We start from the raw sequence: 92,061 nt of genomic DNA, 5'->3' as shown, positions 1-92,061 counted from the left end.
ATCTTGACGGCGAGCTGGTTGAAGACCACGAAGTCGCCGGACTTGGTGTAGACGGCCTCGTTCTGCGGCATCTTGGGGTTGATCACGCTGCTGTTCTCCTCTGGCTGGTCGGTGGTCGGGTCGGGGCTGAAGGGGTGCGGCGCCGGTCTCGGTGCCGGTCGCGCGGTCATGTCGTCTTCCTGCGGGGGGCGTCGGTCGCGCGGGGGTCGCCTGCGGGCACGAGGGGCGCCTCGGAGCCCGCGGCCTCCGTCAGGAACGGTGCCCCCTTGGCGATCGCCCTGCCGAGCCAGAAGCCCGCCCACTGGGACGTGACGATGGACAGCAGGACGAGGGAGGTGAAGAAGTCCTGGTCGATGATCTGGGCTCCGTACGCCACCGAGGCCAGCACGATGCCCGGGCCGCCGCGCGCGTTCATCGCCATCGCCAGGTGGACGCTGGTGGACTTCGGCTCGCCGGCCAGCCGTGCCCCCAGCCACACGCTGAACGACTTCGCGACGCAGGCCAGGACCAGGAACCAGCAGAAGAAGAGCACGTCGAAGTGGTGGGCCAGATCGAGCTGGACCCCGACGATGGCGAAGTACACCGGTACGAAGACGCCCAGCGCGACCTTGCGCAGCACGTCCTGGGACGTGCGGGCGTCCTCGCTCACCGCGTCCGCGGCGCACATCCCGGCGACCAGGGCGCCGAAGATCGGGTCGATGCCCAGGCCGGTGCAGGCGGCGCACAGCAGGAAGACGAAGATCAGGCGGAAGGCGAGGGGGCTGCGCACGGCGAGCAGGTTCCGCGGGCTCTCCGCCGCGCGGGCGAAGAGCGCCGGGCCCCAGCGCCGCAGCGCCCCGAGGAAGAGCAGCGGCGCGAGGGTGAAGTAGATCGCGGCCCAGGTCGTCGAGTCGTTGCCGACCAGCGCCCACAGGCCGTAGGAGCTGCCGGAACGCGCCTGGGCCAGACCGAGGACGATCGCGAGGACCACATAGAGCACGATGTCCTCGAGCACCGCGACGGCCAGCACGATCCGGGCGAAGACGGTGCCTAGGATGCCGAGGTCGAGCATGATCCGCGAGATGACCGGGACGCTGGTCACCGCGATCGCCATGCCGAAGACGAGGGTCAGCGTGGTGGGTGAGCCGCTCGGCCCGACCAGCCCGTCGAGGTCGGTGGAGCGCGCGACGCCGAGGCCGACGGCGAACGGCAGGGCCAGCCCGAGGACGGCGATCAGAGCGATGGTGCGCCGCTCCCCACCGCTGCCGCGCCTGCGCAGCTCGGTCCCCGTGAGATAGACGAGCAGCAGCATCCCGATGGTGTAGAAGGAGCCGAGGGCGCTGGCGGCCGGTCCGCTGGTCGGTATCAGCCAGTGCTGGGCGCCGGGCGCGAGCACCCCGAACACCGTGGGACCGAGCAGCAGTCCGCCGGCGATCTCCCCGATCACCTCGGGCTGCCGCAGCCGTTTGAACAGGTGGCCCCCGGCGTGCGCGAAGGCCAGCAGGGCCACGAGGGCGAGCAGCAGATGGGCGGTGTCGGCGGTCTTCAGCGACATGTCACCGACCGCCCTGGCAGGTCCGGGTGCCGGCGGTCCGCGCCGGGACGGGGACGGGGCTCGACGCGCGGTGCGCGGCGCCGCCTTTGGCGCCCAGGGGCACGATGTTCATGTTCGATCCTCTTTTCCGCTGTCGGCGTTCGGCTTCGCTCTTCACGACTTGGTGCCCCCGGCGCGCACGGCAGGGGGTGCGGGTTGCCGGGCGGTGCGCAGGAACGCGGCCGTGACGGTCACGGCCACGGCTCCCGCGAGCCCGGGGACCAGGAACGAGGCGTGCAGCCCGAGGTGCTGCTCGACCGAGCCGGTCACCGCCGCGCCCAGGGCGTTGCCGGCGAGTACCGCGGTGACCATCCACGCGAAGGCCTCGGTGGCGGTCCCGGCCAGCGCGCTCTCCCCGATGACGGCGAAGCTGCACGCCAGCGCCGGGGAGAGGAACAGGCCCGCGCAGAAGACCAGGACGACCGCGAGGACGGGCTGCGGCACGGCCACGAGCGTGAGGTAGCTGAGCGTCATGCCGGCCAGGAGGTACTGGAGCTGGCGCAGTCCCGTCGTCCGCCACTGGCGTGCGCCGTAGTAGAGGCCGCCGACCAGGGCGCCGACCGCGTTCGCACCGAGCAGGACACCGGAGAACCCCGGGCGGCCGATGTGCTCCTGGTACGCGACGGTGACGATGTTCAGGGCGCCGAGCCCGATGCCGAGACCCGCGAGCACCACCAGCAGCCGCCGCAGGACGTGCGAGCGCAGGGCGCCCGCCCAGTCGCTCTGCCGCGGCCCGGCCCGCCAGACGCGCACCGGACGCGGGATCACGTACGCGGCCGATCCCAGCAGCATGGCGACGGCCGTCACGACCAGGGCCGGACCGGAGCCCGCGATGGAGCCGATGAGGACGACCAGCAGCGGACCGGTGACGAAGACGACCTCCTGCAGCGACGCGTCCAGGGCGTAGGCGGTGGAGATCGCGCCCGGGTCCCGCAGCACGGCGGGCCAGATGGTGCGCAGGCACGGTTCGAGCGGCGGGGAGAACACGCCCGCGACGACCACGGCCGCCGCGGCCGTGCCGAAGCCCTGCTCCCCCCGGCCGACGAGGAGCAGGAAGCCGAGGCTGGAGGCGATCGCGCTCACGCACAGCACCCAGAGCTGGCCCCACCGGTCCACGGCCCGGCCGAGCATCGGCCCGCCGACGGCCGTCGACAGGCCGAAGAGCGCGGTGATGGCCCCGACCCGGCCGAACCCGACCTCGTGGGAGCGCAGGAAGAGCGCGATGCCCAGGGGCGCCATGCCGTTCGGCATCCGGCCGAGCAGGTTGGACGCGAAGAGGTACTTGACGTGGGGTTCGTTCAGGCAGGCCCGATAGGCGGCGAGCATGGGGGGACTCATTTCGGCGGTCGGATCGGCAGCGGTGGGCGGGGTCGGGCTACGGCGGTCGGGTACCGGCCGCGCAGGGCGGGGCGCACCCGCGCGTCACCGGCGCGCCGTCGCGCGCCGGTCGCCGGCGGGTGCAGCCGCAGCGGGGCCATCCCCGGCGTCCGGCGGGGCGCAGGAGGGCGTCGCGCCGGTACCGCGGGGCGCAACGGGAGGGGTCAGGTCTCGATCGGCGTCCCCGAAGCCGTCCCTGCGGCGCCGTACGCGCCGTCGCCGTCGCCGTCGCCGCCGCCGTCGAGGAGCGGCGCGCCCGTACGGCCGCGTGTGCCCGCACGGCCGCCCGCGCCCACGCGGCCTGCCGTGCGCACGCGGTCACCCGTGCGCGGCCGGCCGGTCGTGCTCGGGTGGCGCCCGGCGCGGGGGAGGGGCGACGGCACCCGGGAGCCCGGCGCCCGCGGTCGCCCCCCGGTGGCCGGCCCGGTGCCGCGGCCGGCTCCGGTGGCGTGGTCCACCGGGGCCGGCCGATCCGGAACGGCGTCGGACGGTCTCATCGAGCGGCCCCTCGCGGGCACGGGGCGAAGGGACGCGCGGCGGCGGGGCCGCGTCCGTCCGATCGGCCCGTCGGCAGTGTCCGGTCCGTCATGGACGGCCTTCCTCCTCGACGGCGCCCTGCGGGGCGCCCAGCCCCTGGCACCGCAGGTGCAGCAGGAGCAGCAGCGTCTTGCCGTCCGCCGCCTCCTGGGCCGACACCTGCCGGACGGCCTCGTCCAGCGGGAGCTGGAGCACCCGGATGTCCTCGCCCTCCTCGGCGACCCCGCCGCCGGGACCGACCCGGACCAGCGGGTCGTACTCCGCGACGAACAGGTGGGTGCGCTCATGGCTCAACTGCGGTGCCATGTAGACGACGGACACCCGGGTGAGGGGTCCGACCCGGAATCCGGTCTCCTCCTCGGTCTCGCGGCGTGCCGCCTCCAGCGCGTCACCGTCGTCGAGCAGCCCGCCCGGGACTTCCAGCAGTTGCCCGTCCCCGCGTCCGTGCAGCAGCACCGGGAGCCGGAACTGACTGGTGAGGACGACGGTTTCGTGGCGGGGCGAGTGGAGCAGGACGCCGACGCGGTCGCCCCGGTGGATGCTCAGGCGGGTGAGGCGCTGCTCCGTGCCGTCCGGCCCGGTGGTCTCGAGGCGGAACTTGCGCAGGGTGAGCCAGTCGTCGGCCAGCGTCTCCACCGACTCCAGCCGGACGACCGGCGCCTGCGGACCGGCTGCGGCCCCGGCGTCAGGAAAGGGCATCGACCTGCGCCGTCATGGCGTCCTTGAGCGCACGCAGCTTGCCCGCCAGTTCGTCGCGGGAGAACATCACGTTCGTGGACTGGGTGTCGGTCGACGGGTACGCGGTGTTGTAGACGTTGGAGAAGTTGCGCTCCCGGGGCCCGCGCAGGACCAGGGTGCAGGTCATCGACTCCAGCGGCAGGATCACGCGGTGGATCCGGTGGTACTGGAGGTGGTACGCGTTGCCCTGCTCCTCGATCGTGTCGCCGGTTATCTCCAGCTCCGACTCGTCCACGAACTCGTAGAAGTTCGAGTGGGTGGAGACGCCCAGCTTCTCCGGGCTGTACCGGTACTGGCGGAACACGGTGGTCGGGTTCCCGGTCGGCTCGCTGCCGGGGCGGGCGAAGTTCTGCGAGACCAGCCTGCCGGTGAGGATGGTCGACCAGAAGCTGAACCGGTGGTCGTGGATCAGCTCGTCGTGCAGCTCCTTCTCGGTGTACGGCGGGGACCACATGTGCAGCGTGAGCCGGTAGCCCTCGGTCTGGCCGGAATCGACGAGTACGATCTTGTCGAAATGGTTGACGTGGCGGTACGAGCGTGCCGCAATCAGGTCGAGCAGCTCGCCGTCCTGGAGGTACTGGTCCAGCAGGTCCACCATGCAGGGCGCCATACCCAGGCGCTTCACGAGGTGGAGGTTGTAGTCCTTCTGCCGGTCGGTCGTGGCCTTCGGCAGTCCGTTGAGCAGGGCCTCCAGGTCCAGCGGCCCGAGACCGGTAAGGGTGCTCTTCGAGTCCGCGACTGTGGTCACCGCTCCTCCTTCGAGTTGTGTGCCGTGAATTAGCGTGCGCCATACAGGACCAACGAAAGATCCTTTGCATTTCTAGTCAATCGGTTCAACGTTGAGCAAGTGCGCTACGGGGGTCCTTTAGAGGTAGCCGAACGGCTACCTCCCTAAGAGCCCGTTTCCGCCGCGGTGTCCGGGACAGATCGTCATGTCACGGGTAACCTGCGGGGAGGCCCCCGAACCCGGTCCGCCGGACGGCCGGACGGGTGCGGATGTTCAACGTTCGTTCACCGAAACGGAAGGACGCGCCGCCGTACCATGTCCAACGAGATAGAGCGCAAGTTTCTCGCCCCTGTGACCGGGCCCTTCTCCGAAATACCGGCGACCCCCGTCCAGCAGGGATATCTGGCGCGCGGCGAAAACGAGGAGGCGCGCGTCAGGCGCCAGGGCGACGAATACACCCTGGCCGTCAAGAAGGGGCGCGGGATCAAGCGCCAGGAATTCGAGATCGCCATCGGTGCGCAGGAGTTCGCGGTGCTGTGGCCGGCGACCGAGGGCGCGCGCGTCAGCAAGTCACGGCGGGCGCTGCCGCTGCACGACGGCGCGATCGCCTACGTCGACGTCTTCGAGGGCCACTTGGCGCCGCTCGCGACCGTCGAGGTGGAGTTCGGGTCCGAGGAGGAGGCGTGGGCGTTCGAGCCCCCGGAGTGGTTCGGGCCCGAGGTGACCGGTGACGACCGGTACGCGAACGCCAACCTCAGCTCCTCCGGCGCCCCTCCTGCCCCGTCCCCGACGGGGCAGCGGTAACCGGTCCTTTGCCGGCGGGGGCCTTCGCGCAGGACGAGCGGAGGTCTTCGCGCAGGACCGCGCAGGAGTTCTCGCGCCGGACGCCCCGGGCAGGTCCGGGCCCCGGCGCCCCGCGGGACGGGGCGGGCGCGGCGGCGTCCGGCGCCGGCTCAGTACCGGCGCCGGCTCAGTACATGAGCTGCTCGGCGAGCGTGCGGTACTCGAGCAGTTCCTCCTTCGCGAACCACACGCCGATCTCGTAGGCGGCCTCCTCGCGGTTGGCGGAGGCGTGCACCAGGTTGGCCATGCCCTTGCCGGTGGCGATCGAGGCGCTGCTGCTGAAATGCGACAGGTCGCCGCGTATGGTGCCGGGAGCGGCCTCGTTCGGGCACGCCGCGCCGATGAGCTTGCGCACCGTGGCGACCACGTCGAACCCCTCCAGCACGAGGGAGATGACCGGGCCCTGGCTCATGAAGGCGGCGGTGCGCAGATAGATCTCGGTGCCGAGGCGTTCCTCCAGGTCGGCGTAGTGGCGCCGGATGAGTTCGGCATCCATCCGCACTGTTTTGACGGCGACGATTTTCAGGCCGATGTCCTCGAAACGCGACAGGATGCGGCCCGAAAGCCCGCGCAACACCGCGTCGGGCTTGATCAGCACGAGCGTGCGCTCGGGTGACAGCTCGGCGTCAGGCGCGGTTTCCGTCATCGGCACTCCCCACTTCTCCCCGGCGCCCTTCCCCGCGGCGGGAGGGCGGTTCGCCCCGCGGCAGTAATTGCGGGTGCGCCGCGCACTGTACCTGCCGGGGCCGGGGAGGCGGAAGATCGCCGGAATCGGACCCGGGCCATGCCGCATTTATCTGTGAGTGTCATCTCACTGTACCGCCGGTAATCTGCCATCAGGGCGTGGATGGCCGATAATCGACGTCACGTATTCGCCACCTCCGCTTATCGTCGGGACATGATCACCTCACGTGCAACTGTGTGCGGACGAGCGGGGGCCGGCGGAGTGGAGGGGACACAAGCCGCGTGGGGAGCGCTCCAGGACCGTGCCGCGCAGGACGGTGGAGCACCTGTCCACCAGGTCGGTCCGGTGGGTCCGGTGGGTCAGATCGGCCGGGTCGCCCGGGTCGGCCAGGCCGTCGCGGCGGCCGTCGCACCGGCCGAGCGCCCTCGGCTGCGCGTGCTCTGGTGGGCCCAGGACGAGATCTCGTACTTCGGCCTGCCCCCGCTGCTCGACCGGGTCACGGCCGTCCGCTCCCACCGGGTCTGCCGCGACGCGGACACCGTCGAACGGCTGCTGCGCGAGGAGCCGTTCGACGTCTGCGTGCTGCCACTGGCCTGGTACGGGCAGGCGTTACCGCTGCTGGCCGCGCGCCAGGACACCAGGATCGTGCTGAGCCTGTCCGGCACGGCGGCCCGCACCGTCTTCCGTCCGGCGGCCGGTATGCGGGTCGACGCGTGGCTCTTCGAGCGGCACATCACCGTCGACACGGTCCAGGAGACCTTCGCCGGCCTGACGGGGTGCCATGCGCGCCCCGAGGTGGCGGCCCCGCGGGAGCCGGCCGGCGGCAACCGGATCACCCGCGCCCTGAGCCGGGTGACCGAGCGCGAGGGGCTGGTCCTGCACCACCTCGTCCAGGGCAGGAGCAACCAGCAGATCGCCCGGGCCCTGGGTATCTCCGTCCACGGGGTGAAGCGCCACATATCGAACCTGCTGATCAAGTTCGACTGCTCGAACCGCACGGAAGTGGCCCTGACCGCGGCCCAGGCCGGCCTCGGAACGCTGCACCCGGGCCTGTGAACCCGCAGTGGTGAACGGGGGCGCCCGCACACGGGCTTCTGGACGCCCGCGCTCCGTCGGCGCCCCGCTGGGGACACCCGAGGCACCCGAGGCACCAGGGACACCCGTGGCCACCGGGACACCCGACGGTTCGCACCGGCCGCACGCAGGCACACCGCCTCGGTGACGAACTCTGATGAAAATCATAGGATCCCTTGTCGTCGGCCCGCGTCCGCGTCCGCGCCTGCGACCAGGCTCCACGCGTCCGTCCACGCCCGCCCACCACCGCCCGGCGCGCGGTGGGCCGGGGCCGCTGCCCCACCGGCACCATGTGCACCACCCCGTACTCATCACTCCGGGAGGAGCATGTGAACAGACGTCGCGCGGCCGCCCGGGCCGCCTCGGCACTCGCCACCGCCTGCGCGTTGGCCGGTGCGCTCATCGGTCCCGCCGCCGCGGCCCCCGCCGCGGCCGCCGGGCCCGCCGCCCCGGCAGGGGCCCGGACGGCGGCAGCACTCGCCACCGCCACCACGCCCGTCACGCACGAGGAGAACGACCGCGTCCCCGAGGGCTCGGTCTGGACGCAGCACTACTTCCCGTCCTCGGACGGTTCCGGCACCGAACTGCACGCCGACGTCCTGCTGCCCGAGCGGCCGGCCGCGAACGCGCGGGTGCCCGTCATCCTGTCGGTCGGCCCGTACTTCGGGCACTCCGGGCAGACCGACCCCGAGGGCTGGACGCACACCGGCCCCTCGTCCCGCTTCCAGGACTTCATCGAGGGCACCGACCTGTTCGCCCGCGGCTACGCCTTCGTCATGGTGGACCTGCGCGGTTTCGGCGGCTCCACCGGGTGCCTCGACTGGGGCGGCCCCGGTGAGCAGGCCGACGTCAGGGCAGCCGTCGACTGGGCCGCCCGGCAGCCGTGGTCCACCGGCGCGGTGGGCATGTACGGCAAGTCGTACGACGCCGTCACGGGCCTCATCGGCAACGACCTCGACCAGCACGCGCTCAAGGCCGTCGTCGCCCAGGAGCCCCTGTGGGACATGTACCAGTACATCTACTCGAACGGCGTGCCCCGCCCCAACGTCACCGGCACCGCGGACGCCTACAACTCCATCGCCACCATGGACCAGATGGCGGACGACGACGCGCACTACCTGGCCAACGCCCGGTACGAGGCGGCCCATCCGGAGTGCCTCACGGAGAACTCGGCCGGGTACCGGATCGCCGACCAGTGGGACGAGCACTGGACCTCCCGCGACCTGGCGAAGATGGCCAGGGGCACGGACACCCCGCTGTTCGTCACCCAGGGCTTCATCGAGAACAACACCAAGCCCGAGGAGATGCAGGAGTACCTCGACAACCACACGGGCCCCGAGCGCGGATGGCTCGGCCAGTGGGAGCACGTGCGCGGCGGCGACCACACCGGCGACGGGCGCCTGTCCATGGGACGCGAGGGCTGGTACGACGAGACGCTCTCCTTCTACGACCAGTACCTCAAGGGCATCAGGCCGGCGGTCCACTACCCGGCCTACGCCGTGGAGGACTCCACCGGCACCTGGCGCGCCCAGAACACCTGGCCGGCCGCGGCACGGTCCGTCACCCTCCCGCTCGGCGGCGGCTCGTACGTGGACGACGGCGGCAGCTCGGCGAGCGCGGCTCCCGGCGCTTCGGGCGCGTCGGGCGGGTCCGGCGGGACGACGCCGGGGGCACGCGGAAAGCCGTACGGCGAGTGGGACATGGAGCACGCGCCCGCGATCGACCGGGCCGCCCCGAAGGGCCTGGCAGGCGAGCAGGCGGCGCGGCAGCGGGCCGGCGAGACCGCGTCCAGCTTCTTCGTGTGGTCCGCGCCCGTCGAACGGGCCGTGCGTGTCACCGGCACCCCGCGCGTCCTTCTGACCGCCCGGGGCGAGGGCAACGTCATGCTGAAGCTGTACGACGTGGCGCCGGACGGCACCGCCGCCATGTTCGACGAGCAGGTCTCGCTGCTGGACCAGGGGCGGCTGGCCGTCGACCTCAAGGCGACCGACTGGACCCTGGCGGCCGGGCACGTCCTGGCCGTCGAGATCGGCTCCATCCGGACGGGCTCGTGGCGCGACACGCCCTCCGGGCAGACGATCAGGGTCAAGGGCGCTCAACTGAGGCTCGCCCTGGACGACCCGGCCGACGACACGGCCACGGCCGGTGACCGCTCACCGTACCTGGACACGTATCTGCGCCAGTACACGGTGGATCTGCCGGCCGGTCCCGCGACGTTCCAGGTGGTCCCGGGCGGCCGCCTCTGATCTGACACGGGCGCCGGCCGCACCGGCGGCGCGGTCGTCGCCCGCAACGCCGGCCACCCCCACCCGCCCCGGTCCTGCCGGGGTGGGCGGGGGCGGACGCCCCGTCGCGCGGGGCGCGCGCGGTGGCCCGGCCGCCGGGCCCGCTCGCCCCGGGCGCCGGAGCGTCCGCGCCTTCCCCACCCGCGGCGGCGGGCCGCGAGCCGCCGGGGCAGCGCGCCGGTCGCGCCCGTCGCGCCCGCGGTCAACCGCTCGTGCGGTCGCCGCGCGGTGTGCTCGTCTTGCCGACTCCGTGGCACCCCTTTCGGTCAGGGGAGACGGGGAAGCGGTTGCGCCCCCTGCGTAGGGAAGAGGACCTGACCTGCTCCGTCGCACCGGCGGAAGGCGTCTTGCCAGGGGCGTGGGAGTACGCTGGGCCCCACATCATGGACCAGAACGGACATGAACGCATCGTCGACGTCCCGTTCCGCCCGTCTCCGGGAGGGCCACCGGGCGTCGAGGTGTGGGACCTGGCCCGGCTCACCGGGCAGGCCGAACGCGACCGTGTGGGCCCGCACCGACCGCTGCGGTTGGGATTCCACCTCCTCATCGCCCTGCGGTCCGGCTCCCTGTGCTGCCGGGTCGACGGCACCGAGCACACGGTGCCGCCGGGTGCCTGGCTGTGGGTCCGGCCGGGTCAGGTGCTCCGCCTCGGGCACGGCCTGGACGGCGCCACGGGGACCGCTCTGCTGTTCCTGCAGGGCTTCGCCGACGCCGCCACCGTCTCGGCCGCCCACCTCGGTCCGCCCCACCCCGAGGGCCCGCTCGTCCCCGACGAGCGGCAGGGCGCGGCGCTCGACGCCACGCTCCGCCTCCTGGAGGACACCTACCTCCACGTCGGGGCCCTGCCGGTCGACACCCACATCGTCCTCACACGCCACCTGCTGGCCGCGCTCGTCCTGCGCCTCGGCCACCTCCACCACACCCGCCCGCCGCACGTCGGCGCCGGCGACAGCGGCACCTTTCAGCGTTTCCACCGCGCCGTCGAACGCGACTTCGCCGTCACCCGCCGCGTCGAGGACTACGCCGCCGCCCTCGGTTACAGCGTCCGCACCCTCACCCGTGCCTGCCAGGCCGCCACCAGCCGCACCGCCAAGCAGTACCTCGACGACCGCGCGGCCCTGGAGGCCAGGCGCCTTCTGATGCACACCAGCCTCACGCCCACGGAGATCGGGCACCGGCTCGGCTTCACCAGTCCCACGGTCTTCACCAAGTTCTTCCGCCGCTGCACGGGCGAAACCCCGGCGGCCTTCCGCGTCCGCGCCCGCATGGGCGAGCACCCCGCAGGACCGTGACCGGCCGGCGGGCGGCCCCCGGGGCGCCCGTTCCCCGGACGGCGGCGGGACCCGCGGCGGTGGGAGGACCACCGGCCTGTGGGACCGGCCGTGACCGCCCGCCGGTCGGACCTGCGCGCACAACGCGTCCACCGGGCCCCTTCCGGGACCCGGTGGATGGTGTGGGCTCCGCCCGCGGCCGGTTCGACCGGCGGGCGCGGTCGGCCCTGCTCGGCTGCCGCGGTCGTACCCGCCTGCGCGGCCGGACCGTCCTGCCCGGTGCCGCCGTGGCGGCTCAGGTGAAGTTGACGTCGCTGCAGATGAAGTACGTCTGGTCCAGGTGAGATGCCTGCCAGATCGTGTAGACGATGTGGTGGCCGGTGCGGCCCGGGGCGCTGACGTTGAAGGTGATGTCCGTGGCCGGCGCGTACCTGCCGGTCTTCGCCACCTGCTCCAGGTTGCCCCATCCCAGGGACTGGGTGGTGGGGTCGAAGCCCTGCTTGGTGACGTACACGAGGAAGTAGTCGGCGCCGTGGCTCGCCTGGTCGTGCAGGTGGAGGCTGAAGTTGCTGCCGACGTTCTTGGTGGTCCAGCGGCCGGGCTTGTCCAGCGAGTTGGCCAGGCCGCCCTGGGCGTGGCCGGCGCTGCAGAGCTGTCCGTTGGGGATGTTCTCCTGGAACTTGCCCGCCAGGTTCTCCCGGAACAGGCTCATCCAGTTCCACATGGTGTTGGGGTTGGCCTGGAAGGCCTGCCAGCACATGGGGTCCTGCTGCTGCATGGCCGGGTTCATGTGGTCGCTGCCCCAGCGCTCCCAGCAGCCGTAGCTGCGGGAGGCGGGGTCCACGATCGAGCCGTGGGCGCTGGCGGGGCTCATGAACAGGGTGAGCAGGCCGACGACCGCGGCCAGCACCGGTGTGATCACCCGCAGCGTGCGACGGCGGGGGGTGGCAGCTAAGAACATGGTGTGCGGCCTCCGTCTTCCGGAAAGGGAAATGGGGTCTGACACGTTCATGGGAGCGCTCCCATGATTACCAGGACTTTACCCGACGACACGTCACCGAAACAGTCCCCGGGATGGATTCGCGCGTCCGTTCGCCGTCCCGTTCCCCCGGCGGCCCCTTTGCCGCCCTCCGCCGCCCGTCCGACGCACGGACCGGTGCCGCCGCCGCGCACGGCGCTGCCGCCCGCACGGGAGGGTGCGGGCGGCAGCGGGCGGGGGGTGCGTGACGGTGGTGGCTACGGACCCGAGACCAGGTACGTCACCTGGTGCGAGGAGTTGGCCGCCGCACCGGTGTCGTTGATGACGTGGCTGATCGTGCCGGTGCCGCCCAGGGACACCGTCACCAGATCGTGGAACCGCACGCCCGAGGTGACGGGCACCTCGAAGGAGTGCGCCTCGACGACGCTGGGGTTGGTGCTGAAGAAGGCGTAGCTGCCGAGCCCCCACGCCTCGTGGCTGGTGACGCCCGCCCCCACCTTGTAGGCGGGGTAGCCCTGGGTGCTCCCGTTCATCCAGGCCGACTGGTTGGGCGGGTCGTAGGGCAGCTCGTTCTGGAAGAAGTACGTCCGGCCGCCGTTGCCGTTCCAGGTGACCTGGGTCTTCTGGTAGTGCTCGACGAACAGCCCGTAGGTGGTGACGTCGTCGCCGTTGACGATCAGCCCGTTGTCGGCGGTGTTGCTGGTCCAGCCGACGCCGCTGCCGTGGTCGGCCCGCCACAGCCACAGGTGGTCGGCGAGCACGTCGTCGCTGTTGATGACGACGCTCTGGGTGGCCTTTCCGACGCCGGCCCCGCCGACGCGCACGAAGAAGTCGCTCAGCGTCGTCGGGTCGGCGGAGTGGTCGGCGGAGGAGCCGTCCTGTCCGATCCGCACCAGCAGGTTGGAGTTGGTGGTGCCGGCGTCGACCAGCAGCCCGGCCAGCTTGATGCCGTCCACGTCGGCCGTCGAGATCGCCGTCACACCGTTGTCGGGCACCAGCGTCGCGAGGCCGAGGCCCAGCACCACGGTGTCGGGCCGGGTCACGTTCAGCGTCTGGGCCAGGTGGTAGACACCCGGGGTGAACAGCAGGTTCTTGCCCGCCGCAAGCTGCTCGTTGATGGTGGCGGCGCCGGTGCCCGGCTTGACGATGTAGAACTGGTCGATCGGCAGCGAGGTGCCCGCCGGGGTCCTGCCGTTCCAGGTGGTGCCGGAGCTGTTCGACTGGACCGCGGGCACGAAGACCTGGTAGTCCCCGGCGCCGTCGATGTAGAGGAACGGCTTCTCACGGGTCTTCGGGGCCGAGGTGACCGTGGTGTACGTCGGGTTCGGGAAGCTCTGCGCAGGTGCGCCCTTGGTGCCGACGAAGACCTGGTTCCAGTTGGAGCCGGTCCAGCTCCCGATCTCGGAGTTGCGGGTCAGCCACTGCTGCTGGCTGCCGGAGTTGATCTGCCCGTCGACCTTGGTGTCCGAGATGAAGCCGCCGCTCGACCAGCCGCCGTCGTCGAGCACGAGGTTGCCCTTGACGTGCATGCGGCGGTACGGGGCCGCCTGGGAGACCGCCCAGCGGTCCGTGCCGGAACTCGGCCGCACGGACAGGTTCTCCGCCTCGCGCCAGAAGTTCTGGGTGGCGTTGCCGTCGAACCAGTCGGCCTCCGCGTGCACGGAGCCGTTGATGGTCACGTCGTCGGGGCTCAGGCCGAGCCCGGCGACCTGGGTGAAGAAGCCGACGTTGGCGTCCACGTTGTAGGTGCCCGGTTTGAACAGCAGCGCGTAGCGCTGGCTGCCGAACTGGTTGGTCTCCTGCTGGCCGAAGACCGAGTTCAGCTTCGCCTGGATCGTCGACGACGACATCGAGGGGTCGAAGATCGCGACGTTCGGGCCCAGATCGGGGTCGTCACCGCTGGGCGGCGGGGTGGTGTCGCCGGCTCCCGCGAAGTTCCACTTCTGGTTGGCCGTGCCCGCGCAGTCCCAGAGCTGGAGCCGGGCGCCGTCGGCGTTGTTGTTGTCCTTGATGTCCAGGCACTTGCCCGAGTTGGTGTTCACCAGGTCGTGCGCGGCGGTGTACTGCCACTTCTGGCTGGCGACGCTGCCGTAGCAGGTCCACAGGTGCACCGCGGAGCCGTTGGCGGTGCCGCCGTTCACGACGTCGAGGCACTTGCCGAGGGCGGTGAGGCTCCCGTCGGAGTTCTGCGTCCAGCTCTGGTTGGGGCCGCCGTTGCACGACCACATCTGGGCGGGCGTGCCGTCGGCGGTGGAGCCGTCGGTCACGTCCAGGCACTTGCCGTTGCCCTGGTTGGAGATCTCGCCGGTCGCCGCGGCGGCGGTGCCGCTGCCGGCGGCGCTGAACAGCCCGGTGGCGAGGAGCACCGCAGAGGCGAGTGCGGCGCCCGGGACGAGACGTCTTCGGCTGCGTGCTGCCAAGGTCATAGGGGGCTCATTTCTGCTCGGAAGCGGTGGGGGGCCGCGGCCCTCGGTGCGTGGGGCGGGCAGCGGGTGTGACGGGGAGCCACGCGAGCGGAGCGGACCGCCTCCGCGGGCGGCCCACTCTGACGTGCACCCGGCCGGGCGGGGTTCGGCTGCGGCCGGGACTACCTGTTCGTCTTTTTCTAAGGCGTGAAGTTTCTAGGCCGTGAAGTTATGGCTTCACTTATCCGCCGTCAAGCCTTCACACCACGGCGTCTGATGGGGTGCGTGGTACGCCAAGGGCGGGTGATCCGAGGGCAGTTGGCGCGTCGCGCGGGCGGTGCCGGCCCGGTCGTACCCGGTGCCGCCCCCCGAACCCCCGCAGCCGCCGGAAGGCACGCGCGGTGTGAAACGCCCCGCGCACCCCTTGATTGGGAGCGCTCCCATTCCGGATCGTGTGGTGACCCGCTCACAGGAGGCTCTCATGGAGCACACAGGAAGGCGCTCCGGCGGCCGCGGCCGTCCGGTGCTCGCGCGCACTGTGTCGCGGTGGGCTCCGACAACGTTGTCCAGTACGAATAGCCCCTGCACGGCCGCAAGTTGAGGGGCCGTCGCCCCGGGGCGGCCTGCCCGCCCGACGCGGCGGACGCACGACACGACGTCCGGCTACAGCAAGGAGTTGCACCCATGCGGCACAGATCCCGGCACCGGCGTCCCGGTGCCGCGCTCGCCGCGGCGATGAGCGGCCTGCTCGTCGTCGCGCTGGCGCAGACGGCCTCGGCGGCGCCGAGCAGCGCCGGGGCCCGCCCGGCGGGCTCCTTCGCCTCGTCGTTCGAGGACGGCCAGCCCGCGCCCGACTGGCAGAGCACCGTGGACACCGACGCCTCGGGTCGGCCGCGCTCCTCGGGAGTCGACGGACAGTACAGCACCGGCATCCCGGGCAACATCATCGACCACGTCACCGATGTGCGGGCCAACGGCGAGAACACCGGCTCCGGGGAGGTCGCGGCCAACCTCGCCGACGGACTGGCCGGCACCAAGTGGCTGGCGTTCACCACCAGCGGCTGGGCCGAGTTCGACCTGGACAAGCCGTTCGCGCTCACCCGCTACGCGCTGACCTCCGCCAACGACCACGACGAGCGGGACCCGAGGGACTGGACGCTCAAGGGCTCCACCGACGGCAAGGACTGGCACAGCCTCGACACCCGCACCGGCGAGTCCTTCACCGAGCGGGCCCAGACCCGCACCTTCGACATCACCGCCGACGGCGCGCCCACCGCCTACGCCCACTACCGCATCGACTTCACCAGCAACAACGGCGGCACCGACGCGATCCAACTCGCCGACGTCCAGTTGTCCACCGGTGACACCGACCCGCCCGGGCCCAAGGACATGCAGACCCTGGTGGACCGGGGCCCGAGCGGCTCGCCGACCGCCAAGCCGGGCGCCGGGTTCACCGGCAGGCACGCCCTGCGCTACGCGGGCACCCACCACGCCGACGGCCGCGGCTACGCGTACAACAAGGTGTTCGACGTCGACGTGGCCGTCGGCCGCGACACCGAGCTGGGCTACCGGGTCTTCCCGTCGATGCCGGCGACCGACCTCGACTACCCGGCCACCTACGTCTCGGTGGACCTCGCCTTCACCGACGGCACGTACCTGAGCGACCTGGGCGCCGTGGACCAGAACGGGTTCGTGCTCAGCCCGGAGGGCCAGGGCGCCTCCAAGTCCCTGTACGCCAACCAGTGGAACGACCGCACCTCGCGCATCGGCCGGGTCGCCGCGGGCAGGACCGTCGACCGCATTCTCGTCGCCTACGACGCGCCCAAGGGACCCGCGGCCTTCCGCGGCTGGGTCGACGACATCACGCTCGCCGCCAAGGCGCCCGAGAAGCCGAGGGCGCACCTGTCGGACTACGCGCTCACCACCCGCGGCACCAACTCCAGCGGCGACTTCTCCCGGGGCAACAACCTGCCCGCGACCGCCGTCCCGCACGGCTTCAACTTCTGGACGCCCGTCACCAACGCGGCCTCCACCAGTTGGCTCTACGACTACGCACGCAACAACAACGACGACAACCTGCCCACCATCCAGGCGTTCGCGGCGAGCCACGAGCCCAGCCCCTGGATGGGCGACCGGCAGACGTTCCAGGTGATGCCGTCCACCGCGGCCGGCACCCCGGACACCGGCCGCACGGCACGGGCCCTGCCCTTCGCGCACACCAGGGAGACGGCCCGCCCGTACCTCTACGGTGTCACCTTCGAGAACGGGCTGAAGACGGAGATCACGCCCACCGACCACGCCGCGATGATGCGCTTCACCTATCCCGGTGACGACGCGTCGGTCATCTTCGACAACGTCTCCGAGCAGGGCGGTCTGACGCTCGACGAGACGAACGGCGTGGTCAGCGGCTACTCCGACGTCAAGAGCGGGCTGTCCACCGGTGCCACCCGCCTCTTCGTGTACGGCACCTTCGACGCGCCCGTCGTCGCCGGTGACTCCGAGGGCGTCACCGGCTACCTCCGCTTCGACGCGGGGAAGGACCGCACGGTGACCCTGCGCCTGGCCACCTCGCTGATCAGCGTCGACCAGGCGAAGGCCAACCTGGCGCGCGAGATCCCGGGGGACCGCTCCTTCGGGGCCGTCGAGCGGCAGGCGCAGCGGCAGTGGGACGCCATCATGGACCGGGTCCGTGTCGAGGGCGCGAGCCCCGACCAGTTGACCACGCTCTACTCCAGCCTCTACCGCCTCTACCTGTACCCGAACTCCGGCTTCGAGAACACCGGCACCACCGAGCGGCCCCGCTACCAGTACGCGAGCCCGTTCTCCGCCATGCCGGGGCCCGACACCCCCACGCACACCGGCGCGAAGATCGTCGACGGCAAGGTGTACGTGAACAACGGGTTCTGGGACACCTACCGCACCACGTGGCCCGCCTACTCCTTCCTCACCCCGAAGCAGGCCGGTGAGCTGGTGGACGGCTTCGTCCAGCAGTACAAGGACGGCGGCTGGATCTCGCGCTGGTCCTCGCCCGGCTACGCCGACCTGATGACCGGCACCTCCTCGGACGTGGCCTTCGCGGACGCCTACCTCAAGGGCGTCGACTTCGACGCGGAGGCGGCCTACCGGGCGGCGCTCAAGAACGCGACCGTGGTGCCGCCCTCCTCCGGGGTGGGCCGCAAGGGCATGAGGACCTCGCCGTTCCTCGGCTACACCAGCACCGACACCAACGAGGGCCTGTCCTGGGCCCTGGAGGGCTACGTCAACGACTACGGCATCGGCCGGATGGGCCAGGCCCTCTACGAGAAGACGAAGGAGCAGCACTACAAGGAGGAGTCCGAGTACTTCCTCAACCGCGCCCGCAACTACGTGAGGCTCTTCGACGACGAGGCGGGCTTCTTCCAGGGCAGGAACGCCAAGGGCGACTGGCGCGTCCCGTCCGACACGTACGACCCGCGCGTGTGGGGCTACGACTACACGGAGACCGACGGCTGGGGCTACGCCTTCACCGCGCCCCAGGACTCCCACGGCCTCGCCAACCTCTACGGCGGCCGCGACGGCCTCGCGAAGAAGCTCGACACCTACTTCGCCACGCCCGAGACGGCGTCCACCCGGTACGCGGGCTCCTACGGCGGCATCATCCACGAGATGACCGAGGCCCGCGACGTCCGTATGGGCCAGTACGGGCACAGCAACCAGGTCGCCCACCACGTCACGTACATGTACGACGCGGCGGGCGAGCCCTACAGGACGCAGGAGAAGGTCCGCGAGGTGCTCTCCCGGCTCTACACCGGCAGCAGCATCGGCCAGGGCTACCACGGCGACGAGGACAACGGCGAGCAGTCCGCGTGGTACGTGTTCTCCGCGCTCGGGTTCTACCCGCTGGTCATGGGCGGCGGCGAGTACGCCGTCGGCTCCCCGCTGTTCACCAAGGCCACCCTGCGGCTGGACAACGGGCACACCCTGGTGGTGAAGGCTCCGAAGAACAGCGCGAGGAACATCTACGTCCAGGGCCTGAAGGTCGACGGACACCGCTGGACGTCGACGGCGCTGCCCGCGTCCGTGCTGTCCGACGGCGGGGTGCTGGAATTCGACATGGGGCCCGAGCCGTCCTCCTGGGGCACCGGCGAGGACGCCGGGCCCACCTCCCTCACCCAGGGCGACGAGGTGGCGGTGCCCCGCTCGGACGCGCTGACCGCGGCGGGGCCGTTGACCGACGACACCTCGGACACCACCGCGCCGCTGACCTCCGGGGAACTGCCGCTGTCCGCATCGGCGAAGGCGATCCAGTACACGCTCACCTGCGGTGACCGCACCGCCGCGCCCGGCGGCTGGACCCTCCAGGGCTCCACCGACGGCCACACGTGGCGGGACCTGGACCACCGCACCGGCCAGACGTTCACCTGGGACAGGCAGACGCGGGTCTTCACGGTGGCCGCGCCGGGCGAGTACCGGCACTACCGGCTGGTGCCCGACGGTGACGGCGGCACGCTCGCCGAGGTGGAACTCCTCGCCTGAGCCCGCCCCGTGGGTGCCGGGGCGCCCCCACGCGTCCCGGCACGGCCCCGCTCACTTCTGGAAGTGGCCGGGGCCGACCACCTTCCACTGCGCGGCCGCGGGGTCCTTGATGGCGCCGTAAGGCGCCCTGAACGTCAGCACCTGCTTGGTCGAGCGCTTGATCGTCCACAGTTCGGGGGTCCTGGTGGAACGGTCCCAGGCGATGGCCTGGCCCTCGACGCCGGGGAGCGTGACGGTGGCCACCCACTGGAGGTCCGAGCCCTCGGACGGGAGGTTCATCACGTAGGCCTCGCCGAAGTCGTGTCCGGTGAGCCACAGCCGCCCGTCGGGGCCCCACGAGCCACCGGAGTTGCTCATCGGCCTGACCTTGTCGAGGATCGCCTGGGGCACGGTCCAGGACTGCACGACCTGGAAGTGGTCGTCCAGCTTGACGATCTGGGTGTTGTCGGTCCCGCCGTACGGCTCGGTCGAACCGTCGGGGACCTCGTCGTAGTTGGCGAAGGCCGCGTACCAGGCCCCGTCGTGCCGGTCCAGCCAGGTCAGGGAACCGCGGTAGATGCCGAAGCTGAACGTGTCGACGTGCTTCATCGTCCTGGTGTCGAACACCTCGATGGAGCTCTTCTCCGGCGTGGTGTCGTAGTTGGACGTCGCCGCGTAGAGCCGGTCGCCCACCACGGTCGCGCTGTCCATGTGGATGATCGGGCCGTCGTCGTCACCGACGAACTGGAGCAGCGGTTTGCCCGTGGCCTTGTCGTGCTGGGTGATGGTGCGGTTGTTGACGGCGTAGAAGTGGTCCTTGTCGACGGCGACGCCCTGGTTGGCGTCGAAGGTGTCGTAGGTCCTGTCCGGGGTCGCCGCCAGCACCGGGGGCTGGGGGGCGCCGGCCGCCGTGGCTGCGGACGCGGCGGTGGTGTGCTGCCCCCGCACCGAGGCGTCGGCGGAGCCGAGGGCCGTGACCACGGCGAGAGCCGCCGCCGCCATGGAAGCGGCGGCCCCGGCGGCCGTCTTGGTCTTCGTGCGCATCTGTACCCCTAATCGGATCTGGGAGCCGCAGAATCGGGCAGAGCGACCAACTGTTCCGTCAGCAGATGTGGTCGGCGCACTTCACGCCCCGATCGGTCCGAAAGGGACACTTACGAGGCTGATGTTCTTCTCGGGTAACACGAGGCGACCCTCCGGTGAACCGAGCCCGTAGGGTTGGCGTCGGCGCCGGCGCCGACCTGCACGCCCGGACCGTGTGCGCGCACTGCGGGGAACCGGTCGACGGCGGCGGGGTGAGGCTTCTCCGGCTCGGTGGAGTGCCCCGGTGGGGCGGGACGCGGCGCGGGGGAGAGGGGCGGCTCCGCCCGGGCCCACCGTCTGCCGGGGCGCGGCCGCCCCACCGCGCCGCACCCGTGCGGACCGCGCCGCACTCGTGCCCGCGTGCCCGCCTGACGGGCCCGCGGGCACGAGCCCTTCGGTGCCGGCGCCCCCGGGTGCCGGCACGGGACCGGTGCGGTCGCGCTTCGCCGGCTCAGCGCAGCGCCAGTGCGATCACCTGGGTGGCCTCCTCGGCGGAGAAGTTGTCGTCGCTGACGAGGACGAGGGTCCGCTCGCCCGTGGACAGGCGGGGCCCCCACGTCATGCCCTCGACGTTGTCCGTCCTGGGCAGGGGGAGGTCGTCGAGGTCGACGAGCAGCCGCTTGCGCATGGGGCGGACGGCGGTGGACGCCAGGGACTTGAGGTGCTGGACCCGGCCGGCGCCCCGGGTGGTGGCGTCGAAGATCCGGATCCGGTAGCCGGCGCCGGGGACGTAGGTGCGCTCCATGACCAGGTAGCGGCCCGGGTCGTGCGGATACGCGAGGAGGGCGGGCACCCCGGTGTCGGGGCTCCAGGGGCTGTCCGGGTCGGACTCCGCGAAGAGAGGTTCGAGGGGGTAGGCGTACTGGGCGAGGACCGCTCCGGAACGGCTGTGCTGGGTCACCCGGGTCAGCGAGCCGTGCTCGGTGGTGGACTCCGGGCCGTCTTGGAGCAGGGGCCCCTCCACCGCGCTGGTCAGCAGGGAGCCGCCCTGGCCGAACGTGATGGCCTCCAGCGCCAGATTGCGGCGGGGGCCCTCGTCGGCGGTGATCCGGTAGTCCCTCGGCAGGGGAAGGCTGCCCAGGTACGCACCCTGGCGCCCGGCGACCTGGATGGACGGCTGGATCACCGGGTCCGGCGCCCCCGGGGCCTTCGGTCGGTTGCCCTCCTGGCTCCACCAGTAGCCGCAGGTCCTCGGGTCGACACGGATGTCCTCGGGGTCGATCGCCCTGCCGTCGTTCAGGGTGGGCGGCGGGTAGGTGCTCCCGTCCGGCTGCCGCAGCGCGTGCGTACCGGTGAAACGGACGCCGTGCACACCGCCGCCGTCGACGTCGATGCGGGCGGTGTAGAAGCGTGCGGGTTGCTGGTACGAGCGGTCGTCGCTGATCAGCGCGTACTCGCCCGTGCAGGGATCGCGGTCGATACCGGACAGGCCGCCCACGGTCGTGCCCCGGTAGGAGAGCGCGTGGGGCACGATCGACTCGCCCAGGAGGCGGACCGGGCCGGGCGCGGCGCTCGCGGGTGCACCCGTGGACGTGGCGGCCAGGGTCGCGGACAGCGCCGCCACCAGGGCGATGGCGGTGCGTAAGGGAGAGAGATGCATGAGGGGAACTCTTCCGAACCCGCACCGCTCGCGCAGTCGCCCGATCGTGTATTCAGACCGGGGCGGCGGCGCGTGGCACGCGTGGCGGCCTCGGCGCACGGGTGAGGGGCCGCCTGCCGCGGTCGGGCTCACCAGCCGCCAGAGCCGTAGCCGCCGCCGTTGTTCCCGCTGCCGCTGCCGCTGCCGCCGGTGGCGGATGGGGCCGCCTTGGTGATCCGGCTGCCGTCGGGGCCGACGAGCCACCACTTCGCGCCGAAGCCGTCGTTGCCCTGCCCGTTCGTGTCCCCGGCCGCCCGGTCGCCGCTGAAGTAGTACAGCGGGTGGCCGTCGTAGGTGATCTGCTTGCTGCCGTCGGCCCTCGTGGTGGTGGACAGCCTGCCCGCCGCCACGCCGGGGCCGGCCTTCGGCGTGCCCGTGGTGGTCACCGGCGGCCATCCGGCGGCACAGCCGCCGCTGCACGTCGACCTGCCGTCCTTGTCCGCCGCCCAGAGGTACACGGTCCTGCCCGAACCGCCGGTGAGGTACGTCCCCGCACCGCCGCTCCTGGTGCCGATGGTGGCGGCAGAGGCGGAGCCGCCGGAGGACGGTCCTGCGGCCGGAGCGCTCGCGTGGCCGGAGGCAGGGCTCGCGGAGGAACCGCCACCGCCGCCCGACCCGCCGCACGCGACCGCGAACGCGGCCACGGCGGCCAGTGACAGACCGAGTCCGGTCGTGGCGGGAAAATGCCTCTTGTTCCGGAGTTTCATGAAAGATCCTTTGATGTTCGGCATACACCGTGCTCGGTTAAGTGCACCAGTTGTCCCTCGGTACGTGACGGCGCAGCGGTCGTCTCAGGCGCCATCGGGTGACGTGGGTCATAGCGCGGACGTGCCCCGGCGAGACGGGCCGACGGGGCCCGGTCCGCGCGGGCGGCACCGGCGCATAGGATCTCGACGGACCCCGGGGAGCGGTTCCCGGGTCCCGCGGATGAGCGTCACCGCACGTCGGACGGGGCAGGCGCGTGCGAAATCCGTCAGCGGTGGAAGAACGCCGGTCGCACTCGCGAAGAAGCGTCCGCCGGCAACAGGTTGCAACGTAAGGAAACCGAAATGAGCGTGCTGGACGGTATTCTCGCCGGTGTACGCGAGGACCTGGAGCAACGCAGGAGCGCTGTCCCCCTCGGCGAACTGCGTGCCCGGGCAGCCGGCATGCCGCCCGCCCTCGACCCGTTGCCGGCGTTCCGCGCACCGGGTGTCTCGATCATCGCCGAGGTGAAGCGCAAGAGCCCGAGCAAGGGGGCCCTCGCCGACATCCCGGACCCGGCCTCGCTGGCCGAGCAGTACGCCGCCGGCGGCGCCTCGGCGATCAGCGTGCTGACCGAGCGGCGCCGCTTCGGGGGCTCCCTCGCGGATCTGGACGCCGTACGGGCGCGCGTCGACGTCCCGGTGCTGCGCAAGGACTTCATCGTCGACCCGTACCAGTTGTGGGAGGCCCGCGCCCACGGCGCCGATCTGGCGCTCCTGATGGTGGTGTCCCTGGAGGACGGCCGACTGGCCGAGCTGATCGGGCTCTGCACGGAACTGGGGATGACACCGCTCGTCGAGGCGCACACCGCCGGCGAGGTGGCACGGGCGGCCGGCACGGGAGCGCGGTTGATCGGCATCAACGCCAGGGACCTGACGACGCTGGAGGTGGACCGCTCCGTCTTCGCCGAGCTGGCTCCGCTCGTCCCCGAGGGGGCCGTACGCGTGGCGGAGTCCGGCGTGGAGCGTCCCGAGGACGTCGCGGACTACAGGAGCCGGGGAGCGGACGTCGTGCTTGTCGGAGAGGCACTGGTGCGCTCGGGCGACCCGCGGACCTCGGTCAGGGACTTCCTCAGCACGGCGAACGCGCGGCCTCGCCCGTAAGGGCAGCCCCGGCCCGGCGGTCGGCCACGCGCCCGGCGCCGTCCCGCACATGGCCCGCGACCCGCCGGGTACCCGGCAGGTCATGACCGCTCAGCAAGAGGCGACGGGCATACCGTCCAACAGCCGGCCGGGCGCCGGAGTAGCCCTGGGGCGGGCGCTGTTGAGGTGGGCGAACACCACCGACCACAAGGTGATCGGCGGCCTCTACATGGCGACCGCGTTCGGGTTCTTCCTGTTCGCCGGTGTGCTGGCGCTGCTGATGCGCGCCGAACTCGCCAGACCCGGACTCCAGTGGGTGACCAGGGACCAGTACGACCAACTGTTCACCGTGCACGGCACCGTGATGATGCTGCTGTTCGCCACGCCGATGTTCGCCGGGTTCGCCAACGCCGTGATGCCGTTGCAGATCGGCGCCCCCGACGTCGCCTTCCCCCGTCTGAACGCCCTGTCCTACTGGATGTACCTGTTCGGCGGGCTGATGGTGGTCTCCGGCTTCCTCACCCCGGCGGGCGCCGCGTCGTTCGGCTGGTTCGCCTACGCACCGCTCAACAGCGCCGTGCACTCACCCGGGGCCGGCGGCGACCTGTGGGTCATGGGACTGGTCGTCACCGGGGTGAGCACCACCCTCGGCGCGGTCAACTTCATCACCACAATCCTGTGCCTGCGGGCGCCCGGGATGACCATGTTCCGGATGCCGATCTTCACCTGGAACGTCCTGTTCACGGCCATCCTCGCGCTGCTCGCCTTCCCGGTGCTGACGGCGGCGCTGCTCGCGCTGGAGGCGGACCGCAAGTTCGGCGCGCACGTCTTCGAGGCGCCGAACGGCGGGGCGATCCTGTGGCAGCACCTCTTCTGGTTCTTCGGGCACCCCGAGGTCTACATCGTCGCGCTGCCCTTCTTCGGCATCGTCACCGAGATCATCCCCGTCTTCAGCAGGAGGCCCGTCTTCGGCTACGTGGGCATGGTCGGCGCGACCATCGCCATCACGATGCTGTCGACGGTGGTGTGGGCGCACCACATGTTCGCCACCGGCGCCGTGCTGCTGCCGTTCTTCTCCCTGATGTCGTTCCTGATCGCGGTGCCGACCGGAGTGAAGTTCTTCAACTGGATCGGCACCATGTGGCACGGCTCGCTCTCCTTCGAGACGCCGATGCTGTGGGCGGTGGGCTTCATGGTGACGTTCCTGCTCGGCGGCATGAGCGGGGTGCTCATCGCCTCCCCGCCGCTGGACCTGCACCTCACCGACTCGTACTTCATCGTCGCGCACCTGCACTACGTGCTGTTCGGCACGGTGGTGTTCGCGATGTTCGGCGGCTTCTACTTCTGGTGGCCCAAGTTCACCGGGCGGATGCTCGACGAACGGCTCGGCAGGATCCACTTCTGGACGCTCTTCCTCGGCTTCCAGACCACCTTCCTCGTGCAGCACTGGCTCGGCGAGGAGGGCATGCCCCGCCGCTACGCCGACTACCTGCCCGCCGACGGCTTCACCCTGCTCAACACCGTCTCCTCCCTCGGCGCCGCGCTGCTCGGACTCTCCACGCTGCCGTTCCTCTACAACGTCTGGCGGACCGCACGGTACGGGGAGCGGGTCGGGGACGAGGACCCGTGGGGCTTCGGACGCTCCCTGGAGTGGGCGACGTCCTGCCCGCCGCCCCGGCACAACTTCACCGCCCTGCCACCCGTCCGTTCCGATTCCCCGGCCTTCGACCTGCACCACCCGGAGTTCCCCCGGCCGGGCAGCGCCGCGCCCCCGCGGCGCGACCGCACGGCCGGGACGGGAGCGGAACCGACCGGCGGGGGCGCGGCGGGCGCGGAGCCGACCGGCAAGGAGGCGCAGTCGTGAGGACCGAGGCCCTGCTCTTCGCCGGCGTCGCCGCCTTCTTCGCCGTCGCGGGTGCCGTCTACGGCTGGCTCTCCGCCGATCCGACGGGCACCTGCGCCCTGGGCCTCGCCTTCCTGATGGCGGCGCTGGTCGCCTTCTTCCTCGGCGCGCAGTACCGGCGCCGTGGCCCGCGGCCGCAGGACCGGCCTGACGCCGAGGTCGCGGACGCCACCGGCCCCGTGGAGTTCTTCCCCCCGTACAGCCCCTGGCCGCTCACCACCGCCGCCGGCTTCACCCTGCTCTGCCTGGGCGTGGTCTACGGACTGTGGCTGTTCCTGCTGGGCCTGGGGCTGGTCAGCCACGGGGTGTTCGGGATGGCGTTCCAGTACGCGGACCGATCGGGGTCCCGCTAGCCGCACCGCTCCCGCGGTCCTCGACGTAGCCGCCGTTCACCGACTGCCGTACCTCGCCGCTCTCCTCGCCCCCGGTCAGCCGCTCGTGCTCCCTCTCCCGCAGGGCGTGGCACAGCCCCCGGGTGAGCAGGAACGCCACCGGCGGCAGCACCACGAGGGCGACCCTGAACACCCAGGTCAGTGTGTTCAGGGAGACACGGAAGGTCTGGGCGATGACGTCGTTGCCGCCCGCCGCGAGCAGCACCGCGTAGAAGGCCAGGCCGGCCACGCCGAGACCGGTGCGAACCGGCCGGTCACGGGGCCGGTCGCACAGATGGTGCTCGCCCGTGTCCCCGGTGAGCCACCGCTCGGCGAACGGGTAGGCGTACAGCACCGCGAACATGCTGAGCGGCAGTACCACGGCGGGCAGCAGCACGTTCCACATCAGGGTGTGCCCCGCGACCGTCGTCTCCCAGGGTGGCACGAGGCGCAGCGAGCCCTCCAGGAACCCCACGTACCAGTCGGGCTGCGAACCGGTCGACACCTGGTCGGGGCGGTAGGGCCCGTACACCCACACCGGGTTGACCTGGGCCAGCCCCGCGAGCAGCGTCAGCACCCCGAAGGCGGCCAGGAAGAGTCCGCCGGAGGACGCCATGAACTGCGGGAACAGTGGTTTGCCGACCACGTTCCGCTCCGTCCTGCCGGGCCCGGCCCACTGGGTGTGCTTCAGGTAGAAGACCAGGACCAGATGGGCCGTCACCAGGGCCAGCAGCAGCCCCGGCAGCAGCAGGACGTGCATCGAGTACAGGCGCGGCACGACGTCCTGGCCGGGGAACTCGGCCCCGAACACCCCCATGCTGAGGTACGTCCCCACCACCGGCACCGACAGCATGATGCCCTGCGCGATCCGCAGGCCGGTGCCCGAGAGCAGGTCGTCCGGCAGCGAGTAGCCGGCGAACCCCTCGGCCAGGGCCAGCGCGAACAGCGTCACGCCCAGCACCCAGTTGATCTCCCGCGGCCTGCGGAAGGCGCCCGTGAAGAACACCCGCAGCAGGTGCAGCCCGATCGCGGCCAGGAACACCAGCGCCGCCCAGTGGTGCACCTGCCGGATCAGCAGGCCACCGCGCACGTCGAAGCTGATGTGCAGCGTCGACCGGAACGCCTCCGACATCCGCACGCCGTCCAGCGGCCGGTACGACCCGCCGTAGACCACCTCGGTCATGGAGGGGTGGAAGAACAGCGTCAGCCACACCCCCGTGAGCATCAGCACCGCGAGGCTGTACAGCGCCAGTTCGCCCAGCAGGAACGACCAGTGCTCGGGGAACGCCTTGCGCAGCAGACCGCCGCCCTCGGCAGCCGGCAGCCTCCGCTCCAGTGCCACCGCGAGCCGGGCCGCCACCCCGGGCTCCGGGGGCCCGCCGCTCGGCGGGCGGCTCCGACCGCGGTCCGTCTCGGGAGTCCCGCCGGTGTCCACCGCCCGACGGTCCGCCGCGCCGCCGCTCGCCGAGCCGTCCGTACCCGCCGACTTCCAGGCCCGGGCCGCAGCCCGGGCCCGCTTCATAGGAGAGAACACTGCTCGCGGGTGCCCCGAGCGCCCACCCGGAAACCGAGGGTCACCGGGCGGCGACGGCCGCTCGGCGGGTCCCGTTGCCCGGTGCGGCAGGGGCAGGTGAGCGTGCCGATGCCGCGGATGCACCGTTTGTGCGGACTCGCGGGGGGTAGACGGCGCCCCAAGACGCCCGGGCCCGCCGGTGGCAGCGACGGGACACCCGTGTGGGCGTAGAGCCGAAGCCAGGAGGACACGCGTCATGAAGGGGAGCAGTACCACGTCCGGCGCGAGGGTGCCGGGTCCGCAGGTGACCGCGGAGCCGGTGCCGCCGTACCCGAAGCAGCGCCAGCCGCACCCGGGCCTTGAGTCGCTGATGGAGCCCAGGCCGCGCTACCGGGCCGAGAGGTACCGGCCGGCAAGCTCGTGGGCAAGGTCGCGCTGATCACGGGCGGCGATTCCGGTATCGGGCGGGCGGTGGCGTTGATGTACGCCCGGGAGGGCGCCGACGTGGCCGTCGTCTACCTGCCGCAGGAGCAGAGCGACGCCGACGAGACGCGGCGCGAGGTCGAAGCGGTGGGGCGCAGGTGCCTGCTGCTGCCCGGCGACCTGTGCGACCCCGGTTTCTGCTCGGCGGTCGTCGAACGGACCGTCGAGGAGTTCGGCGGTCTGAACATCCTCGTCAGCAACGCCGCGTACCTCAACAGCAAACGGGAACTGGACCAGCTCACGTACGAGGACTGGGACCGCACCTTCAAGACGAACGTGTACGCCTACTTCCACCTGGTCATGGCCTCGCTGCCGCACCTGGGCGAGGGCGACGCGATCATCGCGACGGCGACGGAGGAGGCCCTCAAGGGCAACGACATCATGATCGACTACGCGGCGTCCAAGGCGGCGCTCGTGGTCTTCACCAAGTCGATCGTGCCGCACCTGGCGAAGAAGGGGATACGGGCGAACGTGGTCGCGCCGGGGCCGACGTGGACGGTGCTCAACATCGCCGACCAGCGCATGCCCGAGGACATGATCGCCCAGCTCGGTGCCGAGGCGCCCACGGGCCGGGTGGCACAGCCCGAGGAGATCGCGCCCGCCTATGTGTACCTGGCGTCGGACGCCGACTCCAGCTTCACCACCGGCGAGATCATCGCCGTGACAGGCGGCCTGACCGACACGCGCTGATCGGCCGTGGGGCCCGGCGGGTCCGGCGCCCGGCACGGCGGCCCGCCCCGGCCGCCGCCGAGCCGGAACGGCAGCCGCTGACGTACCTGCCGGCCCCGGGGGGCCGCCGTCCTCCGGTCCGCGGCCCCGTTCCGCGGCCCCGTTCCGAACCCTGTTCCGAACCCTGTTCCGAACCCTGTTCCGAGGCCCTGTTCCGAGGCTCTGTTCCGTATCCGAATCCGAATTCGTGTCCGCATCCGTGTCCGTATCCGGATCCGTCTCCTCCCGCGAATCGCCCATGAGCGCCCCGGAAACTGCGGACCGCCCTCGCGGCGGAAACAATCACCGGTGCGCGGCAGGGCATTCGGGCAAGGACCCCGCTGACGGCGGTAATCCGCTGGACGCTCCGGAAAGCGGCGGGACCCGTCGGCGCATTCCGCACTCCCTGCGAATGTACGGGTGATGGCCCGGCGGCGCATCCGGACGGTGCGGCGGCGGTGGTGTGCCGGCGTGTTTCCCGGCGCCGGGCCCAGCCCACCGTGTTTCTCGGCGTCCGGCCGGGTCGACGGACCCGGATGCGCACATCGCGGGGCCGCACTGCCGAATCCGCCGTTCGGCACGCACGGCGCCGACCGGCGCGCAGGCGCCACCGTGTCCTGTCCGGTCCCTTCTCGGAAGAAGGCGGCAGCCGCTGCGGTGGCCTCGCGGGAAATGCGGACAGGCGGGCCGCCAGGTGCGCTGATATCGTTCAGTTGACAGATCTACGTGCCCGATTTCTCTCCGGGTCGCAAAGACCCCGTGGAACGGGGAAGCGGCCGCAGCCGGAAAAAAAGCTCAGGCCGCCTGCGGACGAATTCCTCGTCATCGAAGGAAGACGTCCGCAGGCCCGCACCGCCGCATGGGGTCGCCCGCTGCGGAAAGGACAGCGGTACCCCTTCGGACGCCGGGACAGGCCCCCTTCCGCCCCCCTGCGGGCCGGCGGAAACCCCTCCCGGCCCCCGATGTGCCGCCGGTCAGTGTCCCCACCACTTCAGCCTCCCTGCACCACACAGCGCTCAGCGCGCGGAAAGGGTCGCATGAGCACTTCGACGACGTTTCCACGGTGGCGGCGTGCCGCGGTGACCGGAGGCGCGGGCTTCCTCGGTTCGCACCTGTGCGAGCGCCTGCTGGCCGCCGGGATCGAGGTGGACTGCGCCGACAACCTCGCGTCCGGCAGCCTCGACAACGTGCGCCACCTGCTGCGGCACCCCGGCTTCCGCTTCGTGGAGTGCGACGTGGCGGAGCCGGACTGCGCGGAGGCCCTCGGCGGCCCGTACGACCTGGTACTGCACTTCGCCTGCCCGGCCTCGCCCGCCGACTACCTGCGGATGCCGCTCGAAACGATGGACGTGGGCAGCCTCGGCACCCGCACCATGCTCGACGTCGCCCACCGCGACCGGGCGCGCTTCCTGCTCGCCTCCACCTCGGAGGTGTACGGCGACCCCCTGGTGCACCCCCAGCGGGAGGACTACTGGGGCAACGTCAACCCGGTGGGTCCGCGCAGCGTGTACGACGAGTCGAAGCGGTTCGCCGAGGCACTGGTCACCGCGCATGCCGGGGCCCGGGGCACGGACGCCGGAATCGTACGGATCTTCAACACCTACGGTCCGCGGATGCGGGCCCACGACGGCCGCGCGGTGCCCACCTTCATCTGCCAGGCGCTGGCGGGCGAACCCCTCACCGTGACGGGGGACGGCGGCCAGACCCGCTCGCTGTGCTACGTGGACGACACCGTCGAAGGGGTCCTGCTCGTGGCGGCCACGAGGTCGGTGCGGCCCGTGAACATCGGCGGCAGCGACGAGGTCACGGTCGAGGACCTGGCCCGCCGGGTGATCGCGGTGACCGGTTCCCGCTCCGGCCTGCAGTTCGTCGACCGCCCGGTCGACGACCCCCGGCGGCGCAGACCCGACACCGCACTCGCCAGGGAACTCCTCGGCTGGGAGCCCAAGGTGCGGTGGGAAGAGGGCATCAAGCGCACGATCGCGTACTTCGCGACCGAGTCCGCCGACGCCGCCGGGACACCCGAGGCGCCCAGCCAGGCCGCCGAGCCGATAGCCCAGTCCTGACGGAGGCCACCCATGCGAGTTCTCGGTGTCAACGCCCTCTTCCACGATCCGGCCGCCGCACTGGTCATCGACGGGCAGACGGTGGCGGCCGCGGAGGAGGAGCGCTTCAGCCGCCGCAAGCACGGCAAGCGCCCCGTGCCCTTCGCCGCCTGGGAGCAACCGGAACACGCCGCCCGTTGGTGCCTGCGCCACGCGGGCCTCAGCCCCGCGGACCTCGACGCGGTCGCCTACTCCTTCGACCCCCAACTCGCCCGCCCGGCCGAGCGGATGGGCCTCGACGACCCCTTCGACGACCTGCGCCTGCGCTATGCGGGTGAGGCGCCCGGCTTCCTCGCCGAGGCGCTGCCGGGGCTCGATCCCGGCAAGGTGCGCTTCGTGCCCCACCACGTGGCGCACGCGGCCTCCGCAGGGCCCGCCTCGCCGTACCCCGACTGCGCGGTCCTGGTACTGGACGGCCGTGGCGAGTGCGCCTCCCACCTCGCCGGCTACTACCGGGACCGCAAGCTGACGGTGCTGGGCACCCAGGAACTGCCCGACTCGCTGGGCCTGTTCTACGAGGACCTCACCGAGCACCTCGGCTTCCTGCGCAGCAGCGACGAGTTCAAGGTCATGGCGCTCGCCTCGTACGGCACACCACGGTTCGCCGAGCCACTGCGGCAGTACGTGCACGCCGGCGAGGACGGGGGGTTCACCGCACGCCCCGTGCCCTGGGCCCGCTTCGCCCCACCGCGTGAGCCCGGTGCCCCCTGGACGCGGGACCACGCCGACCTCGCCGCGAGCGCCCAGACCTGTCTGGAGGACGTCCTCCTCGACCTGGCCCGGTGGCTGCACCGCGCCACCGGGCAGGAGGTGCTGGCCATGGCCGGCGGTGTGGCGCTGAACTGCGTCGCCAACTCCCGGCTGCACCGGCAGGGCCCGTTCGAACGGATCTGGGTCCAGCCCGCCGCGGGCGACGCCGGCACGGCGCTCGGCGCGGCCCTGCACGTCGCCGGCGAGCGGGAGGAGACCCACCCGATGCCCGGCGCCGGACTCGGCCGCGGCTGGAGCGACGAGGAACTGCGCGGCTGGCTCGACCGGGCGAACCTGCCCTACGAACGGCCCGCCGACGTCGCGGAGGCGGTGGCGCAGGAGCTGGCGGGCGACGGGATCGTGGCCTGGTTCCAGGGCCGCGCCGAGTACGGGCCGCGGGCACTGGGCCACCGCTCGCTGCTGGCACACCCCGGACGCGCCGGGAACCTGGACAGGCTCAACGCCGTCAAGGGCCGCGAGGAGTTCAGGCCCGTCGCGCCCATGGTCCTCGCCGACCGTGCGGCAGACCTCTTCGACGGGCCGCTGCCCAGCCCGTACATGCTCTTCGTCCACGAGGTCGCCCCCCGGTGGCGGGAGCGGATCCCGGCCGTGGTCCACGTCGACGGCACCGCACGCATCCAGACCGTGGACCCGGCGCGGGATGCGCTCCTGGCACGTCTGCTCACCGCCTTCGAGCGCCGCACGGGCCTCCCCGTCGTCGTCAACACCAGCCTCAACACGGCGGGCAGGCCCATGGTCGACGACCCTCGCGACGCACTGGAGTGCTTCGGCTCCGCGCCCGTGGACCTCCTCGCGCTCGGTCCCTTCACCGTCCACCGCAGGAGGGCCTTCGGATGAGTGGCGTCGATCGGCGGAAGTCCGCGCCCACCGAGTACGCCGTGGTGGTGCCCACCATCGGCCGGCCCTGCCTGGCGCAGTGCCTGCGCGCGCTCGCGGCCACCACGGGGCCGCCGCCCGAGGAGATCGTCGTCGTGGACGACCGGCCGGCGCCGCACGGCGAGCTGCCGCTTGGGGCGGCAGGGGCGCTGCGCGGCCGGATCCGGGTCCTCGCATGCGGCGGCCGGGGACCGGCCGCGGCCCGCAACATGGGGCTGCGCGCCACCGGCGCCCCCTGGGTGGTCTTCCTCGACGACGACGTCCGGGTGACACCGGGCTGGGGCGACGCGCTCGCCGCGGACCTGGCCGCCACCGACGGGCACACCGGCGGGGTGCAGGGCAGGATCCGTGTCCCGCTGCCCGTGGACCGCAGGCCCACCGACTTCGAACGCGGCACCGCGGGTCTGGAGGACGCCGCCTGGGCCACGGCCGACATGGCCTATCGGGCCGAGGCGCTCAAGGAGACCGGCGGTTTCGACGAACGCTTCCGCCGCGCATTCCGCGAGGACGCCGACCTCGCCCTGCGCATGGCGGAGGCGGGCTGGAAGCTGCGACGCGGCGAACGCGTCACGCACCATCCGGTGCGGCCCGCCGACCGCTGGGCGTCGCTGCGCGCCCAACGCGGCAACGCCGACGACGTGCTGATGACCCGGTTGCACGGTGCCGACTGGTGGAGGCGCGCCCGGGCGCCCCGCGGGCGGCTGCCCCGCCATCTGGCCGTCACCGGCACGGCCGCCCTGGCCCTGCTGCTGGCCGTCGCGGGACGGCGGGGGCCCGCGCTGGGCGCGGCGGCACTGTGGGCCGCGGGCACCGCCGAGTTCGCCCTCGCCCGCATCGCCCCGGGGCCTCGCACCGCGGACGAGATCGCGACGATGCTCTGCACCAGCGTGGCCATCCCCCCGCTCGCCGCCTGCCACTGGGCCGCCGGGCAGGCCAGGCACCGCGGCGCCGTCAGGAGGCCCCGATGACCGCGGCGAGGGGCCGCGCGCCCGGCGCCGTCCTCTTCGACCGCGACGGCACCCTCGTCGAGGACCTCCCCGGCAACGGCGATCCTGACCGGGTACGGGTCGTGCCGGGCGCGCCCGAGGCCCTGCGGCTGCTGCGCCGGCACGGTGTGCGGACCGCGGTCGTCACCAACCAGTCCGCCATCGGCCGCGGCCTGCTCAGCGTCGCCGAGGTGCGCCGCGTCAACGACCGTGTGGAGGACCTCCTCGGTCCCTTCGACACCTGGTCCGTCTGCCCGCACGATCCGGGGGCCGGCTGCCGCTGCCGCAAACCGCGGCCGGGGCTCGTGCTGGCGGCCGCCCGCAGGCTCGGCGTGCCGCCGGGCCGCTGCGTCGTCATCGGGGACATCGCCGCCGACATGCTGGCCGCGCGTGCCGCGGGCGCGCGCGGCGTGCTGGTGCCCAACGGCGCCACCCGCCCGGAGGAGATCGCGGCGGAGCCGGTCACGGCGCCCGACGTACTGACCGCCGTGCGCCGGCTGCTCGGTGCCGGGGAGCAGGGGGGTGGCGGGTGAAAGCGCTGGTGGTCCGGCTCGACAGCTTCGGCGACGTGCTCCTCGCCGGGCCCGCCGTGCGGGCCGTCGCCGAGCACGCCACCTCGGTGACGCTGCTGTGCGGCCCCCGCGGCGGGCCCGCCGCGCGGTTGCTGCCCCGCGTCGACGACGTGGTCGTGTGGGCGGCTCCGTGGGAGGGGAGCGGCGCCCCCGCGGTCGACGAGGCGGATGTCGAAGGACTCGTGGGGCGGCTGCGTGCGGGCGGCTACGACGTCGCGCTCATCCTGACCTCCTTCCACCAGAGCCCGCTGCCGACGGCGCTGCTGCTGCGGCTCGCCGGGGTGGGCCGGATCGGCGCAGACAGCACCGACCACCCCGGCAGGCTGCTCGATGTCCGGCACCGGCGGCTGCCCGGCCGCCACGAGGTCCGGGCGGCCCTCGACACCGCGGCGGCGCTCGGCTTCGCACCGGCTCCCGGCGACGACGGCCGGCTGCGCGTGGTGCCGACGCCGGGCACCGGCGCGCTGACCGGCAACGGGCCCTACGTGGTGGTGCACCCCGGTGCCAGCGCTCCCGCGCGCACCTGGGACCCGGACCGCTGGGCCGAGGCCGTGACCGCGCTCGCCGACGCGGGCCACCGCGTGGTGGTGACCGGCGGCGGGGGAGAGAGGGAACTGACCCGGCGGGTCAGCGGTGCGGCGGGCGTGGACCTCGGGGGCCGGACGGATCCGCGCTCCCTCGCCGGGGTGCTGCGCGCGGCGGACGCCGTGGTGTGCGGCAACACCGGGCCCGCGCACCTCGCGGCGGCCGTCGGCACCCCCGTCGTCTCCCTGTTCTCGCCGGTCGTGCCCGCCGAGCGCTGGGCGCCGTGGGGCGTGCCCGTCGTCCTGCTCGGCGACCAGCGGGCGCCGTGTGCGGGCAGCCGCGCCCGGCACTGCCCGGTCCCCGGCCACCCCTGCCTGAACCAGATCACCACGCACGACGTGGTCCTCGCGGTGCGCAAGCTGCTGAAGGAGAGCGCATGAACATCCTCATCTGGCACGTGCACGGCTCCTGGACAACCTCGTTCGTGCAGGGGCCCCACACCTTCCACGTGCCCGTGACCGAGGACCGGGGCCCCGACGGCCTGGGCCGCGCCAGGACCTGGCGGTGGCCCGCGTCGGTGTGCGAGAGCACCCCCCGGCGGCTGCGCGGGACCGAGCTCGATCTGATCGTCCTCCAGCGGCCGCACGAGCTCGAACTCGCCCACCGGTGGACCGGCCGCCGCCCGGGCCGGGACGTGCCCGCGGTCTACGTCGAACACAACAGCCCTCACGAGAGCCCCGACGGCACCCGCCACCCGCTCGCCGACCGCGACGACATCACGCTCGTGCACGTCACCCACTTCAACCGGCTGATGTGGGACAGCGGGCGGGCCCCCACGGCCGTCGTGGAGCACGGCATCGTCGACCCGGGACCGCTGTGGAGCGGGCAGGAGCCCCGCGCCGCCGTCGTCGTCAACGAACCGGTGCGCAGGAACCGCACCACCGGCACCGACCTCCTGCCCCGCTTCGCGCGGACGGCTCCGCTCGACGTCTTCGGCATGGGCACCGAGGGCCTCGCCGAGCACCTCGGCCTCGACCCGGAGCGCTGCCGCAGCCGGGACCTGCCGCAGCGGCGGCTGCACCGGGCGATGGCCCGCTGCCGGCTGTACCTGCACCCCGTCCGCTGGACCTCCCTCGGCCTCTCGCTGCTGGAGGCGATGTTCCTGGGCATGCCCGTCGTCGCGCTCGACACCACGGAGGTCGCGCAGGCCGTTCCCGACGGCGCCGGGGTGGTCTCCAACCGCTTCGACGTGCTCGAAACCGCCGTACGGGACCTGCTGGAGGACCGGTGGTACGCGGAGCACGCCGGGCGGCTGGCCCGGGCGGCGGCACAGGCACGCTACGGGCTGCCGCGCTTCCTGCACGACTGGGAACTGCTGATGAAAGAGGTCACGCGATGAAGCACACGCCCGCCGCCGCCGGACACATCGCCATGGTCTCCGAGCACGCCAGTCCGCTGGCGGCGCTGGGTGGCCCCGACGCGGGCGGCCAGAACGTGTACGTCGCCGAGCTGGCCGGACGACTGGCCCGCCGGGGCCACCGGGTCACCGTGTACACCCGTCGCGACGGTCCGGACCTGCCGAGCCGGGTGCGGACCCGGGACGGGGTCCTCGTCGTCCATGTGCCGGCCGGGCCGCCGGGGCCGGTGCCGAAGGACGAACTGCTGCCCTGCATCCCGGAGTTCGGCGCCTTCCTCGCCGCGTGCTGGGCCGCAGAACCGCCGGACGTGGTGCACGCGCACTTCTGGATGTCCGGCATGGCGGCGCTGGCGGGGGTGCCCCGCCCCGGGGTACCCGTCGTGCAGACCTACCACGCCCTCGGCACGGTCAAGAAGCGCCATCAGAAAGCCGCGGACACCAGCCCGCCCGAGCGCGCGCGCATCGAACGGGCCATCGGCCGCGAGGTCTCCACGGTGGTGGCCACCTGCGCGGAGGAGGTCCTCGAACTCACCGCCATGGGCGTGCCGCGCGAGCGCATCCGCGTGGTGCCGTGCGGGGTGGACACCGACCACTTCGCCCCCGTGCCCGGTGCGGCGCGGCCCGCGTCGGCACCGCGGCGCCTGCTGGCCGTCGGCCGGCTCGTCCCGCGCAAGGGCTTCGACCGAGCCATCCGGGCGCTGGCCGACATCCCCGGCGCCGAACTCCTCATCGCGGGCGGGCCGGAGCAGGCCCTGCTCTTCGCCGACCCCGAGGCGGAGCGGCTGCGCAAGATCGCCGAGGAGTACGGCGTGGCCGACCGTGTCACGCTCGTCGGCGGTGTCTCCCGCGACGACATGCCCCGCCTGATGTCGGGGGCGGACCTGGTGCTTTCCACCCCGCGCTACGAACCGTTCGGCATCGTGCCGATCGAGGCGATGGCGTGCCGCACGCCCGTCGTGGCCACCGCGGTGGGCGGCCAGCTCGACACGGTCGTGCACGGTGTCACCGGGGCGCTGGTGCCCGCTGGTGAGGGACCGGAGCTCAGCGCCGTCGTCCGGGAGCTCCTCGCGGACCGCGGACGGTTGGCGCGGCTCGGCGAGGCCGGCAGGGAACGCGTCCTCGCCCGGTACACCTGGGACCGTGTCACCGACGGTGTGGCACGCGTCTACGAGGGGCTACGCTCCGCCCCGTCGCTCTCGGGAGGCGCACGATGACCCTCGCCACCGCAGGCACCCACTGCGACCAGCTCATGGACGCGCTCGTCCGGTTCCGGGGCACCTCCGCGACCGCCGAGCGGTGGGGCCGGGAGCTGGCCCACCGGCTGAGCGGCGGCGCCCGGCTGCTGGCCGCGGGCAACGGCGGCAGCGCCGCCCAGGCACAGCACCTGACCGCGGAACTGGTCGGCCGCTACCGCGACGAGAGGCCGCCGTTCTCCGCGCTCGCCCTGCACGCCGACACGTCCGCGACCACGGCCATCGCCAACGACTACGGCGTGCGGGAGGTCTTCGCACGCCAGACCCGGGCCCACGGCCGCCCGGGTGACGTCCTGGTGCTGCTGTCCACCAGCGGCGCCAGCCCCAACCTGCTGGCGGCGGCGGCCGAGGCCCGGCGGATCGGCATGGCGGTGTGGGCGCTCACCGGGCCGGGGCCGAACCCGCTGGCGGCGGCCGGCGACGAGGTGCTGTGCGTGGCCGCACCGGCCCCCGCGACCGTCCAGGAACTGCACCTGGTGGCCGTCCACATGCTCTGCGAGTCCTTCGACGCCGCGCTCGACGCCGCGGGCGGTGTGCCCGGCCGGCCGGATCCCGGGGCGCGGTCCCGGGTGCGGGGAGGTGGCCTGTGAGGACCCCCCTGCTCGTGGTGGGGGACGCGCTGCTCGACCACGACGCGTTCGGCCGGGTGGCACGGCTCGCCCCCGACGCGCCCGTTCCGGTGCTGAGCGACCAGCACCGGGTGACCCGGCCCGGTGGCGCGGCGCTCGCCGCCCGGCTCGCCGCCGCCGACGGGCGCGAGGTCACCCTGGTCACCGCGCTCGGCGACGACGAGTCGAGCGCCCAGGTGCGGCGGCTGCTCACCGGGTCGGTGCGCGTGGTGGCGCTCCCTCTGGCGGGCAGGCTGCCCGCCAAGACCCGGTTCATCGCCGACGGGCGCCCCCTGCTGCGGCTGGACGACGGGGACGGACGGGCCGCCGCGGCCACCGAGGCGGCCGCGGAAGCCGTCGCCCGGGCGTCGGCGGTGCTCGTCTCCGACTACGGCCGGGGCACCGCCGACGCCCTGCGCGACGCGCTCGCCGAGGCCGCGGCGAGGGTCCCCGTCGTGTGGGACCCGCATGTGCGCGGCGGCCCGCCCGTCCGCGGCGTCCGGCTCGCCACCCCGTCCGCCGCCGAGGCGCACGCCCTGGCCCCCTCCCGGGGCCCTGGGCCCGGGCATCCCGACGGGTCGCTGCGCGCCGTGGTGCGGCACGCCACCGAACTGGTGCGCGCCTGGGGAGTCACGACGGTCGCCGTGACGCTCGGCGAACGCGGCGCCCTGCTGTCCCACGGCGATGCGCCCCTGTTCGTGCCCGCGCCCTGGCAGGCGGCGGGCGACCCGTGCGGGGCGGGGGACCGGTTCGCGGCGAGCGCCGCCGGACTGCTCGCCGACGAGGCCCTGCCGGACGACGCGGTGCAGGGCGCGGTCCTCGCCGCCGCCCGGTATGTGTCCGAGGGAGGCGTCCACGCGCTCGGCGACCTCGACCGGCCGCGCGAGACGGGGCCGGGACCCGTCGAGGACGCGGCGGCCACCGTGGCGAGGGTGCGCGCCGCGGGCGGCACCGTGGTCGCCGCCGGAGGGTGCTTCGACCTGCTCCACGCCGGGCACGTGGCGCTGCTCCAGGCGGCCCGCCGCACCGGCGACTGCCTCGTGGTGTGCCTGAACTCCGACGCCTCCGTACGGCGCCGCAAGGGCACCGGGCGCCCCCTGGTGCCCGCCGCCGATCGCGAACGGGTGCTGCGCGCACTGGCCTGCGTCGATGCCGTCGCCGTCTTCGACGAGGACACCCCCGAGCGCCTGCTGGCCGAACTGCGCCCCGACATCTGGGCCAAGGGCGGGGACTACGGCAGGACCGAGCTGCCGGAAGCCGCGCTGCTGGAGAGCTGGGGCGGCCAGGTGATCCTGCTTCCCTACCTGGACGGCCGCTCCACCACCGCACTGGCCCGCTCGGCCGCGGGCGGGGCGCCGACCGGGCCGGGCCCGGCGGGCCCCGCCGCCGTACGGGTCGCGCAGATGAAGGGGTGAACCATGCGGCTCCGCACGACGACACCCGGCGCCACGCCACCGCACACGCCGTCCCTGCTGGTGCTGCGCGCCCTCGGCCTCGGCGACCTGCTCGCCGGCGTGCCCGCGCTGCGCGCGGTCCGCCGCGCCTTCCCCGGCCACGAACTCGTGCTGGCCGCCCCGGCGGCCCTGCGCGACGCGGCCGCGGCGACCCGGTGCGTCGACACGTTCCTGCCGACCCGGGCTCCCGGGCGTGCCGTACCGTCGCTGGCCGCCTGGCGCGGCCCGCCGCCGGACCTCGCCATCGACCTGCACGGCAACGGTGCGCAGAGCCATGACGCGCTCGCCGCCCTGGCACCCCGCCGACTGTGGTCGTTCGCCCGGCCAGGACTGCCTGAGTCCGCGGCACCCCGCTGGCGGGCCGACGAGCACGAACGGGCCCGGTGGTGCCGCTTCCTGCGCGCGTACGGCATCGCCGCCGACCCCGGCGAGCTGCGGCTGCCGCCGCCCGCGACGCACTCGCCGGCGCCGGGAGCCGTGGTGGTCCACCCCGGGGCCGACGCGCCCGCACGGTGCTGGCCCGCCATCCGCTACGCCCAGGTGGTCCGCCGGCTGCGGGCCCGGGGCCACCGGGTGGTGCTCACGGGCGGCCCCGGCGAGCGGGCCCTGCTCTCGGCCGTCGCGTCCCGCGCCGGTGTCGGGCCCCGTGACGTGTTCGCCGGCCGACTGCCCTTCGCCACCCTCTCCGCGCTGCTCGCCCACGCCGTGCTCCTCGTCAGCGGCGACACCGGCCCCGCACACCTCGCCTACGCCCACGGCACCGCGTCCGTCACCCTGTTCGGCCCGGTGCCACCGAGCCGGTGGGGCCCGCCGCCGGGACCGCACGTCGCGCTCTGGCACCCCGGGCCGCCCGGCGACCCGCACGCCACGGCCCCCGATCCGCTGCTGCTGCGCATCTCGGTGCACGAGGTGGTCGACGCGGCCCTGCGGCTGGTCACACCGGCCCCCTGCCCCCTTCGCACACCACAGGGACGAGTGCATGTCAGGTAACCCCGCGGACGAGCGCGTCACGGTCGCCGTGATCACCCGCGACCGCCGTGACAGCCTGCTGCGCACCCTGGACCGGCTGGCGGAACTCCCCGACAGGCCGGGCGTCGTGGTCGTGGACAACGGCTCCACCGACGGCACCGCCTCCGCGGTGCGCGCCCACCCCGCCCGGGCGCGGCTGCTGAGCCCGGGACGCAACACGGGCGCCCTGGGCCGGAACCTGGCGGTACGGGCGGCCACCACCCCCTACGTCGCCTTCAGCGACGACGACTCGTGGTGGGCGCCTGGGGCGCTCTCCGCGGCCGCCGACCTGCTGGACGCCCACCCCCGGCTCGGGCTGCTCGCGGCCCGTGTCCTCGTCGGCCCCGACGCCGTCGAGGATCCGCTGAACGCGCTGCTCGCCGCGTCCCCGCTGCCGCCCGAGCCCGACCTGCCCGGACGGCCCGTGCTCGGCTTCCTCGGGTGCGCCGCGGTGACCCGTCGCCGCGCTTTCCTCGGGGTGGGCGGCTACCACCCCGTGCTCTTCTTCGGCGCGGAGGAGACCCTCCTCGCCTACGACCTCCGCGCGGCGGACTGGGGCGTGACGTACGTACCGGCCGTCACCGCGCACCACCGGCCCGCCCCCGGGCCCCGCCGCGGCCGCTCGCCCCTGCTGCTGCGCAACGCGCTGCTCACCGCCTGGCTGCGGCGCCCCCTCGATCTCGCCCTGTGCCGTACCGCGGAGCTGGCGAGGTCGGCGGCACGCGGCGAACCGGCGGCCGCCCGCGCCCTGGCCGGCACCCTGCCCAGACTCCCCGGCGCACTCGCCGGGCGCAGGCTCCTGCCGCCCGGCACCGAACACGCGGTGCGGCTGGTGGAGCACGCGCAGCGGAGCCCGCGATGACCGGCCGCCGGGACGACCGCGTCACCGTGGTCGTCATCACCCACGAGCGCAAACCCGAGCTCCTGCGCACCCTGCGGCTGCTGCGCCGGCTACCGGAGCGCCCGCGGGTCATCGTCACCGACAACGGGTCACGGGACGGCACGGCACAGGCCGTCGCGGCCCGGTTCCCCGAGGTGGAGCTGCTGTGCCCGGGCCGCAACCTGGGAGCGGTCGGCCGCAATCTCGCGGTGCGCCGGGTCCGCACACCGTACGTCGCCTTCTGCGACGACGACACCTGGTGGGAGCCCGGTTCGCTGCGGCGGGCCGCGGATCTGCTCGACGCGCGGCCGGGCCTCGCCGCCGTCACGGCCCGCATCGTCGTCGAGCCCTCCGGCGCGGAGGACCCCGTCGTGGCGGAGCTGCGCGACTCCCCGCTCGCGGGGCCCGCGTGGCTGCCGGGGCCCGCGCTCGGCTCCTTCCTCGCCGCCGCGACCGTGATGCGCACCGACGCCTTCCGGCGGGCCGGCGGGTTCCACCCGGGGCTGTGGCTGGGCGGCGAGGAGGAACTGCTGGCCACCGACCTGCTGCGGGACGGCTGGTGGCTGAGCTACGCGCCCGGCCTCACGATCCACCACGCCGCGTCGCGCAGCCGTGACAGCACGGCACGGCGCGTGCTCGGCCTGCGCAACACCCTGTGGTTCACCTGGCTGCGCCGGCCCCTGGTGCCCGCGCTGCGCCGCACCGCGCACCTGCTGTGCACGGTGCCGCGCGACGGGGCCTCGGCGCGCGCGGTGCTGGGCGCTGCCGCGGGCCTGCCCTGGGTCCTGCGGCAGCGGGCCCCGGTTCCGCCGGAACTGGAGGCCCGGCTGGCGGCGCTGGAGCGGGCCCGACGAGGTTCTCCGGCACGGCGGTACGTCGGCTGACGCCCGCGTGGGCCGGCGTCTTCGCAGGGTGTGCACGGGGACGGGAAGGAGCGACCATGCGGGACCCCGCCCTCCGACTGCTCGACGAGCTACGGCCGTCCTGCGAGGGGTCGCGGCTGCTGCTGACGGGCTGGTTCAGCTTCCTGGACGGCGAGGCGACGGCCGGGGACGTGCTGGCGCAGCGACAGGTCTCGGCGACGCTGGAGCGGTCGGGCATCGGGCACGACACGGCGTGGAGCCCGGGCTTCAGGCCGGGGGGCAGGTCACTGGAGGAGGCGGACCCCTCGGCCTACGACCGGCTGCTCTTCGTGTGCGGGCCCGTCCACGGCGATCAGCTCGTCCGGCTGCACGACCGTTTCGCGTCATGCCGCCGGTACGCGTGGGGCGTCACCGTGGTCGATCCGGGCGACCCCGCCGTCACGGGCTTCCACCGGGTGGTGGCCCGGGACGGAACGGCGTCGCCGCCGCTTCGCGATCTGTCCGCCACCGCACCGCTCGGCTGCGAGCCTCCGGTGGTCGCCGTGGTCCTGACCGAGGGGCAGGGCGAGTACGGGGCGCGGCGGCGGCACGCCGAACTCGACCGGACCCTGACCGAGTGGATCGGCCGCACGGACTGCTCGCGCGTCGAACTCGACACCCGGCTGGCCCTGGACTGGCGGCACTGCGCGACACCGGAGCAGTACATGGCCCTGGCCAGACGGATGGACGTCGTCCTCACCACCCGGCTGCACGGCATGGTGCTGGCCCTGCGGGCCGGCACGCCCGCGCTGGCCGTGGACCCCGTCCAGGGCGGCGCCAAGGTCTCGGCCCAGGCTCGCGCCCTGCGCTGGCCCGCCGTGCTGGGCGCCGAGGAGGCGACCCCGGCAGCGCTGGAGACATGGTGGTCCTGGTGCCTGTCCCCGGCCGGGCGGGCGGCCGCCGGGCGCCGCGCCCGCCTGATGCACCGGGAAGGCGGGCGGGCGGCGGCGTACCCGTCCTGAGACGACGGGGCAGCGCCGCACCGCCTTCGCCGGGCCCGCGGCCGGAGTCCCGCGGCGGTCCCCGCCCGTGTCAGCGTGTGCGGGCCGGGCCCGTGTTTGCGTGGGTGGGCCCGCTGCGTGGGCCTGCGGTCCGCCCCGCGCGGCGTTGTCGGGACGACGGGCGTCGGCGGTGTCGCACAGGGCGCCTCCTCGGGCACGACGGGTCACCGGTGGCATCCGGTGAGCCCCCGCTGTGGGGAAGACCACAGGCGGCCCAACCTCCCTGGGGCAGGTGGGCCTTGGCGCCGGTGCACGGCGCGGGACGGGTACCGGGGACGTCGTACGGGCAGCGGGTCTGCCAGGGTGGAGTGCGCCGCCGACGCCACCGTGCCGCCGCCCCGCAGACGACCGGAGTCCCCTGCCCGTGCCCCTCGCCCCGGCGGCGCGCCCACGCCATGAGGTCATCTCCCTTGCCCCCTCCTGCCAAGTTCCGCTCCGCCCCGGGCCGGCACGCCGACCGTGCTCCCTGGCGGTGCCTGCGCCACCCCGGCATGCGGTGGTGGTCCACGGCGAACCTCGTCTCCAACGCGGGGACGTGGATGCAGCTCACGGTGCAGAACCTCCTGGTCCTCCAGATCACCGGCTCCGCCGCCGCGACCGGGCTCTCCCTCTCCGTCCAGGCCGCGCCCGGTCTGCTGCTGGGTCTGACGGGAGGGGCGGCGGTCGACGCCTGGCCGCGCAAGCTCACCGCGGCCGTCAGCCAGGCCGGCCTCGGCCTCGTCGCCTTCGCCACGGCCGTGCTGGTGGCACTCCACCTGCTCACACTGCCCTCGCTCATGGTCCTCGCCGCGGTCACCGGTCTCATCGCCACCGTCGACGGCCCCGCCTGTGCGCTGCTGGGCAACGATCTGGTGCCGGCCAAGGACGTGCCGTCCGCCATCGCCCTGGGATCCGTCGTGCACAGCGCGGGGCGGCTGATCGGCGTCGCGCTGGCCGGAGTGGCCGTGGGGGTCTTCGGCACCGCCGCCGCCTATCTGGCCAACGGACTGTCCTTCCTCTTCGTCGCGGCCGTCATCCCCTTCCTGCGGCCCCAGGTCACCGCCCCACGTCCGCGCCCCGACCCCTCCGCGGCGCAGCGGGCTCCCCGGGGTCGGCGCCGTGCACCCAGCGCCCGCTCGCGCGACGGGCTGGCCTTCTTCCTCCGCAGGCCCCGGCTGGTCGCACTCGCGCTCGTCACGGCGGTGAGTTCCGTCTTCGGACGCAACTACGGCCTGACCCTCGCGGTCCTGGTGACCGGCCCCCTGGCCGGGGGAGCCCAGGGGTTCGGCACGGTGTCGACCGTACTGGCCGTGGGCGGCATCGCCGGCGCCGTCCTCGCGGGGCGCATGCAGCGGCCGTCGGTACGCCTGGTCGCCGTGCTCGCCGCGGCCGGGGCACTGCTCCAGGTCGCGGCCGGGCTCTCGCCCAACCTCGTCCTGCTGACCCTGCTGGTCGCCCCCATGGCCGTGGTCGAGTCGGTCTCCGACACGGCCGGTACGACCGTGCTCCAGACCGATCCGCCGGCGCACATGCGCGGCCGTGTCCTCGGGGTCTGGCGCAGTGCGAGCACCGCCTGGGGCCTGGCGGGGCCGCCGCTGCTCGGGCTGCTCATGGAGTGGGCGGGCGTCCGCGGGGCGCTGGTCGCCGGGGGCTTCCTCATCGTCGGCACGATCGGTGCCGGGGCACTGCTGCACCGCCGTCGGACGTCGCCCGGGGCGTCCGAGGCGCCGGTGCCCCCGCCGGTCCCCGGCCCCTGCACGGCCGTCGGCCGGGGACGGCAGGACGCCGACCCGGCGCCCCGCGCGGACCACCACCCGGCGCTGCCGCCCCCGGCCTCCGCGGTGCCCCGCGGCACCGCCGCGTTGACCGGCGCCGAGGTCGCCGGCCCGTAGCGGCGAAGGCATGGGCCGGGGACCGAAGGGCACTCCGGGAGGGCGAGGCAAGCCCGCAGTGCTGCGGATCCGCGGGAACGGAGAGCAGGATGACCCGGTACGTACGAGATGCCATGACAAGCCCGGCGGAGGCCGTCGGGATGCAGACCAGCGTGCGCGAGGTGGCGTCGAGGATGCGGGACAAGGGCATCGGCGCCGTCCTGGTCATGGAGGGCGAGACGCTGCGGGGCATGGTGACCGACCGTGACATCGTCGTGCGTTCCGTGGCCGACGGTGAGGACCCGGGCCACACCCCCGTGCGGGCCGTGTGCAGCGAGCGCCTGACCACGGTGTCGCCGGACGACCCGCAGGGCCGAGCCGTGGGGCTCATGCGCCGGCACGCGGTGCGCCGGCTCCCGGTGCTGGACGAGGGGCGCCCGGTGGGGATCGTGGCGCTCGGCGACCTCGCCGTGGAGCGGGACCCCGGTTCCGCGCTGGGGGAGATCAGCGCCGCGGAACCGAACACCTGACGACCGCGGGGGCGGGCCGGTGGCAGCCGGCCCGCCCCCGCCGGCTCCACGGGCCCTCCGGCCACCGCGCCCCTGCCGGGCGGTCGGCCACCGCGGGGCGGTCGGCCACCGCCAGGCCGTGCCACCTCGGGGTGTGCGGCGCAGGCACGCGCCGGATCGCCTCCTCGTCGCCCCCGGACGGAGAATCCGCTGGCCACATCGCATGGCCCCGTCCGGGGTGGATACCCGGCCGACGCGAAGAAGCCGGCCGACCCGAGGGAGGACACCATGGCGTCATTCAGCCCCGTCGACCTTCAGCAGGCACTGTCCGGTGCCGGCTACCCCGCGAACGGTGAGCAGCTTGCCGACTGCGCCCGGGAGAACGGTGCGGCCAGGGAACTCACGCAGGAGCTCGAACAGCACAAGCAGGAGCAGTTCGACGGTCCGGCAGAGGTGAGCAAGGCCATCTTCCGCGACCAGTGACGAGGCGGGCCCTGCGCCCGGCAACGCCCTGCCCGGCACCCGTCCGCGGACGGGCGCCGGGCAGGCCGGTCCGCGGGCGCGCGCCGTGCGGGCCGCTCGGCACCGTGCGGGCCCCGCGGTCGTGGGCCCGCGCGGACGCGGCGGCAGCGCGTACCCCGGGCCCCGGGGACCGGCACCACACATCGATCGAGGCGGAGGTCGTCCATGGCAAGCGGTAGTGGGAACAGCGGTCTGCGGGTGGTCGTCGTCGGCGCCACGGGCAACGTGGGCACCGCAGTCGTCGAGGCGCTGGGCGAGGACCCGGCGGTGGACTCGGTCCTCGGCCTCGCCCGTCGGGTGCCCCGGTGGTCGCCCCCGAAGACCCGGTGGGCGGGCGTCGACATCGCCCGGGTGCCGGAAGAGGCACTGGTCGACCACTTCCGCGGTGCGGACGCGGTGATCCATCTGGCCTGGCTCTTCCAGCCCACGCACGAGCCGGTGATCACATGGCGCACCAACGTACTCGGCAGCACGCGCGTGTTCGACGCGGTCGTACGGGCGGGCGTCGGGACCCTGGTGCACGCCTCCTCGGTCGGTGCCTACTCGCCGGGCCCGAAGGACAGGGCGGTGGACGAGGGATGGCCCACCCACGGCTGGCCGGACGCCGCCTACTGCCGGGAGAAGGCCTACCTGGAACGCGTGCTGGACAGCCTGGAGCGCGACCACCCGGACCTGCGTGTGGTGCGCATGCGTCCCGGCTTCATCTTCCAGCACGGCTCGGCCCCCCAGCAGCGGCGGCTGTTCGCGGGGCCGCTGGTCCCTCACACGCTGGTACGCCCGGGCACGGTGCCGGCCGTGCCCGACATCCCCGGCCTGCGTTTCCAGGTACTGCACGCGCGCGACGCCGCCGAGGCGTACCGGCTCGCCGTGGTACGGCCGGTGCGCGGGGCGTTCAACCTCGCGGCCGAGCCCGTCGTGGACCCCCGCCTGCTGTCCGAGCTCCTGCGGGCCCGCCGGGTGCCGCTGGCCGCGGGGCCCGTGCGGCTCGCCCTGTCGGCCTTCTGGCGCCTGCACCTCGTGCCCGCCTCGCCCCACCTCTTCGAGGCCGTTCTGCGTCTTCCCCTGATGGACACCCGCCGGGCGAGGGAGGAACTGGGCTGGAGCCCGCGGTACTCCTCGCGCGAGGCCCTCGGCGAGTTCCTGGCAGGGCTGCGTGCGAGGACCGGCCTGCCGACCCCGCCCCTCGCCCCGCGCCTGCCCGGGGGACGGGCGCAGGAGGTGATGACCGGCGTGGGCCGGCGCCCCTGAGCCGCCGCGCCCCGCACTGCCCTTTCGAGCAGTGCACACTGCCCTCGCGTACCTGTCCCCCGCGGGGGCCCTTCGCGTATCCAGGTGCAGGAGGAGTTGCATCCCGGTGTGGAGGAGGCCCCCTTGCGCGAGCAGGACAGAGCCAGGCAGCAGGAGCCCGGCAGCGGTCGCGCGCCTGCCCGCAGATCCGCGGGCGGGAGCGGGACGCCGCTCCCCGGGCTGCTTGCCCTTCAGAGTTCGGTGGGCAACGCCGTCGTCGTCCGGATGCTCCGCAGGGCCGGACACCCCGGGGCGCGGGAGCAGTACCGGCCCGGCGGCCGCGGCCACCGGGCCACCGCCGAGGCCCCCGTACAGCGCTCCACCGTCCACGAGGTCCTGCGCAGCGGCGGTCGGCGCCTCGACGACGCCACTCGCGGCGAGATGGAGGCCCGTCTCGGTGCGGACTTCTCCGATGTCCGCGTCCACGACGACGCCGCCGCGAGGGCCTCGGCGGCAGAGGTGGGTGCCCGCGCCTACACCTTCGGCAGCCATGTCGTCATCGGCGACGGCGGAGCCGACAGGCACACCCTGGCCCACGAACTCACCCACGTCATCCAGCAGCGGTCGGGCCCGGTGGCCGGCACCGACAACGGCTCGGGGGTCAGGGTCTCCGACCCCTCGGACCGGTTCGAGCGCGAGGCCGAAGCCAACGCAACGCGTGTCATGCGGGCTCCGCTGCACGCGGGCGCACGCGGACCGGCAGGCACGGCAGGGGTATCGGGGGCAACCGGGACAGCCGGCGCAGCCAGGACCGCAGGTACGGCAGGCACGGCAGGCACGGCCGGAACCGCCGGGAGACAGGCCGTACCGGCACGGGCCGCCGCCGGGGGATCCGTCCAGCGCGTCCTGAACCACACGGCGGCCCCGGCCGCCCCCGACCGCGCCAGGCCGAGGGACGGCCAGGGGCGGGCCGTGCGGTCCGAGATCCTCACCGACGGTTCCCTGGTCGGCACCCAGGTCGGCGAGGACCCGCCCGGCTACGACTACATCCGCTCCCTGAACCTGACCAGCCGGTGGGTCCGCTTCCACCTGGTCAACGAGAAGGCGGGCGGTGAGGGCGTCAAGGGCAACCTGGTGCCGGCTTCCGGATCCGACAACCAGACCTACGAGCGGAGCATCGAGAAGGACCTCAAGTCCGACGTGCTCAAGGCCGCCGCCTCTCCCGGGACGTACGTCTACTTCTCCGCCGGCGTGAACTACAACTGGCCCGCCCCCGTCAACGCCAGTGCCCTGCAACTGAGTTCCGCCCACGCGTTCCCGTCCAGCCTCGACATCGTCCACAAGCTGTACGACCCCGCCAGTGGCTGGACGGCCGGAGCGCACGACGGCGCGAGATTCGACTTCAGGGATGCGCAGCCGGTGGACACCCGGGTCCCCACCCAGCTCCGCAACGTGACCCTTGAGACGTTGGTCTCGTACACCGGGCTCTCCCGGAGCCAGAAGATCTGGGACCAGGACGACGTCGGGTTCCTGCACAGCATCGCCACCGGCGGCAGCCGCCACCAGGCGTTCATGGCCCAGGTGGGAACCGCGGGCGTGACGGCGGAAAGACTCGACCAGGCGTTCTGGTCGTTCCCCTTCTCACCGCCCCGGGTGAACGCGAGGGCCGCCGCGCAGGAGGGGGCCACGGCATTCGCCGACCGTATCACCGGCAGGACGGGCGGATTCGAAGCGCTGGACTCGCTCTGCCTCACCATCGAGGCCGGACTGCTGATCCTGTGAAAGAGGGCGCCGCAGCGGATCCGTACCGTTTGCCCGGGCACGAAAGGCGAGGAGCAGCGGATGTCGAGTCTGTGGAACGCACGGGTCGAGGAGGCCGACGGCGCGAGGATCGCGCTCCGCGTGGTGGCGGTGCACCCGGATGCCGGTGACGTACCGGAGAGCGCGGTCTTCGCACTGCGCCTCCTCGCCGACGGCCTCGACCGTGCGGCGGGCGCGCCCTCGGCCGCTCGCCGCACCGACTCGCTCAGCGCTCCCGGCAGGGCGGGGGAGGTCGTCTGCGACCTGTCGGTGACCGAGCGCCGAAACTTCCCCTTCGCCGAGCGCGCGGCCAGGGACTCCGTCGAGGCCGTCCTGCGCGACCGGGGCCTGGACCCCGCCGACACGGCGGCCTGGCGGGCCGCCTTCGACCGCGAGTGGACGGCGCTGTGGTACGACCCGCTCCGCGTGCCCAGCGCCAAGCTGACGGTTCGCCTGCGCGATGCCGAACCGGTGGCACCCCTGAAGGTGGGCGACCGGTGGGACTCGGCCGCTGTGGGCTGAGTTCGCGAGCGCGGACGACTCGGCGGCCACCGCGCGGGCGTGCGCACCGTCGGCCGCCGGCGGTCAGGTGCCGTCGTCCTCCTGGTCGGCCACTGGGCCCGCCTGTTGCGGCGGGTCGTTCTCCGGTCGGTCGCGCGCGAGGGCCTGCCGGCCTTCGGGGGTGTCCGTGAGTGTGAAGGCGGCCTCACCCTCGGCACTCGGGTCTTCCGCAGCGGTGGTCTCCGCCGCGGTGAGTAAGGCGATCAGGGCGAGCGCGGGGGAAGGCATCTCGCAGTCCTCCGCGGCAGGGTCGAAAGTATCCATCGGTGTCCCCAATTCGGTCGTATGTGTTGTAGAGGTCAGTGTCGGGTGATCGTGGGGTTCTTACCTGAGAAGCCCCCTTCTCCTCGGTCTGGAGCGTGTGCGGCACGTGTCGTCAGGAGCCGCGTTCCGGCCTCGTCCGGAGTGCGCCGGCCCCGGGCTCCGGAGTGAACGGTCCGCGCGCGGTGGGTACCACCGGCGGGGGAAAGGCTCAGAGTACGCGGTCGGCGGTGACCGCCACCCGTTCGCCCGGGGCACACCGCAGCACACGGTCGTCGAGCCCGCGCCGGCCGAGCTCGGTGAGGAAGTCGCGAAGCGGGGAGCGGAAGACGGTGTAGTCGTCGTGATGGACCGGCAGCGCCCGGCGGGGCCGGATCAGTTCGAGCAGGTCGGCGCCCTGTCCGGCGTCCATGGTGACCACCATGCCGCCGGGCAGGGTGGTCCCGCCCAGGTGCAGGACCGCCAGGTGGATGTCGGGATGGCGCCGCGCGATCTCGCGCAGCCCGTCGTACATGAGGGTGTCGCCCGTCAGATAGACGACCAGCCGGATCCCGCCCGAACGGTCGCCGAACTCCAGCAGGCTGCCCATCACCGGCGGCAGCAGCGCACGCGCCGGCCCGGGTGCGTGGCGGCCGGGCAGCGAGGTGACGCGCACGAGCGAGTCGCCGCGGAGCAGGGTGTGGCTCTGCCAGGTGTGCAGGCCCACGGCGCGGCGGAAGCCGTACAGGCCCCGCAGGAAGCGGGACGCGTGGGGCGTCGTCACGAACGGCAGGCCCCGGTCCAGGGCGCGCCGGGCCACCCGGTCGAAGTGGTCGCCGTGCAGGTGGGACAGTACGACCGCGTCCAGGTCCGCGTGCGGCAGGTCGGCCGCGTCGAGGGCGGGTTCGGTCAGCCGGCGCGAGAGGAGCCCGTAGCCGAGGTGGGCGAGCTGCCCGCGGTGGAGGAAGTTCGGGTCGGTCAGCAGTGTCAGCTCCCCGTAACGGATCAGCAGCGTGGCGTTACCGATGAACAGGATCTCCGCGGCCCCCTCGGGCGGTGTGCGCGGCGCGGCCCCCTCGGGCGGTGTGCTCGGCATGGCCGGCTCCCTTCGTTCGCCCTCCTCCCGGCCCGTCTTCGAGTGACCCGGCGCGGCCCCGTCACACCTGGCCGCCCCGGCCGGCGGGCAGCGGCTGCCGCCACAGCCGCTGCCCGCCCGCCGGGCCCGCCGCTCCGGGGGCCGCCGTGGCACAGTGGCCGTATGTGCGGCCGCTATGTCTCCACCCGCAGTCCGCAGGACCTGGCCCGGCTCTTCGGCGTCACCGACCGGCCCGCCGAGGCACTGGCACCGAGCTGGAACGTCGCCCCCACCGACGACGTGTACGCCGTACTGGAGCGCGCCCCACGTGGCGGCGGGGACTTTCCGCGCAGGCAACTGCGACCGCTGCGATGGGGCCTGGTGCCCTCCTGGGCGAAGGACCGGAAGATCGGCGCTCGGATGATCAACGCACGGGTGGAGACGGTGTCCGAGAAGCCCGCCTACCGCCGCGCCTTCGCCAGGCGCCGCTGCCTGCTCCCCGCCGACGGCTTCTACGAATGGGCGCCGCGGACGGAGGGGCGGGGCAGCGGCGGTGAACGCAGGCGGCCGTACCTCGTCCACCCCGTCGACGGGCAGGTCATGGCGTTCGCCGGCCTGTACGAGTACTGGCGCGATCCGGCGGTGGAGAACGACGACGACCCGGCCGCCTGGCTGATGACCTGCACGATCATCACCACCGAGGCCACCGACGAGGCCGGCCGGCTCCATCCCCGCATGCCGCTCGCCCTGGCCCCGGACCGCTACGACGCCTGGCTCGATCCGCTCCGGGAGGACCCGGACGCCCTGCGCGCCCTGCTCACCCGGCCCGCGGACGGCGACCTGGCGGCCCGCCCCGTCACGACGGACGTGAACGACCCCCGCAACAACGGCCCGTACCTCCTGGACGAGGCCGGCTCCTGAACGGGGCGAACGCACCGGGCGGTCTGCCGAACCGGGCCTGCCCTGGCTCGTCGGCGACACCCCGGGCGGCGCACCGCCGCGGTGCGCGGGCCCGGCTCAGTTCCCGGCGATCGCCTGCTCGGTCCAGATGCACTTGCCGGTGGCGGTGGGCCGGGTGCCCCAGCGCTGGGCCACCGCGGCCACCAGTTGCAGGCCCCGGCCGCCCTCGTCGACCAGCGAGGGGTGCCGGATGTGCGGGGTGGTCAGGCTGCTGTCCGACACCTCGCAGATGAGGGTGCGGCTGTGCAGCAGCCGGAGCTGGATGGGTCCCGTGGCATGGCGGATGACGTTGCCCACCAGTTCGCTGGCGATGAGCTCGGTGGTGGTCCCCAGCTCCTCCAGGTGCCAGGCGCCGAGCTGCCTGCGGACGTGCTCGCGGGCCAGGCCGGCGGCTATCGGGTCCTCCGGCAGCCGCCAGACGGCGACGTCCTCGGACGCCAGCCGCCGGGGGCGGGTGAGGAGCAGGGCCGCGTCGTCGGCGGGGGCGCCGCCGGGGAGCAGGACGTCCATCACCTTGTCGCACAGGGTTTCCAGGTCCTCGGTCCTGCCGGGGCCCAGGATGCCGGCCAGGGTGGTCATGCCGTCGCCGATGTCGCGCTCGCCGGACTCGACGAGGCCGTCGGTGTACAGCGCGAGCAGGCTGCCCCGCGGGAGGTGGCGCTCGACGGTGCTGAAGGGCGGTGCGGCCACGCCGAGCGGGGGGTCGGGGACGTCGGTGGGGAACGTGACGGTGCCGTCGGCGAGCACGACGGCGGGGGAGGGGTGGCCGGCGCTGGCGTAGCTGAAGAGGCCGGCGACCGGGTCGTAGACGCCGTACAGGCAGGTGGTGAAGCTGTCCTCGCCCTCCTCCGCGACGAGGTCGCCGAGGCGGGCGAGCAGTTCGTCGGGAGGCAGTTCGAGGTCGGACAGCGTGCGGGCCGCGGTGCGCAACCGGCCCATGGTGGCGGCCTCGGGCATACCGTGGCTCATCACGTCGCCGACCACCAGCGCCACCCGGTCGGCGGAGAGCGGGATGATGTCGTACCAGTCGCCGCCCACCTCCGTGGCGGCCCCGGCGGGCACGTAACGGGCGGCGCTGGTGACCGCGGGAAGCGAGGGCAGCCCGTGGGGCAGCAGGGCGCGCTGGAGCGATCGGGCCCGGGTGGTGGCGTCGTCGTACAGGCCGGCCCGGTCCAGCCCCTGCGCGATCAGCCCGCTCAGCGCCGTCAGCAGCGTCCGGTCGTCGTCGTCGAAGCGCCGCGCCTCGTCGAAGGAGATGACGACCATGCCGATGTCGCGGTCCGAGGCGACCAGCGGCAGGGTCACCCGTGCCTGCTTGCCGGCGAGGGACGCCAGCTCGCCCAGCTCGGGGTGGAGGAAGGCGTACTCCTCGGTCGTCTGCTGATAGCGCGGCGTGCGCGAGCACAGCGACTGCATCAGGGACGGGGAGGGGGCGATCGACAGCTCGCGGACACGTGCGCGGAACGCCTCCGGATAGCCGACACAGCCCACCATCCTGAACCGGTCCCCCTCCAGGGCGGAGACGATCAGTCCGGTGGCGCCGAACGCGGGCAGCACGCTGTCCGCCACCGCCGCGACCACGTCGTCGACCGTGACGGCTTCCGCCAGCCGGCGCGTCAGACCGCCGATCAGGGCGGACCGGGCGTCCGCGGACTGCCTCGCCGCCTCGCGCTGGCGCCGGTCGGTGATGTCGGTGGTGTACAGGGCCAGGCCCCCGTCGGGCACGGGGATCAGACGGAAGTTGTACCACTCGCCGCCGCCGGGGACGGTGCACGGTGCGTCGAAGGAGTTCGGGCGGCCCTCCGCCACGGCCTGGTGGCACCGGGCCCGCAGTTCCTCCACCACGCGCAGGTTCGACGCGAGGTCCCACAGCACGCTGCCGACCAGGTCGGAGGGGAACCCGAGCAGCCGCTCGGCCGTGATGTTGGCGAACGCGACCCGCCACTGCTCGTCCACGAACAGGAAACCGTCGCTCATGTCCCGCAGCGCCCGGCTGACGGACTCGGTGGCGTTGTGCATCCGGGTGATGTCCCACACGGTGCCGACCACATGGGACGGCTCCCCGTCGTCCCCCAGGATCATCTGGCGGCGGTTGCGCACCCAGCCGTATCCGCCGTCGCCGCGGCGCAGCCGCAGGTCGAACTCCACCGGATCGGGCGAGTGGAACGCCTGCTGTGCCAGGTGCGCCAGCCAGGGCAGGTCGTCCGGATGGACCCAGCTCGCCCAGGTCTCGATCCGTCCGTCGAAGTTCTCCGGGGCGACTCCCACCTCTTTCAGCAGCATGTCGTCGATGGCGAGGTCACCGGTGCGCACGTTCCAGTCCCATGTGCCCATCGGCGCGGTGCCCGCCCCCTGCGCCCGGCCCGGGTCCGGCTCCAGCAGGGCGGTGGGCACGTTGTCCGGATCCGGGGGCGTCGTCCGCAGTTGCCCCGCCGCCCAGCGGGCCACGTCCCCGAGGAAGGCCCGCTGCCGGCCGTCGGGTTCCGCCGACGAGGGCGACGTCAACAGGGACAGTGCGCCGATCGGGCCGCCGGGCCCGGGCAGAGCCACCGCGGCGATGCCGGTCCCCTCGGGCACACCCGTGAGCCGGGAGACGCCCGGGATATGGGCGAAGGCGTACTCGGGCGGTGCGACCTGCGGGAGCCACAGGTATCCGCCGTCCTGGTAGACCCTGGCGGGCGCGGCCGAGCCGGTCGGGGAGATCACCCGCCACGGCCGGGTGAAGGAACCGGGCAGCCCGCTGCTGCGCACCAGACGCAAGCTGGGGACGGTCTCGGTCCAGTCCAGGTGGGCCATGCCGCCCAGCGCGCCGAACTCGACCGCGGCGTGGTGCAGCGCCGCCAGCAGGACGTCCGTGGTGTCCTGCTCGTCCTCCATGGCGGCGAGTACGCGCAGCCGATCCGCCCCCGCCGTCTCGAACTGCTCGTGCGGGCCACCGTCCTGCCCGACACTCACGCTGGTCACCGCCCTGGGCTCGGTGTCCGGCTGCTGCCGCGGAGCCATGAGCCGCGGAGCCCTGGGCCGTGGACCCGTGAGTCGGGGACCTGTGGACGCCGATCCATGGACCGCAGATCTATGCACCCTATGGTAGGAAATCGTGCATTCTTAGCAAATCCGGCACCCTCGGACCCGGTGCGGGTCAAGGTGACGGGCCGGTCGCAGGCGGCGGGTGGCGGCGGGCTCAGGGACGCGGCCCCGAGGCGTCGAGGGAGGTGTCGAGGGAGGCGGCGAGCTTCCTCAGGGCCCGCTGGAGGGCCGACGCCTCCTGCGGCGACAGGCCGGCCGCCGCGTGGATCTGCGCGGGGACGCCCTTCGCCTTCTCCCGCAGCGCGCTGCCGGCCGCGGTCGGCCGCACGATGACGGAGCGTTCGTCGGCGGCACTGCGGGTCCGGGTCAGCAGGCCCGCCAACTCCATGCGCTTCAGCAGCGGGGAGAGGGTGCCCGAGTCGAGCCGGAGGAGTTGCGATATGCGCTTGACCGGCAGCTCCTCGTGCTCCCACAGGGTGATCATCACAAGGTACTGGGGATAGGTCAGCCCGGTGTCGCGCAGCACCCTGCGGTAGACGTCCCCGAAGGCTCGGGAGGCGTTCTGCAGATCGAAACAGAGGTGGAGGTCGAGGCGGAGCGGATCGTCCTCCGCCCCGGCCCCTGCGGGCGTTGTGCGTGAACCGTCGGACATGGCCTCAGCGTACTACTGAATTGTGGGCAATCTTCTTGCCTCTGCTGGTCCGTGTTCTGCCTGCGCGTACCAGTGCCTTGCCGTGCCCGTGTCCTGCCTGTGCCGCTGTTCCGCCGGTGTCCCGGGTGCCGGGGCCCCGGGTGCGTGCCGGCTCACTCCGCCGTGGCGCGGGCCGCCTGCTCGATCACCCTCGTGACGGTGTCCGGGTGCGAGACGGCCACGGCGTGGGAGGAGTCCACCTTCGTGACGTGGGCGTGGGCCCGCTCCGCCATGAACTCCTGGGCGGCCACCGGGATGTTGAGGTCGCGTGTCGTGATCAGGTCCCAGCTCGGCTTGGTCCGCCAGGCGGCCGACGTCGCCTTCTCGTCGAGTGCGGCCTGGGTGACGGGGCGCTGGGTGGCTGCCATCAGGGCCGCCTGGTTGGCGGGCACGTCCGCCGCGAACTGGTGGCGGAACTTGTCGGCCCTGATGTACAGGTCGGTGCCCTCGGCGCCGTCGGGCAGCGTGTACGGGACCGGGTCCAGTGCGGCGCCGAGCGTACTGCCGGGGAACTTCCCGGACAGCTCGCCCGCGCTCTCCCCTGCGGCGGGCAGGAAGGCCGCCGCGTAGACGAGCGCCTTGACCTTGGGGTCGTTCGTGGCGGCCTCGCTGATGACGGACCCGCCGTAGGAGTGGCCCACGAGGATGACCGGGCCCTGGCTGCGGTCCACGACGCCGCGCAGGTAGGCGGCGTCACCGGCGACCGAACGCAGCGGGTTGGCGGCGGCGACGACCGGGTATCCGTCGCGCTCCAGCCGCTGGATCACGCCGCTCCAACTGGATGCGTCGGCGAAGGCCCCGTGCTCCAGTACGATCGTCGGCTTCTGCCGGGTGCCGTGCGGGTCCGTGGCCGACGCCGTGCTGTTGAGGGTGAGGACTCCGGCGACGGTGAGGGCCAGGATGCCCGCACCCGCTGCGGCGCCCCGGCGAACGGACGTGGAGCGCTTCGGCGACGCGACGTTCATGGTGCATTCCTTCCGGTGGTGACCGACGGGTGCCGGGCCGGTGCCGGCCTGCGGCGCCCCGTCTTGGTGGCAAGCATGAAAGTAGTACACAATTCAGTTGTGTGCAACTAAAATCCGGGGCGGGGCGCTCGTGGGGCTCCGGGTGGCGCCTCGGGTCCGCGTGCGCCGCGCGAGTGGCCGATCTGGGTGCGGGTGGGGTGGGCGCGCGGCTGGGTGTGCGGGTGCCTGCCGTGCCGTGGCGGATGGCTTGCCGATGGATATCTCCCGTGTGCTGTAGTCACAGCTTCGACAGGTGACGCAATGCTTCAGATGGGGTGAGGTCGGGTGGGTGAAACAGTCATCCAACTCTCACCAGGAGGGTCCATGGGTGTTGCTATCTCTTCTGCATCACCTGTTTGACGGGTGATGATCCGGTGCAAGATTCGTCGCACAGGCAGAGCGCGCGGCACATCGCGAACGGTCGCGCGACTCGACTTCCCCGTGCCGGCACGTCGGCGCACCCGCACCGCAACCGGAAGGCTTGACATGATCGACAGGCGTACCTTCGGCGGGACCCTGGGGCTGGGAACGGGCGCGGCCGCCGCCGTGCTGACGGGCCTGCACAACCTCCCGACCGCCTCCGCCGCGCCCCGGAGCGGGACCGGGGCGGTGACCGTGCCCGCGGCGGCCGTGCCCGCGGGCGCCGCGGGGGCGCACACCTCGTTCGCCTCACTGAAGCGGACCAGGGCCGGTGTGCTGGAGGTCGGCTACGCCGAAGTGGGCCCCGCGCACGGGCCCGTGGTCATCTGCCTGCACGGCTGGCCCTACGACATCCACAGCTTCGTCGACGTCGCTCCGTTGCTGGCGGCCGAGGGCTACCGCGTGATCGTCCCCTACCTCCGCGGCCACGGCACGACGCGTTTCCTGTCCGCGCGGACGTTCCGGAACGCCCAGCAGTCGGCCGTCGCCCTCGACGTCGTCGCGCTGATGGACGCGCTGGAGATCGAGAAGGCCGTTCTCGCCGGCTTCGACTGGGGTTCGCGCACCGCCGACATCGTCGCGGCACTCCGGCCCGAGCGGTGCAAGGCGCTGGTGTCCGTGAGCGGTTACCTCGTCACGAACCTCGACGCCAACCTGGAGCCGCTCGCGCCCGCGGCCGAGTACGCCTGGTGGTACCAGTACTACCGGTTCGCAAGGCTCCCCGAGCGCATTCGCCAGGAGGACATGGTCGAACGGAGGCCGGTGCCGCACGGCTCCGCGCCGGACGCGTACGACCCCGGGGGATCGTGGCCGTCCTTCTCCTGCGCAGCCGTGGACCTGGGCCTCTGAGCGCGACGCCGGTACCCCGCACCCCGCCGCACCCCGCCGCCTCCCCGGAGCGGGGCGTGGCGGGCCGGGGCACGGCGGCCCCGCCGACCGGTGTCCTGCGCCGGCGGCGGCGCCGCGCCCGCGGGCATCCGCCGGCGCCCGGGCCGGTCCGGGCGCCGGCTCCGTGCGTTCGCGGCCGTCTCCTGCGTGGGGCGCGTGAACGGGCGCGGTGTCCCGGCGAGCGCCCTCGCACCTTGCGCGGGGCGGGAGTTGGGGCCACCGTGGTCGGGTCGGGCCGGTCTGCTGGCCGGCACGCCCGGCGACGGGAGCCAGCGTGAGCGCACGTCCTGTTCCGCCCCACGCACTGCACGGTGCGGGCCCGCACAAGGTGATCGCGGTACACGGCTGGTTCGCCGACCGCTCCGCCTACGACCCGGTGCTGCCTGACCTCGACCTGGCCTCGTTCCAGTACGCGGTGGTGGACCTCAGGGGGTACGGGGAGGCCAGGGACGTGAGCGGCGCGTACACCACGGCCGAGGGCGCCGCGGACGTGCTCGCGCTGGCCGATCGGCTCGGCTGGGAGCGGTTCTCGCTGATCGGCCACTCGATGGGCGGCTGCGTCGCCCAGCGGGCCCTCGCCGCCGCGCCGCACCGGGTGCGCAGAATCGTCGGTGTGTCGCCGGTGCCCGCATCCGGCCTGCCCCTGCCGCCCGAGCAGTGGGAACTCTTCACCGCCGCGGCGCACAGTGCCGAGCACCGCCGGACCATCCTCGACATCACCACCGGGGGCCGGCGCCCTTCGGGCTGGCTGGACCGCATGGTGCGCCGTTCGTTCGAACGCAGCGATGCGAAGGCGTTCCGGGCCTGGCTGGACTCCTGGGCGGTCGAGGACTTCCACGACCGCATCGACGGTTCCCCCGTGCCGGCGCTGGCGGTCGTGGGTGCGCTGGACCCGGCCCTGTCGGCCGAGTTGCAGCGCGCCACCTGGATGCGCTGGTACCCGCGGGCCGAACTGGTGGAGCTGTCCTCGTGCGGCCACTACGCGATGGACGAGGCCCCCCTCGACCTGATCCGTGCGGTGGAGGACTTCCTGCGGGCCGACGGGCAGGACACCGCGCGGGCCGACGGGCAGGACGCCGCGCGGGCCGACGGGCGGGACACCGGGGCGGATGCGTGAGCGGGAAGCGTGACGGGGCGGCGGGACGGGCAGTCGCACCGGACGTGTTCGACCCGCGGCAGTACGCGGCAGGCATCCCCCACGACCGCTACCGCCGGCTGCGCGATCACCACCCCGTGGCCTGGCAGGAGGAGCCGGAGGTGCTCGGCTGGCCGGCCGGCCCCGGCTTCTGGGCCGTCACCCGGTACCACGACGCCGTTCGCGTCCTGAAGGACTCCTCGACGTACTCCTCCTGGCTCGGCGCCACCCAGATCCGCGACCCCGACCCCGCCGACCTGCCGTTCATCCGCAGCATGATGCTCAACCAGGATCCGCCGCACCACCGGCGGCTGCGCCGACCGGTCAGCCGGGCCTTCACCCCGAAACGTGTGGAGCGCTTCGCCGCGCTCGCCCGTGCGCGCGCCCGCTCCCTGCTCGCCGGGGCCCTCGCCGAGGCCCGGGCCGCAGACGGCACCTGCGACCTCGTCACCCGCGTCACCGACGACTACGCCCTGCTCAACCTCACCGACCTGCTGGGCGTGCCGGACAGCGACCGGGGCCTCCTGCTGCACTGGACCAGGCGCGTCATCGGCTACCAGGACCCCGACGAGGCCGGGGCACCGGGACCCGGGCCGAACGCCCGGCCCGTCGACCCGAGGTCCCCGGCGGCCCTGCGGGACATGTTCGACTACGCGCACGCGCTGGCGGCACACAAGCGGCGGCACCCCGGCGACGACGTGATGACAGCCCTCGCCACGGACCCCGAACTCACCGCGCCCGAACTGCGGATGTTCTTCTTCCTGCTGGTCGTGGCCGGGAACGACACGGTACGCGGCGCGGCCCCCGGCGGCCTGCACCTGCTGGCCGAACACCCCGGCGCCTACCGCAGGCTGTGCGGCGGCGGGGTCGACCTCGCCACCGCCGTGGACGAACTGCTCCGCCGCCACCCACCGGTCCTGTCCTTCCGGCGCACCGCCGCCCGGGACACGGAGCTGGCGGGCACGCGGATCGCTGCGGGCGACAAGGTGGTCGTCTTCCACGCCTCGGCCAACCACGACGAACGCGTTTTCCCCGATCCGTACGTCCTGGACCTCTCCCGCTCCCCGAACCCCCACATCTCCTTCGGCGAGGGCCCCCACGTCTGCCTGGGCGCGCACTTCGCCCGCCTCCAGCTACGGATCCTGTACGACGAGGTCCGCCGCGCCCTGCCGGTGCCCCTGCGGCTCGCGTCCCCGCCGCGCCGCCTGGTGTCGAACTTCATCAACGGGCTGAAGTCGCTGCCCGTGCGGGTGGCCGACTCCTGACGGCGCGCGGCGGACACCGCGCGCCGGCGTCAGCCGCGCGACACCTTGAGCCCGCGCGGTACCAGCAACCGCCCCGCCAGCGCCAGCAGCCCGTCGGCGATCAGCGCGAGGGCGGCGACCCACAGCGCGGCGGCGATGACGCCCTGCAAGCCGTAGTTGGCCTGGCCGAGCACGATGTCGCCGAGCCCCCCGCCGCCCGCGACGGTCGCCAGGGTGGCGCTGGAGATCACGTACACCACGGCGATCCGGATGCCGGAGAAGAGCAACGGCAGCGCGAGCGGCAGCTCGACCTTGAAGAGGACCTGCCGCGCGGTGAGCCCCATGCCGCGCGCCGCACGCACCAGGTTCTGGTCGACCTGCTCGACGGCGAGGTAGGCCTGGCTGAGGATCGGCGGGATCGCGCAGATCAGCAGCGCGACGGCGATGTTGACGAAGTTGAGCCCGATGATGCCGAGGCCGATGGCGATGACGGCGAGGCTGGGCAGCGCCCTGCCCACGTTGGAGATGCTGGTGGCCAGGAACTCGCCGCGGTGCAGATGCCCCAGCCACAGCCCGGTGGGCACGGCGACGACCAGCGAGACGCCGATGACCAGGCCGCACATCCACAGATGCTGCCCGGTCTTGTCCAGCAGCAGCGGAAGCTGGTCACGCATGAACGTGAACGAGCCGATGAAGGTGTCCATCTACGCGGTCCTCCTGGCATGCGCCCACGGCGTCAGCAGCCGGCCGCCGAGCACCAGCAGGCCGTCCGCGGCCAGCGCCAGTACGACCGCCAGGCCGCCGGCGCCGATGAACTGGGTGTTGAACGGCGACTGGAGCGCCTTGAGGATCAGTGAGCCCAGACCCTCGTCGATGACGTAGGCCGCGATGGCGACGGTGCCGATGGTCATCACCGTCGTCACGCGCAGCCCCGAGACGATCGCGGGCACGGCCAGCGGGATCTCCACCTTGAAGAGGATCTGCCACCGGGTCAGCCCCATGCCGCGCGCGGCGCGGACCGCGTCCTGGGGGACCTCGCGGAGCCCGGTGAGGATGGTCGTGAAGAGCAGGTAGAGGCTGTACGCGACGAGGGCCACCTCAACCGTCAGCACCGAGAAGCCGGTGGCCGGCACCAGCAGTTGGAAGAGCGCGAGCGGCGGCACCGTGTAGAGGAACGACGACACCGCGGAGACGGGGGCGGCGAACCACGCCTGGAAGTGCCCGAGTACGGCGGCCGCCAGCGCGATGACGAAGCCGATGACGACCGCGACCAGCGTCAGCTCGACGTGCTGCACCAGCGCGGGCCAGAAGAGGTTCGTCCAGTGGGCCGTGAACCAGTCGGTGCAGAAGGTGGCGTCGTGGGCCACGCAGCCGCTGGGCGCGCCGAAGTCGGGGATGACGGGATGGCCGGGCCCGCCCGGGCCGCCGCCCGCCGCTGCCCGGGCGAGGGGGCCCACGGCCGACGGGAGCGCCGCGCTCATGCCGCGCCCGCCTTTCGCACGGCGTCGAGGGTCACGGTCCCCAGCACCCTGCCGTCCGGGCCCGTCACACGCAGCGCCCCGGTGCCGTCGGCGATCATCAGGGAGAGCGCGGAGCGCAGCGACGCGTCCCCGGGGAGCGAGGGCAGCGTGCGTGCCCCGTGCGGCTCGGCCTCCTGCGCCTCGGCACCGGGCGCCGACAGCTCCAGGTCGGCGAGGCGGATCAGGGTGAGCCGCTTCAGCCCCCGGTCGGCACCGACGAAGCGGGCCACGAACTCGTCGGCCGGCTCCTTCAGCAGCGCCTGCGGGGTGTCGTACTGCGCGAGGTGCCCGCCCTCCCGCAGCACCGCGATCCGCGTGCCCATCTTCACGGCCTCGTCGATGTCGTGGCTGACGAAGATGACGGTCTTCCTGATCCGCTCGTGCAGCGCCAGGAACTCGTCCTGCACACGCTCCCGGGTGATCGGGTCCAGTGCGCCGAACGGCTCGTCCATCAGCATCACGGGCGGGTCCGCGGCCAGTGCGCGGGCGATGCCGACGCGCTGCTGCTGTCCGCCGGAGAGCTGTGCCGGGTAGCGCCTGCCGTACTCGGCCACCGGCAGCCCCACCAGGTCGAGCAGTTCGGCCACGCGCTGCTTCGTACGCCCGCGGTCCCAGCCGAGGACCTTCGGCACCGTCGCGACGTTGTCCGCTATGGACAGGTGCGGGAAGAGGCCCACCTGCTGGATGACGTAGCCGATGGAGCGGCGCAGCTCGATCCGGTCCATGTCGCGGATGGAGCGGCCGCCGATCCTGATGTCGCCGCCGGTGGGCTCGGTCAGCCGGTTGACCATCATCAGGGCCGTGGTCTTGCCACTGCCGGAGGGGCCGAGCAGGACGCAGATCTCGCCCGCGGGGACGGTCAGCGACAGCTCGTCGACGGCCGGCGCCCCGGCGCCCGGGTAGTTCTTCACGACCCGGTCGAAGACGATCTCCTGCGCCTCGGCGGGCTCCCGCGCCCCGGCGGGTCCGGCTGCGGGGCTGCCGTGGGCGCCCGCCGGGCTTCTCGGTTCGGTGGTTTCCTGGCTCATCGGGGTCTCTCCTGGGATGGCGGCAGCGGTACGTGCGGGTGCGGGCGTACGCCGTGGCGGCGGGCGGCGCTCAGGTCATCCCGTTCGCCCGCAGGAAGTCCGTGGCGACCTCGGAGGGCGCCAGGCGTACGGCGTCGACGGCCCTGTTCATCTCGCGCACGGCCTTGTCGGTGAGCAGGGCGTCGACCCGGTTGAGCACCTTCGCGAAACCGGGGCCCTGCTCCTTGAGGACGCCCTTGCGCAGCACGGGGGCGAGGTTCTGGTAGCCGTAGAAGCTCTTGGTGTCGTCGAGCAGCGTGTAGTCGCCGCGCGCGAGCTGCGGATCGGTCGTGAAGACGTCGGCGGCGTCGACCTGGCCGTGGTCCAGGGCGGAGTACTGCAAGCCGATGTTGAGGGTCTTCACCTCGGTGTTCCGCAGGTGGTACGTCTTGACGAGCTGGTGGTAGCCCAGCGCGCCCGCGAGGTTGTCGGGGTACTCGGCGAACACGACGTGCGGGGCCCTGCGCAGGTCGGCGATGGTCCTCAGGCCGTACTTCCTGGCGAACGCGGGCTTGACGCCCACCGCGTCGCGGTTCTGGAAAGGCGTCGGGGGCAGCATCGTCAGCCCCCGCCCCTCCTGGAACGCCTTCGCCTTGCGAAACGTTTCCGCAGCGCTGCCGGGGATCGTGGTCTGCTTGGCCAGCACCTGGAGGACGACGCCCGTGTACTCGGGGTACAGGCTGATCTGGCCGGAGGTGAGGGCACCGTCGATGATGTTGGTGCTGCCGATGTTCGACTTCAGCTCGACGCTGTAACCGGCGTTCGCCAGGGCCTGCTTGTACAGCTCGCCGATGACCCACTGCTCGGTGAACTCCTTCGCACCGATCACCACCGTGGGCCGCCCGCCGGGAGCCGCGGCTCCGCAGCCGCTCAGGCCCGCGACGCTCGCGAGCGCCAGCAGCACCGCGCACGCGGTGCGGCCCCGGCCCGCGCGGCCGGCCGTTCGCCGGCCCCCGCGGCGCAACGCTCCGGGGGCGCTCACACCTGGTCCCTGGGCACCGTACGGGTCCATGTGCGGGCGAAGACCTCGCGCTCGGCCGGGCCGGAACCCTCGTACGCGGCAAGGTGGTTGACCACCAGGAAGTCCTGTTCGTCGGCGGTCATCCGGGAGCGGGTGTGCACCCGAACCGCCCACTCCCCGCGCCCCACGCGCTCCTGACGCTCGCACTCGACGCTCGCGGAGAGCGGGTCGCCCTCCACCAGCCGGAAGCGGTTGAGATCGCGCGTGCTGTGGGTCAGGCCGTCGGCGCTGTCGCTCATCGAGCCCCCGGTCGGCGTGGCGACGATGATCTGCTCCTGGCTCTCGGGGTCGTAGGTCACCCGGCGCGCACCCGGCAGCGTCTCGGTCTTTATGGTGTGCGGCGGCTCCGGGGGCGGTGGTCCGAAGTCGCGCAGCGCGGCCTCCTCGGCCGGGCGCGGCTCCCGTACGGGAAGGACCAACTCGCCGTGGCCGCGGTCCAGTTCCAGCGCCACGGCCTGGGGAGAGGGCCACATCCACGGCCACAGCGACGCGGAGACGGCCACCCGGATGCGGCTGCCGGCGCCGAAGGCGTGTCCGACGGCGAAGAGCGGGACCGTCACCTCGTAGGGCCGGCCCGGCCGGAGCGGCTCGGGTGCCGCGTGCCCCGCGCGGTGGGTGAGGTTGAGCAGTCCGGTGGTGACCAGCCGGGAGGCGCCGTCCGGCGTGACCTCGCACAGCCGCACGGCGAGCTGGGCCTGCGGACGGTCGCTGGTGACGCGCAGCGTGACCTCGGGGACGCCGAGGATCTCCACCCGTTCGGGCAGCGGCGGCCCGGTGAAGGAGCACGCCCGCCCGTCGTCGGGTGCCTGGTCGGCGTACTGCCCCGGTACGTCGCCGAACTTGAGGAAGTCGCCCGTCGCGGCGCCGACGGCGAGCGGCGAGCGCAGCACGGCCGTGCCCGGGGCCCCGCCCAGCTCGCGCAGCGGTGTCCTGCGGGGGGTGACGCCCGGCGACGGCCAGGCGGGCTCGGCGACCCAGCGCCCCGCGCGGTGCACGCGGTCGGCACCGAGCGGCGCGGGCTCGGGCATCCACACGCGCAGCCGCGGCTCGTCGTCGACGGCCGGCGGTCTGCCGTCCGGTCCCGCGGAGTGCGCACCGCTGCCGCCGTCGGCGGCGTCCGCGGTGGCCGCGCCGTCCGTGCTGCCGTCGCGCATCCAGCGGTCGAACCAGCGGACGCACTCGCCGACGAAGTCGATGGCGGGTCCGGGCAGGCCCTGGTGCGGGTAGTTGTGCGCCCAGGGGCCGAGCAGGCCCTTGACCGGCACGCCCGCCGCCCCGAGGCCTTCCAGCAGCCGGAGGACGGCGCCTCGGTACTGGTCGATCCAGCCGCCCACCGCGTACACCGGAACCTTGATCGCGGAGTAGTCCTCGCAGACCGAGCCGTGCTCCCAGTACGCGTCCCTGCGCTGGTGGGCGACCCACTCCTCGGCGTACGGAACGGTCGCCTCCAGCCGCTCCAGCCAGTGCTCCCGCCATGCGTCGCCGAGCACGGCCGGGTCACCGGGGCGGGCGTTGTAGGCGAGCATCGTCGCCGCCCAGGGCAGCATCTCGGAGGCGAGCAGGGTGCCGCCCGCGTAGTGCACGTCGTCGGCGTACCGGTCGTCGGTGGAGCAGACCGTGACGATGCAGCGCAGTTGGGGCGGGTCGAGGGCGGCGATCTGCAAACCGTTGAAACCGCCCCAGGACTTGCCGATGATCGCGACCTGGCCGTCGGACCAGTCCTGCCGCTCGATCCAGGCGAGGACTTCGAGGGCGTCGGCCAGCTCGGTGGGGTGGTACTCGTCGAGCATCACGCCGTCGGAGTCGCCCGTGCCCCGGCAGTCGACGCGCAGCGAGGCGTATCCGGCCTGCGCGAAGGGTGCGTGGAGCGTGACGTCGCGGGGCGCGGTGGCGTCGTTCTTGCGGTACGGGATGTACTCGAGCACGCTCGGCACGGGTCCGGAAGCGTCCGCAGGCAACCAGATCCGTGCGGCGAGCCGGGTGCCGTCCTTCAGGGGTATCCACACATGGCGCAGCACACGCACGGCGTGGTGCTGCTGGTCGTGGACATCTCCCCGCGGGCGGCGCTGTGTGGTCTCTCCAACGGCACCTGGGGTTCCGGTAGTGGGCATGGCGGCACACTAGACGAACACACACTCTCCTTATCTGCTTATATGGGATAATTTAGAGGGCATGTGAACTGGTGAGCATGAACACACGAATGGGTCGCGTAGGACTGGGTAGGCCAGCGAGCCGCCGTGTGCCGTGCCGACGGCGGTGCCCCCTTGCCGTCCCAGCGGGCCGACACCGTCCCTGACCTGCGTCCGGGCCCGCCCTCATGGACCCGCGGACACCGGCCGTCGCGGGCGCTCTCCCGTCCGCGACCGTCCGGAGACCGGGCGGTGGGCCCGTCGATGGACGGTCGAGGCGCAGTGGATGCCCCGTTGACACAGCCGGTTCCTAGTCTCCCGCCATGTTCTCCAAACGATGGGCACTCGCCCTCATCCCGGCTGCCGCGGCGGCGTTCGGCCTGGCCGGTGCACCGCCCGCCGGCGCCATCATCGGCGGCGCACCGGCCGGCGGGGCGTACCCGTTCATGGCCTCCCTCCAGCGTCCCGAGTCCCCGCGTCCCGACGGGCACGTGTGCGGCGCCTCACTCATCGCCGAGCGATGGGCGGTCACCGCCGCGCACTGCACGCGGGGCGAGCTCAAGGACTGGAAACTGCGCATCGGTTCCTCGGACACGACCCGCGGCGGCGAACTGATCCGCGTCAAGAGGTTCGTCACCCGACCCGACGGTGAGCGCGGCCACGACATCGCGCTCCTCGAGTTGAGCAGGCCGGCGCACGAGGCCCCCGTGGCCGTCGCCGACACGTCGCCGAGCGGGGGGACGCCGCTGCGCATCCTCGGCTGGGGCCAGACCTGCGCGGCGCAGGACGCGTCCTGCTGGCCCGAGGACCTGCGGCAACTCGACACGGCGCTGCTGCCCGACCCGTCGTGCGACGACTCCGGGATCGTCCCCCGGACGGAGTTGTGCGTCGGCAACGTCGACGGGAGGTACGGCGCCGGGAACTTCGACTCCGGCGGTCCTGCCGTCGTCAGGCAGCACGGTGTCTGGAAGCTGGTCGGCGCGACGTCCGGGAGCAACGGGGAGCCGGGGGCGGCGCCGACGGTCTACACCGACGTCACCGCCTTCCGCCAGTGGATCGAGACGGAGACGGCCCACTCGCGCTGACGTCCGCGCGGCCTCCCGGCGGACACCGGCACCCGGCTTCGGCGGCGGCCGTCGGGAGGGGCCCCGCCCCGGGCCGGGTGCCGCCGAAGTCCGCGACCGGCGCACCTGCCTGCGGCGGCGCGGCGGCCCGTGCCCGCGGCGTCTGAGTCGTCAGTGGTCGACGTGGCCGCGCAGGCAGTCGATCAGGGTGTCGAGGGACGCTTCGAGCGCGGTGGTGTCCCGGCGGGCCGCACAGAAAGGCCGCAGCGGTGACCGTCCACCCGCCCACCGCGCACACCCCGGGGACCTCCCCGCCCGTCCACCGCGCCCCCGGACTCAGGGCGGCGCTCTCGCCCTCCGCCGGGCTGTGGGTCGTGACCACCGCCTTCACCGCGCTGATGGCGTTCGGCACGGTGCCCACTCCGCTCCGGCCCCTCTACCAGGCCCACGACCACTTCGGCCCGACCGGCGTCACCCTCGCCTTCGCCTACCTGGGCATGGGCCTGCCGTCGGTGGCCTTCAGCCTGCTGATCCAGCACACCCCGCTGAGGACCACCATGATCGGCTTCGCCGCCGTGCTCTCGGCCGGCACCATCGCCGCGGTCGTCACCGCCATCCGTGCCAACCGCAGGCCGTAGGCGCGCACGAGGCCCAACGCGCACGAGGCCCAACGCGCACGAGGCCCAACGCGCACGAGGCCCGGCGCGCACGGGGCCCGGCGACCCGACGGCTCAGGTCCTCGCCGGCGCGGGGCCGTGGCGCTCCGGCAGTACCCCGAGACCGCGCGGCGCCGCGACGTCCTGCGCCGGGAGCGGGGCGGAGCCGGACCTCACGACGCGGTCGCGTCCCGGGGCGCGACCGTGACGACGATCTTGCCGATCTGCCCGCCGGCCTCCAGGTAGCGGTGGGCCTCCGCGATGTCGTCCAGGGGGAAGGTCCGATCGATGACGGGACGCAGTTCGCCCGTGGCGAGGCCCCGGCGGACGTGGTCGACCGCGGCGGCCCGGCGTTCGTCGTCGGTGGTGATCTCGAACAGTTCGAAGCCGCGGAGGGTGAGGTGCTTGAAGAGCACCGTGCCGACGTCCAGCGGGGCGGAAGCGCGGTCGAGGACGCCGTAGAGGACGATGACGGCCTCGTGGGCGGCCGCTTCGACGAGGTCGGCCAGAGCGGTGCCGCCGACCGGGTCGAAGATCACCCGGGCGCCCTCGCCACCGGTCAGCTCGCGCACCCGGGCGACGGTGTCCTCCTCGGTGGTGGCGATGACCGCGTCGGCGCCCGCGTCCAGGAGCCGTTGACGCTTGGCGCCGGTGCGGGTCAGGGCGACGGCGCGGGCGCCGGCCTGATGGGCGATCTGGATGGCCGCGAGGCCCACGCTGCTTGAGGCGGCCGGGATCAGCACGGTGTCCCCGGGGTGTACCCCCGCGGTGTCGACCAGGCCGCCGTAGGCGGTGACGAACTGCATCCACACCGAGGCCGCCTCCGCGAAGGAGAGCTGTTCGGGGTGGGCGACCACGGCGTGTGCGGGGGCGAGGACCGCCTCGCCGTGCACGGGGTGGTCGGTCATGCTGAAGGACGGCACCACGCTGACGGCCTGCCCGACGCGCAGCCCGGTGACGCCGCCCCCGACGGCCGCGACCACTCCCGCGGCTTCGTAGCCGAGGCCGGAGGGCAGGACGGGATCGATGCCGTACTCGCCGCGGCGGAACATCGCCTCCGCCCGGTTGAGCCCCAGCGCGCGGGTGTGGATCAGGACCTCGCCCGCACCCGGGACCGGCTCGGGGACCTCTTCCAGGCGCAGGACCCCGGGTCCACCGGTCTCATGGAAGCGGACGGCGCGGCTCATGGTGCGACTCCTCGCGGCGGGGAAAGGGGAAAGGGGAATGGGGAAAGGGAACCGGCCCTGCTGGACGGCGCCGCCCACAGTGCCCCGCCATCCGATGGCAGTCAAACTTCGAACGGCGTCGAAGTACCGGGCGGTGCCGCGCCCCGAGGGTGCGTCCCGACCCCTGCCCGACGGCGGAGGCGGCCCTCACCGCCGACAGCAGGCCCGGGAAGCGGGCTTCCACCTCCTGCGCGCCCAGCGTGTTCGTCTTCGCCGTCCCCACGTCGTGCGGGCGGACCACGCCTGCCTCGCGCAGCACGTCGAAGTGGTGCGTGAGCGTGGACGGGAACACCGGGGTGCCGAAGGTGCCCCCTGCAACGGCTACGGGAGGCGGACCCCGCGCAGTTCGGGGTGCTCCACGGTCCGGGCGGCTGTGCGGGGGCGGGCCACGATGGCTCCTGGGGCGCTGTCGGTGGGGCCACTCCCACATAGGGCCGCCGTCGAAGCAGGGCCCGGCCTGCCGCGGGCGCCCGGGCCGGGGTCCGGGCGGACCCGGGCCCGCCCGGACCGGGTTGACGCCTCTATGGATAACCGCTATCTATTGGCTCGTTCGTGGAGAGGGGGGTCCGTGCAGGACGTGGTGCTGGCGCTGCTGGTCAAGGAGCCGTCGCACGGGTACCACCTGCGCGGGCGGTTGGCGGCGGCCCTCGGGCCGTTGGGGGAGGCGCTGAACGCGGGGCAGGTCTACGTGACGCTCACCCGCCTGGAGAAGGCGGGCCTCGTCGTCCAGGAGCGTGTGGACGTGCCGGTGCGCGGCCCGCGGCGCAAGGTGTACGCCCCGACCGCGGCAGGACAGGAGCGGGTGGCCGCGTGGCTGGCGGAGGACGCCGGGCCCAGAACGGATGTGGCGGAGTTCCACCTGAAGCTGGTGGCCGCGGCCGAGTCGGGTCTGGCCGATCCGCTCGCGCTCGTGGACGCGCGGCGGCGGGAACTGATGCGCAGCCTCGCCGAAGCACAGCACGCCGCCCTCGCCCACGACGTGGACTCGGAGGCCGGACTGCTCCTGGAGGGCATCGCGCTCCGGTTGCAGGCGGACCTGCGCTGGCTGGAGGCGTGCGGGCGGACCTGGTCGGCCCGCGCCCCGCGTGGGAAGGGTGAGGAGAAGGCATGACGAGAGACGGCCAGCGGGTCAGGGGCCGGTCGCGGCCGGGGGGCGCGGACGGCGGCCCGGGCACGGGACCGGCCGGCCGCGAACCCGGTGCCGCGGCCGGGCCGGCGCTGCGCACGGTCGGCCTGTCGCGGGTGTACGGCGAGGACGAGAGCATGGTGTGGGCCGTCGACGGAGTCGACCTCGACGTCCCCGCCGGGCAGACGCTCGCCGTGACCGGGCCCAGTGGCTGCGGCAAGTCGACGCTGCTGCACCTGCTCGGCGGTCTCGACCGGCCCACCGACGGCGAGGCGTGGCTCGGCGGGCTGCGCATCGACCACCTCGGTGAACGGGCGCTGGCCAGGCTGCGGCGCCGCGCCGTCGGATTCGTGTTCCAGGACCACCACCTGATGCACGAGCTGACCGCGGCGGAGAACGTCGAGCTGCCCGCACTGCTCGCCGGCGCCGCACCGCGCACCGCCCGCGTCCGTGCCGCCGCACTCCTTGACCGGGTCGGACTCACCGGACGCGCCCGGCATCTGCCCTCCGAACTCTCCGGCGGGCAGCGGCAGCGGGTCGCCATCGCCCGCGCCCTGGTCAACGAGCCGCTGGTCGTCCTCGCGGACGAGCCCACCGGAAACCTCGACAGCGCCGCGACCCTCGACATCCTCCGGCTCTTCGCCGAGTTGCGCGCCGGGGGCCAGACCCTGGTCGTGGTCACCCACGACGAGCGGGTCGCCGCCACGGCGGACCGTGTCGTCTCCATGCGCGACGGGACGCTGGCCGGCGACACCCGCCTGGACGGTGGCGGCAGCACCGGTCTCGGCTCGCTGCTGGGCTGGGAGGGATGACCGTGGGGCACCTGCTGCTGACCTGGCGTCTGATCCTGCGTGACATACGCCGCCGTCCCGGCGAGGCCGTCACGTTCCTGCTCGCCGTCACTCTCGCCACCGCCAGCCTGACCCTCGGCACCGCGACCACCGACGCCGTGTCCACCGGGTACGCGAAGACCCGCGCGGCCACCGCCGGCCCCGACGTGATGTCCTCGACGACGGACCCGGACCCCTCCGGCTTCGCCTCGCGCCTCGCCCACCTGCCCGGTGTGACCGCGCTCGGCGGCCCGTTCTTCGCGTTCGACACCACCATCCGGGCGCACGGCCGTGCCGCGCGCTGCGCGGTCGAGGGGCGCGGCACCGCACGGTCCGCCGTGGACCGGCCGCTGGTGACCTCCGGTACCTGGGTGCGTCCCGGGGGCGCGGTGGTCGAGCGCGGCTTCGCGCGGGCTCTCGGGGTGCGCGTCGGTGACCGCATCACCGTCAGGGGGCGCAGCCTCCCGGTCGTCGGGACCGCGATCAGCGCGGCCATCGCGGTCTACCCGTGGGGCGATCCGGCGCAGGGAGCCCGGCCGGCGGACTGGGGCGGCATGGTCTGGCTCACCACCGCCGACGCCCACGCGGCGGCGGGCGGCACCCCCGGCGTCCACCTGATCTACCTGAAGCTGTCCGACCCCGCCGCGGCCCGCGGCTTCGGCAGGTCCGCGGCCTTCCAGGCCGTCAGGCCCACCGGCTGGCTCGGCTACCACTACTGGCAGGACGTCCTCCGTACGGACACGGCCATGATCCAGATCACCCGGCCCACGCTGGTCGTCGGCGGCTGGCTGCTCACCGTCGCCGCGATGGTCACCCTCGCCGCGCTCGCCACCGCACGCGCCACGCGCGACAACCGGCGTGCCGCACTGCTCAAGGCCGTCGGCGCCGGCCCCGGCACCGTCACCGCCGTACTGCTGGCCCAGTACCTGCTGCTGACTTTCCTGGCCACCGCGCTCGGGCTGGCCGCCGGGGCCCTGGCCGCACCCCGCCTGGTCGATCCCAGCGCCGGGCTGCTCGACACCGTCAGCCCTCCCGACTCCGGCACCGTCGCCGCCGCGGTCCTGCTCACCCTCATGGTCGCCGCGACCGGTGCGCTCGGCCCCGCCGTGCGCGCCGCCCGGTCCGGCACCGTCGACGCCCTGGCCGACCCCGCCCACCTGCTCACGCACCACCCGCACCTGAACGCAGTGACGGCGCACCTGCCCACCTCGCTGCTGCTCGGCGTCCGGCTGCTCGCCCGCCGGCCCGGCCGCGCCGCCCTGGCCTGTGCCGGCACGGGCGCCACCACCATCCTGGTCACCGCGCTGCTCGCCTGGCACACCGAGCTCGACGCGACCCCCGCGTTCAAGCGGTTCGGCCCCCTCGAAGTGCGGACCGACCAGGCCGGCCACGTGCTGCTCGCCGTCACGCTCGCGATGGTGGCCCTGTCCACGCTCAACACCGTGCTCCTCGGCCGGAGCACCGCCGTGCAGGCCCGGCGCGCCCTGACCGTCGCCCGCACCCTCGGCGCCACCCCCGGCCAGGTCGTCAGGGCGCTGTGCTTCGCACAACTCCTGCCGGCCGTACCCGGAGTGGCGGCGGGTGTGCCGGCCGGGCTCGGTCTGTACTGGATCTTCGGTACGACGGTCACGCCCCCGGGGTCATGGCTGCTCACCGCCGCGCTCACCATCCTGCTGGCAACCGGGGCGTTGACCGCCCTGCCCGCGTGGGCCCACGCCCGCAACACCGCGGGGCGGGTTCTCAGCGCCGGGACCGCGTGACGGACCCGGCGCCCCGGCCTCCTGCCCGGACCCGCGCACCGCGAGGTCACGAGCGGTCGGACGGGCGCGCGCGGTGCCCCGGAAGCGGCGTTTTCGCGACCGCTTCGGGGGCAAGCGGGCGATATGACAGTCCCATCGATGACGTGGCGCGGTCGGCGCACGGCACGGCGCGCGGCCAACAGTTCTGCAGTGGACACAGGAGCGCGCGCCGGTTTTGTGGGGCGCGGGGTGCTCTACCTTCTGATCGGGGTGCTGGCGGTCCGTGTCGCGTTCCACCCCGGCGGTGGCAAGCAGGCCGACCGCTCGGGCGCGCTCGCCGAGATCGCCGGGAAGCCGTTCGGCTCGTTGCTGCTGTGGGCCCTCGGCGCCGCCGTGGCCGGCATGGTGCTGTGGCGGCTGTCCGAGGCGGCCTTCGGGGCCGCGGGAACCGATGGTCGCAAGCCGCGCAAGCGGCTGATCTCCGGTGGCCGGGCCGTCTTCTACGGTTTCGTCGCGTACTCGGTGCTGTCCTTCGCGGCCGGTTCCGGCAACGGGGGCTCCTCGGACAGGACCTCCAAGGACGTGACCGCGCGGGCGCTCGACCTGCCCGGTGGGCGCTGGCTGGTGGGCGCCGCCGGGATCGGCGTGGTGGCCGCGGGCTGCTGGGTCTTCGGACGGGCGGTGCTGCGCAAGTTCGACGAGCATCTCAGGACGGCCTCGATGAGCAGCAGGACGCGGCACGCGGTGGATGCGCTCGGGGTCCTGGGCGGCATGGCGCGGGGCGTGCTCTTCGCCGCGGCCGGGGCCTTCGCCGTGGTCGCGGCGGTGCGCTACGAGCCCGGCAAGGCCAAGGGCATGGACGACACGCTGCGCGCCTTCACCCAGACCCCGGCAGGGCCGTGGCTGCTGGTGGCGGTGGCCGTGGGACTCATGGCCTTCGGCGCCTTCTCCTTCGCGAGCGCGCGGTACCGGCGCACCTGAGTCCCAGCGGCCGCGTGGCCCGGCACCGCGGGCGAAGCCCTGCCCGCGGTGCCGGGCCACGCGGGCCTGCCTGGCGTGTTCGCCCGGGCAGCGGCCCGGTCGGGCCCCTGCCGGCCGGGTCGGGTCGGAGCCGGCCCGCCACTGGCGGAAAGGGGGGAGGCGGCGGCACCGCGCCCGGCGGCGGTGACTATATGGTGTGACGGACCGTCCCGGCGGCCGAGCCGCGGCGGGCCCGGCGGCCTGGGGGGCCGGGTGCGGGCCCGGACCGCCGGAGGCGAACGGGGCCCGCTCCGCCGCGGACGAGGACCACGCCGCGCACCTTACGTACCCAGCGGAGCCACGCCGCCTTGGGACGAAGCAACCACCACCTCGGGGAGAGGGAACATGCGCATCTCGGGACGGCGCACCTTCGGCGGTCTCGCAGCCGACAGCTACGGCGCACCCGGCGATCGGCCTCCGCTGGTCCTGCTGCACGGCCTGTGCTACGACCGCCGGCAGTGGGAGCCGGTGCTGGAGGAGCTGGAGACGCTCGCCCCGGACCGGGCGGCCATCGCCTTCGACCTGCCCGGTCACGGCAACTCGCCGCGACAGGAGTCCTACCGCGTCGCCGACGTCGCCGCGGTCGTCCACGAAGCGGTGACCGAGGCGGGACTCGCCGCGCCGGTCCTGGTCGGGCACTCGCTCGGCGGCGTCGTCGCCACGGCCTACGCGGGCACCTATCCGGCCGCCGGTGTCGTCAACGTGGACCAGCCGCTGCTGGTCGGCCCCTTCGCGCAGGTGCTGCGGCAGGCGGAAGAGGACCTGCGGGGCCCTGGGTGGGAGCGGGTGTGGGAGCGCATGGTCGACGGCATGCGGATCGACGTGCTGCCGCCCGCCGCGCGCGAACTGGTCAGGACGGCCACGACTCCCCGGCAGGACCTGCTCCTCGGTTACTGGAGCGAACTCCTCGACCTTCCCGCGGAGCAGCTCGGCGAACAGCGGACCCGCGAGTTGAACGCCATCCGCGCGGCCGGCATCTCCTATCACCATGTGACGGAAGGAGAGCCGCCACCCGCGTACCGGCAGTGGCTGGAGGCGCTCCTGCCCGACGTCACCCTCACCACCCTTCCCGACAGCGGCCACTTCCCGCACCTGGCCCACCCGGCCCGGCTCGCTCACCTCCTGGCCGGCTGAACCCCCGTACGCCGGACCGGGCGCCATGACCGGGGCGGGCCCGGCCGTGCCCGCCCCGGGCGGATCCGGCACGGCGGCGGGCCGCGAGGCCGGGGCGGGCCGCTTCCCAGCGCCCACCGCCTGGCGCCACCGCGGGCCGCTGCGTGCCACCGCGGCCCCCGCGCGGCGCATCGCACTGCCTGGCGCAACTGGCACCACCTGGCGCAGCACAGTGCCGGGTGGCGCCACCTGGTGCCACATGGTGTCGGATGGCGCCAGGTCAACTCCCTCGCGGTGCGTGAGTACGCATGGTGCCACCACGGCCCTGGACGACTTGTGTGTGTTTCCGCAGTTCAGAGCTGCATCTGCCAGGCTCACTCCGATGTGGCGCCATCGGGGGTTGCGTGTAGTGCCATAGTGGTGCCACTATAACGTCATGGACCTGACTCCGTATGTCGACACCCTCCGTCGCGAACTCGCGGTGGCCGCCGAAGCCGGTGGGGAGGACGCCCGCGAGCTGGCCGAGCGGCTCACCGCTCCGCTGGAGTCGGCGACCCGGCTGACCATGCTCAACGTGCTCTCCGCCGCGATGGACGAGATCACCCGCGAGCTCGCCCCCGGCTCGGTCGACGTACGGCTGCGCGGGCTCGACCCCGACTTCGTGGTGACGCCGCCGCCCGCCGGCGCCGCCCCCGTGGAAGCGGCCGCCGCGCCCGTCGAACCGCTCAGGGCGCCGGCGCCCGCCGACGGCGACGAGGGTGGCACCGCCCGCGTCAATCTGCGTCTGCCGGCCCACCTCAAGGCGCGCGCCGAGGAGGCCGCGAGCCGCGAGGGCCTGTCGGTCAACGCGTGGCTGGTGCGGGCGGTGTCGGCCGCGGTCGAGGGCGGCACACGCCCGCGTGTGACGCAGCAGGCCCACACCATCGGGCAGAGCATCACGGGTTGGGTGCGCTAGCCGCGCCCGCGCCCGCCCTCGTCACCCGCGCCGCATCCGCGCCACCCGCGCCGCGTCTGCACCCACACCACGTCCCCACCTGCGGGGACGGTCCAACGACTCATGAGGACGGTACAGCCATGCCTTCTTTCGACACTCCCGAACCGATCTCGGCCACCGCCCATGTGTACGCCGGTTCCATCCGGTTCACCGCGGGCGACCGCCCCGACACGGTCGTCGAGGTGCGGCCCCGCGACCCGGAGCGGGACCAGGACGTGCGGTCGGCCGACCAGACCGAGGTCACCTGCGCGAGCGGTGTCCTGACCGTCAGGACGCCCAAGCACCGGGGCCTCGTCGGGCGCACCGGCACCGTCGACGTGACGGTCGAACTGCCCGCCGGCTCGCGCGTCGACATGACGGGGGCCTGGGCCCAGGTGCTCGGTGAGGGCCGGCTCGGCGAGGTCCGGGTGAAGACCTCGTCCGGTGATGTCCGCCTCGACACCACCGGGCCGCTCCGGCTGACCGCGTCCCACGGCTCGATCACCGTCGAGCGGGTCGAGGGCGCGGCCGAGATCACCACCAGCTCCGGCAGCCTGCGCGTGGGCACCCTCGACGGCCCCGCCGTCCTGAAGAACTCGCACGGCACCACCACCGTCGGCGTCGCGACCGGCGATCTGCGGGTGAGCGGCGCCAACGGCGACATCAGCGTCGAGCGCGCAGAGGCGTCGGTCGCCGCCACCACCGCCCACGGCACCCTGCGCATCGCCGAAGTGGCCACCGGCAGCGTGCAGTTGGAGACCTCGTACGGCGCCATCGAGGTCGGCATCCGCGAGGGCACCGCCGCCTGGCTCGACGTCAGCTCCGGCCACGGGCAGGTGCGCAACACGCTCACCGCCACCGAGACCCCTCAGAAGACCGAGGAGACCGTGGAGGTCCGCGCCCGGACCCGCTACGGCAACATCGACGTGCGCCGCGCCCGGGCCTGAACGCCGGCCCGGGCCCGGCCCGCCGCCTCGCCCGCTCGTCACCCGCCACCCCCGCACCGCACGTCCCCAGTCACCTCATCCCGCGCACCGGAGGACCCTATGCCTTCTATTGTCATGCCCGCGTCCAAAAGGGGCGGTGGTCCGCAGTCGCCCGCCGCCGTCTCCACCGTCGGTCTGCGCAAGTCGTACGGCGACAAGACCGTGCTCGACGGCATCGATCTGCGGATCCCGGCCGGGTCCGTGTTCGCACTGCTCGGACCCAACGGCGCCGGCAAGACCACCACCGTGCAGATCCTGTCCACGCTCGTCGCCGCCGACGGCGGGCAGGCCCAGGTCGCGGGCCACGACGTCGCCACGTCACCGGACGGGGTGCGCGCCGCGATCGGCGTCACCGGGCAGTTCGCCGCGCTGGACGACCTGCTCACCGCCGAGGAGAACCTGCTTCTGATGGCCGATCTGCTGCGCCTCGGCAAGCGTGCAGGGCGCTCCCGCACCGCGGAGCTGCTCCGGCGGTTCGGCATCGCCGACGTCGCGCACAAGCGGGCCGCGACCTTCTCCGGCGGTATGCGGCGCCGGCTCGACATCGCCATGACCCTGGTCGGCGACCCCGAGGTGATCTTCCTGGACGAGCCGACGACCGGCCTCGATCCACGAAGCCGACGCACCATGTGGGAAACGGTGCGCTCGCTGGTCGCCGGCGGCACCACCGTCTTCCTCACCACCCAGTACCTGGAGGAGGCCGACCAACTGGCCGACCGGATCGCCGTGCTCGACGGCGGCAGGATCGTCGCCGAGGGCACGGCCGACGAGCTCAAGGCGCAGATCCCCGGCAGCCACGTACGGCTGGGGTTCACCGACCCCGCCGAGTACGAGCGTGCCGCCGCCGCGTTCCCCGGCGCGGCCCGGGACGACGGGAACCTCGCCCTGCGCGTGGCGGGCGACGGCGGCCTCGACGCGCTGCGCGCCCTGCTCGACCGGCTCGACGCCGCCGGCATCCGGGCCGCCGACCTCTCCGTGCACACCCCCGACCTGGACGACGTGTTCCTCGCCCTGACCGGCGACGGCACCTCGCGGACCGGCACCAGCACCCCGCTTCACGTCAAGGAGACCCTGCGATGAGCACCCTCACCTACGCCGTGCACGACTCGATGACGATGCTGCGGCGCAACCTCAGGCACGCGCTCCGCTACCCGAGCGTGTCGCTCGGCTCGGCCATGACCCCGATCCTGATGCTGCTGCTGTTCGTGTACGCCTTCGGGGACGCGATCGGAGCCGGAATGGGCGGCGGCAGGGGGGCCTACCTGGAGTACCTGACGCCCGGCGTCATCATCATGGGAGTGGCGGCCGGGGCGATGTCGACCTCGATCGCGGTCTGCTCCGACATGACCGAGGGCATCATCAACCGCTTCCGCACCATGAACATCACACGTTCGTCGTTCATGACGGGCCATGTCATCGGCAGCGTCATCCAGACGATGGTGAGCGTCGTCGTGGTCGTCGCGGTCGCGCTCGCCCTCGGTTTCCGCTCTGACGCGAGCCCGCTCGAATGGCTTGCCGCCGCCGGCCTCCTCGCCGCCATCGCGTTCGCGGTGACCTGGCTGTCGGCGGCGCTCGGCCTGGTCTCCAAGACGGTCGAGTCCGCGAGCAACAAGCCACTTCTGGTCCAGTTCCTGCCGTTCCTCGGCTCCGCGTTCGTGCCGGCCGACTCGATGTCGCCGGGCCTGCGCTGGTTCGCCGAGAACCAGCCCTTCACGCCGATGACCGAGACACTGCGCGGCCTGCTCTCCGGCTCGGAGATCGGCAGCAACGGCTGGATCTCGCTCGCCTGGTGCGCCGGTATCGCCCTGGTCGGCTACGTCTGGTCGCGCTCGCTGTTCAACAGCACCACCAAGCGCTGAGGGCCCGCCTGCCGCCCGATCGATCTCGTACACGCGCCATGGCACGGGGCCCGAGGACTCGGGCCCCGTGCCATGGCCGTCCGAGCAGGCCGGGGCGCGGTGGCGCGGTCGCCTCCGCCTGCCCCGTCCGCCGCTTCACCCCGTCGAAGCCGAACGGCGGCCGCACGGGCGTCGGCAATGGAGACACCGCGTGTGCGGCCCCCAGGAGGGGCCGCACACAAGGGCTCAGTCCTGTGCGAGGGCGGGCGGGGCGGCGTTCACGCCCCAGCTCGTCGGTGTGTCGGAGAGCTTGACCCTGATCGTGCCGGAGTGCAGCAGGTCCTCGTGGGACAGCCAGCTCTGGCGCAGCGTGCCCTTGTGCGTGTCCACGGAGGAGACGTACTGGAGCTTCGAAGCGTCGGCGCCCGGGGCCTCGATGGTGATGGGGCGTCCGTGCTCGGGCCGGATCTCGACCTTCTCGAACATCGGCGCGGAGACCACGTAGGTGGCGGAGCCGGGCTGGGCCTCGAAGACGCCGGCCATGGCGAAGACGAGCAGCGACGAGGTGGCGCCGAGGTCGTCATTGCCGGGCATGCCGTACACGTCGTCGGAGAAGAGCGTCCGCATCGCGCGCAGCACCGCGGAGGTCTTCCACGGCGCGCCCGTCCACGTGTACATCCACGGTGCGTGGAAGTCGGGCTCGTTGTTCGGGTTGAAGGCGAAGTTGTTGTGGTAGTCGTAGGCGCCGTTCACCCACGACTCCTTGGCGGCCTTCGCCGGGTCGGCCAGCACGGTCGGCATGTCGAAGAACTTGTCGAGCCGCTGCTCGGCGTTCGCCGGGCCGCCCATGAGCCCGAAGAGGGTCTTCGGGTCCTGCTGGGCGAGCCATTCGTACTGCCACGCCGTGCCCTCGTGGAACGGGGCCGTCTGGGTGGGGTCGGGGTTGCCTGCGACGGTGCCGTCCGCGTTCCTGGCGACGGGGAACCCCGAGAAGCCCTGCGACGTGACGGTGGGGTCCCAGAGCTTGGTGAAGTTGTCGCAGCGCGAGGCGAGCGCCGCGGCCTTGTCCTGGTAGCCGAGGCCGCCGGCCATCGTGGACAGCGCGCAGTCGGCGAGTGCGTACTCGAGCGTGGCCGAGCCCGCCTGGCGGCTGTCGCCGTACGTGTAGCCGGGCAGGTTCTGGTAGCCGACCCAGCCGTTCTTGACGTACGTCGGGTTGCCGTCGCGGCCGCGGAAGATCGACTGGTCCGAGGGGACCTCGTTGACGTTCTTCCACAGCGCGTCGAAGAGCTGTCGGGAGGTGCGGTTGTCGAGCAGGCCGCGGTTGTAGATGTCGACGATCCACGGGGTGATGGGATCGCCGCTCATCACGTTGGTCTCGCTGTTGCCGAGCCCCCAGCGCGGCAGCCAGCCGCCGTCCTGGTAGATGTGCAGCACGGACTTGGCCATGTCGGCGGCCTTGTCCGGGTTCAGCAGGTCCACCAACTGGTTCTGCGAGCGGTAGGTGTCCCAGAGCGAGAACATCTGGTAGTACGTGGAATCCGCGCGGTGCACCTGGTCGTCGAAGCCGCGGTAGCGGTTGTCCACGTCGGACCCGATCGACGGGTGCAGCAGCGAGTGGTAGAGCGCGCTGTAGTACGTGCGCTGGTCGGCGGTGCTGCCGCCGGCCACGCGCATGCGGTTCAACTCGTCCTGCCAGGTGCTGTGCGCGGCCGCGCGGGCCTTGTCGAACGACTTCGGCTGCTCGGCCTTGCGGTTCAGGCGCGCACCGTCGACCGAGGTGTAGGACAGACCCACCGAGGCACCGACCTGGTCGCCCTTGGCCGGGTCGAACGTCAGCCAGGCTCCGGCGCGCTTGGTGCCGCGTGCCGCCTCGCGCTTGTTCGGGGTGAGGGTGCCGTCGGTCCAGGTGCCGAAGCTGGAGAACTTGCGGTCGAACTTGGCGCTGAAGAAGATCCGGTAGCGCTCCTTGCCGGTCTCACCGCAGAAGTTGCCGCCCTGGAGCCAGCCTTCCACGGTGTCGTCGCCGACCACGTCGACGTCGCCGGCGTACGTGCTGCCGTTGCTCTCGCCGACCTCGATGAGGACGTTCTCGGGGCCCGATCCGGCAGGGTAGGTGTAGCGGTGCTGACCGGTCCGCTGTGTCGCGCTCAGCTCGGCCCTGATGCCGTTGTCGAGCTTGACGCCGTAGTAGCCCGGCGCGCGGGTCTCGTTGTCATGGCTGAACTTCGCACCGTACTGCGCGGGGTCGGACGACGTGACCGCACCGGTGGTCGGCATGAACCGGAAGTTGCCCATCGTCTGGCAGCCGACGCCCGAGAGGTGCGTGTGGCTGAAGCCGAGGATGGTGTCCTGCTTGTAGTCGTATGAGGCGTACTGGTTGAGCTGCGTGTCAGGGCTCAGTTGCACCATGCCGAAGGGGACGGCCGCGCCCGGGAAGGTGGTCCCGTCGCCGTTGTTGCCGATCGACGTGTCGACCAGCGTGGTGGGGTCACCGGCGAACTGCGGCCCTTGCTCCTTGGCGTTTGCGACGCCGGAGGTGGCGGAGGCCGTGGCCACGGTGGTGGTGAGCAACAAGGCGGCGAACACGCGTTTGAGCGCTCTCATCGAGGTCCTTTCGTGCGACAACGTTGTCAAATCCGCGTCCTCGATCCTTGCCCGTCGGGCATGGTTCCGTCAATCCATTGTTTGCAGCGTCCGCCCCACCTCGGTGACAGCGCCGAACGGAACGTACGCGAGGGCAAACGCGCGGCAGGCCGAGCGGGGCGGGGCTCGCCGCGGGCGGCACCCCCGCCGGGTGCCCACCCCACCGCGCCCCTCGGGAACGCCCCCCGCGGTGTGCGGCCCGCGTCACTCGGCACGCACCACCGTGAAGGTGCGGCTCCCAGCTCCGAGGTCCGCGACGCTCACGCGTCCGCCTTCGACACGGACGGCGGGGTGCGCCCCGCGGTGCCCGTCCCACAGGACCTCGTGCCCCTCGTGCACGGTCGTCCGATCGCCCGTGCCGGGCAGCGCGAGCACCCCCCGTGTGCCTGCGGGGGCCCGCACGGTGACGGTGAAAGCGGTCCGCGAGTTCTGCCAGGCGACGTCCAACGGGCCGTGCGGCGTGGGCAGCCGCCCCTGGGCCCAGGCGATGTCACCGGGGTGCGGGCGCACCTCCCAGGTGGCGTAGCCCGGCGACGTGGGGCGTGCGCCGAGGAGTTGGTGGGTGAGGGCGGGCAGGACACCGGTCGACCAACCGTGCGCCATGCTCGTGTACGCGTCCTCGTACGGAGAACCGTCGGGTCCGATGCCCTCCCAGTGCGTGGTGCCGGGGTCGTGCCGGTCCATCCAGCCGTAGGTGCGGCGGATCTGGTCGAGCGCGGAGCCCACCTGCCCGGTCTCGAACCTCGCCACGATCTCGGGGTACGAGGTGAAGGCGTACACGCGCCGCGAGGCACCCTCGAAGATCGTGTCGTTGTCCATGAAGGCGTTGCCGTACGCCTGGCGCGTGGTGGCGTCCAGGTGCGCGAGTGCGGAGGCCGCACGGCGGGTGTCCGCCACGCCGGTCACGACGGCGAGGGCGTTGCCGTCCTGGGCGTGCCGCACCGGTCCGGTCCCGGAGTCCAGGTAGGCACCGGCCTCTTCGTCCCACAGATGGGCGTTGACGGCCTCGGCCACCCGGGCGGCCCGCTCCTGCCAGCGCGCCGCGTCGTCCGCGTGGCCCAGCAGGCGGGCCAGGCGGGCGGCGTCGTTCAGCGCCTGCACGTAGAGGACGTTGTAGTACGTGACGCGCGCCGTGCGGTCCAGGAAGGCGTAGTCGCCGTACCCGCCCGTACCGCCCAGCCCCTTGCTCAGCAGCCCGGCGTCGTCGGTGACGCCGGGGCACCAGGTGTCGAGGACCTTGCGGAGGTTCGGGTGGTAACGCGCGGCGTAGGCGCGGTCGCCGGTGTAGAGCACGTAGTCCCAACTGCACGTCACCCACCACAGCGGGTAGTCGAACAGCGGGAGCGTGTAGGCGTTGATGGACGCCGGGGGGATCCAGCCGTCGGCCCGCTGGTGCTCGGCCAGGTCGGCGAGCACGTTGCGCGCGGCGGCCGCCGCGTCGTCGTGCGTGAGGTAGAGGGTGCGGGCCGAGACGGCGAGGTCGCCCACATAGGGGTCCCGGTCCCGCTTCGGGCCGTCGTGGAGGACCGGCTTCCCCTCGAGCGTGGCGCTCCACGCGCCGCGCGGGTCGACGTCGTCGCGCCGGAAGGTGTCGGTGACGAGTTCGTTGGTGTACGACGCCCCGTACCAGTAGCGGTTGAGGGCGTCGTCGGAGCAGAGGAACCAGCCGCGGTAGGTGCTCGGCGTGCCGAGCAGGGCGCTGAACTCCAGGGACACCGAGTCGATGTCCACCCTGCCCCAGGGCTGGGCGGCGGGCGCGTCCGACGGCAGCGCGTCCAGGGCGATCCTCAGATAGCGGAAGCCGTGCAGCCCGTCCGCGTAGACCTTGTCCCCGGCCTGGAACCCCTTGCGGTCGACCCAGTCGGCGCCCCCCGCGGGCACGGCGAACTGATCCGTGCCGTGCCCCGCCCCGCCGGCCTGGTCGGAGCGGGTGAAGTCGCTGCGGTCGGTGAGGAACCGCTGCGTCTCCGAGAAGGCGACGCGCACGCCCGGCGAGTTGTCCGAGGCGGAGCTGAACAGGATGCGGGGGTGTCCGACGACGACCTTGCCGAAGTCGAGCGTCACACTGGGCACTTCCTCCGCCTCGACGGCCTCGGGCCACACCTCGTTGATCCTGGAGTAGGCGCCCTGCGAGGTCTGCTGGACGGCGGTCACGGTGATGCGGACCCCGGATGCGGCGACCGGGGCCCCGAACGGCACCGCGCACTGGACGACATCGTTGTCGGCCACGGTGGCCGCGAGGTGCCAGGCACCGTCGTGCCACGCCTCGACGGTGAAGTCGCTCGGCACACCGTCCCGGTTGGAGACCACCGTGATGCCGGACAGGCGCCGCTGTTCGGGGAGCGACACGGTCAGCGTGTCGGGGAAGGCCCCTTCCGTGTCGTCGTTCCAGAACGTGTCCGGATCGCCGTCCACGGCGTGCGAGGCGTCGTAGGTGCGGGGCGTCCCGTCGCCGCCGTTGTTGCCGGGGTGCGTGGAGGATGCCTGTGCGGTGGTCCCCTCGGGCCAGCGCGGGGCGGGCGCCGGTCGCGGCCGGCGCAACGACGTGGCACCCGCGCCGGGTTCCAGCAGCGCCTCGGGGGCGATGACGTCACCGGTCCAGGCCAGGGTGCGGACGGGGCGCACGGTGCGGGACGCGGGCGCCTGGACGTAGCGCTGCCATCCGGTACCGGCGCGGGGTGGCCCGCCGGGACCGCGCCGGGCCGGCCCGGTGGGCGCCGCCTGCGCGGACGGTGCGCCGAGGAAGGGTGCCCCGACGGCGGACAGGGCCGCGGTCGCGGCCCCGGCCGCCATGACCGTGCGGCGGCCGGGGCGGGTGCCGGGGGTGAACTGCGGGTCGTTCTCGCAGGAGCGGCTCGGTGCCATGGCGCCTCACTCTGTCGCGGTGGACTGAAACGATTCACTTCCCAGGGCCGTGGCGAAGATATCTCAACTGGCAGGCGGCGTACAGATCGTGGACGGCACCGCCCGGCCGGGGCCGGTGCACCGCCGCCGCTCGCCGGTCCCGCGTCCGTGCCGTCAGACATCCGTAAGACCGCACCGGCTTCCACCGGCCGGAGCGGTCTTGTTTCCTGAGGTGCGCGGCGGTGAGCAGGTGAGGACGGCCGGCAACGGCACGACGGCCGGGGCGGTCGGCAACGGCAACGGCAACGGCAACAGCAAGGGCAACGACGGACAGGAGGGCCGGCAACGCCAGGGCGGCCAGGGCGGCCAGGCCACGACAGGGCGCCTTCTCACCGCCGCCCCGTGTTCCCGCTGCACCGTCCCGTGTTCCCGCCGCCGTCCTCGCACCGGTCCCGGGCCGCCCGTCCGCGGGGCCCGCTCCCAGCGAAAGGCATCGATCTTGAGAAGACATCTGACGGAGTTCATCGGCACGTTCTTCCTCGTGTGCACCGTGGGTGCGGCGGTCCTGACCAAGGCTCAGTTAGCACCGCTGGCCATCGGCGGGATGCTCATGGTGATGGTGTACGCGGGCGGCCACGTATCCGGGGCCCACTACAACCCGGCCGTCACCCTGGCCGTCCTGGTCCGGGGCCGCATCGGCACCAGGGACGCGGCCGGCTACGTGGTCGCGCAACTGCTCGGGGCGGCGGGTGGTGCGTCGGCCGCCCGATGGATGGTCGATCCGGGCCCGGTCACGGCCCTGTCGTTCTCGGGCCGGCACATCGGCGCGGCGCTGCTGGCGGAAGCGCTGTTCACCTTCGCCCTGGCCCACGTCGTCGTCAACGTGGCCACCAGCAGGAGCCATCCGGGGAACTCCTTCTACGGCCTGGCCATCGGCTTCACCGTCATGGCGGGTGCGGTGGCCGTCGGCGGGCTCTCCGGGGGCGCGTTCAACCCCGCGGTGTCCGTGGGGGGCGCGCTGATGGGCCTGTTCTCGTGGTCCGCGGTCTTGGTCCACCTGCCTGCCGAACTCCTGGGCGGAGCCTTGGCGGGAGCGGCCTTCGTGTGGACGCACCCCGACGAACGCCGGCCCGGGCAGCCGGCGGCGGACTCCGCCCCACCACCGGCCGCGCCCGTGGCCGAAGCCCGTACCTGACACAAGGCAACCGGCAGGCACCCGCCGGACGGAGCCGTGCGGGTGCCGCGGCCTCGGACCGGTACGGCGCCGACGGCCGCCGCCGCGCCGCCGGCCTCGGCTGCGGACGTCCCGCGACCGGGCCGACGGCGCGCGCCGCACGGGTACGGTCGGGTGCGGCCGGTAAGAGGGCCCTGGCACGGGACGCTGATGGGTGGTGGGTCCGCCCCGTGTGCGGGGCGGTGGAACGAGAGGGAGCACCTGATGTCCTTGAGTGGCAGGACGGCCCTGGTGACCGGCGCTGGTCGCGGTATCGGGAGGGCCATCGCGGTCCGGCTCGCGGCCGAAGGGGTGACGTCCGCGCTGGTCGCACGCACCGGGAGCGAGCTGGCCGAGACGGTTCGGCTGGTGCGGGAGCAGGGCGGCAAGGCGGTGGCGCTGCCCGCCGACCTGGGAGCCCCGGGTGCGGCGGCGGAGGTCGCCGAGCGCGCCTGCCGCGAGCTGGGTGCGGTCGAGGTGCTCGTCAACAACGCGGCCGTGGTCCAGCCGATCGGCCCCAGTACGGAGATGTCCGTGGCGACCTGGGCCGCGGCGTTCGACGTCAATGTGTTCGCGCCGGTGGCGCTGGCCATGGCCCTGGTGCCGCAGATGGTCGAGCGGGGCTGGGGGCGCGTGGTGAACGTCTCCAGCGGCATCGTCGCCATGCCGGGTTTCATGGTGGGCGGAAACGCGTACGCCGCGACCAAGGCCGCGCTGGAGGCGCACACCCTCAACCTCGCCGCCGAGCTGGAGGGCAAGGGCGTCACCGCCAACGTGTACCGGCCGGGTGCGGTGGACACGGCCATGCAGGACTGGATCCGCGAGCAGGGCGAGGGCCGCCTCGACGCCGCCACGTACGCGCACTTCCTGCGCTCGCACGCCGACGAGGCCCTCATCACCCCCGAGACCTCGGCCAGGTCCCTGGTGTCACGCATCGGCCTGGCCGACACCGGACGGATCTGGGACGTGGCCGACGCCTGACGGGGCCGGCCCCGGCGCCGCGGCACCCCTCGCCCGCGGGTGCCGCGGGCGGGGGGCCGGGAACACGGGAGGTCCCGGGCGCTCGCGGCCGTGCGACTCGTCCGGACTCAGCCGCCCTCGGGGGCGACGAGGGGGCTCCCGACCGCGTCGAGGGGCTGTTCGGTCCAGATGGTCTTGCCCCGGCGGCCGTACCGGCAGCCCCATCGGGTGGTGCACTGGGCGACGATGAACAACCCGCGCCCGCCCTCGTCGGTGCCCCCGGCCCGCATCAGACGCGGCTGCGTGTTGCTGTGATCGCTCACCTCGCAGATCAGCACCTCGTCGCGGATGAGCCGTACCCGGATCGGGCCCCAGGCGTACCGGACGGCGTTGGTGACCAGCTCGCTGACGACCAACTCGGTGGTGAACGAGAGGTCCGCGAGGCCCCATGCGTCGAGCTGGCGGGTAGCCGCCGCCCTCGCCTCGGCCGCCGAGCCGGCCTCCGCGGGGAACTCCCAGGCGGCCACGGCGTCGGGATCGACGGCATGGGTCCTGGCCAGCAGCACTGCGGCGTCGTCGCGGGGCTCGGTGCGGTCCGCCGCGGCCAGCAACGCCTCGCCGGTCTCCTCCAGCGTGTGCCGTCCTCGGCACAGCTCCCCCAGCTCCTGTTCCACCCGGCCCACGCCGTCGCCGTGCGCGTGGGGTCGGAGCGCCGGCAGACCGTCCGTGAAGAGCGCCAGGACGCTGCCGGGCTCCAGGGTGATGGTGCTCGACTCGTACGGCACCCCGCCAACGCCGAGCGGCGGCCCCTGGGGGACGTCGACCTGCTCGGTACCGCCGTCGGGCCGGACCACCACGGGCGGCGGCTGTCCCGCGCTGGCGAACGTGCACTGCCGCGTGGTCGGGTCGTAGACGGCGAACAAGCAGGTGGCGAGGGTGGTGTCGCTGAGGCTGACGGGTATCTCGGCGGCCAGCCGCTGCATCAGGTCCTCCATGTGGGCGAGGACCTCGGTCGGCTCCAGTTCCAGGGTGGCGAAGTTCTGCACCGCGGTGCGCAGCCGGCCCATGCCGGCGGCGGCCGGCAGGCCGTGGCCGACGACGTCGCCGACGACGAAGGCCACCCGCAATGAGGGCAGCGCGATGACGTCGAACCAGTCCCCGCCGACACCGGCCCCGCCACCGGCCGACGCGTAGGCCCCCACGGTGTGTGCGGCCGTCAGGTCCGTCACCGCGCGCGGCAGCAGCCGTGCCTGGAGCTCCGCCACGGCCCGGTGCTGGTACGCGTACCGGCGGGCGTTGTCGATGCCGAGTGCCGCACGAGAGCTGATCTCCTTGAGGAGCTGCACCTCGTCGGACTGGAAGGCGGGGGAGTGCTCGGTCCGCCACGCGGAGACGGCGCCGAGCAGTATGCCGTGGGCGAAGAGCGGTGCCACCATCAACGAGTGCGCCCCGTCCGGCACCAGCAGGGCGACCAGGTGCTCGTCCTCTTCCAGGGTCCGGCTGACGGCCTGCCGGTCGAGGACGACGGGATGGCCCCGGAGGATCTTCCTGACCTGGGCGGTGTCCGGCAGCGGCGGCTGCTCCTCCCCGATGTCGAGCATGCGTTCGGGCCACCCGTCGGTGGCCGCGGCGGCGGCGCGGACCAGGCGGTTCCGGCCGCGGACGGCCGGCGCCGGCTCGACGCCGGTGAGCACCGCCCGGGTGAGGTCGACGGCCACGAAATCGGTGATGTCGCTGATCACGTCGGCCAGCGCCTGGGCGATGTTCCGGGCGTCCAGTGAGAAGCCGATCCGCGTTGCGGCGCTGTGCAGCAGCTCCCGCTGCCGGCGGATGCGCTCCGGCTCGGTGACGTCCTCCACGACCACGGCGACGCCGGACGGCTCGCTCCGGGCGTCCTGGAGGCGGAAGGCGGACACCGAGACCGTCCTGTCCTGCGGCGGCCGCTGCCCGGACCGCCACTTGTGCTGCCAGGAGACCACCGGCACACCGGTCTCCACCACCCGTGTGAGGATCGACTCGGCCACGGCCGCGTCGCTGCCCCACACCACGGGGGTGAACCGGTCGCCGGGCTCCATGGCCGGGGCGCCGAACATCCCGGAGGTGATGTTGGTGCGCTCCAGTCTGAGGTCCGTGTCGCGCAGGGCTATCCCGATCTCCTTCTGGTCCATCAGGGAACGCAGCAGCGCGGTGCCCTGCCCCCATCCGGCGGCCGTGTCGGCCGGTACGAAGTTGATCAGCAGGGCGCCCGCCTCGCCTGCCAGTGCCGTTGCCCAGAAGGCCACGTCCACGCCGTTTCCGTGCGCGTGCCTGAGCCGGGTCCTGCCGGGGCCCGGCCGGGGCGTCCGTGCGCTCTCCCCGGGCCCCCACGTCGCTCCCGCCGACAGCAGCTCGGTGAGCGGGCGGCCCGTGACGGCGTCGGCCGGCCGCGCCAGCAGCCGTGCGGCCTCGTGCGACCAGCCCGCGACCGCCCCCGCCCGGTCGACGACGACCGTCGCCGGCGCGGGCATGGGCATGTCCTGGCCGTCCGGCGGCCCGGCGACTGCGTCCATCACCTGCTCCCGCTGGGGACACCTGGCATAACGACCCTATTGTACGTAACGGACAAATTACGCGAATCTCTGCCCGGGGGGCGGGGCCTGTGCGACGGCCGGTCCCGGTGGTGTGAGACCTGCCGGTGGCCGAACCAAGCCGTCGCGGACGGGTACGTCGAGCGTCCGGGCCAGGCCCTCAAGGCTCTGGTCCAGGCGCTGCAGGTGCCGCAGCACCCGCCGTGTCGCGTTGGCGTCCTCGGCGTGCGCCCCGCCCTCGCCCGCGGCGAGCCGGACGGGGACGGCGCCGGGCTCGAACGCGGTGCCGCCTCCGCCCGGCTCGCCGCGGGCGGCCACCCGGCCGATCAGGGTCGCGAGGTTGCGGTCCATCCGGCCCGCCTCGGCCACGAGGCGCGGATCGGCGCCCATACGGGTGCCGGCCGGCACCAGATCGGCGGCGGCGGCCAGACCGCGGGCGTGGAAGGCCGCCGTCTCCAACAGCCCCAGCACGCGGAGCGCGGTGCGCCGCCGGGACCGCAGCGGGCTGACCGGGCTGGTCAGGGGCTGCACCGACAGGCGCAGGCCGTCCAGGGCCGAGTCCAGCGCGCGGGCGGGAACGAGCAGGTCCCCGCCGCCCGCGCCGCCCAGCTCGGCCAGCGACCGGGAGAGCACCGCGCGCAGTCGCTCCAGCACGTCGCGCAGCAACTGGTCCGTGCGGTCCCGGGTCCGCACCGGCAGCACGAGCACGGCGGCGGTCAGCCCGCACGCGGTGCCCAGCGCCGTCTCCTCGATCCGCACCACCAGCACGCCCGGGGTGAGGGCGTGGAGCAGCGTGTACAGCATGCCGATCATCGTGGTGACGAAGAACGACATCAGCGTGTAGGACACCGCGGTCGTGTGGTACATCCCGAACACGCTGAGGCCCGCCAGGGCGAAGGCAGCCCAGGGGCGGTCGCCGATCAGGGCGGCGAGGGCGAGCCCGGCGGCGACGCCCGCCACCGTGCCGACCAGCCTCCGGTACCCCCGGATGAGGACCTCGCCGGTGGAGGCGGTGCTGATGAACACCACCCAGCACGTGAACACCGCCCAGTACCACCGCTGCGGCGAGAGCAGTTCGCCGCCGACGACGGCCAGCGCCGAGCCGGTCGCGACCTGGAGCGCGGTCCTGGTGGTGGGGCGGATGCGGGGGCCCTGCCCCTTCGGTACGACGCCCTTCGCCGGACCGCGGTCCTCCGCCGCCGGCTCCGCGCGCGAGCGTGCCGCCCACTCGGCGTCCTGGGCCGCCTCGGTGTTCTCGGCGGCGGCCGGGCGCGGGCCGAACATGGCGTGGGCGAAGTCCCCGGCGGAGCGGAAGGCGTCCCGCATCGCCGCGGAGGCGTCGGGCAGGTGCTCGTCGTTGCGGTAGCCGAGCAGCCGGTCGCGCACCTCGGCGGGATCGGAGCCCGCCGGCCGCGGCCGACCCGGGCCGATCGCCGCGCGCAGCGCACGCAGCTCATGGACCAGCGCGGGCAGCGTCGCCGTGTCGCGGGCGTCGACAAAGGTGTCGGCGGGGCGGGGCTTCGCCAGGTGCCGGGTCAGGGCGTCGTCGTCGGCACCTGGCCACAGGACCCGCAGCACGAGGACGGCCAGCCGCTCCACGGCGGTCTCCGCCTCCGCCACGCCGCGCCGGACCGCGGTGGCGGTGCGCTCGTCGGGCGCGCCGGTCGCCAGCCGGTTCTGGATCACCAACGCACCCGTGTGCAGGCGGGCCGCGTACCGGCGCAGACCGTCGACCGCCCGCTCGGCCCGCGGCGCCCGCGGTCCGCCCTCGGCCACCTCGATCAGCGCGTCGAGCACCAGCACCAGGCGCAGCCCGAACGCACGCCGAAGCCGCGCCAGTGTCCGCTCGGGCGACGAGCGCAGGACGGCGAACCGGACCAGTGCCGAGCTGCCGAAGGCCACCAGTACCGCCAGGAGCAGGTGCGGCAGTTGCTGCACGCGGGTGCCGACGAACTGGGTCACGAAGTAGAGCTGGAAGACGAAGACGCCCAGCGCGGTCGCGCGCGGGCCCAGCCGCCTGATGTGGAGGGCGGCGAAGATCAGCAGCACGAACACCGCGTCCGCCACGGCCCGGTACGGCGCCAGCGCGCTGCCGACCGCCATGGTCGCCAGTGCGACCGGCACCCCGGCCGCCAGGGTCAGCGCCTGGTCGCGCGGCCGGGGTTCGGTGACCGCGACCGTGCTGACCATCGCCGTGAGGGCACCCGACACCAGGATCGGCACCGGGGCGTGCAGCGATGCGAGGGCGCCGAGCGCCAGCAGTACCGCGCAGAGCGTGCTGAGTGCGGACAGCAGCCGGATCAGTCCGGGATCGGATGCCGCGAACCGGTCACGGACGTCCGCCCACCCCTTCCGCGCCCGCCGCATGACCGCCCGCTCCGTGACCGCCCGTTCCATGACCGGCTGCGCTCCGCACCGAACCGATGGTGGAGACGTCACGCGGCCGGCTCGTCGAGCGAGGCCAGGAAGTCGTCGACGCCGACCACGCTGTGGGAGACCATGTTCAGGCCGCGCATCATCGCCTGGTACGTGACCAGGCCGCCGGGGGCGGCGGTCGCGTCGGTGAACGCCGTGACGTGGTAGCCGCGCTCCATCGCGGTGCGGGCCGTCGACTCCACGGCCATGATCCCGGAGACCCCGGCGATCGCGAGGTACTCGACGCTGCGCTGCCGCAACTGGAACTCCAGGTCGGTGTGGTGGAACACGTCGAGGCCCTTGTGCGGCGCGAGGACCACGTCGCCCGGCCGGGGAGCCAGGTCCTCGTGGAACTCGGTGTGCCAGGTGCCGGCCTCGAACAGCCGGTTGTCGAACATCTGCCGGTGTATCCCGGAGACGTGCTTCCACGACGAGTAGTCCTCGTCGGTGAAGGCGGTCGTGGAGTAGAAGACGGGCATGCCCTCGTGCCGTCGCACCCCGGCGATGAGCTTCTTCAGGTTGTCGATCGTGCCCAGCCGTTCGTACTCCGGCGCGTAGAGGGGAAAGGCCTTGCCGTCCTTCGAGAAGTTCTCGTTGACGAGGTCGATGAGAAGCAAGCCCACCCGACCGCGTTCATAGCCACTCGCCATGACCGTCCTCCAGCGTAGAAGTCGTCGGCGGCCGGATCGTCCGCCCGGCTCACCGTTACGTTCAATGACTGTAACGTAATTGGGCCCGTGGTGCGAGACCGGCGGCGGGGTCGGGCCCACCGGCAGGGCCCCGCCGTCGTTGGGCCCGTGAGCTCGGCGGGGGGCGTGCGCCCCGAGTACCGCTCCGGTCCCGGACGGCAGGGCGGAGCGGGCGGCTCCGTTGCTGCCGCCCGCTCGCGAGGGGTGCCGTCAGGGCCCCGGCCGGCCGTGCGCGTCCGGGCGGGTGGTGCATGCCGGTGCCCCGTACGTGCCGCGGACCGGTGCAGCCCGGTGCGCTGTCCCCGTGTGGGCCCGTCCCCTGCCGTCCCACCGCGGGGTGAAGGGCGTCCGTGCGTGGGTGGTACGGAAGTTGTCGATGATCAGCACGTCGCCG

General features: G+C 73.4%; 72 protein-coding genes and 2 pseudogenes. 45 read left to right on the top strand and 29 right to left on the bottom strand.

The genetic code is table 11. The features are described from left to right. Positions 1-166 precede the first annotated feature (166 nt). From IE313_RS31430 to IE313_RS31410, 5 genes are all read right to left on the bottom strand, one after another. A complete protein-coding gene (locus tag IE313_RS31430) occupies positions 167-1,534 on the bottom strand; it encodes a cation:proton antiporter (RefSeq protein WP_189938255.1) in 1,368 nt (455 codons plus the stop codon). Between the two features lie 153 nt (positions 1,535-1,687). Next, positions 1,688-2,899, bottom strand: a complete 1,212-nt coding sequence (locus IE313_RS31425) for an MFS transporter (protein ID WP_189938254.1) — start codon at positions 2,897-2,899, stop codon at positions 1,688-1,690. Between the two features lie 215 nt (positions 2,900-3,114). After that, a complete protein-coding gene (locus IE313_RS31420) occupies positions 3,115-3,264 on the bottom strand; it encodes a hypothetical protein (RefSeq protein WP_189938252.1) in 150 nt (49 codons plus the stop codon). Between the two features lie 271 nt (positions 3,265-3,535). Next, entirely contained in the window at positions 3,536-4,186 is a 651-nt protein-coding gene (locus IE313_RS31415; RefSeq protein WP_189938250.1) for an NUDIX domain-containing protein, read from the bottom strand. Continuing rightward, a complete protein-coding gene (locus IE313_RS31410; protein WP_189938248.1) occupies positions 4,173-4,973 on the bottom strand; it encodes a hypothetical protein in 801 nt (266 codons plus the stop codon). The genes IE313_RS31415 and IE313_RS31410 overlap by 14 nt, the downstream gene beginning before the upstream one ends. Before the next feature lie 294 nt (positions 4,974-5,267). Here IE313_RS31410 and IE313_RS31405 point away from each other — a divergent pair, with 294 nt between their 5' ends. After that, positions 5,268-5,756, top strand: coding sequence for a CYTH domain-containing protein (locus tag IE313_RS31405; protein ID WP_189938246.1), 489 nt, complete (start codon positions 5,268-5,270; stop codon positions 5,754-5,756). A 166-nt stretch (positions 5,757-5,922) separates the two neighbouring features. Here the strand turns inward: IE313_RS31405 and IE313_RS31400 are convergent, their stop codons facing one another. Beyond that, positions 5,923-6,441, bottom strand: coding sequence for a nucleoside-diphosphate kinase (locus tag IE313_RS31400; RefSeq protein ID WP_189938244.1), 519 nt, complete (start codon positions 6,439-6,441; stop codon positions 5,923-5,925). A 393-nt stretch (positions 6,442-6,834) separates the two neighbouring features. On the opposite strand from IE313_RS31400, the gene IE313_RS31395 reads away from it, so the two are divergent. The 3 genes from IE313_RS31395 (at position 6,835) to IE313_RS31385 (ending at position 11,131) form a co-directional block, all read left to right on the top strand. Continuing rightward, positions 6,835-7,536, top strand: coding sequence for a helix-turn-helix transcriptional regulator (locus tag IE313_RS31395; protein ID WP_189938242.1), 702 nt, complete (start codon positions 6,835-6,837; stop codon positions 7,534-7,536). A gap of 347 nt (positions 7,537-7,883) precedes the next feature. Beyond that, positions 7,884-9,800, top strand: a complete 1,917-nt coding sequence (locus tag IE313_RS31390; protein WP_189938240.1) for a CocE/NonD family hydrolase — start codon at positions 7,884-7,886, stop codon at positions 9,798-9,800. Between the two features lie 422 nt (positions 9,801-10,222). After that, positions 10,223-11,131 carry a helix-turn-helix transcriptional regulator gene (locus IE313_RS31385; RefSeq protein ID WP_189938238.1) on the top strand — a complete coding sequence of 303 codons (909 nt, stop codon included), beginning with the start codon at positions 10,223-10,225 and terminating at the stop codon, positions 11,129-11,131. A gap of 274 nt (positions 11,132-11,405) precedes the next feature. Here the strand turns inward: IE313_RS31385 and IE313_RS31380 are convergent, their stop codons facing one another. Both IE313_RS31380 and IE313_RS31375 read right to left on the bottom strand, forming a co-directional pair. Further along, positions 11,406-12,071 carry a lytic polysaccharide monooxygenase auxiliary activity family 9 protein gene (locus IE313_RS31380; RefSeq protein WP_189938236.1) on the bottom strand — a complete coding sequence of 222 codons (666 nt, stop codon included), beginning with the start codon at positions 12,069-12,071 and terminating at the stop codon, positions 11,406-11,408. 275 nt (positions 12,072-12,346) lie between these two features. Then, positions 12,347-14,515 (bottom strand): pectate lyase-like domain-containing protein, encoded by a 2,169-nt coding sequence (locus IE313_RS31375; RefSeq protein ID WP_189938234.1) that lies wholly within the window; start codon positions 14,513-14,515, stop codon positions 12,347-12,349. Positions 14,516-15,178: 663 nt separating this feature from the next. Between IE313_RS31375 and IE313_RS31370 the strand changes: the two genes are divergently transcribed. After that, on the top strand, positions 15,179-19,009 hold the full coding sequence (locus IE313_RS31370; RefSeq protein WP_189938231.1) for a GH92 family glycosyl hydrolase: 3,831 nt from the start codon (positions 15,179-15,181) through the stop codon (positions 19,007-19,009). 51 nt (positions 19,010-19,060) lie between these two features. Here the strand turns inward: IE313_RS31370 and IE313_RS31365 are convergent, their stop codons facing one another. The 3 genes from IE313_RS31365 to IE313_RS31355 all read right to left on the bottom strand — a co-directional run bounded on the left by IE313_RS31365 (position 19,061) and on the right by IE313_RS31355 (position 22,417). Further along, positions 19,061-20,032 carry a hypothetical protein gene (locus tag IE313_RS31365; protein ID WP_189938229.1) on the bottom strand — a complete coding sequence of 324 codons (972 nt, stop codon included), beginning with the start codon at positions 20,030-20,032 and terminating at the stop codon, positions 19,061-19,063. A gap of 490 nt (positions 20,033-20,522) precedes the next feature. Then, positions 20,523-21,671: an esterase-like activity of phytase family protein gene (locus tag IE313_RS31360; RefSeq protein ID WP_189938227.1), complete on the bottom strand. Its 1,149-nt coding sequence runs from the start codon at positions 21,669-21,671 to the stop codon at positions 20,523-20,525. Positions 21,672-21,799: 128 nt separating this feature from the next. Continuing rightward, positions 21,800-22,417, bottom strand: coding sequence for a COG4315 family predicted lipoprotein (locus IE313_RS31355; protein ID WP_189938225.1), 618 nt, complete (start codon positions 22,415-22,417; stop codon positions 21,800-21,802). A gap of 342 nt (positions 22,418-22,759) precedes the next feature. Here IE313_RS31355 and trpC point away from each other — a divergent pair, with 342 nt between their 5' ends. The 3 genes from trpC (at position 22,760) to ctaF (ending at position 25,792) form a co-directional block, all read left to right on the top strand. Then, a complete protein-coding gene (gene trpC, locus IE313_RS31350; protein WP_189938223.1) occupies positions 22,760-23,557 on the top strand; it encodes an indole-3-glycerol phosphate synthase TrpC in 798 nt (265 codons plus the stop codon). 82 nt (positions 23,558-23,639) lie between these two features. After that, positions 23,640-25,400 (top strand): aa3-type cytochrome oxidase subunit I, encoded by a 1,761-nt coding sequence (gene ctaD, locus IE313_RS31345; protein ID WP_189938221.1) that lies wholly within the window; start codon positions 23,640-23,642, stop codon positions 25,398-25,400. Then, positions 25,397-25,792 carry an aa3-type cytochrome oxidase subunit IV gene (gene ctaF, locus IE313_RS31340; RefSeq protein WP_189938219.1) on the top strand — a complete coding sequence of 132 codons (396 nt, stop codon included), beginning with the start codon at positions 25,397-25,399 and terminating at the stop codon, positions 25,790-25,792. The genes ctaD and ctaF overlap by 4 nt, the downstream gene beginning before the upstream one ends. On the opposite strand, the gene qcrB is transcribed toward ctaF, so the two are convergent. Beyond that, entirely contained in the window at positions 25,734-27,170 is a 1,437-nt protein-coding gene (gene qcrB, locus IE313_RS31335; RefSeq protein ID WP_229925114.1) for a cytochrome bc1 complex cytochrome b subunit, read from the bottom strand. The genes ctaF and qcrB overlap by 59 nt on opposite strands. Positions 27,171-27,743: 573 nt before the next feature. Between qcrB and IE313_RS31330 the strand changes: the two genes are divergently transcribed. The 20 genes from IE313_RS31330 (at position 27,744) to IE313_RS31235 (ending at position 49,302) form a co-directional block, all read left to right on the top strand. Further along, on the top strand, positions 27,744-28,496 hold the full coding sequence (locus IE313_RS31330) for an SDR family oxidoreductase (RefSeq protein ID WP_308439236.1): 753 nt from the start codon (positions 27,744-27,746) through the stop codon (positions 28,494-28,496). Positions 28,497-29,551: 1,055 nt separating this feature from the next. Continuing rightward, entirely contained in the window at positions 29,552-30,580 is a 1,029-nt protein-coding gene (locus IE313_RS31325; RefSeq protein WP_189938216.1) for an NAD-dependent epimerase/dehydratase family protein, read from the top strand. A gap of 12 nt (positions 30,581-30,592) precedes the next feature. Then, positions 30,593-32,227 carry a carbamoyltransferase family protein gene (locus tag IE313_RS31320; protein WP_189938214.1) on the top strand — a complete coding sequence of 545 codons (1,635 nt, stop codon included), beginning with the start codon at positions 30,593-30,595 and terminating at the stop codon, positions 32,225-32,227. Next, positions 32,224-33,234, top strand: coding sequence for a glycosyltransferase family 2 protein (locus IE313_RS31315; RefSeq protein ID WP_189938212.1), 1,011 nt, complete (start codon positions 32,224-32,226; stop codon positions 33,232-33,234). The genes IE313_RS31320 and IE313_RS31315 overlap by 4 nt, the downstream gene beginning before the upstream one ends. Continuing rightward, complete coding sequence (locus IE313_RS31310) at positions 33,231-33,785, top strand: D-glycero-alpha-D-manno-heptose-1,7-bisphosphate 7-phosphatase (protein ID WP_189938210.1); 555 nt, start codon at positions 33,231-33,233, stop codon at positions 33,783-33,785. The genes IE313_RS31315 and IE313_RS31310 overlap by 4 nt, the downstream gene beginning before the upstream one ends. Then, positions 33,782-34,789, top strand: a complete 1,008-nt coding sequence (locus IE313_RS31305) for a glycosyltransferase family 9 protein (RefSeq protein WP_189938208.1) — start codon at positions 33,782-33,784, stop codon at positions 34,787-34,789. Before IE313_RS31310 ends, IE313_RS31305 begins: the two co-directional genes overlap by 4 nt. Then, a complete protein-coding gene (locus IE313_RS31300; protein WP_189938206.1) occupies positions 34,786-35,748 on the top strand; it encodes a glycosyltransferase in 963 nt (320 codons plus the stop codon). The genes IE313_RS31305 and IE313_RS31300 overlap by 4 nt, the downstream gene beginning before the upstream one ends. After that, positions 35,745-36,980, top strand: a complete 1,236-nt coding sequence (locus IE313_RS31295; RefSeq protein ID WP_189938204.1) for a glycosyltransferase — start codon at positions 35,745-35,747, stop codon at positions 36,978-36,980. The genes IE313_RS31300 and IE313_RS31295 overlap by 4 nt, the downstream gene beginning before the upstream one ends. Beyond that, positions 36,977-37,609: a D-sedoheptulose-7-phosphate isomerase gene (locus IE313_RS31290; RefSeq protein WP_189938203.1), complete on the top strand. Its 633-nt coding sequence runs from the start codon at positions 36,977-36,979 to the stop codon at positions 37,607-37,609. Before IE313_RS31295 ends, IE313_RS31290 begins: the two co-directional genes overlap by 4 nt. Beyond that, the gene (locus IE313_RS31285; RefSeq protein ID WP_189938201.1) at positions 37,606-39,042 is read left to right on the top strand and encodes a PfkB family carbohydrate kinase; all 1,437 of its coding nucleotides are present in this window, start codon (positions 37,606-37,608) and stop codon (positions 39,040-39,042) included. The genes IE313_RS31290 and IE313_RS31285 overlap by 4 nt, the downstream gene beginning before the upstream one ends. A 3-nt stretch (positions 39,043-39,045) precedes the next feature. Further along, positions 39,046-40,071, top strand: a complete 1,026-nt coding sequence (locus IE313_RS31280) for a glycosyltransferase family 9 protein (protein ID WP_189938200.1) — start codon at positions 39,046-39,048, stop codon at positions 40,069-40,071. Further along, positions 40,061-40,951 (top strand): glycosyltransferase family 2 protein, encoded by an 891-nt coding sequence (locus IE313_RS31275; protein ID WP_189938199.1) that lies wholly within the window; start codon positions 40,061-40,063, stop codon positions 40,949-40,951. The genes IE313_RS31280 and IE313_RS31275 overlap by 11 nt, the downstream gene beginning before the upstream one ends. Beyond that, the gene (locus tag IE313_RS31270) at positions 40,948-41,853 is read left to right on the top strand and encodes a glycosyltransferase family 2 protein (RefSeq protein WP_189938198.1); all 906 of its coding nucleotides are present in this window, start codon (positions 40,948-40,950) and stop codon (positions 41,851-41,853) included. The genes IE313_RS31275 and IE313_RS31270 overlap by 4 nt, the downstream gene beginning before the upstream one ends. A 56-nt stretch (positions 41,854-41,909) precedes the next feature. Continuing rightward, positions 41,910-42,833 (top strand): polysaccharide pyruvyl transferase family protein, encoded by a 924-nt coding sequence (locus IE313_RS31265; protein WP_189938197.1) that lies wholly within the window; start codon positions 41,910-41,912, stop codon positions 42,831-42,833. Positions 42,834-43,363: 530 nt separating this feature from the next. After that, positions 43,364-44,743, top strand: coding sequence for an MFS transporter (locus tag IE313_RS31260; protein WP_373317106.1), 1,380 nt, complete (start codon positions 43,364-43,366; stop codon positions 44,741-44,743). Positions 44,744-44,832: 89 nt separating this feature from the next. Further along, positions 44,833-45,252, top strand: coding sequence for a CBS domain-containing protein (locus IE313_RS31255; protein ID WP_189938195.1), 420 nt, complete (start codon positions 44,833-44,835; stop codon positions 45,250-45,252). A gap of 267 nt (positions 45,253-45,519) precedes the next feature. Then, positions 45,520-45,714 carry a DUF2795 domain-containing protein gene (locus IE313_RS31250; RefSeq protein ID WP_189938194.1) on the top strand — a complete coding sequence of 65 codons (195 nt, stop codon included), beginning with the start codon at positions 45,520-45,522 and terminating at the stop codon, positions 45,712-45,714. Positions 45,715-45,918: 204 nt separating this feature from the next. After that, positions 45,919-47,001, top strand: a complete 1,083-nt coding sequence (locus IE313_RS31245; RefSeq protein WP_189938192.1) for an NAD-dependent epimerase/dehydratase family protein — start codon at positions 45,919-45,921, stop codon at positions 46,999-47,001. Between the two features lie 123 nt (positions 47,002-47,124). Continuing rightward, a complete protein-coding gene (locus IE313_RS31240; protein ID WP_373317105.1) occupies positions 47,125-48,762 on the top strand; it encodes an eCIS core domain-containing protein in 1,638 nt (545 codons plus the stop codon). A gap of 60 nt (positions 48,763-48,822) precedes the next feature. After that, entirely contained in the window at positions 48,823-49,302 is a 480-nt protein-coding gene (locus tag IE313_RS31235) for a hypothetical protein (protein ID WP_189938190.1), read from the top strand. A gap of 63 nt (positions 49,303-49,365) precedes the next feature. On the opposite strand, the gene IE313_RS31230 is transcribed toward IE313_RS31235, so the two are convergent. Both IE313_RS31230 and IE313_RS31225 read right to left on the bottom strand, forming a co-directional pair. After that, positions 49,366-49,605: a hypothetical protein gene (locus IE313_RS31230; RefSeq protein ID WP_189938189.1), complete on the bottom strand. Its 240-nt coding sequence runs from the start codon at positions 49,603-49,605 to the stop codon at positions 49,366-49,368. Between the two features lie 208 nt (positions 49,606-49,813). Then, entirely contained in the window at positions 49,814-50,677 is an 864-nt protein-coding gene (locus IE313_RS31225; RefSeq protein WP_189938186.1) for an MBL fold metallo-hydrolase, read from the bottom strand. 162 nt (positions 50,678-50,839) lie between these two features. Here IE313_RS31225 and IE313_RS31220 point away from each other — a divergent pair, with 162 nt between their 5' ends. After that, complete coding sequence (locus tag IE313_RS31220) at positions 50,840-51,577, top strand: SOS response-associated peptidase (RefSeq protein WP_189938184.1); 738 nt, start codon at positions 50,840-50,842, stop codon at positions 51,575-51,577. Between the two features lie 96 nt (positions 51,578-51,673). On the opposite strand, the gene IE313_RS31215 is transcribed toward IE313_RS31220, so the two are convergent. The 3 genes from IE313_RS31215 to IE313_RS31205 form a co-directional block, all read right to left on the bottom strand. Next, positions 51,674-54,580 (bottom strand): SpoIIE family protein phosphatase, encoded by a 2,907-nt coding sequence (locus IE313_RS31215; protein WP_189938182.1) that lies wholly within the window; start codon positions 54,578-54,580, stop codon positions 51,674-51,676. A 217-nt stretch (positions 54,581-54,797) separates the two neighbouring features. Continuing rightward, positions 54,798-55,295 carry a MarR family winged helix-turn-helix transcriptional regulator gene (locus IE313_RS31210; protein ID WP_189938180.1) on the bottom strand — a complete coding sequence of 166 codons (498 nt, stop codon included), beginning with the start codon at positions 55,293-55,295 and terminating at the stop codon, positions 54,798-54,800. A gap of 152 nt (positions 55,296-55,447) precedes the next feature. Further along, positions 55,448-56,299 (bottom strand): alpha/beta fold hydrolase, encoded by an 852-nt coding sequence (locus tag IE313_RS31205; RefSeq protein ID WP_189938178.1) that lies wholly within the window; start codon positions 56,297-56,299, stop codon positions 55,448-55,450. 525 nt (positions 56,300-56,824) lie between these two features. Between IE313_RS31205 and IE313_RS31200 the strand changes: the two are divergent. The 3 genes and pseudogenes from IE313_RS31200 to IE313_RS31190 form a co-directional block, all read left to right on the top strand. Next, positions 56,825-57,499: pseudogene (locus IE313_RS31200) on the top strand (alpha/beta fold hydrolase); the annotation flags it as partial. Positions 57,500-57,920: 421 nt separating this feature from the next. Then, positions 57,921-58,763, top strand: a complete 843-nt coding sequence (locus tag IE313_RS31195) for an alpha/beta fold hydrolase (RefSeq protein WP_229925113.1) — start codon at positions 57,921-57,923, stop codon at positions 58,761-58,763. Next, positions 58,760-60,046 (top strand): cytochrome P450, encoded by a 1,287-nt coding sequence (locus IE313_RS31190; RefSeq protein WP_189938173.1) that lies wholly within the window; start codon positions 58,760-58,762, stop codon positions 60,044-60,046. The genes IE313_RS31195 and IE313_RS31190 overlap by 4 nt, the downstream gene beginning before the upstream one ends. Positions 60,047-60,075: 29 nt before the next feature. Here IE313_RS31190 and IE313_RS31185 read toward each other — a convergent pair whose 3' ends face one another. The 5 genes from IE313_RS31185 to IE313_RS31165 all read right to left on the bottom strand — a co-directional run bounded on the left by IE313_RS31185 (position 60,076) and on the right by IE313_RS31165 (position 65,744). Beyond that, a complete protein-coding gene (locus IE313_RS31185) occupies positions 60,076-60,729 on the bottom strand; it encodes an ABC transporter permease (protein ID WP_189938171.1) in 654 nt (217 codons plus the stop codon). Further along, positions 60,730-61,506, bottom strand: coding sequence for an ABC transporter permease (locus IE313_RS31180; RefSeq protein ID WP_189938169.1), 777 nt, complete (start codon positions 61,504-61,506; stop codon positions 60,730-60,732). Beyond that, positions 61,503-62,573, bottom strand: coding sequence for an ABC transporter ATP-binding protein (locus IE313_RS31175; RefSeq protein ID WP_189938167.1), 1,071 nt, complete (start codon positions 62,571-62,573; stop codon positions 61,503-61,505). The genes IE313_RS31180 and IE313_RS31175 overlap by 4 nt, the downstream gene beginning before the upstream one ends. 70 nt (positions 62,574-62,643) lie before the next feature. Beyond that, a complete protein-coding gene (locus IE313_RS31170) occupies positions 62,644-63,594 on the bottom strand; it encodes an ABC transporter substrate-binding protein (protein ID WP_229925112.1) in 951 nt (316 codons plus the stop codon). After that, complete coding sequence (locus tag IE313_RS31165; RefSeq protein WP_189938164.1) at positions 63,591-65,744, bottom strand: CocE/NonD family hydrolase; 2,154 nt, start codon at positions 65,742-65,744, stop codon at positions 63,591-63,593. The genes IE313_RS31170 and IE313_RS31165 overlap by 4 nt, the downstream gene beginning before the upstream one ends. 341 nt (positions 65,745-66,085) lie before the next feature. Between IE313_RS31165 and IE313_RS31160 the strand changes: the two genes are divergently transcribed. Next, entirely contained in the window at positions 66,086-66,847 is a 762-nt protein-coding gene (locus IE313_RS31160) for a S1 family peptidase (RefSeq protein ID WP_189938163.1), read from the top strand. Positions 66,848-67,095: 248 nt separating this feature from the next. Then, a complete protein-coding gene (locus IE313_RS31155; protein WP_189938162.1) occupies positions 67,096-67,464 on the top strand; it encodes a hypothetical protein in 369 nt (122 codons plus the stop codon). Between the two features lie 191 nt (positions 67,465-67,655). Here IE313_RS31155 and IE313_RS31150 read toward each other — a convergent pair whose 3' ends face one another. Then, entirely contained in the window at positions 67,656-68,669 is a 1,014-nt protein-coding gene (locus tag IE313_RS31150) for a zinc-dependent alcohol dehydrogenase family protein (RefSeq protein ID WP_189938161.1), read from the bottom strand. 607 nt (positions 68,670-69,276) lie between these two features. Here IE313_RS31150 and IE313_RS31145 point away from each other — a divergent pair. The 9 genes from IE313_RS31145 to IE313_RS31105 all read left to right on the top strand — a co-directional run bounded on the left by IE313_RS31145 (position 69,277) and on the right by IE313_RS31105 (position 78,354). Next, positions 69,277-69,819 carry a PadR family transcriptional regulator gene (locus IE313_RS31145; RefSeq protein WP_189938160.1) on the top strand — a complete coding sequence of 181 codons (543 nt, stop codon included), beginning with the start codon at positions 69,277-69,279 and terminating at the stop codon, positions 69,817-69,819. Continuing rightward, entirely contained in the window at positions 69,816-70,646 is an 831-nt protein-coding gene (locus IE313_RS31140) for an ABC transporter ATP-binding protein (protein ID WP_189938159.1), read from the top strand. Before IE313_RS31145 ends, IE313_RS31140 begins: the two co-directional genes overlap by 4 nt. After that, positions 70,643-72,424 (top strand): FtsX-like permease family protein, encoded by a 1,782-nt coding sequence (locus tag IE313_RS31135; protein WP_229925111.1) that lies wholly within the window; start codon positions 70,643-70,645, stop codon positions 72,422-72,424. Before IE313_RS31140 ends, IE313_RS31135 begins: the two co-directional genes overlap by 4 nt. Positions 72,425-72,547: 123 nt before the next feature. Next, complete coding sequence (locus tag IE313_RS31130; RefSeq protein WP_373317104.1) at positions 72,548-73,384, top strand: DUF1206 domain-containing protein; 837 nt, start codon at positions 72,548-72,550, stop codon at positions 73,382-73,384. Between the two features lie 384 nt (positions 73,385-73,768). Next, positions 73,769-74,557, top strand: coding sequence for an alpha/beta fold hydrolase (locus IE313_RS31125; RefSeq protein WP_189938157.1), 789 nt, complete (start codon positions 73,769-73,771; stop codon positions 74,555-74,557). A 415-nt stretch (positions 74,558-74,972) separates the two neighbouring features. After that, a complete protein-coding gene (locus IE313_RS31120; RefSeq protein ID WP_189938155.1) occupies positions 74,973-75,491 on the top strand; it encodes a toxin-antitoxin system HicB family antitoxin in 519 nt (172 codons plus the stop codon). Between the two features lie 119 nt (positions 75,492-75,610). Further along, positions 75,611-76,456: a DUF4097 family beta strand repeat-containing protein gene (locus IE313_RS31115; protein ID WP_189938153.1), complete on the top strand. Its 846-nt coding sequence runs from the start codon at positions 75,611-75,613 to the stop codon at positions 76,454-76,456. Positions 76,457-76,570: 114 nt separating this feature from the next. Next, positions 76,571-77,575 carry an ATP-binding cassette domain-containing protein gene (locus IE313_RS31110; RefSeq protein WP_189938151.1) on the top strand — a complete coding sequence of 335 codons (1,005 nt, stop codon included), beginning with the start codon at positions 76,571-76,573 and terminating at the stop codon, positions 77,573-77,575. After that, positions 77,572-78,354: an ABC transporter permease gene (locus IE313_RS31105; protein WP_189938149.1), complete on the top strand. Its 783-nt coding sequence runs from the start codon at positions 77,572-77,574 to the stop codon at positions 78,352-78,354. Before IE313_RS31110 ends, IE313_RS31105 begins: the two co-directional genes overlap by 4 nt. 225 nt (positions 78,355-78,579) lie before the next feature. Here IE313_RS31105 and IE313_RS31100 read toward each other — a convergent pair whose 3' ends face one another. Both IE313_RS31100 and IE313_RS31095 read right to left on the bottom strand, forming a co-directional pair. Next, a complete protein-coding gene (locus tag IE313_RS31100) occupies positions 78,580-80,940 on the bottom strand; it encodes a GH92 family glycosyl hydrolase (protein ID WP_189938147.1) in 2,361 nt (786 codons plus the stop codon). Positions 80,941-81,183: 243 nt separating this feature from the next. Then, complete coding sequence (locus IE313_RS31095; RefSeq protein ID WP_189938145.1) at positions 81,184-83,844, bottom strand: alpha-L-rhamnosidase-related protein; 2,661 nt, start codon at positions 83,842-83,844, stop codon at positions 81,184-81,186. A gap of 49 nt (positions 83,845-83,893) precedes the next feature. Here IE313_RS31095 and IE313_RS31090 point away from each other — a divergent pair, with 49 nt between their 5' ends. Both IE313_RS31090 and IE313_RS31085 read left to right on the top strand, forming a co-directional pair. Further along, positions 83,894-85,018 carry an MIP/aquaporin family protein gene (locus tag IE313_RS31090; protein WP_308439234.1) on the top strand — a complete coding sequence of 375 codons (1,125 nt, stop codon included), beginning with the start codon at positions 83,894-83,896 and terminating at the stop codon, positions 85,016-85,018. Between the two features lie 243 nt (positions 85,019-85,261). After that, positions 85,262-86,017 (top strand): SDR family NAD(P)-dependent oxidoreductase, encoded by a 756-nt coding sequence (locus tag IE313_RS31085; RefSeq protein ID WP_189938141.1) that lies wholly within the window; start codon positions 85,262-85,264, stop codon positions 86,015-86,017. Positions 86,018-86,124: 107 nt separating this feature from the next. On the opposite strand, the gene IE313_RS31080 is transcribed toward IE313_RS31085, so the two are convergent. The 4 genes and pseudogenes from IE313_RS31080 to IE313_RS36255 form a co-directional block, all read right to left on the bottom strand. After that, positions 86,125-88,545: a SpoIIE family protein phosphatase gene (locus IE313_RS31080; RefSeq protein ID WP_189938140.1), complete on the bottom strand. Its 2,421-nt coding sequence runs from the start codon at positions 88,543-88,545 to the stop codon at positions 86,125-86,127. A 57-nt stretch (positions 88,546-88,602) separates the two neighbouring features. Next, positions 88,603-90,960 carry an FUSC family protein gene (locus tag IE313_RS31075; protein WP_229925110.1) on the bottom strand — a complete coding sequence of 786 codons (2,358 nt, stop codon included), beginning with the start codon at positions 90,958-90,960 and terminating at the stop codon, positions 88,603-88,605. Positions 90,961-90,998: 38 nt separating this feature from the next. After that, positions 90,999-91,601 carry a cysteine hydrolase family protein gene (locus IE313_RS31070; RefSeq protein ID WP_229925109.1) on the bottom strand — a complete coding sequence of 201 codons (603 nt, stop codon included), beginning with the start codon at positions 91,599-91,601 and terminating at the stop codon, positions 90,999-91,001. 276 nt (positions 91,602-91,877) lie between these two features. Then, positions 91,878-92,061, bottom strand: a pseudogene (locus IE313_RS36255) (hypothetical protein); the annotation flags it as partial.

The sequence above is a fragment of the Streptomyces sulfonofaciens genome, from assembly GCF_014656295.1.
Classification (GTDB): Bacteria; Actinomycetota; Actinomycetes; order Streptomycetales; family Streptomycetaceae; genus Streptomyces; species Streptomyces sulfonofaciens.
The sequence above is the reverse complement of the archived record's forward strand: the minus strand, read 5'-3'. Positions and strand labels throughout refer to the sequence as shown.

Excerpts from the sequence above, each read along its gene's own strand:
- IE313_RS31430 (WP_189938255.1), bottom strand. The coding sequence starts at position 1,534 with ATGTCGCTGAAGACCGCCGACACCGCCCATCTGCTGCTCGCCCTCGTG.
- IE313_RS31425 (WP_189938254.1), bottom strand. The coding sequence starts at position 2,899 with ATGCTCGCCGCCTATCGGGCCTGCCTGAACGAACCCCACGTCAAGTAC.
- IE313_RS31415 (WP_189938250.1), bottom strand. The coding sequence starts at position 4,186 with ATGCCCTTTCCTGACGCCGGGGCCGCAGCCGGTCCGCAGGCGCCGGTC.
- IE313_RS31405 (WP_189938246.1), top strand. The coding sequence starts at position 5,268 with ATGTCCAACGAGATAGAGCGCAAGTTTCTCGCCCCTGTGACCGGGCCC.
- IE313_RS31400 (WP_189938244.1), bottom strand. The coding sequence starts at position 6,441 with ATGACGGAAACCGCGCCTGACGCCGAGCTGTCACCCGAGCGCACGCTC.
- IE313_RS31385 (WP_189938238.1), top strand. The coding sequence starts at position 10,223 with ATGGACCAGAACGGACATGAACGCATCGTCGACGTCCCGTTCCGCCCG.
- IE313_RS31380 (WP_189938236.1), bottom strand. The coding sequence starts at position 12,071 with ATGTTCTTAGCTGCCACCCCCCGCCGTCGCACGCTGCGGGTGATCACA.
- IE313_RS31375 (WP_189938234.1), bottom strand. The coding sequence starts at position 14,515 with ATGACCTTGGCAGCACGCAGCCGAAGACGTCTCGTCCCGGGCGCCGCA.
- IE313_RS31370 (WP_189938231.1), top strand. The coding sequence starts at position 15,179 with ATGCGGCACAGATCCCGGCACCGGCGTCCCGGTGCCGCGCTCGCCGCG.
- IE313_RS31365 (WP_189938229.1), bottom strand. The coding sequence starts at position 20,032 with ATGCGCACGAAGACCAAGACGGCCGCCGGGGCCGCCGCTTCCATGGCG.
- IE313_RS31360 (WP_189938227.1), bottom strand. The coding sequence starts at position 21,671 with ATGCATCTCTCTCCCTTACGCACCGCCATCGCCCTGGTGGCGGCGCTG.
- IE313_RS31355 (WP_189938225.1), bottom strand. The coding sequence starts at position 22,417 with ATGAAACTCCGGAACAAGAGGCATTTTCCCGCCACGACCGGACTCGGT.
- trpC (WP_189938223.1), top strand. The coding sequence starts at position 22,760 with ATGAGCGTGCTGGACGGTATTCTCGCCGGTGTACGCGAGGACCTGGAG.
- ctaD (WP_189938221.1), top strand. The coding sequence starts at position 23,640 with ATGACCGCTCAGCAAGAGGCGACGGGCATACCGTCCAACAGCCGGCCG.
- IE313_RS31325 (WP_189938216.1), top strand. The coding sequence starts at position 29,552 with ATGAGCACTTCGACGACGTTTCCACGGTGGCGGCGTGCCGCGGTGACC.
- IE313_RS31320 (WP_189938214.1), top strand. The coding sequence starts at position 30,593 with ATGCGAGTTCTCGGTGTCAACGCCCTCTTCCACGATCCGGCCGCCGCA.
- IE313_RS31315 (WP_189938212.1), top strand. The coding sequence starts at position 32,224 with ATGAGTGGCGTCGATCGGCGGAAGTCCGCGCCCACCGAGTACGCCGTG.
- IE313_RS31310 (WP_189938210.1), top strand. The coding sequence starts at position 33,231 with ATGACCGCGGCGAGGGGCCGCGCGCCCGGCGCCGTCCTCTTCGACCGC.
- IE313_RS31300 (WP_189938206.1), top strand. The coding sequence starts at position 34,786 with ATGAACATCCTCATCTGGCACGTGCACGGCTCCTGGACAACCTCGTTC.
- IE313_RS31295 (WP_189938204.1), top strand. The coding sequence starts at position 35,745 with ATGAAGCACACGCCCGCCGCCGCCGGACACATCGCCATGGTCTCCGAG.
- IE313_RS31290 (WP_189938203.1), top strand. The coding sequence starts at position 36,977 with ATGACCCTCGCCACCGCAGGCACCCACTGCGACCAGCTCATGGACGCG.
- IE313_RS31280 (WP_189938200.1), top strand. The coding sequence starts at position 39,046 with ATGCGGCTCCGCACGACGACACCCGGCGCCACGCCACCGCACACGCCG.
- IE313_RS31275 (WP_189938199.1), top strand. The coding sequence starts at position 40,061 with ATGTCAGGTAACCCCGCGGACGAGCGCGTCACGGTCGCCGTGATCACC.
- IE313_RS31270 (WP_189938198.1), top strand. The coding sequence starts at position 40,948 with ATGACCGGCCGCCGGGACGACCGCGTCACCGTGGTCGTCATCACCCAC.
- IE313_RS31265 (WP_189938197.1), top strand. The coding sequence starts at position 41,910 with ATGCGGGACCCCGCCCTCCGACTGCTCGACGAGCTACGGCCGTCCTGC.
- IE313_RS31260 (WP_373317106.1), top strand. The coding sequence starts at position 43,364 with ATGCGGTGGTGGTCCACGGCGAACCTCGTCTCCAACGCGGGGACGTGG.
- IE313_RS31255 (WP_189938195.1), top strand. The coding sequence starts at position 44,833 with ATGACCCGGTACGTACGAGATGCCATGACAAGCCCGGCGGAGGCCGTC.
- IE313_RS31250 (WP_189938194.1), top strand. The coding sequence starts at position 45,520 with ATGGCGTCATTCAGCCCCGTCGACCTTCAGCAGGCACTGTCCGGTGCC.
- IE313_RS31245 (WP_189938192.1), top strand. The coding sequence starts at position 45,919 with ATGGCAAGCGGTAGTGGGAACAGCGGTCTGCGGGTGGTCGTCGTCGGC.
- IE313_RS31235 (WP_189938190.1), top strand. The coding sequence starts at position 48,823 with ATGTCGAGTCTGTGGAACGCACGGGTCGAGGAGGCCGACGGCGCGAGG.
- IE313_RS31230 (WP_189938189.1), bottom strand. The coding sequence starts at position 49,605 with ATGGATACTTTCGACCCTGCCGCGGAGGACTGCGAGATGCCTTCCCCC.
- IE313_RS31225 (WP_189938186.1), bottom strand. The coding sequence starts at position 50,677 with ATGCCGAGCACACCGCCCGAGGGGGCCGCGCCGCGCACACCGCCCGAG.
- IE313_RS31220 (WP_189938184.1), top strand. The coding sequence starts at position 50,840 with ATGTGCGGCCGCTATGTCTCCACCCGCAGTCCGCAGGACCTGGCCCGG.
- IE313_RS31210 (WP_189938180.1), bottom strand. The coding sequence starts at position 55,295 with ATGTCCGACGGTTCACGCACAACGCCCGCAGGGGCCGGGGCGGAGGAC.
- IE313_RS31205 (WP_189938178.1), bottom strand. The coding sequence starts at position 56,299 with ATGAACGTCGCGTCGCCGAAGCGCTCCACGTCCGTTCGCCGGGGCGCC.
- IE313_RS31185 (WP_189938171.1), bottom strand. The coding sequence starts at position 60,729 with ATGGACACCTTCATCGGCTCGTTCACGTTCATGCGTGACCAGCTTCCG.
- IE313_RS31180 (WP_189938169.1), bottom strand. The coding sequence starts at position 61,506 with ATGAGCGCGGCGCTCCCGTCGGCCGTGGGCCCCCTCGCCCGGGCAGCG.
- IE313_RS31175 (WP_189938167.1), bottom strand. The coding sequence starts at position 62,573 with ATGAGCCAGGAAACCACCGAACCGAGAAGCCCGGCGGGCGCCCACGGC.
- IE313_RS31165 (WP_189938164.1), bottom strand. The coding sequence starts at position 65,744 with ATGCCCACTACCGGAACCCCAGGTGCCGTTGGAGAGACCACACAGCGC.
- IE313_RS31160 (WP_189938163.1), top strand. The coding sequence starts at position 66,086 with ATGTTCTCCAAACGATGGGCACTCGCCCTCATCCCGGCTGCCGCGGCG.
- IE313_RS31150 (WP_189938161.1), bottom strand. The coding sequence starts at position 68,669 with ATGAGCCGCGCCGTCCGCTTCCATGAGACCGGTGGACCCGGGGTCCTG.
- IE313_RS31140 (WP_189938159.1), top strand. The coding sequence starts at position 69,816 with ATGACGAGAGACGGCCAGCGGGTCAGGGGCCGGTCGCGGCCGGGGGGC.
- IE313_RS31135 (WP_229925111.1), top strand. The coding sequence starts at position 70,643 with ATGACCGTGGGGCACCTGCTGCTGACCTGGCGTCTGATCCTGCGTGAC.
- IE313_RS31130 (WP_373317104.1), top strand. The coding sequence starts at position 72,548 with ATGACAGTCCCATCGATGACGTGGCGCGGTCGGCGCACGGCACGGCGC.
- IE313_RS31125 (WP_189938157.1), top strand. The coding sequence starts at position 73,769 with ATGCGCATCTCGGGACGGCGCACCTTCGGCGGTCTCGCAGCCGACAGC.
- IE313_RS31120 (WP_189938155.1), top strand. The coding sequence starts at position 74,973 with ATGGACCTGACTCCGTATGTCGACACCCTCCGTCGCGAACTCGCGGTG.
- IE313_RS31115 (WP_189938153.1), top strand. The coding sequence starts at position 75,611 with ATGCCTTCTTTCGACACTCCCGAACCGATCTCGGCCACCGCCCATGTG.
- IE313_RS31110 (WP_189938151.1), top strand. The coding sequence starts at position 76,571 with ATGCCCGCGTCCAAAAGGGGCGGTGGTCCGCAGTCGCCCGCCGCCGTC.
- IE313_RS31105 (WP_189938149.1), top strand. The coding sequence starts at position 77,572 with ATGAGCACCCTCACCTACGCCGTGCACGACTCGATGACGATGCTGCGG.
- IE313_RS31100 (WP_189938147.1), bottom strand. The coding sequence starts at position 80,940 with ATGAGAGCGCTCAAACGCGTGTTCGCCGCCTTGTTGCTCACCACCACC.
- IE313_RS31095 (WP_189938145.1), bottom strand. The coding sequence starts at position 83,844 with ATGGCACCGAGCCGCTCCTGCGAGAACGACCCGCAGTTCACCCCCGGC.
- IE313_RS31085 (WP_189938141.1), top strand. The coding sequence starts at position 85,262 with ATGTCCTTGAGTGGCAGGACGGCCCTGGTGACCGGCGCTGGTCGCGGT.
- IE313_RS31080 (WP_189938140.1), bottom strand. The coding sequence starts at position 88,545 with ATGGACGCAGTCGCCGGGCCGCCGGACGGCCAGGACATGCCCATGCCC.
- IE313_RS31075 (WP_229925110.1), bottom strand. The coding sequence starts at position 90,960 with ATGGAACGGGCGGTCACGGAGCGGGCGGTCATGCGGCGGGCGCGGAAG.